105 protein-coding genes, 2 tRNA genes and 1 riboswitch (1 of these 108 cut by a window edge) are annotated in these 114,602 nt (G+C 59.8%); of the genes, 56 read left to right on the top strand and 51 right to left on the bottom strand.

Translation table 11 applies throughout. From position 1 onward, the window contains the following. Positions 1-339 precede the first annotated feature (339 nt). Positions 340-1,902, top strand: coding sequence for a LysM peptidoglycan-binding domain-containing M23 family metallopeptidase (locus DA915_RS08620; RefSeq protein WP_192886443.1), 1,563 nt, complete (start codon positions 340-342; stop codon positions 1,900-1,902). 291 nt (positions 1,903-2,193) lie between these two features. Here DA915_RS08620 and mobB read toward each other — a convergent pair whose 3' ends face one another. The 5 genes from mobB to moaA all read right to left on the bottom strand — a co-directional run bounded on the left by mobB (position 2,194) and on the right by moaA (position 6,721). Next, entirely contained in the window at positions 2,194-2,709 is a 516-nt protein-coding gene (mobB, locus tag DA915_RS08615; protein WP_107675610.1) for a molybdopterin-guanine dinucleotide biosynthesis protein B, read from the bottom strand. Beyond that, positions 2,706-3,344, bottom strand: coding sequence for a molybdenum cofactor guanylyltransferase MobA (gene mobA, locus DA915_RS08610; protein WP_107675609.1), 639 nt, complete (start codon positions 3,342-3,344; stop codon positions 2,706-2,708). Before mobA ends, mobB begins: the two co-directional genes overlap by 4 nt. Continuing rightward, positions 3,341-4,540, bottom strand: coding sequence for a multidrug effflux MFS transporter (locus DA915_RS08605; protein ID WP_080866183.1), 1,200 nt, complete (start codon positions 4,538-4,540; stop codon positions 3,341-3,343). The genes mobA and DA915_RS08605 overlap by 4 nt, the downstream gene beginning before the upstream one ends. A gap of 1 nt (position 4,541) precedes the next feature. Beyond that, a complete protein-coding gene (locus tag DA915_RS08600) occupies positions 4,542-5,510 on the bottom strand; it encodes a DMT family transporter (protein WP_060726306.1) in 969 nt (322 codons plus the stop codon). A 161-nt stretch (positions 5,511-5,671) separates the two neighbouring features. Then, a complete protein-coding gene (gene moaA, locus DA915_RS08595) occupies positions 5,672-6,721 on the bottom strand; it encodes a GTP 3',8-cyclase MoaA (RefSeq protein ID WP_087744108.1) in 1,050 nt (349 codons plus the stop codon). 132 nt (positions 6,722-6,853) lie between these two features. On the opposite strand from moaA, the gene DA915_RS08590 reads away from it, so the two are divergent. The 3 genes from DA915_RS08590 to DA915_RS08580 all read left to right on the top strand — a co-directional run bounded on the left by DA915_RS08590 (position 6,854) and on the right by DA915_RS08580 (position 9,898). After that, positions 6,854-7,222, top strand: a complete 369-nt coding sequence (locus tag DA915_RS08590) for a gamma-butyrobetaine hydroxylase-like domain-containing protein (RefSeq protein WP_003509699.1) — start codon at positions 6,854-6,856, stop codon at positions 7,220-7,222. 201 nt (positions 7,223-7,423) lie between these two features. Next, positions 7,424-9,235, top strand: a complete 1,812-nt coding sequence (locus tag DA915_RS08585) for a monovalent cation:proton antiporter-2 (CPA2) family protein (protein ID WP_035213526.1) — start codon at positions 7,424-7,426, stop codon at positions 9,233-9,235. 54 nt (positions 9,236-9,289) lie between these two features. After that, positions 9,290-9,898 carry a pyridoxamine 5'-phosphate oxidase family protein gene (locus DA915_RS08580; RefSeq protein WP_107675608.1) on the top strand — a complete coding sequence of 203 codons (609 nt, stop codon included), beginning with the start codon at positions 9,290-9,292 and terminating at the stop codon, positions 9,896-9,898. 225 nt (positions 9,899-10,123) lie between these two features. Here the strand turns inward: DA915_RS08580 and DA915_RS08575 are convergent, their stop codons facing one another. From DA915_RS08575 to DA915_RS08540, 8 genes are all read right to left on the bottom strand, one after another. Next, positions 10,124-11,194, bottom strand: coding sequence for a GGDEF domain-containing protein (locus DA915_RS08575; RefSeq protein ID WP_107675607.1), 1,071 nt, complete (start codon positions 11,192-11,194; stop codon positions 10,124-10,126). A gap of 506 nt (positions 11,195-11,700) precedes the next feature. After that, positions 11,701-12,918 carry a gephyrin-like molybdotransferase Glp gene (gene glp / locus DA915_RS08570; protein ID WP_107675606.1) on the bottom strand — a complete coding sequence of 406 codons (1,218 nt, stop codon included), beginning with the start codon at positions 12,916-12,918 and terminating at the stop codon, positions 11,701-11,703. Beyond that, positions 12,919-13,410 (bottom strand): cyclic pyranopterin monophosphate synthase MoaC, encoded by a 492-nt coding sequence (moaC, locus tag DA915_RS08565; protein WP_099085367.1) that lies wholly within the window; start codon positions 13,408-13,410, stop codon positions 12,919-12,921. Between the two features lie 7 nt (positions 13,411-13,417). Continuing rightward, positions 13,418-14,233 carry an indole-3-glycerol phosphate synthase TrpC gene (trpC, locus tag DA915_RS08560; protein WP_107675605.1) on the bottom strand — a complete coding sequence of 272 codons (816 nt, stop codon included), beginning with the start codon at positions 14,231-14,233 and terminating at the stop codon, positions 13,418-13,420. A 10-nt stretch (positions 14,234-14,243) separates the two neighbouring features. After that, positions 14,244-15,257, bottom strand: a complete 1,014-nt coding sequence (trpD, locus tag DA915_RS08555; protein WP_003503036.1) for an anthranilate phosphoribosyltransferase — start codon at positions 15,255-15,257, stop codon at positions 14,244-14,246. Between the two features lie 16 nt (positions 15,258-15,273). Next, positions 15,274-17,166, bottom strand: coding sequence for a peptidylprolyl isomerase (locus DA915_RS08550; protein WP_077998375.1), 1,893 nt, complete (start codon positions 17,164-17,166; stop codon positions 15,274-15,276). A gap of 409 nt (positions 17,167-17,575) precedes the next feature. After that, on the bottom strand, positions 17,576-17,710 hold the full coding sequence (locus tag DA915_RS29390; protein ID WP_003503032.1) for a hypothetical protein: 135 nt from the start codon (positions 17,708-17,710) through the stop codon (positions 17,576-17,578). 42 nt (positions 17,711-17,752) lie between these two features. Then, positions 17,753-17,932, bottom strand: a complete 180-nt coding sequence (locus DA915_RS08540) for a hypothetical protein (protein ID WP_192886442.1) — start codon at positions 17,930-17,932, stop codon at positions 17,753-17,755. Positions 17,933-18,369: 437 nt separating this feature from the next. Here DA915_RS08540 and coaD point away from each other — a divergent pair, with 437 nt between their 5' ends. From coaD to DA915_RS08500, 6 genes are all read left to right on the top strand, one after another. Beyond that, on the top strand, positions 18,370-18,864 hold the full coding sequence (gene coaD, locus DA915_RS08530) for a pantetheine-phosphate adenylyltransferase (RefSeq protein ID WP_060726298.1): 495 nt from the start codon (positions 18,370-18,372) through the stop codon (positions 18,862-18,864). Between the two features lie 29 nt (positions 18,865-18,893). Further along, positions 18,894-19,463: a peptidylprolyl isomerase gene (locus DA915_RS08525; protein ID WP_059760168.1), complete on the top strand. Its 570-nt coding sequence runs from the start codon at positions 18,894-18,896 to the stop codon at positions 19,461-19,463. A gap of 36 nt (positions 19,464-19,499) precedes the next feature. Continuing rightward, the gene (locus tag DA915_RS08520; RefSeq protein ID WP_003503025.1) at positions 19,500-20,009 is read left to right on the top strand and encodes a peptidylprolyl isomerase; all 510 of its coding nucleotides are present in this window, start codon (positions 19,500-19,502) and stop codon (positions 20,007-20,009) included. 319 nt (positions 20,010-20,328) lie between these two features. Continuing rightward, positions 20,329-21,411 (top strand): tRNA preQ1(34) S-adenosylmethionine ribosyltransferase-isomerase QueA, encoded by a 1,083-nt coding sequence (gene queA, locus DA915_RS08510; RefSeq protein WP_107675604.1) that lies wholly within the window; start codon positions 20,329-20,331, stop codon positions 21,409-21,411. Then, a complete protein-coding gene (tgt, locus tag DA915_RS08505; RefSeq protein WP_006314436.1) occupies positions 21,411-22,541 on the top strand; it encodes a tRNA guanosine(34) transglycosylase Tgt in 1,131 nt (376 codons plus the stop codon). The genes queA and tgt overlap by 1 nt, the downstream gene beginning before the upstream one ends. Before the next feature lie 36 nt (positions 22,542-22,577). After that, entirely contained in the window at positions 22,578-23,735 is a 1,158-nt protein-coding gene (locus DA915_RS08500) for an aminodeoxychorismate synthase component I (RefSeq protein WP_107675603.1), read from the top strand. A 185-nt stretch (positions 23,736-23,920) separates the two neighbouring features. Here the strand turns inward: DA915_RS08500 and DA915_RS08495 are convergent, their stop codons facing one another. The 5 genes from DA915_RS08495 to DA915_RS08475 form a co-directional block, all read right to left on the bottom strand. Continuing rightward, a complete protein-coding gene (locus tag DA915_RS08495) occupies positions 23,921-25,198 on the bottom strand; it encodes a type III PLP-dependent enzyme (RefSeq protein ID WP_192886441.1) in 1,278 nt (425 codons plus the stop codon). Further along, complete coding sequence (locus tag DA915_RS08490) at positions 25,182-26,714, bottom strand: AMP-binding protein (RefSeq protein WP_107675602.1); 1,533 nt, start codon at positions 26,712-26,714, stop codon at positions 25,182-25,184. The genes DA915_RS08495 and DA915_RS08490 overlap by 17 nt, the downstream gene beginning before the upstream one ends. After that, positions 26,711-26,974 (bottom strand): acyl carrier protein, encoded by a 264-nt coding sequence (locus DA915_RS08485; RefSeq protein ID WP_003503006.1) that lies wholly within the window; start codon positions 26,972-26,974, stop codon positions 26,711-26,713. The genes DA915_RS08490 and DA915_RS08485 overlap by 4 nt, the downstream gene beginning before the upstream one ends. 105 nt (positions 26,975-27,079) lie before the next feature. Then, entirely contained in the window at positions 27,080-27,820 is a 741-nt protein-coding gene (locus tag DA915_RS08480; protein ID WP_192886440.1) for a hypothetical protein, read from the bottom strand. A gap of 288 nt (positions 27,821-28,108) precedes the next feature. Beyond that, a complete protein-coding gene (locus DA915_RS08475) occupies positions 28,109-29,236 on the bottom strand; it encodes an S-(hydroxymethyl)glutathione dehydrogenase/class III alcohol dehydrogenase (protein ID WP_003503003.1) in 1,128 nt (375 codons plus the stop codon). A gap of 430 nt (positions 29,237-29,666) precedes the next feature. Between DA915_RS08475 and DA915_RS08470 the strand changes: the two genes are divergently transcribed. After that, positions 29,667-30,920 (top strand): TadE/TadG family type IV pilus assembly protein, encoded by a 1,254-nt coding sequence (locus DA915_RS08470; RefSeq protein WP_107675600.1) that lies wholly within the window; start codon positions 29,667-29,669, stop codon positions 30,918-30,920. A gap of 43 nt (positions 30,921-30,963) precedes the next feature. On the opposite strand, the gene DA915_RS29165 is transcribed toward DA915_RS08470, so the two are convergent. Then, on the bottom strand, positions 30,964-31,110 hold the full coding sequence (locus tag DA915_RS29165) for a hypothetical protein (protein WP_223564881.1): 147 nt from the start codon (positions 31,108-31,110) through the stop codon (positions 30,964-30,966). On the opposite strand from DA915_RS29165, the gene DA915_RS29160 reads away from it, so the two are divergent. Both DA915_RS29160 and DA915_RS08460 read left to right on the top strand, forming a co-directional pair. Next, a complete protein-coding gene (locus tag DA915_RS29160; RefSeq protein WP_371412708.1) occupies positions 31,048-31,482 on the top strand; it encodes a pilus assembly protein TadE in 435 nt (144 codons plus the stop codon). The two genes, DA915_RS29165 and DA915_RS29160, sit on opposite strands and share 63 nt — an antisense overlap. Continuing rightward, positions 31,479-32,060 carry a TadE/TadG family type IV pilus assembly protein gene (locus DA915_RS08460; protein ID WP_060726292.1) on the top strand — a complete coding sequence of 194 codons (582 nt, stop codon included), beginning with the start codon at positions 31,479-31,481 and terminating at the stop codon, positions 32,058-32,060. The genes DA915_RS29160 and DA915_RS08460 overlap by 4 nt, the downstream gene beginning before the upstream one ends. A gap of 47 nt (positions 32,061-32,107) precedes the next feature. Here DA915_RS08460 and trmFO read toward each other — a convergent pair whose 3' ends face one another. The 3 genes from trmFO to DA915_RS08445 form a co-directional block, all read right to left on the bottom strand. Then, positions 32,108-33,550, bottom strand: a complete 1,443-nt coding sequence (trmFO, locus tag DA915_RS08455) for a methylenetetrahydrofolate--tRNA-(uracil(54)-C(5))-methyltransferase (FADH(2)-oxidizing) TrmFO (protein WP_162692646.1) — start codon at positions 33,548-33,550, stop codon at positions 32,108-32,110. 589 nt (positions 33,551-34,139) lie between these two features. Next, positions 34,140-34,283, bottom strand: a complete 144-nt coding sequence (locus DA915_RS08450; RefSeq protein WP_003495735.1) for a DUF1127 domain-containing protein — start codon at positions 34,281-34,283, stop codon at positions 34,140-34,142. A 458-nt stretch (positions 34,284-34,741) separates the two neighbouring features. Then, the gene (locus DA915_RS08445) at positions 34,742-34,888 is read right to left on the bottom strand and encodes a DUF1127 domain-containing protein (protein ID WP_003502992.1); all 147 of its coding nucleotides are present in this window, start codon (positions 34,886-34,888) and stop codon (positions 34,742-34,744) included. Between the two features lie 660 nt (positions 34,889-35,548). Between DA915_RS08445 and DA915_RS08435 the strand changes: the two genes are divergently transcribed. From DA915_RS08435 to DA915_RS08415, 5 genes are all read left to right on the top strand, one after another. Continuing rightward, positions 35,549-35,631: transfer RNA gene (locus DA915_RS08435), tRNA-Leu, on the top strand. 242 nt (positions 35,632-35,873) lie between these two features. Beyond that, positions 35,874-37,352: a trigger factor gene (gene tig / locus DA915_RS08430; RefSeq protein WP_107675599.1), complete on the top strand. Its 1,479-nt coding sequence runs from the start codon at positions 35,874-35,876 to the stop codon at positions 37,350-37,352. Positions 37,353-37,711: 359 nt separating this feature from the next. After that, positions 37,712-38,809, top strand: a complete 1,098-nt coding sequence (locus tag DA915_RS08425) for a hypothetical protein (protein ID WP_107675598.1) — start codon at positions 37,712-37,714, stop codon at positions 38,807-38,809. Between the two features lie 120 nt (positions 38,810-38,929). Next, on the top strand, positions 38,930-39,145 hold the full coding sequence (locus tag DA915_RS08420; RefSeq protein WP_107675597.1) for a hypothetical protein: 216 nt from the start codon (positions 38,930-38,932) through the stop codon (positions 39,143-39,145). Between the two features lie 124 nt (positions 39,146-39,269). After that, on the top strand, positions 39,270-39,917 hold the full coding sequence (locus DA915_RS08415; protein WP_003502986.1) for a hypothetical protein: 648 nt from the start codon (positions 39,270-39,272) through the stop codon (positions 39,915-39,917). Between the two features lie 284 nt (positions 39,918-40,201). Here DA915_RS08415 and sthA read toward each other — a convergent pair whose 3' ends face one another. The 3 genes from sthA to DA915_RS08395 form a co-directional block, all read right to left on the bottom strand. After that, positions 40,202-41,605, bottom strand: a complete 1,404-nt coding sequence (sthA, locus tag DA915_RS08410; RefSeq protein WP_080866588.1) for a Si-specific NAD(P)(+) transhydrogenase — start codon at positions 41,603-41,605, stop codon at positions 40,202-40,204. 745 nt (positions 41,606-42,350) lie between these two features. Further along, a complete protein-coding gene (locus DA915_RS08400; RefSeq protein WP_107675596.1) occupies positions 42,351-42,884 on the bottom strand; it encodes a DUF1003 domain-containing protein in 534 nt (177 codons plus the stop codon). Between the two features lie 116 nt (positions 42,885-43,000). Next, positions 43,001-44,941: an LTA synthase family protein gene (locus DA915_RS08395; protein ID WP_192886439.1), complete on the bottom strand. Its 1,941-nt coding sequence runs from the start codon at positions 44,939-44,941 to the stop codon at positions 43,001-43,003. A 222-nt stretch (positions 44,942-45,163) separates the two neighbouring features. Between DA915_RS08395 and DA915_RS08390 the strand changes: the two genes are divergently transcribed. Beyond that, positions 45,164-46,843 (top strand): NAD+ synthase, encoded by a 1,680-nt coding sequence (locus DA915_RS08390; RefSeq protein ID WP_003502981.1) that lies wholly within the window; start codon positions 45,164-45,166, stop codon positions 46,841-46,843. A 191-nt stretch (positions 46,844-47,034) separates the two neighbouring features. Here the strand turns inward: DA915_RS08390 and DA915_RS08385 are convergent, their stop codons facing one another. Further along, positions 47,035-47,412 carry a glyoxalase superfamily protein gene (locus DA915_RS08385; protein ID WP_107675595.1) on the bottom strand — a complete coding sequence of 126 codons (378 nt, stop codon included), beginning with the start codon at positions 47,410-47,412 and terminating at the stop codon, positions 47,035-47,037. A gap of 192 nt (positions 47,413-47,604) precedes the next feature. Here DA915_RS08385 and DA915_RS08380 point away from each other — a divergent pair, with 192 nt between their 5' ends. After that, complete coding sequence (locus tag DA915_RS08380) at positions 47,605-48,432, top strand: TolB family protein (RefSeq protein WP_107675594.1); 828 nt, start codon at positions 47,605-47,607, stop codon at positions 48,430-48,432. A gap of 63 nt (positions 48,433-48,495) precedes the next feature. Continuing rightward, positions 48,496-48,679: riboswitch (cobalamin riboswitch) on the top strand. A 76-nt stretch (positions 48,680-48,755) separates the two neighbouring features. Further along, positions 48,756-49,472, top strand: coding sequence for a 5,6-dimethylbenzimidazole synthase (gene bluB / locus DA915_RS08375; protein WP_107675593.1), 717 nt, complete (start codon positions 48,756-48,758; stop codon positions 49,470-49,472). Between the two features lie 181 nt (positions 49,473-49,653). Here bluB and DA915_RS08370 read toward each other — a convergent pair whose 3' ends face one another. Together DA915_RS08370 and DA915_RS08365 are read right to left on the bottom strand one after the other, a co-directional pair. After that, on the bottom strand, positions 49,654-50,760 hold the full coding sequence (locus DA915_RS08370; RefSeq protein ID WP_192886438.1) for a DUF2865 domain-containing protein: 1,107 nt from the start codon (positions 50,758-50,760) through the stop codon (positions 49,654-49,656). 136 nt (positions 50,761-50,896) lie between these two features. Continuing rightward, a complete protein-coding gene (locus DA915_RS08365) occupies positions 50,897-53,212 on the bottom strand; it encodes an NADP-dependent malic enzyme (RefSeq protein ID WP_107675592.1) in 2,316 nt (771 codons plus the stop codon). Positions 53,213-53,440: 228 nt separating this feature from the next. Between DA915_RS08365 and DA915_RS08360 the strand changes: the two genes are divergently transcribed. Next, positions 53,441-54,280 carry a UDP-2,3-diacylglucosamine diphosphatase gene (locus DA915_RS08360; protein ID WP_020809556.1) on the top strand — a complete coding sequence of 280 codons (840 nt, stop codon included), beginning with the start codon at positions 53,441-53,443 and terminating at the stop codon, positions 54,278-54,280. Between the two features lie 555 nt (positions 54,281-54,835). Here the strand turns inward: DA915_RS08360 and dgcA are convergent. Further along, on the bottom strand, positions 54,836-55,819 hold the full coding sequence (gene dgcA, locus DA915_RS08355) for an N-acetyl-D-Glu racemase DgcA (RefSeq protein ID WP_087744088.1): 984 nt from the start codon (positions 55,817-55,819) through the stop codon (positions 54,836-54,838). A 143-nt stretch (positions 55,820-55,962) separates the two neighbouring features. Here dgcA and DA915_RS08350 point away from each other — a divergent pair, with 143 nt between their 5' ends. From DA915_RS08350 to DA915_RS08330, 5 genes are all read left to right on the top strand, one after another. After that, positions 55,963-57,123: an ABC transporter permease gene (locus DA915_RS08350; protein WP_107675591.1), complete on the top strand. Its 1,161-nt coding sequence runs from the start codon at positions 55,963-55,965 to the stop codon at positions 57,121-57,123. Between the two features lie 11 nt (positions 57,124-57,134). Further along, the gene (locus tag DA915_RS08345; protein WP_003502972.1) at positions 57,135-57,971 is read left to right on the top strand and encodes an ABC transporter ATP-binding protein; all 837 of its coding nucleotides are present in this window, start codon (positions 57,135-57,137) and stop codon (positions 57,969-57,971) included. Positions 57,972-57,979: 8 nt separating this feature from the next. Beyond that, positions 57,980-59,350: an MlaD family protein gene (locus DA915_RS08340; RefSeq protein WP_080866167.1), complete on the top strand. Its 1,371-nt coding sequence runs from the start codon at positions 57,980-57,982 to the stop codon at positions 59,348-59,350. Positions 59,351-59,365: 15 nt separating this feature from the next. Then, a complete protein-coding gene (locus DA915_RS08335) occupies positions 59,366-59,971 on the top strand; it encodes an ABC-type transport auxiliary lipoprotein family protein (protein ID WP_107675590.1) in 606 nt (201 codons plus the stop codon). Positions 59,972-60,072: 101 nt separating this feature from the next. Further along, complete coding sequence (locus DA915_RS08330) at positions 60,073-61,038, top strand: dienelactone hydrolase family protein (RefSeq protein WP_107675666.1); 966 nt, start codon at positions 60,073-60,075, stop codon at positions 61,036-61,038. Between the two features lie 33 nt (positions 61,039-61,071). Here DA915_RS08330 and DA915_RS08325 read toward each other — a convergent pair whose 3' ends face one another. Then, the gene (locus DA915_RS08325; protein WP_003502966.1) at positions 61,072-61,509 is read right to left on the bottom strand and encodes a PACE efflux transporter; all 438 of its coding nucleotides are present in this window, start codon (positions 61,507-61,509) and stop codon (positions 61,072-61,074) included. A 580-nt stretch (positions 61,510-62,089) separates the two neighbouring features. Here DA915_RS08325 and DA915_RS08310 point away from each other — a divergent pair. Continuing rightward, complete coding sequence (locus DA915_RS08310) at positions 62,090-62,338, top strand: hypothetical protein (protein ID WP_003502962.1); 249 nt, start codon at positions 62,090-62,092, stop codon at positions 62,336-62,338. A gap of 140 nt (positions 62,339-62,478) precedes the next feature. Here DA915_RS08310 and DA915_RS28850 read toward each other — a convergent pair whose 3' ends face one another. From DA915_RS28850 to DA915_RS08295, 3 genes are all read right to left on the bottom strand, one after another. Next, positions 62,479-62,667: a hypothetical protein gene (locus DA915_RS28850; RefSeq protein ID WP_020012681.1), complete on the bottom strand. Its 189-nt coding sequence runs from the start codon at positions 62,665-62,667 to the stop codon at positions 62,479-62,481. A 288-nt stretch (positions 62,668-62,955) separates the two neighbouring features. Next, positions 62,956-63,186 (bottom strand): hypothetical protein, encoded by a 231-nt coding sequence (locus tag DA915_RS08300; protein ID WP_003502959.1) that lies wholly within the window; start codon positions 63,184-63,186, stop codon positions 62,956-62,958. Between the two features lie 202 nt (positions 63,187-63,388). Beyond that, a complete protein-coding gene (locus DA915_RS08295) occupies positions 63,389-63,640 on the bottom strand; it encodes a hypothetical protein (RefSeq protein WP_020812120.1) in 252 nt (83 codons plus the stop codon). A 78-nt stretch (positions 63,641-63,718) separates the two neighbouring features. On the opposite strand from DA915_RS08295, the gene DA915_RS29155 reads away from it, so the two are divergent. Next, positions 63,719-64,555 carry a hypothetical protein gene (locus DA915_RS29155; RefSeq protein WP_244600696.1) on the top strand — a complete coding sequence of 279 codons (837 nt, stop codon included), beginning with the start codon at positions 63,719-63,721 and terminating at the stop codon, positions 64,553-64,555. 171 nt (positions 64,556-64,726) lie between these two features. On the opposite strand, the gene DA915_RS08285 is transcribed toward DA915_RS29155, so the two are convergent. Continuing rightward, positions 64,727-64,802, bottom strand: a tRNA-Lys gene (locus DA915_RS08285). A gap of 155 nt (positions 64,803-64,957) precedes the next feature. Then, positions 64,958-65,212: a GlsB/YeaQ/YmgE family stress response membrane protein gene (locus tag DA915_RS08280; protein WP_060725837.1), complete on the bottom strand. Its 255-nt coding sequence runs from the start codon at positions 65,210-65,212 to the stop codon at positions 64,958-64,960. Positions 65,213-65,334: 122 nt separating this feature from the next. On the opposite strand from DA915_RS08280, the gene DA915_RS08275 reads away from it, so the two are divergent. Then, positions 65,335-68,004 (top strand): mechanosensitive ion channel family protein, encoded by a 2,670-nt coding sequence (locus tag DA915_RS08275; protein WP_192886437.1) that lies wholly within the window; start codon positions 65,335-65,337, stop codon positions 68,002-68,004. A 397-nt stretch (positions 68,005-68,401) separates the two neighbouring features. Continuing rightward, complete coding sequence (locus DA915_RS08270) at positions 68,402-69,535, top strand: hypothetical protein (RefSeq protein ID WP_107675589.1); 1,134 nt, start codon at positions 68,402-68,404, stop codon at positions 69,533-69,535. Positions 69,536-69,833: 298 nt separating this feature from the next. Here DA915_RS08270 and DA915_RS08260 read toward each other — a convergent pair whose 3' ends face one another. Further along, on the bottom strand, positions 69,834-70,055 hold the full coding sequence (locus tag DA915_RS08260) for a hypothetical protein (RefSeq protein WP_107675588.1): 222 nt from the start codon (positions 70,053-70,055) through the stop codon (positions 69,834-69,836). A 61-nt stretch (positions 70,056-70,116) separates the two neighbouring features. On the opposite strand from DA915_RS08260, the gene DA915_RS08255 reads away from it, so the two are divergent. Together DA915_RS08255 and DA915_RS08250 are read left to right on the top strand one after the other, a co-directional pair. After that, positions 70,117-72,630, top strand: a complete 2,514-nt coding sequence (locus DA915_RS08255; RefSeq protein WP_003502951.1) for an FAD-dependent oxidoreductase — start codon at positions 70,117-70,119, stop codon at positions 72,628-72,630. A 160-nt stretch (positions 72,631-72,790) separates the two neighbouring features. Then, a complete protein-coding gene (locus DA915_RS08250) occupies positions 72,791-73,624 on the top strand; it encodes a response regulator (RefSeq protein WP_107675664.1) in 834 nt (277 codons plus the stop codon). 22 nt (positions 73,625-73,646) lie between these two features. Here the strand turns inward: DA915_RS08250 and DA915_RS08245 are convergent, their stop codons facing one another. Then, complete coding sequence (locus DA915_RS08245; RefSeq protein WP_107675587.1) at positions 73,647-75,206, bottom strand: phospholipase D family protein; 1,560 nt, start codon at positions 75,204-75,206, stop codon at positions 73,647-73,649. Between the two features lie 156 nt (positions 75,207-75,362). Here DA915_RS08245 and DA915_RS08240 point away from each other — a divergent pair, with 156 nt between their 5' ends. The 3 genes from DA915_RS08240 to DA915_RS08230 are packed head-to-tail and all read left to right on the top strand — an operon-like array spanning position 75,363 to position 76,682. After that, a complete protein-coding gene (locus DA915_RS08240; protein ID WP_003502944.1) occupies positions 75,363-75,677 on the top strand; it encodes a helix-turn-helix transcriptional regulator in 315 nt (104 codons plus the stop codon). Beyond that, a complete protein-coding gene (locus DA915_RS08235) occupies positions 75,674-76,030 on the top strand; it encodes an SRPBCC domain-containing protein (protein ID WP_107675586.1) in 357 nt (118 codons plus the stop codon). Before DA915_RS08240 ends, DA915_RS08235 begins: the two co-directional genes overlap by 4 nt. A gap of 43 nt (positions 76,031-76,073) precedes the next feature. Then, positions 76,074-76,682, top strand: a complete 609-nt coding sequence (locus tag DA915_RS08230) for an ATP-dependent Clp protease proteolytic subunit (protein ID WP_107675585.1) — start codon at positions 76,074-76,076, stop codon at positions 76,680-76,682. Positions 76,683-76,690: 8 nt separating this feature from the next. On the opposite strand, the gene DA915_RS08225 is transcribed toward DA915_RS08230, so the two are convergent. Next, positions 76,691-77,581, bottom strand: a complete 891-nt coding sequence (locus DA915_RS08225; RefSeq protein WP_107675584.1) for an NAD(P)-dependent oxidoreductase — start codon at positions 77,579-77,581, stop codon at positions 76,691-76,693. A 67-nt stretch (positions 77,582-77,648) separates the two neighbouring features. Beyond that, on the bottom strand, positions 77,649-79,763 hold the full coding sequence (gene parE, locus DA915_RS08220; RefSeq protein ID WP_035212455.1) for a DNA topoisomerase IV subunit B: 2,115 nt from the start codon (positions 79,761-79,763) through the stop codon (positions 77,649-77,651). Between the two features lie 224 nt (positions 79,764-79,987). Between parE and DA915_RS08215 the strand changes: the two genes are divergently transcribed. The 4 genes from DA915_RS08215 (at position 79,988) to DA915_RS08200 (ending at position 84,209) form a co-directional block, all read left to right on the top strand. After that, complete coding sequence (locus DA915_RS08215) at positions 79,988-80,869, top strand: alpha/beta fold hydrolase (RefSeq protein ID WP_107675583.1); 882 nt, start codon at positions 79,988-79,990, stop codon at positions 80,867-80,869. 210 nt (positions 80,870-81,079) lie between these two features. Next, positions 81,080-81,850, top strand: coding sequence for a triose-phosphate isomerase (gene tpiA, locus DA915_RS08210; protein WP_087744079.1), 771 nt, complete (start codon positions 81,080-81,082; stop codon positions 81,848-81,850). Positions 81,851-81,965: 115 nt separating this feature from the next. Continuing rightward, positions 81,966-82,421 carry a preprotein translocase subunit SecG gene (gene secG, locus DA915_RS08205; RefSeq protein ID WP_107675663.1) on the top strand — a complete coding sequence of 152 codons (456 nt, stop codon included), beginning with the start codon at positions 81,966-81,968 and terminating at the stop codon, positions 82,419-82,421. A 159-nt stretch (positions 82,422-82,580) separates the two neighbouring features. After that, positions 82,581-84,209 carry a CTP synthase gene (locus tag DA915_RS08200; RefSeq protein ID WP_003502929.1) on the top strand — a complete coding sequence of 543 codons (1,629 nt, stop codon included), beginning with the start codon at positions 82,581-82,583 and terminating at the stop codon, positions 84,207-84,209. A gap of 97 nt (positions 84,210-84,306) precedes the next feature. Here DA915_RS08200 and DA915_RS08195 read toward each other — a convergent pair whose 3' ends face one another. Both DA915_RS08195 and fumC read right to left on the bottom strand, forming a co-directional pair. After that, a complete protein-coding gene (locus tag DA915_RS08195; protein WP_107675582.1) occupies positions 84,307-85,239 on the bottom strand; it encodes an alpha/beta hydrolase in 933 nt (310 codons plus the stop codon). Between the two features lie 194 nt (positions 85,240-85,433). Next, positions 85,434-86,825 carry a class II fumarate hydratase gene (fumC, locus tag DA915_RS08190; RefSeq protein WP_060725776.1) on the bottom strand — a complete coding sequence of 464 codons (1,392 nt, stop codon included), beginning with the start codon at positions 86,823-86,825 and terminating at the stop codon, positions 85,434-85,436. A gap of 500 nt (positions 86,826-87,325) precedes the next feature. Here fumC and DA915_RS08185 point away from each other — a divergent pair, with 500 nt between their 5' ends. Beyond that, on the top strand, positions 87,326-89,194 hold the full coding sequence (locus DA915_RS08185) for a murein L,D-transpeptidase (protein ID WP_192886447.1): 1,869 nt from the start codon (positions 87,326-87,328) through the stop codon (positions 89,192-89,194). Between the two features lie 312 nt (positions 89,195-89,506). Here the strand turns inward: DA915_RS08185 and gph are convergent, their stop codons facing one another. After that, a complete protein-coding gene (gene gph / locus DA915_RS08180) occupies positions 89,507-90,208 on the bottom strand; it encodes a phosphoglycolate phosphatase (protein WP_107675581.1) in 702 nt (233 codons plus the stop codon). Between the two features lie 190 nt (positions 90,209-90,398). On the opposite strand from gph, the gene rpiA reads away from it, so the two are divergent. The 3 genes from rpiA (at position 90,399) to gor (ending at position 93,234) form a co-directional block, all read left to right on the top strand. Beyond that, entirely contained in the window at positions 90,399-91,094 is a 696-nt protein-coding gene (gene rpiA / locus DA915_RS08175) for a ribose-5-phosphate isomerase RpiA (protein ID WP_099085390.1), read from the top strand. Positions 91,095-91,110: 16 nt separating this feature from the next. After that, entirely contained in the window at positions 91,111-91,677 is a 567-nt protein-coding gene (locus DA915_RS08170; protein WP_003502923.1) for a DUF2059 domain-containing protein, read from the top strand. 168 nt (positions 91,678-91,845) lie between these two features. Beyond that, complete coding sequence (gene gor, locus DA915_RS08165) at positions 91,846-93,234, top strand: glutathione-disulfide reductase (RefSeq protein WP_080866155.1); 1,389 nt, start codon at positions 91,846-91,848, stop codon at positions 93,232-93,234. 41 nt (positions 93,235-93,275) lie between these two features. On the opposite strand, the gene DA915_RS08160 is transcribed toward gor, so the two are convergent. Beyond that, the gene (locus tag DA915_RS08160) at positions 93,276-94,136 is read right to left on the bottom strand and encodes a LysR family transcriptional regulator (protein ID WP_107675580.1); all 861 of its coding nucleotides are present in this window, start codon (positions 94,134-94,136) and stop codon (positions 93,276-93,278) included. Positions 94,137-94,280: 144 nt separating this feature from the next. On the opposite strand from DA915_RS08160, the gene DA915_RS08155 reads away from it, so the two are divergent. Both DA915_RS08155 and DA915_RS08150 read left to right on the top strand, forming a co-directional pair. Continuing rightward, positions 94,281-94,466, top strand: coding sequence for a hypothetical protein (locus DA915_RS08155; protein WP_080866581.1), 186 nt, complete (start codon positions 94,281-94,283; stop codon positions 94,464-94,466). Positions 94,467-94,667: 201 nt separating this feature from the next. Next, positions 94,668-96,044: a class II 3-deoxy-7-phosphoheptulonate synthase gene (locus DA915_RS08150; protein WP_003502915.1), complete on the top strand. Its 1,377-nt coding sequence runs from the start codon at positions 94,668-94,670 to the stop codon at positions 96,042-96,044. A gap of 66 nt (positions 96,045-96,110) precedes the next feature. Here DA915_RS08150 and DA915_RS08145 read toward each other — a convergent pair whose 3' ends face one another. The 6 genes from DA915_RS08145 to DA915_RS08115 form a co-directional block, all read right to left on the bottom strand. Then, the gene (locus tag DA915_RS08145) at positions 96,111-97,850 is read right to left on the bottom strand and encodes a TadG family pilus assembly protein (protein WP_065695396.1); all 1,740 of its coding nucleotides are present in this window, start codon (positions 97,848-97,850) and stop codon (positions 96,111-96,113) included. Between the two features lies 1 nt (position 97,851). Continuing rightward, positions 97,852-98,274 (bottom strand): TadE/TadG family type IV pilus assembly protein, encoded by a 423-nt coding sequence (locus DA915_RS08140; RefSeq protein WP_003502911.1) that lies wholly within the window; start codon positions 98,272-98,274, stop codon positions 97,852-97,854. A gap of 137 nt (positions 98,275-98,411) precedes the next feature. Next, the gene (gene radC / locus DA915_RS08135; protein WP_107675579.1) at positions 98,412-99,254 is read right to left on the bottom strand and encodes a DNA repair protein RadC; all 843 of its coding nucleotides are present in this window, start codon (positions 99,252-99,254) and stop codon (positions 98,412-98,414) included. 13 nt (positions 99,255-99,267) lie between these two features. Then, positions 99,268-100,107: a type I methionyl aminopeptidase gene (gene map, locus DA915_RS08130; protein ID WP_065115772.1), complete on the bottom strand. Its 840-nt coding sequence runs from the start codon at positions 100,105-100,107 to the stop codon at positions 99,268-99,270. 31 nt (positions 100,108-100,138) lie between these two features. Continuing rightward, positions 100,139-100,858, bottom strand: coding sequence for a DNA/RNA nuclease SfsA (sfsA, locus tag DA915_RS08125; RefSeq protein ID WP_107675577.1), 720 nt, complete (start codon positions 100,856-100,858; stop codon positions 100,139-100,141). A gap of 224 nt (positions 100,859-101,082) precedes the next feature. Then, complete coding sequence (locus DA915_RS08115) at positions 101,083-102,942, bottom strand: alpha/beta hydrolase (protein ID WP_107675576.1); 1,860 nt, start codon at positions 102,940-102,942, stop codon at positions 101,083-101,085. Between the two features lie 138 nt (positions 102,943-103,080). On the opposite strand from DA915_RS08115, the gene DA915_RS08110 reads away from it, so the two are divergent. Then, positions 103,081-103,506: a hypothetical protein gene (locus tag DA915_RS08110; protein WP_223564854.1), complete on the top strand. Its 426-nt coding sequence runs from the start codon at positions 103,081-103,083 to the stop codon at positions 103,504-103,506. A gap of 409 nt (positions 103,507-103,915) precedes the next feature. On the opposite strand, the gene fnrN is transcribed toward DA915_RS08110, so the two are convergent. Next, positions 103,916-104,641: a transcriptional regulator FnrN gene (fnrN, locus tag DA915_RS08105; RefSeq protein ID WP_003502897.1), complete on the bottom strand. Its 726-nt coding sequence runs from the start codon at positions 104,639-104,641 to the stop codon at positions 103,916-103,918. A gap of 212 nt (positions 104,642-104,853) precedes the next feature. Between fnrN and hemN the strand changes: the two genes are divergently transcribed. From hemN to DA915_RS08065, 8 genes are all read left to right on the top strand, one after another. After that, positions 104,854-106,203 (top strand): oxygen-independent coproporphyrinogen III oxidase, encoded by a 1,350-nt coding sequence (gene hemN, locus DA915_RS08100; RefSeq protein WP_107675575.1) that lies wholly within the window; start codon positions 104,854-104,856, stop codon positions 106,201-106,203. Between the two features lie 114 nt (positions 106,204-106,317). Then, positions 106,318-106,602 carry an acyl carrier protein gene (locus tag DA915_RS08095; protein WP_003495848.1) on the top strand — a complete coding sequence of 95 codons (285 nt, stop codon included), beginning with the start codon at positions 106,318-106,320 and terminating at the stop codon, positions 106,600-106,602. 89 nt (positions 106,603-106,691) lie between these two features. Then, positions 106,692-107,171: a 3-hydroxyacyl-ACP dehydratase FabZ family protein gene (locus DA915_RS08090; protein ID WP_107675574.1), complete on the top strand. Its 480-nt coding sequence runs from the start codon at positions 106,692-106,694 to the stop codon at positions 107,169-107,171. Between the two features lie 208 nt (positions 107,172-107,379). After that, positions 107,380-108,576 (top strand): beta-ketoacyl-ACP synthase, encoded by a 1,197-nt coding sequence (locus DA915_RS08085; RefSeq protein WP_107675573.1) that lies wholly within the window; start codon positions 107,380-107,382, stop codon positions 108,574-108,576. 11 nt (positions 108,577-108,587) lie between these two features. Beyond that, a complete protein-coding gene (locus DA915_RS08080; protein ID WP_003502883.1) occupies positions 108,588-109,871 on the top strand; it encodes a beta-ketoacyl-ACP synthase in 1,284 nt (427 codons plus the stop codon). 145 nt (positions 109,872-110,016) lie between these two features. Further along, on the top strand, positions 110,017-111,045 hold the full coding sequence (locus DA915_RS08075; protein WP_003502882.1) for a zinc-binding dehydrogenase: 1,029 nt from the start codon (positions 110,017-110,019) through the stop codon (positions 111,043-111,045). A 5-nt stretch (positions 111,046-111,050) separates the two neighbouring features. Further along, the gene (locus DA915_RS08070; RefSeq protein ID WP_003502881.1) at positions 111,051-111,980 is read left to right on the top strand and encodes a lipid A biosynthesis lauroyl acyltransferase; all 930 of its coding nucleotides are present in this window, start codon (positions 111,051-111,053) and stop codon (positions 111,978-111,980) included. A gap of 278 nt (positions 111,981-112,258) precedes the next feature. Next, the gene (locus tag DA915_RS08065) at positions 112,259-112,954 is read left to right on the top strand and encodes a hypothetical protein (RefSeq protein WP_003502880.1); all 696 of its coding nucleotides are present in this window, start codon (positions 112,259-112,261) and stop codon (positions 112,952-112,954) included. A gap of 56 nt (positions 112,955-113,010) precedes the next feature. On the opposite strand, the gene DA915_RS08060 is transcribed toward DA915_RS08065, so the two are convergent. Beyond that, complete coding sequence (locus DA915_RS08060; RefSeq protein ID WP_003502879.1) at positions 113,011-113,814, bottom strand: TSUP family transporter; 804 nt, start codon at positions 113,812-113,814, stop codon at positions 113,011-113,013. Positions 113,815-113,994: 180 nt separating this feature from the next. On the opposite strand from DA915_RS08060, the gene DA915_RS08055 reads away from it, so the two are divergent. Beyond that, positions 113,995-114,602, top strand: partial view of a nucleoside hydrolase gene (locus DA915_RS08055; RefSeq protein ID WP_031233911.1) — the 5' portion only. 352 nt of this gene lie beyond the right edge of the window; the window shows 608 of its 960 coding nt (coding positions 1-608); its start codon is at positions 113,995-113,997; the stop codon falls past the right edge of the window.

Below are 114,602 nucleotides of genomic sequence, written 5' to 3'. Positions count from 1 at the left end.
AAAATTTTGGAGACATTCTATTTTTGTCTCCTAATGTTCTGAATTTTCGCAACCATCTGATTTTTAATATCATTATTGTCTCAACATGACGCATCTGGTTTCCGTCATGGTTATCGAAGTGTCAAAAAAGCACTGAGCGGCTTAACGTTTTAACGGCGTGGTAACACTAACGCGCTTTAATCATAAACATCGACGCATGGTTTTCCCCACCTCGGGAAATGGGCCTTGCAAGAAGTGAAATTTGTGCCGGATCGCATCTAGATGCGGCGGGTTGGCGTCAGTGTAGATCGAGTCATGCGTATGAGACATTCGTCTAAAATCGGAAAATCAGTCGCAAAAATGTTCGCAGCGGCATTGCTGGCAAGCGTCGCAACGGGCTGTAGCTCGGATGCAACGCGGTTCAGCGGCCTCTTTTCCAGTGGACCGGATCGGATGACAACGGCGTCAATTCCTGCCCGTCAGGGCGGCGGTGCTTACGGGCAGGTCCCGGTCCCGCAGGGCGACATGAATGGCGGTTACGCCTCTGCCGCGCCGCAGGGTGGTTACGCCAACCAGAACATGGCCGGCAACTCCTATCCGCAGTCCGGTGGCTATGGCGGGGTTCAGCCTTCCACGGCCCGCGCTTCGGCCTCGCCGGTGCAGCGTTCCGAGCTTTCGGCGCCGACCGCCGTGGCAAGCCGCGATCCGTCGACCCGCAACGAAGCCATGGCCCAGCCTTTCCCGTCCGCTCAGCCCAAGGCCGCGCCGTCTCTTGCAGCGCCCGCGCAGCAGGCTGCCGCGCCCGTTGCCGACAACCTGACCACGGCAACTGTTCGTTCCGACAAGAATGGCTGGCACACCGATGGCGCTTCCTCCGTGACCCTGCGTCCCGGCGAAAGCATCGCGACACTCTCCAACCGTTACGGCGTTCCGGAAAAGGAACTGCTGCGCGTCAACGGTCTGAAGACCGCATCCTCGGCGCAGGCCGGCCAGTCGATCCTCATTCCGAAATTCGGCCAGGCCCGCAATGCCGCCAGGGATGCCGCCGGCAATATCGCTCTCAACCGCAATGGCGACCAGCCGACCCCGCTGCGCGGCCCCGAGGGGAACGTAGCCGTGCTACCGTCGCAGACCGCCGTCCGTGACAAGGTTTCCTCCGAAGCCGGCAAGCTGACGCCTCCGGGCGGTAAGCCGTTGCCGCCGACCGGTGGTTACAAGGTTCAGCCGGGCGACAGCCTGGCGAAGATCGCCCGCGAAAACGGCGTATCGGTTGCTGCCTTGAAGGCCGCGAACGGTCTCGGCAATGAAAGCATCCGCGTCGGCCAGACGCTCAACATGCCGGGCGCTTCGACGGATGCCATCAAGACAGCTTCCGTTCCCGCCAAGGAAGCGGCGAAGGCGGTCGAAACCGCATCCGTCAAGCCTGAGCCCTACAAGGCTCCCGCTGCTGCCGCCGCTCCGACTGCGCCTGCCACACCGGCCACGGCAAGTGTCAGCGATATCGAGAAGAAGGCCGATATGGCCTCCATCGCACCGGAATCCACCGGCATCGGCAAATATCGCTGGCCGGTACGCGGTGCGGTCATCAACAATTTCGGCGACAATGTCGAAGGCAGCCGCAACGATGGCATCAACATCTCCGTTCCCGAGGGAACGCCGATCAAGGCCGCCGAAAACGGCGTGGTCATCTATGCGGGCAACGGCCTGAAGCAGCTCGGCAACACGGTTCTCGTCCGTCACGACGATGGCAAGGTCACGGTTTACGGCAATGCCGCCAATCTCGACGTACAGCGTGGCCAGAAGGTCCAGCGCGGCCAGACCATCGCCACCTCAGGCATGACCGGCAGCGCCAAGCGTCCGCAGGTTCACTTCGAAGTCCGCAAGGATGCGACGCCGGTGAACCCCTCCAGTTTCCTTGAATAGGTATTGCGTCTCAAGGAATGATGAAGCCGGGTGAAGAACCCGGCTTTTTCATTTTTGGGGTGGTGCGTGCGGAGAAGGTGCTGGAATGGGTGCCACGGGCTTAGTGGGTGTTGGTTTCCTCGCGGTTTTCTCCTCCGTCATGCCGGACCTGATCCGGCATCCAGTCGACGCGCGTCTGCGCGGTGGAATGAGTCTCCTCAGCCCAAGGACTTGAGCTCGCTGGGATACCGGCTCAAGGCCGGTATGACGGATGTGGGGATGCAGCCCAAGTCACGTCGATCCGCTACATGTCTAGCCCCTGACCAGCCCCACCGTCTTCTCGATGAAGTCTGCGATCGTGGCGGTATCATCGAGATCGAAAACGGGGAGCGCCGTGTCCGCCACCTCATGATCGGCGGCAATCGCGACGATATGTGGATCGAGCGGCGCAAGCGGTTCGGTCTTGGCGGCCTCCAGCCGGCGCGCCTCGATCTTTGGCACCGGCTCATATTTGTAACCTTCGATCAGCACCAGATCGCAGGGGGCGAGGCGAGCGAGGATGTCCTCGAAGGAGGGTTCCGGTTCGCCGCGCAGTTCATGCATGATGGCGAAACGGGTGCCGGAAACGATGGTAACCTCGTGCGCGCCGGCCTGCCGGTGACGCCAGCTATCGGCGCCGACCTTGTCGATGTCGAAATCATGATGGGCATGCTTGATGGTGGAGACGCGGTAGCCGCGCGCCGTCAGTTCGGTAACGATGCGCACCGCAAGGCCGGTTTTTCCCGAGTTCTTCCAGCCGGCAATGCCGAAGACCTTTTGTGCCGTCATGGTTCCATGCTCTCCAGATAGCTTCGCGCCAGCGCCAGTTCATCCGGCGTGTTGATGTTGAAGAACGGATCGAGGCTGCCCTTTGCCGTTTCCAGCGGCGGGAAAGCCACGCCGATGGTGACATGCCGGGCAAGATAGGCGCGGATGCGCCGGTTTGCATCGTTCTTCAGCCACGCCTCGAGATCATCGGCGAGGGCCACCGGCCACAGCGCAAAAACCGGGTGAAGCTGGCCGCTGGAGGCGGCGATGACGATCGCATGGTCCGATACGTGGTCGCAAAGGCGTGCCACAAGGTCGTCAGGAAAAAATGGGCTGTCGGCCGGCGCGGTAAGAAAATGACTGCCGGCGGTCTCGCGATTGCGGAAGTGGCGCATGCCTGCCAGAATGCCCGCGAGAGGGCCGGCATGGCCGTTCAGCGTATCAGGCAGCATCGGCAGGCCTAAACTCTCCGCCCAGCCGTTATTGCCGCTGATGGCGGCATTAATGGTGACATCCGAGACCTGCGGCGTAATACGGCTGATGACATGAGAAATGAGGGGGCGATCGCCCAGCTGCACCATCGCCTTGTTGCTGCCCATGCGCCGCGAAAGCCCGCCGGCGAGCACGAGACCGGGTATTTCAAAAGGGGCCGTCATTCCCGCTTTTCCTGCAGCCTTACGATATAGGTGGTGAGGAGGGCGACAAGGCCGGTCGCCAGCATCACGAGAAGAAGAGGCCAGGTTCCATCCTCTTTGGACAGGACCGAGGAGGCAAGCACTGACAATGCCGCGCCGCCGCCAATGGTCATCGCGCCGCCAAGACCGGAGGCGGAACCGGCCAGATGCGGCTGGACGCTGACCATGCCGGCATTGGCGCTGGGCAGCGTTACGCCGTTGCCGACGCCGATCAGGGCAAGCGGCACGAAAAACGCATAGGCGCTTTCCGCCCCGGCCGAGATCAACACCATGGTCGTGACGATGCCCGCAATGGCGATGACATTGCCCGACAGCATCATGCGGGTGATGCCGATTTCGCTGGCATAACGGCCGGAAATGAAGTTGCCGAGCATATAGCCGCTGGCCATGAAGAAGAATTGCAGGCCGAGCATGGCCGGTGCAAGCCCGTAAAGCACGCTGCCGACAAAGGGCGCGCCGCCGAGGAAGGAAAAGAACATGCCCGATGAGAAGGTCGAGGTCAGCGCATAACCCCAGAACAGCGGCGAGCGCAGAAGTTCCGGCCAGGCGTGAAACTGCTGGGAAAAACTCGCCGATTTGTTGTGGTTGGTTTCTCCGAGGTCGAACCAGGCGAGCACCAGAATGCCGATGCCGAGCAGGCAGAGGAGGGCGAAGCTCGACTGCCAGCCGGAGATGTCGTTGAGCAGGCCGCCAACCGTCGGCCCCACCATCGGCACCACGGACATGCCCATGGTCACGTAGCCGATCATCGAGGCCGCCTGTTCCATTGGCACCATGTCACGCACGATGGCGCGCGCCAACACGAAGCCGGAAACGACGGCCGCCTGCGCGACGCGCCCGATCATGAAAACGGTGATGTTGGGTGCGAGCATGCAGACGAGCGTTGCGACGATCATGATGGCGATGCTGACGAGCATCACCGGCCGGCGTCCGAAGAGATCGGAGAGCGGGCCGATGACGAGCTGCAGGCAGGCGGTGGCGGCAAGATAGCCCGAAACGGCAAATTGCATCACGGCATAATCGGTCTCGAAATAAAGCGCCATGGCCGCAAGCGAGGGCAGGAATACGTTCATGCAAAGCGCTGCGACACCGGCGATGACAACAAGCGTGATGATGTGGGGCGGGGTGGTCCTGTCGAGGAAACGGCCGCTGTTCATCTCATTCTCCCGCTTCTTCCGTTACGGTAGTTTTCGTTACGGAAGCCGGCCGCACCGTGGTTGCGGCGGTGGGTGTCGCAGCCGAGCGCTTGGCCATCTGCGAACGCTTGCGCAGGCTTTCGCGATAGAAGGTATAGAGGCCCGAACCGATGACGATCATGGCGCCAACGATGGTGTAGCTGTCGATTTTCTCGTTGAAGAAGAACACGCCGATCATGAAACCCCAGAGCAGGCTGGTGTAACGGAATGGCGCGACAAAGGAGATTTCGCCTGATCTCATCGCGAGAATGATCGCCTGATAGCCCACCAGCACCAGGATGGCGGAACCGGCGAGATGCGAGAGAATCATGAAATTCATCGGCTGCCAGCCGCCGAAGGGCACGATCAACAGGCCGCCCACGGCCATGTTGACGAAAGCGGTGATGACGGTGATGGCGAGTGAGGGCACATCCGCATACATTTTCCGGGTCAGCAGGTCACGCGCGGCGGTGACCGCAAGCGATGCGACGACGAGCAGCGCCCCCGGCGTGAAGCCTTCAGGGCCCGGGCGAATGATGATCAGCACGCCGATGAAACCGGTGATGATGGCCGCCCAGCGCCGCCAGCCCACGGGTTCGCGCAGGAAAAGGGCAGCCCCCAGCGTCACCACCAGCGGCAGGGATTGCAATATGGCCGAGGCATTGGAAAACTCGATGAGGCCGAGCGCCGTCAGATAAAGCACGGCGGCTGTCACCTCGCAGAGACAGCGCAGGATGATGATAGGCCGCAGCAGGGTTTTGAGCGGCCGGAGCGCGCCGAAATGGCGTGCGGCGATATAGATCAGCACCACGGTCATGATGCCGCGCACGAACATGATCTGGCCGGTGTTGATATAGGGAGTGACGGACTTCGTCAGCGCATCATTGGCCGTGAAGCTTGCCATTGCGAGCGCCATGAAAAGTGCGCCGCGCGTATTGTCCGTCAATGCCATTCCCAAATATCCCAGACCATGCGCGGTTTACTCCGTCCGCCCTTGCGGGCGATCTGGAGCCGCCGTTCCGGCGCAACCACGCATTCCTCCATGCAAAGAGACGTGGCACGGCACAGCCGGTATTTCAACCGCTTATATGGGCGGGTGGACGAGAAAGAGGCTCAGCCGCCGGTCACGCTCATGTGGCGGGAGACGGCGGGCCGGTTATGGGTCCGGTCGATGATGAAATCATGCCCCTTCGGCTTGCGCAGCAGGGCTTCATCGATAGCGCTCGAGAGATAGGCGTCGCTGTCGGAGGCGCGCAGCGCCGTGCGCAGATCGGCGGCGTCATCCTGGCCGAGACACATATAAAGCGTGCCGGTGCAGGTGAGGCGCACGCGATTGCAGCTTTCGCAGAAATTATGCGTCATCGGGGTGATGAAGCCCATCCGGCCGCCGGTTTCCTTCACCGTCACGTAACGGGCGGGGCCGCCGGTCTGGTAATCGCTGTCGATGAGTGTGAAGCTCTTTTCGAGATCGGCGCGCAGCTGCGAAAGCGGCAGGTAGCGGTCAGTGCGATCTTCCTCGATCTCGCCCATCGGCATGGTTTCGATGACAGTCAGGTCCATGCCGCGGCCATGGGCGAAACGCATCAGATCGGGAATCTCGGCGTCGTTGAAGTCCTTCAGCGCCACGGCGTTGAGCTTGACCTTGATGCCCGCGGCCTGGGCCGCATCCAACCCTTCCATCACCCGGTCGATATCGCCCCAGCGGGTGATATGGCGGAATTTATCGCGGTCGAGCGTATCGAGCGAGACATTGATGCGGCGCACGCCGCAATCGGCAAGTTCGGCGGCGAATTTCGCAAGCTGCGAGCCGTTGGTGGTCAGCGTCAGTTCGTCGAGCGCGCCTGTGTGCACATGCCGGCCGAGGTTCCTCACCAGCGACATGATGTTCTTGCGCACCAGCGGCTCGCCGCCGGTCAGCCTCAGCTTGCGCACGCCGCGCGCGATGAAGACGGAACAGAGGCGGTCGAGTTCTTCGAGCGTCAGAAGGTCCTTCTTCGGCAGGAAGGTCATGTGCTCGGACATGCAATAGGTGCAGCGAAAATCGCAGCGGTCGGTCACGGAAACGCGTAGATAGGTGATGGCGCGGCCGAAAGGGTCCACCATCGGTGTGCTGTTTTCCGTCAGGGTTTTCGCTTTTTCAAGCGAGCCGGGGAAACTGTTCACGTCTCCATCCTCATTGCGCCTTGCGCCGGGCACACACGCCTGATGTGTGCTCTATTAGGTGATGTAGTGGCTTGCCTATCTTGAGGCAAGTCCGTAATTCTGACGCATGTGACGAGCTTGCGGAAGTGAAAAATGAGTGATGCCTGGCCGACCGAGCTGCTTGTGTCGAAAGACCGGCGCGAATTGACTGTTTCCTTTGATGATGGAAGCGTTTACCGGCTTGGCGCCGAGATGCTGCGCGTGCTTTCGCCCTCGGCGGAAGTGCAGGGCCACGGGCCGGGACAAAAGGTCACGGTGCCCGGCAAACGCAATGTCGCCATCCGTTCCATGGTCGCGACCGGCAATTATGCGGTTCGCATCGTTTTCGACGATGGCCACGATAGCGGCATCTACACTTGGAAATATCTGAAGGAATTGGGTGAGACAGGGGATGCGCTGTTTGCCGATTATGAACGGCAGCTCGCCGAAAAGGGCTTGAGCAGGGAACCGCGATTCCGGTAGGCGCTTACTTCCCTCATTCCGGTGACAAGCACAGGAATGAGGGGGGAGCACAGGGCATCTGAAGCACCATGTCCCGGCAGCAAATAACCCGTTGAATCTGCGCGCCGTCCGTCAGTAAAATCGTTTTCGCTTTTCCCGTCGATGCGCTAGGAAGTGAGGGAGGGAACACCCTCGTCTTATTGATTTTCAGCGGGGTGGCGTGTGGCTGTAGAAGCGAACGGAAATGATCTGGCCCAGGTGGTCGTATTGTTGGCGGCAGGCGTTGTCGCCGCGCCGATCTTCAAGCGCATCGGCCTCGGCTCGGTGCTCGGTTATCTGGCCGCCGGCCTTGTGATCGGGCCTTATGGTCTCGGTTTCTTTTCCGATTCGCAGGCCATTCTGCATATAGCAGAACTCGGCGTGGTGATGTTCCTGTTCATCATCGGCCTTGAAATGCAGCCCTCGCGGCTGTGGTCGATGCGGCAGGATATTTTCGGGCTGGGTGCTTTGCAGGTGCTGGTCTGTATGGCGGGTCTGACGCTGGTGGGCGTCAGCCTCGGTTTTCCCGTCATCATGTCCTTTGTCGCCGGCACCGGTTTCGTGCTGACCTCGACGGCGATCGTCATGCAGATGCTGCAGGAACGCAACAGCATGTCGAGCCTTAAAGGCCAGCGCATCATAGCGATCCTGCTGTTCGAGGATCTGGCCATCGTGCCGCTGCTGGCGCTTGTCGCCTTCCTCGGTGCGGGCGGCGAACATGTGACGGCGTCGGAGCGCTGGGTCTCGGTCGGCATCGCGCTTGCCGCCGTCGGCGCGCTCATCCTTGCCGGGCGTTATCTTCTCAACCCGTTTTTCCGCCTGCTGGCTGCTTCCGGCGCGCGTGAGGTGATGACGGCCGCGGCGCTGCTGGTGGTGCTCGGTTCGGCGCTTCTGATGCAGGTCAGCGGTCTTTCGATGGCCATGGGCGCTTTCCTTGCCGGCGTGCTTCTGTCGGAATCCTCTTTCCGCCACCAGCTCGAGGCGGATATCGAGCCGTTTCGCGGTATTCTGCTCGGGCTGTTCTTCCTCGGCGTCGGCATGGCCATTGATCTTGCCGTCATTGCCTCCAACTGGCAGCTCGTGCTGGTCAGCGTCGTCGCCTACATGCTGCTCAAGGCCTTCCTGATCTATGGCGTGGCGCGGGCGCTTGGCACTACCAGGCGCGAAAGCCTGGAACGGGCGGTACTGATGGCGCAGGGCGGTGAATTCGCCTTCGTGCTTTATTCGGCCGCCGTCAGCGCTGGTATTCTCGACCGGGAGGCGAACGCCATCCTGACGGCGACCATTATCATCTCCATGGTGCTGACGCCGCTGATGGTCATCCTGCATGACCGGCTGGTGCCGGCGGCGGTTCCCAATACCGACGATCTCGACGTGCCTGAGAATGTCGAAGGCAGCATTCTCCTGATCGGCTTCGGACGTTTCGGCCAGATCGTCAGCCAGCCGCTTCTGGCGCGAGGCTACACGCTGTCGCTCATCGACAAGGATGCCGAATTCGTGCGCGATGCGGCGGAGTTCGGCTTCAAGGTCTATTATGGTGATGGTTCGCGGGCGGAAATCCTGCATGCGGCCGGCGCCAGCACGGCGCGCGCGGTTCTCATCTGCGTCGATGACAAGGAGGCGGCGGTCAGGATCGCGGAGATCGTCAAGCACGAATTCCCGCTGGTGCCCGTCCTTGCCCGTGCTTACGACCGTGGCCATGCCATCGATCTGCTCAAGGCGGGTGTCGACTACCAGATCCGCGAGACGCTGGAATCGGCGCTGAATTTCAGCGAGGAAGTGCTTGGCGCCATGGGCGAGGAGCGGGAAGACGCCGCCCGTCTGGTGGAGGAATTCCGCGACCGCGACGAGGAACGTTTCGCCATGGAAGTCGTCGGCGGCATCTATGCCGGCCGGTCGCTGATCCGCGGCAACGCCCAGCCGGCCGATCTGGTTGCCGCCCGCACGGCGCGCGAGCGGGCCGAGCGGGAAAAGGCGGAAGCGGCAGAGGAATAGGACGCGCCGATCTTTCGATGTCGGCAAAGGGAATTCGTAAGGATAGGAACGGATATGACGATCATTCGCACGGTTGAGGAATTGAAGGCCATCTATGACGGCACGAGCGAGGCATCGATCGCCAAGGTGACAGCCACGCTGACGGCCGAATACCGGCTGATGATCGAGACTTCGCCGTTCCTCGCGCTGGCGACGGTCGGGCCGGAGGGCATGGACTGTTCACCGCGCGGCGACAAGGGCGGCGTGGTCAGGGTGGCTGATGACAGGACGGTGCTTCTGCCGGACTGGCGCGGCAATAACCGCGTGGATTCGCTTTTGAACATCGTGCGCGATCCGCGCGTGGCGCTGATGTTCCTGATCCCCGGCTCGAACACGACGATGCGCATCAACGGCCGCGCCGTGGTCTCCGTCGCTCCCGATCTGCTGGAGAGCTTCGAGATGGATGGCAAACATCCGCGCACGGTTATCGTGGTGACGATCGACGAAGTCTATTTCCAGTGCGCCCGGGCGCTGATGCGCTCCGAGCTGTGGAACCCCGATAATTTCGTCGATCCGTCGGCGCTCCCGACACCCGGTCTTCTGCTCAAGGCGGCGAAGGCGGAGTTCGATCAGGAAACCTATGACCGCGAATGGGCGGCGCGGGCGGCGAAGACCATGTGGTGAGGCGCAATAAAGACGCGACCGTCGGGCCGCTGAGGCAAGCCTCGCAAGGCTTACGCCATTGGCGAAAGCGGAGCGTCTCACTCCGTCACCCCGGACTGGTCCGGGGTCTAGCGCGATCAAGTCCTTGATCGCCAGAGACTCTTTTCACGGCGCAGACGCGCCGTGACTGGATGCCGGATCAAGTCCGGCATGACGGGGGAGATAGTGGCGCGTACGCCAACATCCTCAAGTCCGATAAATCAGCCAGTTCTTCCCGACATAGTTCTTCTGCATGCCGTCCTCATAATAGACGGAGCGGTTTCGGCCGGTTTCCTTGGCATGGTAGAGCGCCGTATCGGCATGGCCGTAAAGCTCGCTCGGATTGGTGGCCTGTGCAGCGGAGGCGAAGCCGATGGAAATCGTCACCGTGCCATAGTCGGCGCCCGATCTCGAATTGCGGAACGGCGTGCTTTCCAGCGACAGGCGGATGCGCTCGCACGTCACCATCACTTCCTCGGGCGTGTTGCCATCCAGAATGATGGCGAATTCCTCGCCGCCGCTTCGGGCGACAAAACCATCCTTGCGGACATTGGCGCGGATGACCGAGGCGACGGTGGCGAGAATCTTGTCGCCGACCGGATGGCCGAATGTGTCGTTGATCCGCTTGAAGTGATCGATATCGAGTAGCACGAGCGTGGTATATTGCAGGCCGATGGAGCTGTCATAAACCGATGCCAGCCGGTCGTCGAAGGCGCGCCGGTTGGAGAGGCGCGTCAGCGAGTCGGTATTGGCGATGCGCTTGTATTCGTCCAGTTCGAGGCGCACCTGATGCATTTCCTCGGCATGGCGATTGACGTCGTTGAACGCCTTTTCGCCGTCGATGATCTTCGAGCCGGTCGCTTCGGCCAGCAATGAGATTGCATTCCTCAGAATATTGCTGCTGGCGGCGTTCTTGTCGTCGATGCGCTGGCGCGTTTCGCCGAGAATCCTGTTGTAGTTTTCGATGGAGGATTGTTCGCGCCTCAGCGTTCCCAGCAGACCCTCCAGTTCACGCCGCAGCTTGTCATGCGCATCGTCGATCGACCGTGCGGGATTACCTTCGCCGTAGCGTGAGGACAGCTCGTCCAGATCTTCCTGCGTCACCCGGTTGCCGAGCGCGGCCAGATCCTTCGTCAGGGCAGGGTTCGAACCGATATAGGCTTCGTAAAACAGGCTGTAGTTACGCGGGATCGGCGAAACACCCATGCTCCGCATGGCATAGGCAATCTGCCCGGCAATGTCGGGCCCCGTGGTTTTGGGCGTGGATGCCGTGTTCATCAAGAAACTCCAGTGAGTCTGCTTATCGACTATGATTATTATTATGAAGCTAGTTTTGGAAAGCTTAATTTACGGGAAACTAATTTTTGTTTCCAGAAACTCGTTTTTCGCCAATTTTTATTTTAGTTAATTGATAAATATAAGTAATTTTCATTTTGAAGAATTCCGGAGCTTTTTATCTCTACTATTCGTCTTGGTGACAGCATCGCATTTATTCTGTCAATCCCAATAACGGGGTTGGTGTGATTTATTTTGGCACAACAATAAGGAAAGATATTGCCGGGATGAAAAGAGATGAGGTTTTTTGAGTTGGGAGAGACACCGCCTATAGGCGGCGTTTTCTGTCATCCGTGTCGGGATACAGTAACGTTACAGTTTTATTTGCGGCTCCCATGCCATGCGGGATGCGGCAGTGCCATTTTGTGACGGCGCCGCAACCATTCGGCAAATTTTGCGAAGGGATCAATTATGCTTCCGGCCGCAGCTTCGGCCGCACCGACTGCGTGTCAGGATTTCAGCCTTATGACCGGGCATTCCGCCCCGGCGGTTGCCGCCGGCGCATGTGGCGGGCGCACGATCAGGCCATCGGAATGGGCCAATATCTTCATCATCGATGAATCCTGCTTCGCGTAGGCTTCCGCCACCAGCATGCCGTTTTCGTCCGTGCTGAAACGGGCGCGCAGATAGTCCTGCCGTTGGTCATTCGCCTTCAGCGGTGTGGCGGTGCGGGCTGTAGCTTCGCGTTGCAGGGGCGCGCGGCGGGCGATGCTGCGGACCAGGGGTTCGAGGAACAGCAGGCCGCAGAGGAGGCTTGCAACCGGGTTTCCAGGCAGGCCCAGAACCTGCATGGCGCCAATGGCGCCGACCATCAGCGGTTTCCCCGGACGCATGGCGATGCGCCAGAAATCGAGCTGCATGCCTTCCGCCTTCAACGCGGCCTGCACGAGGTCGTGGTCGCCAACGGAGGCGCCGCCGAGCGTCACCAGCACATCGACCTTCGCCGCGACGGCCTTGCCGATGGCCGCGCGGATCAACCCCTCGTCATCGGCAATGATGCCGAGGTCGAGAACCTCTGCGCCGGCCTGCCGGGCAAGGGCTGCGACACCGAAGGTGTTGGAGGCGATGATCTGGGCGGGCTGCGGTGCGCTTCCCGGCGGCAGCAACTCATCGCCGGTGGCGAGGATGGCGATGCGCGGCTTGTGATAGACGGTCAGCGCGGCATGGTTCATCGCCGCCGCCAGTGTCAGGTCGGTGAAGCCAAGTTCACGCCCGGCCTTCAGCGCCGTTTCGCCTTCGGTAAAATCCTGCCCGCGCGGGCGGATATGTCGCCCGGCGGTGACGTCGAAGGCGGTGCGGATCTTTCCGCTCTCCAGCACTTCGGCATCTTCCTGAATGAGGACCGTATCCGCACCCTGCGGCACCGGCGCGCCGGTGAAGATGCGCACGGCCTGGCCTTCACCAACAGTGCCGGCAAAAGCGTGACCGGCGGCGGCCTGGCCGATGACGGTGAGAACCGAGCCGATACAGAGCGCATCGGCGCTGCGCAGGGCATAACCATCCATGGCCGAGGCATCAAAGGGCGGCTGGGTGAGACGCGCCGTAAGGTCGGCCGAGAGAACGCGGCCATCACATTCGGCAAGTGGCAGGGTCTCGCTTTCCGTCACCGGAACCGCTGCCTCCAGAAGGCGTGTTATGGCCTCATCCACGGGCAGCAGCGGTTTCATTCAGGTCTCCTGTCGCCGGAAATCGCCGGATTTGCCGCCGCTCTTTTCGAGAAGGCGGATATTGACGATTTCCATCGCCTTGTCGGCGGCTTTCGCCATGTCATAGATCGTCAGGCAGGCAATGGAGACGGCGGTCAGCGCTTCCATCTCCACGCCCGTTTTGCCAGACAGTTTCACCATGGCCTCGACTCTCAGGCCGGGCAGGGCGGTATCTTCGGTAATATCGACCGCAACCTTGGTCAGCATCAGCGGATGGCAGAGCGGAATGAGGTTTGCCGTCTGCTTGGCGGCCATGATGCCCGCCAGCCGGGCAGTACCGATGACATCGCCCTTCTTGGCATTGCCGTCGCGGATGAGCGCCAGCGTTTCCGGCTTCATCTTCACGAAGCCTTCGGCCACGGCGACGCGGACGGTCTCGGCCTTGTCGCCGACATCGACCATATGCGCTTCGCCGCTCGCATCGATATGGGTGAGCTTTCCCGCTTCGCTCATCGGCGCTTTATTCCGCTGCCAGAATGCCGGATTGGCCTGTCAGCAGCGCTTTGGTCGCCGCCGTCACATCATCCTTGCGCATCAGGCTTTCGCCGACGAGGAAGGTGCTGATGCCGCTCTTTTCCAGACGCTGGCAGTCCTCGAAGGTGAAGATGCCGCTTTCGCCCACCAGCAGCCGGTCAGCCGGCACGAGGCCCGCCAGCTTCTCGCTGGTTTCGAGACTGACTTCGAAGGTGCGCAGGTTGCGGTTGTTGATGCCGAGAAGCGGCGAGGCGAGTTTCAGCGCCCGTTCGGTTTCTTCGGCGTCATGCACCTCGACCAGTACATCCATGCCAAGCGCAAAAGCCTCGTCTTCAAGACGTTTCGCCTCGTCGTCGGAAAGCGAGGCCAAGATGAGGAGAATGCAGTCCGCGCCCCAGGCACGGGCTTCATGCACCTGGTAAGTATCGAACATGAAATCCTTGCGCAGCGCCGGCAAAGCGCAGGCATTGCGGGCGGCGGTCAGGAATTCCGGTGCGCCCTGAAAGCTCGGCGTATCCGTCAAAACCGACAGACAGGCGGCGCCACCGGCTTCATAGGCGGCGGCCAGCGCCGGCGGATCGAAATCCGGACGGATCAGGCCCTTGGAGGGGCTCGCCTTCTTGATTTCGGCGATCAGCCCGAACTTGCCTTCGGCCTGCTTTGCCCTCAGCGCCCTGTAAAAACCGCGGGGCGCGCTCTGGTCTGCGGCCATGGCCTTCAGATCGGCCAGCGAAACCTTCGCCTTGGCGGCGGCGATTTCCTCGCGCTTGTAAGTCTCGATCTTTTTGAGAATGTCGCTCATGATCTCGCTCTCATTCTTCGTTGGACACGGCAACCAGACGGTCGAGCGCGGCTGCGGCCTTGCCGCTGTCCAGCGCCTCGCTGACGATCGCCATCGCCTCAGTGAGCGTTTCCGCCTTGCCGGCAATGACCAGCGCTGCGGCCGCGTTGCACAGCGACACGTCACGATAGGCGTTGCGTTTGCCGGACAGGACCTCGCGCAGTGCTGCTGCATTGGCAATGCCGTCGCCGCCCTTCAGGTCTTCCATGGAAGCGGGCTCGACGCCGAAATCCTTCGGCGTCAGGTCGAAAGTGCGGATCTTGCCGCCTTCCAGCGCCGCCACATGGGTAACGCCCGTGGTCGTCACCTCGTCCATGCCGTCGCCATGCACGACCCAGATGCTTTCAGAACCGAGATCGCGCAGCACTTCGGCAAGCGGCACCAGCCAGCGCGGCGAGAAGACGCCGAGCAGTTGGCGTTTTGCGCCTGCCGGATTGGAGAGGGGGCCAAGCAGGTTGAAGATCGTCCGCGTGCCGAGTTCGACGCGGCTGGGGCCGACATGGCGCATGGCCGAATGGTGCAGCTGCGCGAACATGAAGCCGAGACCCGCCTCGCTGATGCAGCGGGCGATGAGCTCAGGACCGATATCGAGCTTCACGCCAAGCGCGGAGAGTGCGTCTGCCGTGCCGGATTTGGAGCTCAGCGCCCGGTTGCCATGCTTGGCAACGGGCAGGCCCGTTCCGGCGACGATGATCGAGGCGAGTGTCGAGATATTATAGGTGCCGATGCCGTCACCGCCGGTTCCGACGATATCGATGGCATTGGCGGGAGCCGAAACCGGCAGCATGCGGGCGCGCATGGAGGAGACGGCGCCGACGATTTCGTCCACCGTTTCGCCGCGCACGCGCAGCGCCATCAGGAAGCCGCCAATCTGCGACGGCGTGGCTTCGCCCGACATCAGAACGTCGAAAGCCGCCCGCGATTCCTCGCGGTTCAGGCTTTCTCCATTTGCGACCTTGGCGATCAGCGGCTTCAGTTCGGCCATCTTGTCGCCCCCCGGGTTAGAAGCCGACCATCGCCTGATCGGCGAGGGCCTGATTGATGGTGACACCATAGTCATTCTGCAGGCGGTTGACCATCTGGTCCAGCATGTCGTCGCCGGCCGCGCGGGCAATGGCGGCAAACTGCTGGTCGTCATTGGCAAGCGCGTCTGCCGGGGCATTGGTGTCGACGGAGGTGACCTTGAAGAGGATGCGGCTGGAACCCTCGGCATCGGCGGCGGTGCCGACCACGCCTTCGGCGCCCGAGAAGACGGCGGCGATGGTCTGCCGTCCGAAAATAGCGTCCTCGCTGGTGCGGCGCAGGCCGGATTTCTGCTCGACGGCAAGGCTCAGCTCACCGGCCACGGCTTCCAGCGTGTCGCCCTTTTCGACGCGCGCCTTCAGTTCCTCGGCCTTGGCGGCAAGCGCGTTGCGCTGCTGTTCCGCCGTCCAGTCGGCCACGACATCGTCGCGGACTTCGGCAAGCGTGCGGTCGCGGGCGGCGATGATCTGGTCGACATCGAACCAGATGTAGCCTTCACGGCCGAGATTGATCGGCAGGGCTTCCGTGCCGGGTTCGGTCTTGAAGACCTCCTGCGCGAGCTGCGGGGAGGGCAGGCCCTGAATCGCATCACCCTTCTCATCGAGGCCGGAAGCGTCGATGGCGGCGATGGTGACGGCCTTCAGGTTCAGCTGCGTTGCCGCATCCGCGAGCGAAGAGCCGCCGGCGCGCAGGTCCTCGTAACGGTCATGAACATTGGTGATTTCTTCCGCAGCGGCGGCGGTGGCGAGGTCCTTGCGGATATCCTCCTTCGCCTCTTCCAGCGTGCGGGTGGTTTCCGGCTTGATGCCGGTGACGCGCAGGAGCACCGGGCCGAAGGAACCTTCGACCACCGGCGATACGCCGCCATCCTTCTGGATGGCGAAAGCGGCATCGGCAATCGACTGGTCGGGGATGGTATCCTTGGTGAATTCGCCGAGCGTGACGTCCGACGCGGCCTTGCCCTGATCCTTCACCACCTGGTCATAAGTGGTGTTGCCGAGGCGGATCTGTTCGGCGGCGGCTTCGGCCATTTCCTTTTCAGGGAAGGTCAGCTGCTCCACCGTGCGGCGGCCGGCAGTGCGGAAGCTGTCCTTGTGGCTGTTGTAATAATCAGCGATCTGGGCGTCGGTGACGGAGGCCTGATCGGCAATGTCCGACGGTTCCAGCTTCACATAGGTGAACTTGCGGAACTCGGGCGCGCGGTATTTCGTCTTGTTGGTCTCGAACCAGGGCGTGAGCACATCGTCGCCCGGCGCCTTGACCGGCGGAATGACGGCGTTCGAAAGAATGACGTAGTCGACCGAGCGCTGTTCATTACGATATTGCTTCAGCGCATCCACCAGCACCTGCGGTGCGGCAAAACCATCGGAGACGGCTTCAACGATCTGGCTTCGGACGGCAACCTTGCTGCGTTCCTTGATATAGTCGTCCTCGCGGAAGCCGGAATTGCGCAGGCGCTCGCTGAAGAGATTACGGTCGAACTGGCCGTTGACTGACTTGAAGGCCGGGTCTTCGGCGATGAGGTTGGCGAGGCGGTTTTCCGAAAGGCCGAGATTCATCTTCGAGGCCAGCTCGTCAAGGGCTGCACCGGCCGCAAGCTGGCTGAAGACCTGACGGTCGATGCCGAAGGCCTTGGCCTGTTCGGTCGTCAGCCGGGTGCCGAACTGGCGGCTGAGATCGGAAATCTGGCGCTGATAGGCGAGACGGAACTCCTCAGGGCTGACCGTCTGGTCGCCCACCGTCATGACGGCGTGGGAATTGGCGGTGACAAGCGATGCGGAGACGCCCCAGACGCCAAACGAAACAACAAGCAGGAGAAGCAGCAGTTTGGCTGCCATGGTTCGAGAAGCATTTCTCAGGGAATCGAGCATCGTTATGCAAACCTCACAGGAACGTCATCGCGGTCGCCGGCTGTCCGGCCCGCAACGTATCGGCGTTCCTTAAATCAATCCAAACGGAAATTGAAGGGAATTTGCCTTGGAAAAACGGGGTTTTGAAAACGGTTGTGTGATTGGAGGCGCCGAAATGGAGGCGACGGTTCGATATCGGCTGCCTCTTCTTCCCTCATTCCTGTGCTTGTCACAGGAATTAAGCCAGCTCAAGTCCTTGGGCTGAAAGGACTCCTCCCACTGCACGAGAGCCGCGTCGGCCGGTTTCCCGTGACAAGCACAGGAATGAGGGAAGGAGAGGCTGGCGGCTTGGCAAAACAAAACCGCCCGGAAGATCCAGGCGGTTGAAAAAGAATCATTTCTAAGGGGCCGTCGGGTCGGTTCGCCGCGCTCAGAAGGCGCGGTCGCGCCGGATCGTCGCCTTGAATTCCTCATCCTCCCGCCGCATCTCGGCGACGACTGATATCATCGATGTCACGAACATTACGCTGATCAGGGCCAGAAGCATCGTCAGAAATGTGAACATTGATATCGTCTCCGGGAGTTATGGGGAAATTCTCCCCGTTCCTCAGTAATAATTCATATACTGGTAACGGGCGGTCAGCTGCGGGTAGTCGGGTCCCTGGGTCTCAGGCTTCTGCTCATAAAGGCTAAACGTCGTTGCTACCATTACGATAACCAGTACTGTCCAGGCGGTGCTGATGACGCTGATTTTCGCCGAAGTAGACTGTTTTTCTCTTACAAACATCTGTCCGTTCCTTTGGTTCTTTCTTAACGCGCCATGTCTCGACATGTTCCGCGTCAACCGTAAAAATCGATTAGCATCGCGCCTGTGAAACTTCCTTGAATGGCTCGTTCATCTGGCGTTCAGGAAACTGGCTAAGGCCGTCATTCGAGAAAAAGATACTCGGCAGCGAATGATGCGATGATCGAAAGGACGATCATGAAGGCCAGCATTTTCAATTCTCCGGATGCTTAACGAGTGAGGGGCGTTTCGGTTTCCCGATGTTGTGCATTTAAACAAAATAGCTGTGAAACCGCACTGAACGGCCCATTCATCCCGGGTTCACGCCGCAGCCGGGCTTGTGAGGGATGGTTATAAAGTCTTGCGCCGCGTGCTTCTCCATGACAAAAGGCGGGCACATGATACCCAGCATCGAAGCGCGCCCACCACCTGAGAGCGATATGACGATTGCCTTTTATCCAGGATCCTTCGATCCGATGACCAACGGACATCTGGATGTGCTTATCCAGGCGCTGAACGTGGCGTCGAAAGTCATCGTTGCCGTCGGCATCCATCCCGGAAAAGCGCCGCTGTTCAGCTTCGAAGAGCGGGCGGCGCTGATAAAGCAGGCGCTTTCCGAACAGCTGCCCGATGAGGCGGCGCGCATGGAAGTCGTTTCCTTCGATAATCTGGTCGTCGACGCCGCGCGCCAGCACGGCGCGCACCTTCTGTTGCGCGGCCTGCGTGACGGCACCGATCTCGATTATGAAATGCAGATGGCCGGCATGAACCGCCAGATGGCGCCTGATATTCAGACCGTGTTCCTGCCCGCCGGCACGTCGTCGCGACCCATTACAGCCACATTGGTCCGGCAGATCGCCGCCATGGGCGGCAATGTCGACGCCTTCGTGCCCAAGGCCGTGCTTGAAGCCCTCAACGCCAAGCTGAAGCGCTGACTTCAGCCTCACATTCTGGAGCCAATCCGATGAAACTCGTTCGATTTGCCTTTGCCGGCGCCATGTTTGCAGGCGCGCTTGCCGCCAGCACCCTCGCTTCGGCCGCCGAACTTCTCACCGTCCAGCTGAAGGATGGTCCCGTTGTCATCGAGCTGATGCCCGATGTTGCGCCGAAGCACGTGGCGCAGATCGAGGCGCTGGCCAAGAAGGGCGCTTATGACAACGTCGCCTTCCACCGCGTCATCGACGGCTTCATGGCGCAGACCGGCGACGTGCAGTATGGCAACATGGAGAAGGGCTTCAGCGCCCAGCGCGCAGGTACGGGTGGTTCCGATCTGCCGGATATTCCGGCCGAATTCTCCAAGGTTCCGTTCACGCGCGGCGTGGTCGGCATGGCCCGTTCGCAGGATCCGAATTCCGCCAATTCGCAGTTCTTCATCATGTTTGCCGATGGTCCGTTCCTGAACGGGCAATATACCGTGGTCGGCAAGGTCGTGTCCGGCATGGAAGCCGTTGACAAGATCAAGCGCGGCGCCGGCGGCAACGGCGAAGTTTCCAACCCCGACCGGATGATCAAGGTCACCGTCGGCAAAAAGTAAGGTAGGGCAATAGAGCCCGAACAGAGGAGAATAACCATGGCCGAGATCAAGGATCCGGAAAACACCATCATCATGGAAACGACGACCGGCAAGGTCGTGATCCAGCTGCTGCCGGAAGTTGCTCCGGGCCACGTTGCCCGCATCAAGGAACTCGTATCGGAAGGCGCTTATGACGGCGTCGTGTTCCACCGCGTCATCGAAGACTTCATGGCCCAGACCGGCGACGTGCAGTTTGGCAAGAAGGGTTCCGACAGCTTCAACCCGGCCCGCGCCGGCATGGGCGGTTCCGACAAGCCGGACCTGAAGGCTGAATTCTCCGCCATCCCGCACGTGCGCGGCACCTGCTCCATGGCCCGTTCGCAGAGCCCGAACTCCGCCAATTCGCAGTTCTTCATCTGCTTCACGGATTCTCCGTGGCTCAATAAGCAGTACACCGTCTGGGGCCAGGTCATCGAAGGCATGGAAGCCATCGACAAGGTCAAGCGCGGCGAGCCGGTGAAGGATCCCGATTCGATCGTTTCCATCAAGCTCGCTTCTGCGGCCTGATTTTCGGAAGTTGCAGTTTGACCCGTCCCGCAGTTTATGCGGGGCGGGTTTTGATGTTTATTGACGGTGCTTGATGTGGAGGACGGTGCGGCAGATTTGACGATTGCTGTTCTTTGCGCGTTTCCTTTTTCCCTCATTCCCGTGCTTGTCACAGGAATCCAGCCAGCCCAAGTCTTTGGGCTGGAAAGCCACCCTCGCCACGCAGACGCGTGTCGACTGGATTCCTGTGACAAGCACAGGAATGAGGGGAGTGGGCGGGATGCGGCGGACCGAAATTCACCGTGCCGTGTAAAGTTTTGATGTCTGGAAGACCCTTGCAATGCGTGTAGACCTGTTCGATTTCGATCTGCCCGAGGAGAATATCGCCCTTCGCCCGGCGAACCCGCGCGACAGCGCGCGCCTGCTGGTGGTCGATCCGAATGAAAACCGCATGGAAGACCACCGCGTCTTTGACCTGCCGACTTTTCTGAAGCCGGGCGATGCGCTTGTCTTCAACGACACCCGCGTCATTCCCGCCCAGCTTGAGGGCGTTCGCCTGCGCGAAGGTGCGCCTGAGACGGCGGTTTCGGCCACGCTGCACATGCGCGCCGACCAATCGCGCTGGAAGGCTTTCGCGCGTCCCGGCAAGCGCATCAAAGAGGGTGACCGCATCCGTTTCGGTTATGAGCGCGACAATGCCTGCGGCCTTGCCCATCTCGAGGCCTCCGTCGAGGAAAAGGGCGAAGAGGGCGAAATCACGCTGCTTTTCGACGTTTCCGGCCCTGTTCTGGATGAGGCGATCGCCTCCGTCGGCCATATTCCCTTGCCGCCCTATATTGCCGCCAAGCGGCCGGAAGATGCGCAGGACCAGACCGATTACCAGACCATCTATGCCCGCGAGAAGGGTGCCGTCGCCGCCCCCACCGCCGGACTGCATTTCACGCCCGATCTGTTCGAAGCTCTTGATAAGGGGGGTATCGAGCGGCATTTCGTGACACTTCACGTTGGGGCAGGCACCTTCCTTCCGGTGAAGTCCGACGATACCGACGATCACAAGATGCATTTCGAGATCGGCCATGTGTCGCAGGAAACCGCCGACAGACTGAATGCCGTGAAGGCGCGCGGCGGGCGCATCGTCTGCGTCGGCACCACCTCGCTGCGGTTGATCGAAAGCGCTGCCTCCGAAGACGGCGTCATTCACCCATGGTCAGGCCCCACAGGCATCTTCATCACGCCCGGATATCGCTTCCGCGCGGTCGATATTCTGATGACCAATTTCCACCTGCCGAAATCGACGCTGTTCATGCTCGTTTCGGCTTTCTGCGGTCTCGAAACGATGCGTGACGCTTATAAGCACGCCATCGAAACCGGATACCGCTTCTATTCCTATGGCGATTCCAGCCTGTTGTTCCGGAAAAACTGATGCACGAGAAATTCACCTTCACCCTGAAAGCCACGAGTGGCGGCGCACGCCTTGGCGAGGTTGCCATGCCGCGCGGCGTCATCCGCACGCCCGCCTTCATGCCTGTTGGCACTGTCGGCACCGTCAAGGCCATGTATCTCGATCAGGTGCGCGAGCTCGGCGCCGATATCATTCTCGGCAATACCTATCACCTGATGCTGCGGCCCGGCCCGGAGCGCGTGGCAAGGCTTGGCGGCCTGCATGAGCTGATCCGCTGGCCGCACCCGATCCTCACCGACAGCGGTGGTTTTCAGGTCATGTCGCTTTCCGGCCTGCGCAAGCTGGATGAGAAGGGCGTGACCTTCAAGAGCCATGTGGATGGTTCGCTGCATCATATGTCGCCGGAACGCTCGATCGAAATCCAGGGCATGCTCGATTCGGATATCCAGATGCAGCTCGATGAATGCATCGCGCTACCGGCCGAGCGCAAGGAAATCGAGCGCGCCATGGAAATGTCGCTGCGCTGGGCGGAGCGCTGCCGCGTTGCCTTTGGCGAACAGCCTGGCAAGGCCATGTTCGGCATCGTGCAGGGCGGCGACCAGCCGGACCTGCGAATTCGTTCCGCCGAAGGCCTGAAGGAGCTTGATCTCAAGGGTTACGCCGTCGGCGGTCTCGCCGTCGGCGAACCGCAGGATGTGATGCTGGGTATGCTCGACATCACGCTGCCGGTGCTGCCCACCGAAAAGCCGCGTTACCTGATGGGCGTCGGTACGCCTGACGATATCCTGAAATCGGTAGCGCGTGGTATCGACATGTTCGACTGCGTGATGCCCACCCGTTCCGGCCGTCACGGGCTTGCCTTCACCCGTCGCGGCAGGGTCAATATCCGCAACGCCCGCCATGCCGAGGATATGCGCCCGCTGGATGAGCAGTCCAACTGCCCGGCCTCGCGCGATTATTCCCGCGCTTATCTGCATCATCTCACGCGCTCCAACGAGGCGCTGGGCGGCATGCTGCTCTCCTGGCACAATCTTGCCTATTATCAGGAGCTGATGCAGGGTATCCGCAAGTCGATCGAGGAAGGCCGTTTCGCCGATTTTTATGCGGAAACCATCGAGATGTGGGCGCGGGGCGATATAGACCCGGTCTGACATTTCCCGACCTTTCTCCTGTTTCGGACGCTTTCATTGGCACACGCGCCTTACGTTCTTTTCCGGGATGATACGACCGGCACGGTGACTGCCTTCACCGAGCCGGAAGAGATCATCGTCGCGGACGAGCCGGAAGCGTTTTTTGCCGCCCTGAAGCGCATGGAGCAGCTGCGCCGCGCCGGGAAATACCTTGCCGGCAACATGTCCTACGAGGCCGGCTTCCTGTTCGAACCGAAGCTTGCGCCTTTCGCGGCGGAACCTCGCAACGTGCCGTTCCTTCGCTTTGGCGTCTTTTCCGCCCCGCAGCCGGATGAGGGATGCTTCGCGCGCCCAGAAAATCTGCCGGATGCGGATGCGTTTTTGTCCGATCCTGTGCCCGCATGGAACCTTGAAGAATATTGCCAGCGCTTCGAGCGGCTGCACGGGCATCTACGCCGCGGTGACTGTTACCAGGGCAATCTGACCATGCCGGTCCATGCCCGCTGGAGCGGTGATCCGCTGACGGCGTTCTGGTCGCTGATCGAACGGCAGCCGGTGAAATATGGCGCGCTGGTCGATCTCGGTGGCCCCGTAATCCTGTCGCGCTCGCCGGAACTGTTTTTCGCGGTTGATGGGGACGGTTTCATCGAAACCCATCCGATGAAGGGAACGACGCCGCGCGGGGCCGATGCGGAAGAAGACAGGGCGATTATCGCGGCAATGCTCGCGGATGAAAAGACGCTCGCCGAAAACCGGATGATCGTCGATCTGCTGCGCAACGATATTTCCTGCATCACCGAGGTCGGCAGCCTCGATGTGCCGCGGCTTTTCGATATCGAGACCTATCCGACCGTGCATCAGATGGTCAGCCATGTCAGGGCGAAGCTTATGCCTGACGTGACGGTGGAAGACATCTTCGCCGCGCTGTTTCCCTGCGGTTCCGTTACCGGCGCGCCGAAAATGTGGGCGATGAAAATCCTGCGCGAGCTGGAAGCGACGCCGCGCGACGCCTATTGCGGCGCAATCGGCTTCATGTCTCCTGGTGGTGAGATGCGCTTTTCGGTGGCGATCCGCACGCTCAGCCTGTTCGAGGATGGCCGCGCCGTCTTCAATGTCGGTGGCGGTATCGTGTTCGATTCCGTTGCGGAGGCGGAATATGACGAGTGTCTGCTGAAATCGAAATTCGCGGTGGGGGACAGGTTGTTGCGGAGGTGATTGGGAAGGGGCAGGTTGCGGTGTCCGTCCTGAACTCTGGCCGTAATCGTTTATCGGCCGCAACACTTACTTTCCTCATTCCTGTGACAAGCACAGGAATGAGGGGAGGTTAGGGGGAACTCGAATTCAGGCGGTAACCTGGGTGTTCGCAGGAAACCTGCTCTGACTTCCGCTATCCCGATCCCTCAGCGCCCAATCACCTCAAACACCCCATCCTCAACCAGCACTTCCTTCGCCGCAGCATGGCTCAGGAAACCCGCAGGGCTGGCGCTGGCACCATAGGCGCCCGATTGCAGGATGGCGAGGAGATCACCGGCCTTGAGCTTCGGCAGCGCCGCATTGCGGGCGAGCGTGTCGAGCGGCGTGCAGAGCGGGCCGACGAGGGTTGCCGTTTCCTCATGCTCCGCCAGCATCATGGCCGGCGCGACGATGGGATAATTGCGCTTGACGATCTGGCCGAGATTGCCCGATGCCGCGAGATGGTGGTGCATGCCGCCATCCATCACCACGAAGGTGGTGCCGCGGGAGGTCTTTACCGAATTCACCTCCGCCACATAGATGCCAGCCGGGCCGGCGAGGAAACGGCCGGGTTCGACGATGATGTGGGCGTCTGCGACTAGCGGATGCGCCTTCAGAAGCGCCTTGAGGTCGGGAATGGCGGCGCTGACTTTCTCAAGATCGAGCGGTGTTTCCCCGGCAAAATAGGGGATGCCGAGACCGCCGCCAAGATCGATGGTCTCGAGCGGCTTGCCGAGCATCTCGGCCATGCGCGCGGCAAGGGAAATGCCGTGTCGCCATTGGGAGACAAGCATGTCGGCATCGAGGATCTGCGTGCCGCCGTAAATATGGACGCCGACGAGATCGATATGGCGGGCGTCCTTGAAGAGTGGCAGGACATTTTCCAGCTCTTCCTCATCGAAACCGAAGGCCGTGGCCTTGCCGCCCATGCGCATCGCGCCCGCTTGTGCATCCGGCACCGGATTGATGCGGATCGAGGCTTTGACCGGCTTGCCGATCGCCTCGATGCGGCCAATTTCCTCGGCGCTTTCGATGTGGATTTCGCCGATGCCGCCCTCGATCACTTCGCGCAATTCGGCTTTGCTTTTGCCGGGGCCGGCGAAGATGATGTTTTCCGGTGCGACACCGGCCTTGATGGCGGCGCGGTATTCACCGACGGAAGCGATTTCCGCACCCGCGCCTTCCTGGCGGAAAAGCGAGATGATGGCGGGCAGGGGATTGGCCTTCACCGAATAATAGATGTCGGCAAAGCCACTGAGCGCCGTTTCGAGATTGCGATAGGCGCGGCGCATGGCGCTGGCGTCATAGAGAAAGCATGGTGTTCCGGTTCCGGCGACAATATCGCGCACGGGAAGTCCACCGATCATCAGATCGTTTTCGCTTATGCCGAATAACGCGGCTGCAAAGGCCGGGCCGTGGCTCTGGGGTTTATCCGTTGGCGCCATTGTCCGTCCGTTCGCGCACCAGCGCGCGGTAATCCACCTTGCCATTGGCCGTTATCGGCAGTCGTTCCACCAGTTCGATGGCGCGCGGGATCATGAAGGGGGCGAGCATTTCGGCGGCTTTTTTAAGCGCGGCCGAAACATCGATATTCTGGTTGGCGGCGGTCGCTACGGCATGAACCTTTTCGCCCGCAAAGGGGTCGGGCAGGCCGATGACGGCGACCTGTTGGAAAAGCCCCGTCGACATCAGGCTCTCCTCGACCTCGGTCGGGCTGATGCGGTAGCCTGAGGATTTGATCATTGCATCGTTGCGGGCAACGAAGCTGAAGAAACCGTCCTCGTCTTCCACCGCCAGATCGCCGGAATAACACACGGTCTCGCCGCCCAGTGCCGCCGGAATGAAGGGGTGAGGGCGCAGCACCTTGGCCGTGTCCTCCGGCCGGTTCCAGTAACCAAGCGAGACGGTCGGGCCGCGATGCACGAGAATGCCGGGTTCACCCGGTTTTGCCCTCTGTCCCTCAGCGGTGACGATGAAGATTTCGCATTCGGGAATGGCCTTGCCGATGGAGGTCGGGCGGCGGTCGATTTCATCAGGCGGCAGGAAGGTGGAGCGGAAGGCCTCGGTGAGGCCATACATCAGGTAGACTTTCGTGTCCGGCAGCTTCTCGCGCAGTGCTTTTACGGTTTCCTGCGGCACGCGTCCGCCGGAATTGGTGATGTAGCGCAGATGCGGCAGCGGTGTCTTTGTGAGCGACGGGGCCGCTTTTGTCAGGATCGCCCAGATGGTCGGGACACCGGCCAGACCCGTGATGGCGTGGTCGCGCAGATCGCGGACGATCTCATCGCCCAGCCGGAAGGTGGAGATGACAGTGGCCGCGCCCTGTTCCACCGCCGTCAGCAGCTGGTTCAGGCCATAATCGAAGCTGAAGGGCAGGAGAGAAAGAATGCGGTCCCTGCCAGTGATGTCCAGATAGGTGCGAACGATGCGCGCGCCGGCCAGAAGATTGCGGTGCGACAGCATCACGCCCTTCGGCGAGCCGGTGGAGCCGGAGGTGTAGAGAATTGCGGCCAGGTCTTCGCCGATCGCCGCCGAAGGCCGGGCGGGTGCGCCGGTGCGGTTCCCAATCTCCTCCGCCAGCAGGACCGTGACGTCGGGAAGGTCTGCCAATGCTGCCTTCAATTCATCCATCATCGTGGCGTCGCTGATAACAATCTTTGCGCCGCAATCCCTGATGATATGGCGGATCTGCTGCGCCTTCAGCAATGCGTTGACAGGCACGAAAACGCCGGACGCCATGCTCACGCCGAAGATCGACCAGCATTCCTCGATGCCGCGCGGCAGATAGATGACGACGCGGTCACCGCGTTGCGCTCCGGCTTCCTGCAATGCCGCTGCACAATGGGCCGCCGCGGCGGCGAATTCGCGATAGTTCAGCGATCGGTCCTTGTGGACGACGGCCGGATCGTCGCTCGCCGCGCGCGCGGTAAGAAGATGGTGCAGCAGGAAATGGGGTGTCATCTCCTCCGTTCCCTGAGGACGAAGGCGATGAGATCGGCCGGCGTGCCGAGATTGTCGGGGGTGAAATGCTCGTCATCGAGAATGATGCCGAAACCCTCGCCGAGGAAGATCATCAGTTCCAGAAAGCCAAGCGAATCGATCACACCGCCTTCGAGAAGCAGCGTGTCGGCGGAAAAGGGGGCATAGGCGGGAAAACGATTGGAGAGGTAGGAATAGATGGTATCAGCAACGTCGATTTCACTCTTTTGCGCTGCAAGCATGCTCGTTCTCCGATTTCCCTCGTGTTCCCCAGAAGACTGCCCGGAACGGCGCTTTGTCTGTAAAGGCCAAGATTCCGTCAAGTCGCGCACGAATCACTAAAATACCTACGGTGGCAATAACACCAACTCTGAGTATGTTTCGTTAATAAATTGTGGGTTCCATACGCCTTTTACTTGTATCGGTGCAGATTTATGTGCGGCAAGGCCACCGGCCTTTCGCTCTCCCTCAAGTGCCGCCATGGTCAGCGCAACCCGGCCGTGGCCAAGAAGGTGGCGGGCAATTGCGGATATGTGCCTTTGCGCAACCTGCCGGTCGTCGCAATGGATGAGGCGCGCGGAGGGCAGTCTTCTGGTTGTGGTTTTCAGGAAGACCAGCGGGTGGTGGCGGTTCTCCGCCTCCATCACGGCCACGATGCAGCCGAGGCGGGCGTGGTCTTCCAGCATGTCGCGCGTTTCGGCGGACAATATTCCCGGTTTTATGTCCGCAAGCGGGCGGAGCCGCGCACTCGCCGGGCGAAGTGCAGCAAAGGGCAGCGGATAAAAAAGCGTGCAATCGGTCACCGTCGCAAAGCCCAGCCTCTCATTCAGCCTGCAGGCTTCGGGAGAGGGGGTGAGATCGGTGAAGATTTCGTCCTCATTGGATGAGGCCATCTGCAGCATGCGCGGTGCGAACCAGCGGCAGGAAGGCTCCACATACCAGCTGGACAGGTTGACGATGATCGTGCCGGTGTCGGGCAGGCGGCTTTTGATCGTCAGCAGCACGCCTGCGGCATCGTCGCCCTTCATCAGCAATTGCCCGATCGGACCCAGTTCGCGCCGCTCGTGATGTTCTCTGATGAGCGACAACCCACGCGACCAGAAGGCCTCGCTTTTTTCCGGGAAGCCTTTCGCCAGAAGAGCGACGGCGGCGACGCGGTTTCCGTTGTCGATCGGTACGATTTTCAGGGTCGCTCTCCGCTGGTCTGGCGCCGTTCTGGGCGGGGAGGGATTTTCAACTCCACCGCGTAGTATCGGCTTACGACGATAGATTTACCGTCCCGTTAATCGCAATGGCTGCAGGCGGTTGGAGGCGATCACATTTGTATGAAAGGCGGGCGCGCGCGGTTACGCGCGTCCCGCCTCTGTCTTATCCAATCAATAAACCACGACGCCGCGGATGCTTTCGCCCTTGTGCATCAGGTCGAAGCCCTTGTTGATGTCTTCGAGCGGCATGGTGTGGGTGATCATCGGGTCGATCTGGATCTTGCCTTCCATGTACCAGTCGACGATCTTCGGCACATCCGTGCGGCCGCGCGCACCGCCAAAAGCGGTGCCCATCCAGTTGCGGCCGGTGACGAGCTGGAACGGACGCGTGGAGATTTCCTGGCCGGCGCCGGCAACGCCGATGATGACCGACTTGCCCCAGCCGCGATGCGAGGCTTCCAGCGCCTGGCGCATGACCTTGGTATTGCCGGTGCAATCGAACGTGTAATCCGCGCCGCCGATCAGGTCGCCATTACGCTTCGTCATGTTGACGAGATAGGGCACGATGTCCTCGCCGACTTCCTTCGGGTTGACGAAATGGGTCATGCCGAACTTCTCGCCCCAGGCCTTGCGGTCGGGGTTGATGTCGACGCCGATGATCATGTCCGCGCCGGCAAGACGCAGGCCCTGCAGCACGTTGAGGCCGATGCCGCCAAGGCCGAAGACGATCGCCGTGGAGCCGATCTCGACCTTGGCGGTGTTGATGACCGCACCGATGCCGGTGGTGACGCCGCAGCCGATGTAGCAGACCTTGTCGAAGGGCGCGTCCGGGTTGATCTTGGCCAGCGCGATCTCCGGCAGGACCGTATAGTTCGAGAAGGTCGAGCAGCCCATGTAGTGATGGATCTTGTCCTTGCCGATCGAGAAGCGCGAGGTGCCGTCAGGCATCACGCCCTGGCCCTGGGTGGCGCGGATTGAGGTGCAGAGATTGGTCTTGCGCGAGGTGCAGGAATAGCACTCGCGGCATTCCGGCGTGTAGAGCGGAATGACATGGTCGCCCTTCTTGACCGAGGTGACGCCCGGTCCGACATCCACCACGATGCCCGCGCCTTCATGGCCGAGAATGGCCGGGAACAGGCCTTCCGGATCGGCGCCCGACAGGGTGAAATCGTCTGTATGGCAGATGCCGGTCGCCTTGACCTCAACCAGCACTTCGCCGGCACGGGGGCCTTCGAGTTGAACGGTCATGACCTCAAGCGGTTTTCCGGCCTGAATGGCAACTGCGGCGCGAACGTCCATATCTTATCTCCTGGCATTGTCTTGTGATTGAACAGGGCTGTTTTGCCCGAGCTTGGCTGGAGGGACAAGGGGCAAAGCCCGGTTTGTCGCCCCGAAGAAAACTGCATTGCCGAAATCGGCCCCGTCATGCACGGCATGATGGCCGTAATTCATACGTTCTAATTTATTAATAAATGAATTAAGCATATGAATTTACAGCATATTTTTCGATTTTTGTTGGCCTTTGGTTTACGGTTTCCGTGCTAATGACCCCGTGGATTTTAAGAGGTCGGCGAGAACTGCTCCCGAAAAAGCGTTCGCCAATCGACAGGCAATTTTCAGCACCCGGCGGCAGGCCGGATATTTTTTAGCGTGGCAGAAAGCCGGGCGCACCGCTTTTCACAGTGCGCCTTTCCCGCCGCGATGAGCGACATGAGACGGTGTTTTCAGGATGTTTGAGTGGACAAGAAAAAAGGCTGTTCGTGAAGGGCTGTTTTCGCTTTTCATAGGCGACCGCACGGCCGCCTTTGCGATCATGACGGCGCTGCTTCTGCCGGTTTTTATCATCCTGATGGGACTGCTTTTTGAGGGCGGTAGAGGCCTGAGTTATTTTCTTCAGTCCAAGCGCGTTATGGCGCTTGCCTGTGAGCGCTCGACCAAACCGACGCGTACCGATGTGGGTGCGGATTCGACACGCCGTGAAAATGTGCTGACAACCTTCGATGCGATGATCCAGTCGACAAAACAAAAGGTGCTGGAACGTGATGTCACCATCAACTGGCTGCGGACTGATATCAAAGCCGAATTCAGCTATCGGCTCCTGTTTGCGGATATGTTCGATGTCGATGAGATGAAATATCGCCTTGCCTATTCCTGCGAGGGTATCCCGCCCTATCCATATGACGGTGAAGTACTCGTCGATAATAATTTTGAAAACAATACTCTCGGCCGGGAGCGTATTCTGAAGAACGGCATAACGACCCAGACGCCCAGCGGGTGCTGGGGTGTGTATCCTTACACGGAGTTGAAATGGCACGGCGGAACGGGACCCGGTATCGAATTGCAGGACTGGAGTAGCCCTTGCTGCCGTAAGATCCATGCATGGGAGGGATATCCGGAAGGTTTCGAAAAAGAGGCTGAAAAGGGAGACGAAACCGCAAATGACAAGGCTTGCAAGTTAAAAGGAAATGAAAAGGCAGTGCAGTCAAGTGACAGGCCGCTGTTTGAGGAGGGTGCCAATAGTAGTCTTGCGCCCCTGCCCACTCGCTATGTTATTGAACTGGATAGTGACTGGGGGACATCAATACAGGGCAAGAAGCGCACTGATGCAAACAGCTCGATCTACAAAGACGTCGAACTTCACCCGGGAAAATACGAGATTTCGGTTTGGTACAATGGCCGAAAGAGCAGTTTTAACAACGTGAAAAGTGCCGAACTGACCAATGGTATCGATATATCTCTGCAACCGCTGCTGCCGCAATCCGGGGCGGTGAAAACCATCTTCCAGATGAAACAAGGCCCGGGGATGAAAAACGCCATCGATCAGGTCATCAGATGGCGGCAATACCGGGAGCAGATCACGGTCGACACTTATTCCATATACAGGCTGACCATTGCGGCTTCGGGGTTAAGTGATAGCTTCGGCGGCATCATTACCGGCTTTGAGTTGCGATATATCGGACGGTACGGCGATGAGCGTTCCTGAAATCGCACCTGCGGCTCATGGCGGCAAGCAATCGCATGACGGTTCACGGCACCGGCTTTTCAGGCGGCTTTACCTGAGGATTCTTGCCGACAGGCAGGCTGCCGCCGCCGTTGAAGTGGGCCTGCTGTTGCCCGTTTTTCTGATTTTGATTTTCGGAATCCTCGAAATCGGGCTGCTGCTGCTCTACCATCTTTATCTCTCAACCGCTTCGAGTGCCGGCGTTGAATATTTGCGCCGAGCTGCGATGCATCGTCAGCAGGTGACGGAGAGGGCATTGCGGCAGGCGATTTCGTCCGGGTTCATCACCGCGACTAATGCGGATAATTTGAAGATTTCACTCACGCCAATACTTGATGACGACATTGCCGCGGCCCCCGTCGCATTTCCGATAGAGAACAGCTTTCAGTCGCCGACCGCCGCGGCAGGACAATATATTCTGGCGGTGGGGTACAGGTGGAACTTCGTCATGCCGACGACGCACCTGCTCGTTCCAAGCTCAGGGACTGTCCGTCAGCTCCAAAATGTGTCGCTGGCGATAACGGCTGTGCGGGTGACCGAATGAGCATCATGCGACCTATATCCCGTCTGTATTCCATGGGGCTTTGCCGCTCCGGCGCCGCTGCCGTCGAGATGGCTCTTCTGGCGCCACTGCTCATCCTTGTTCTGGCCGTTGTTCTTGAAATCGGACGCGGATGGCTGAGCTACGATCGCTTTGTGACGGCCGTGGACAATACGGCCCGTTGGTCGGCACGGTTTCCGGAGTTCGAGACCCGGGTGAGAACGGGCGTCAAAACGTTCGTGCTCATGTCCGGAAACGGTCTTCTTCAGACCGAAAAGCTTAACCTCACTTTGAGAAGCGCAAAGCTGGTGGGCAATGTTCCCGAGCTGCAATTTCAGCCGTATAATTTCTTCGGTTCAGCCGAAGGCGTAAAATGGGACAAGGCGATTAAGGACGGCAATTTCGGGCCAAATGAAGCGATTATCGTGGTTTCAGGGCGTTACAGCTATCGACCGCTATTTGCCTTTCTGGCCGATACCACCATAGACTTCGAATATGTAACGGCGATCAATCCATTCTTTTCGCGGCACTACCCCTATCAGTCCGGCAAATCCGATTTCAATAAATGGAATGTCATGTAAGCCATGACCGCGCCCCGCCATTGCGTGGAGCGCGGGTGGTCTCAAATTCAGGATGTGGCGACGGAAGCCTTTGAAAGGTCGAGCCATTCCGCGCAATCCCTCAACGCCCGCGCTGCAATCAGCTGACGTTTCATGATCGTCTTGTCCTTGCCGCGAAAACGCTTCACGCCTTCAGGCTTGACGATTGAGCCCGGCGCCAGTTCCGGGAAGAGGCCGAAATTGATGTTCATCGGCTGGAAGGAACGTTTGCCCGGCTCATCATCGGAGGAGAGGTGGCCGCCGGTGATGTGGTTGAGAAGCGAGCCGAGCGCGGTGGTGGCCGGCGGCAGGCTCGGGGTCTCGCCCTTCTGTTCGGCGGCGGCGAAGCGGCCGGCGAGAAGGCCGACGGAGGCGCTTTCCACGTAACCTTCGCAGCCGGTAATCTGGCCGGCGAAACGCAGGTCCGGCCGGGATTTCAGCTTCAGCGAGCGGTCGAGCAGGATGGGGGAATCGATATAGGTGTTGCGGTGCAGGCCGCCGAGGCGCGCGAATTCCGCATTTTCGAGGCCCGGTATCATGCGGAACACATCCGCCTGAACGCCATATTTCAGCTTGGTCTGGAAACCGACCATGTTGTAGAGCGTGCCGAGCGCATTGTCCTGCCGCAGCTGGACGACGGCATAGGCCTTGACGGTGGGATTATGGGCGTTGGTCAGGCCCATCGGCTTCATCGGGCCGTGGCGCAGTGTCTCGCGGCCGCGTTCGGCCATGATCTCGATCGGCAGGCAGCCGTCGAAATAGGGTGTGCCTTCCCATTCCTTAAAACCCACCGTGTCGCCGGCGATCAGTGCATCGATGAAAGCGTTGTATTGCTGCTCATCCAAGGGGCAGTTGATGTAGTCTTTGCCGGTGCCGCCAGGGCCGACCTTGTCGTAACGCGACTGGTACCAGCAGATATCCATGTTGATGCTGTCGCGGTGCACGATGGGGGCGATGGCGTCGAAAAAGGCGAGCGCATCCTCACCCGTCTCGGCCTGAATGGCGGCGGCGAGATCCGGCGAGGTGAGCGGGCCGGTGGCGATGATCGAGTTGCCCCATTCCTTCGGCGGCAGGCCGTTCACCTCTTCGCGCACGATCGTCACCAGGGGGTGACTTTCCAGCTCTTTCGTCACGGCTTCAGAAAACCCGTCTCGGTCGACGGCGAGCGCACCGCCGGCCGGCACCTGGTGTCTGTCGGCGCAGGCCATGATCAGCGAGCCGGCGAGCCTCATTTCCGCATGGATGACGCCCACTGCGTTCGCCGTTGCATCGTCGGAGCGGAAGGAGTTGGAACAGACCAGTTCCGCCAGCGTATCGCCCTTATGCGCATCCGTGCCGCGCACGCCGCGCATTTCGTGCAGGATGACGGGGACGCCGCTTTGCGCGATCTGCCATGCGGCCTCCGAACCGGCCAGTCCGCCGCCCACGACATGAATGGGAGAAGTGGTCTTGTCTTGCATTTCGGTGTCCATGGGCGGCCGCGGGGCAAAGGCTCCCGTCCGGCGGCTGTCTTTCGAGTGATTGTTCCGCGCGGGTCCCGAAGGACGCTGCATTGTTTGCGGATGCACTAGCATGCATGGCCGGGGCAGCCAAATGTTTTTGGGGTGAGGATTACGACGGGGGGATGTGGTCTTTATGCTAGCAGGTCGCCCCAATGTGATTGGTGACCTCGTCTTCGTCTGGATGTGTAATTTGCTGTGATGGTTGGCAGCGTTTTTTGTAGGGGGCCATCTTCCTCCGTCATTCCGGCCTTGAGCCGGAATCCAGCCAGCCCAAGTCTTTGGGCTGAAAGGACTCTTCCCACGGCGCAGACGCGCCGTGACTGGATGCCGGATCAAATCCGGCATGACGGGAGAGGAGTGTAGCGGAAGAGCAACCGACAAGGAGGGGGCGACACCGCATGGCGTGATGTGCCGTGCTGATGTTTTTCAACCGCCGACTGGCGAGAGTTTCCAGCATATTCCGCCAGAATCAAAAACGGCGCCAGAGGCGCCGCTTTTTTTAACCTGTCGCTCGATCGTCGCGCCCTGGAGGTCGGGCAGCGGGACGATCGTTTACGCCTTAGCGGAACGAACGGGCTGCTACGTTACGGATGTCGTAACGGGTCAGGCCGATGTCGCTCAGAGCCTGGTTGGACAGGCTGCCAAGTTCGTTGATCGTGCGGCGGTAGGAGATCCAGTTCTTTGCGATGCGGATGGGGTTCATGGTCGTTTCCTCAATCTATCTCTGTTGATTTCGTCTGCCGGCTCAGTGTTTCTCTGTGCTCTCGGCTGTTGAGGTTTATATATAGACATTGAGCCATGTTGTGCAGTGCAGAATTTAGGCTACTGCCATGCATTTGTGCACTATGTCGGCTAAATTTGCGGCTTTGAATATCAGTTGGGCAAAATATGAGCGGAAATGCCTGCGTTTCAGGCGATTTTGACCGATTTGGCAGCCTTTGGCGGCGCAGGAGAGGCTTTCCTGTGTGAAAAGCAGCGGTGGAGAGGCTCTAACGCGATCCAGGTCTGTGCAAATGGTCGGCCCATCGATGCATTTTTCATCTGCCGATGCGGCGAGTGGCTGTGCAGTCGCCCAAAACGAAAAAAGGCCGGAGGCGGAAGCCTCAGGCCTTTTTGGGTAGGTCGTCTCGCATCCGCCGCAATAAGCGGCGGGGCGTGTAATTAGATGCCGACGGCGGTGCGGGCGACGCGGCGGATGTCCTGACGGCCGATGCCGAGGTCATTCAGTTCGCGGTCGGTCATGCGGCCGAGTTCGGTTACGGTCTGACGATACTTGCGCCAGTTGGTCAGCGAGCGTGTGATGTTCATTTTCATCTTCCTCTTCGTGCTGTTCAGTCTCTACGGCCAGTCTTGGGAGGCTTTGGTCCGGGGCTGAACTCGATCTCTGTATGACCATGAATATAATCGGTTTAATCAAAACAAAAACAGACAAAGCAAGATGCCACCTATGCATTAAACGCAAGGCAAGTGGAGAAATCCACCCGATTGCGGCGATCCGTGCATAATTTGTGACCAATTTGTGTGCTTTTGGTGATCGAATGGGGTTGGGCGTTGCGAATCCGGGAGGCATGGCCGGATACGGGGTGGGCGCGGCGCAGAAGCCTTGAATTGCAGATATGAAGCGGGGGGCGGCAATCCGGCAATGTCGGTTGCGGGAGAGGCTATATATAATGTCAATGTAGCCGCATAAATATTGCCGGCTTCCCCGCCTGCTTCCATGCGGATGTGCCGCTTGGGGCGGGCCGGCAAGGCGAGGGGGCGGATGCCCCGCGGTTTCCCGTTTCCAGCCCAGAATCGCCCCAGTCCGGTCCTTGCGCCCCATCCCCTGGCACCGGCGGCAACCAAGCATAGAGGGCGGCTGCCTATCCCCGTCGGTGCGGGCAACAAGAAAAGTCCGGAGGAAACGAAAGGCGGGGGAACGGCGTGCTTGACCCTTTCAGAACATTGTGACATACCGCCGCCCAACGTGCGGGTATGGCGGAATTGGTAGACGCATTGGTTTTAGGTACCAACGCTTCGGCGTGGGAGTTCGAGTCTCTCTACCCGCACCACAAGCAAGGCATGGCTGTGCCACGCTTGCGCCAGAGTGCATCTTTATAAGATGCGGGGAGCTTCGGGGTTCTTTTCTCCCCTTTGGTCTTTGGTCTCCGGTGCAGGCGCAAAGGTGTGCGGCAGGCGCTTGTGTAAAGAAATAAGGGAAGCCACGGCCGGGGAACGAAGTTTCCGGCGCAGTGCTCGAAAGTAAACCAACGGCTGTCTGAGCACCGCCGCCATGATGTGAAGGTTTGAGAAAATGCAGGTTATTGAAACGCTCGCTGAAGGGCTGAAGCGCGAACTCAAGATCGTTATCCCGGCTGCCGACATGAAGGCCCGTCTGGACGAGCGCCTGGTTGACGCCAAGGACAAGGTTCGCATCAACGGTTTCCGTCCCGGCAAGGTGCCGATGGGCCACCTGAAGAAGATGTATGGCAAGTCCATCATGGCCGACCTCGTCAACGAGCTGGTTCGTGAAAAGCCTTCCGAAATCCTCTCCAGCCGCGGCGAGAAGTCTGCTACCCAGCCGGCCATCTCCATGACCGAAGACGAGCAGGAAGCCGAAAAGATCCTGTCGGCTGAATCCGATTTCGAATTCACCGTTGCCTACGAAATCATTCCGGCCATCGAACTGAAGGCCAATGACGGCATCAAGGTTACCCGCGAAGTTGTTGAAGTCTCCGAAGACGAAATCAACGAGCAGATCCTCAAGATCGCCGAAAGCGCCCGCACCTACGAGGCCAAGAAGGGCAAGGCCGCCGATGGCGACCGCGTCACCATGAACTATCTCGGCAAGGTTGACGGCGTTGCCTTCGACGGCGGCGCTGCTGAAGACGCTGAACTGGTTCTCGGTTCTGGCCGCTTCATCCCCGGCTTCGAAGACCAGCTCGTTGGCGTCAAGGCCGGCGACGAAAAGACCATCACCGTGACCTTCCCGGCCGACTACCCGGCTGCGAACCTCGCCGGCAAGGAAGCCAACTTCGACATCACCGTCAAGGAAGTTGCTGCTGCCGCTGCTGTTGAAATCAACGACGAACTGGCCACCAAGCTCGGTCTCGAATCGGCTGAAAAGCTGAAGGAAATCGTCAAGGGCCAGATCGAAAGCCAGTACGGCAACGTCACCCGCCAGAAGGTCAAGCGTCAGATCCTCGACCAGCTGGACGAGATGTACAAGTTCGACACGCCGGCTGGCCTCGTCGACGCCGAGTTCGATAACATCTGGCGCCAGATCAACACCGATCTCGCCCAGTCCGGCAAGACCTTCGCTGACGAAGACACGACCGAAGAAGAAGCCCGCGAAGAATATCGCAAGCTTGCTGAGCGTCGCGTTCGTCTCGGCCTCGTTCTCTCCGAAATCGGCGAAAAGGCCGGCGTTGAAGTGACCGAAGAAGAAATGCAGCGCGCGCTGTTCCAGCAGCTGCAGCAGTTCCCCGGCCAGCAGAAGGAAATCCTCGATTTCTTCCGCAACACCCCCGGCGCTTCCGCTTCGCTGCGCGCTCCGATCTTTGAAGAGAAGGTCATCGACAAGCTGCTCTCCGAAATCTCGGTAACGGACAAGACCGTTTCCAAGGAAGAGCTGCTGGCTGACGACGGCGAAGAAGAAACGGAAACCAAGAAGAAGGCTCCGGCCAAGAAAAAGGCTGCTGCCAAGGCTGACAACGCCGCTGAAGGCGAAGAAGCCGCTCCGAAGAAGAAGGCTCCTGCCAAGAAGAAGGCCGCCGAAGGCGACGCCGAATAATCTTCTTCGGTGTAAGTTGATTGAACAAGGGGCCGTAGCGAAAGCTGCGGCCTTTTTTTATGCCGAAGTCTCCGAATCTAAATAATTTGGGACGTCTGCACCCTCGTATCAAGCAGAATGTGCAGACGAGAACGGGCCGTTCGCTTCGCCCTCAGGGCGGGAGCTTCGAGGAACCTTTTAACGAGGGCTTCCATGAGGTCTTTCGAAATAGGCGGAAGATCGCTGTGATTCATCGAGTTATACTTAAGTGGGGTACTTCGTTTACGATTTTCCGCGGCTGTGACTTAACGCATTTGTTGACTTGTATCCCTTGCGTCTAACGGCTTAGTTGTATCTTCAGGGACTGAGGGGACCAATTCATGCCGCAAACAGAGTTCGTAGAATATCCGCGCCAATCTAAAACTATCTTCATCCACTTCGACGTAATTGATCACCACATTGAGTTGGAGACCTTCCTTGGAACTGCCATTGGAGCAAGGAACGTTGTTGAAGCTCTCAACACTGCGGTGTTTGGAGGTGGCCTCGAATTTCAGATTGTCGTGCTACCGGCACAAGAGGGAACGTTTTTACAATCTCTAAAGATCGTGATCCCTGCGCTCGTTGGTCTTGTCGTTTTCCTAGACAGTGATACCCCAGCTGCGTTCGTTCGTGGACTCACTGGAAAGTCACCGTCAGAATGGGCATATCAAGCGGGCGTATCTACATTAGATCTAATCGAAATCACTACCAAAAAAGCTGAAGGAGCCGGAACTGAGACGAACGGCAGCTTTAGTGAAAGCTCCGGTTTCGCCCTCAATGAAAGGATTTGCGAGGCAGGTGCTAATATGCTCGCTGCGATGGCGCGAGCAAGTCTTGAGAAAGAGACTGACGAAATCATCTTATTAGGCGACGGAAAGGTCGAGATAAATGAGATACTCGAAGCTCGCGCTGATTTTTATCGAGCTTGCGTGTTCGACCGTGAGATTAAGCGCATAGGGTTTACACCATTTTCTGATTTTCCCGTCCCTCGTAGCGCTTTTCCCGGCCGTGCACAGAGACCTGCAAAGCGCGATAGCGAGGGTGATGAGGGTACGTGGCACACGGCGATTGAAGAGGTGTCAGTTAGTTCTCCTAATTGGGACAAAGAGGATCAGCACAGCCGCCAATGGAAGGGCAGGGACGTCTTCAACCGGACGTGTTACTTCGTAATTGACGATGAAGTTTTTTGGGAACTTGTTGATCGTAAGCACCTACAGGTCGGTGTTTTGGATACCTTGAAAGTTCAGTGGATTTACCAAACCCTAGAAGGAAAAACGAAAAACCGACAAGTGCTTCGGGTGATTGCGATCAACGGTGAGATGCTCTCACCCGCGATGTCTTTGGAAGCCGTCATTGAAATCTTGAGGGAGCGCTCTGCGACCCTTGGGCGCGAAGGCGGGCCTACGCTTTTCGATAATCTCGACGATTGGGACAAATAGCACCCGAACCGTTTAAAGCGCTCCGACTAAATCCACTGTTCTTTTTAGTCGCAACGAAATCGTCGCGGTCCGTGTTTCGACGAGAAGGTCGTCCTTTCGGGGAACCTTTAGGTTACTAAATTGAGTGTTTCCGTCACGGCGTGTGTCTTCGTCATCAACCCGCCGCGAGACTGGCCCAAGTCCTGGACATCCGCCCCCGTCAACGCTGCCGCAAACCAAATATTCGCCCGCGTTTTTGATCACAATGCGGTGCAGCATGATTTTTTGCTGCATCTGCTCTTGTTCATCTCCCGTTCATCTGGCACCCTGCGCAGCATGATTTGCCCCGGTCGCTGAACGCGGTCGCTCGGGTATCGTGCGCCGCTCTGATGTGGCCTCATCGCTGCCAAACCATTGGCCTCCGCTTTTACCGTGCCTGCCGGGTTCTTCCGGCGCGCCCTTAATTTGCCAGGGGACAAGTATGTCGCTCCGAACGGGTTCTGCCCTTGCATTGTCGCTCTTCACCGCTGCCACGGCCGCTCATGCGGATGAGGCCGGGCTGATCTGGAAACCGGTCAAGAATTCCGATCGCTCCTATACGGCGCGTATCGGTGCCAAGCTGCCGGTCGATACGCCGATCCGGGCGGGGCTGGAAATGGGCATGAATGCCTCGAGGACAGGGCAGGTGGTGGATACGCCGGTTCGGCTGTGGGGTAATGTCACGCTGCTGGCGGAACAGCTGCCCGGTGTCTCGCTTGCACGCGATGTCGGTGTCATCGTCAATGCATTGACGGGGTCGAGCAGCCTCTCCATGACATCGCAGCAGAAGCGCATCGTCACGCCGGAACTGGATATCGAGGCGAACCGCAATTTCACCGTGCGTTACGACGGCACGGCGCAGCAATGGAACGGTCTTGATGTGTCGCAGTCGTTGCGCCTGTCCCGCTCGGAAACCGGCACGGCCTTCGTGCTGACGGGGGCGAGCCGCAACAGCTTCAACGAGTTCAGCAGCGGCGTGGCGGTGGAGCAGAAGATCGGCGATAATCTGACGGTGCGCGGAACGCTTGACCAGGGTTTTGCGGATCATTTCCGGCCGGGGGTGAGTGCGCGGTATAGCATTAGATGGTGAGCGTGGTTCCGTCTGCGGCGGAATTGCTGAAACCTCTCCGTCATCCTCGGGCTTGACCCGAAGATCCATGGTACGCGCGGGTTGTGGATCCTCGGGACAAGCCCGAGGATGACGGAGGAGCATCGTGGCTGTGGGATGAGTCTTCTCAGCCCAAGGACTTGGGTTGGCTGGACCCCGGATCAAGTCCGGGGTGACGGAGTGGGGATGCTACGACCTTGCCACAAGCGCGCAAGGCAACTTGCCATGCCTCTCGGTAGCTTCGCACCCCTTTGAAAATCCGCCGCTCAATCCTTCTTGATCTCACCCATGCGGTTCCACGCATCCAGCCCGGCGATCTTGTAGGCTTCCGCCAGCGTCGGATAGTTGAAGGTGTTCTCGACGAAATATTCCACCGTGCCTTTGAGGTTCAACACCGCCTGGCCGATATGCACGAGTTCGGTGGCGCCTTCGCCGACGATGTGGACGCCGAGCAGGCGGCGGGTTTTCAGCGAGAAGATCATCTTCAAGAGCCCGCTGTCGAGACCCATGATATGGCCGCGCGAGGTTTCGCGGAAATGGGCGATGCCGCACTCATAGGGAATGGCGCGTTCGATGACTTCTTCTTCCGTCAGGCCGCAGGTGGAGATCTCAGGCACGGCATAGATGCCATAGGGGAAAAATTGCGGCGGTTCGCCGGCCGGTGCACCGACGGCATGGCGGGCGGCGATGCGGCCCTGTTCCATTGAGGTGGAGGCAAGGCTCGGGAAACCGATGATGTCGCCGGCGGCATAGATGTTCGGCACCGAGGTCTGGAAGGTCTCGGGATCGACTTTCAGGCGGCCGCGGCTGTCGGCCTCCAGCCCGCAGGCCGAAAGGTTGAGCGTATCGGTAGCGCCGACGCGGCCGGCGGCAAACAGCACAGTCTCGGCCTTGAGGACGCGGCCATTGCCGAGCGAGACGAGGCATTTGCCGCTTTCGTCACGCTCCACCTTTTCCGCCTTCTGCCCGAAGATCAGCTTCATGTTGCGGTCGCGCAGCTGATAGGCGAAATCCTCGACGATTTCCTTGTCGATGAATTCGAGCATCGTTTCGCGCGGCTCCACCACCGTCACCTGCGTGTCGAGCGCGCTGAAGATGGTGGCATATTCGATGCCGATGACGCCGGCGCCGACAACGATCATCGAGCGCGGCAGTTCCTTGATCTCGAGAATCTCGTCCGAATCGAGCACCGCTTCGCCATCGAAGGGAATATGCGGCGGCCGGTAGGGGCGGGTGCCAATGGTCAGCAGGATGGATGTCGCGGTAACGGTCATGATCTCACCATCGCTTTTCACCACCTTCATGGTGTTGGCGTCGATGAAGCTTGCCGTGCCGCGAATGTGCTGGACGCGGTTGCGGGCGAACTGGTGCTCCAGCACTTCCACTTCGTGATCCAGCGTGATGAGCAGGCGGCGGCGCAGGTCTTCGGCGTCGATCTCCTGCTTGACACGATAGGCGCGCCCGTAAAAACCGCGCTCGCGCCAGCCGGTGAGGTTGAGCGCCGTTTCGCGCAGGGTCTTCGAAGGGATGGTGCCGGTGTGCACCGAAACGCCGCCGACGCGGCTGCCCTTCTCGATGACCAGAACCCTCTTTTCGAGCTTGGCGGCCTGAATGGCGGCCCGTCTTCCCGCCGGACCGCTGCCGACAACAATCAGATCGAACTGGTGCATGAAAAACCCCGGAACAGAATTATTGCAATGACCGGATGTCGCATCCGGCATGGCGTCGCCGCGAAATGGTCGTGATGCCATTTTGACGATGGGGAGTGATTCCCCCTTCAGCCTTGCCCGCAAGAGTGCAATGCAACAAACGCCTGCGTCAATCTGTAGCGTAAGAATCTGACGGATTCGTAACTGGGGGTGAGGTTTCAGGAGGTTGTGTGATTCTTGGTGCGCGGGGCTTACCCCCCTCTGCCCTGCCGGGCATCTCCCCCTCAAAGAGGGAGATCGACTCGCGGGCAGGTTTCGCCCATCTCAATATTTGCGAATGAAGTGGTGTTCACGCTTCCTGCCGATCTCCCCCCTTGAGGGGGAGATGCCCGGCAGGGCAGAGGGGGGTAAGCCCCGCGAACTTCGGTCGACTTTTCCAGAAAACACTCTAAAACCCCAACAGCTTCATCCCGCACGGCGCTACCGGGCTGGGATGGTTTGGGCGTCGGGCGATTGCCCGGCTGCGCTTTGGTTGGGGTTGGTGTGGGTCGGATGCGTTGCGCAGCCGGGTCTTTCACCATGCCGTATTTCGCAAAGGGCCGTGCACCGCCTGTTGCGAAATGGTCCTTTCCACGAACGTTGCCAGCGTTCCCACCACAGGACCGTCCCTTGGTTTCCGCCACGTCTGGCAGCCACCCGGCAGGACTGCGTTCACTCTAACAGCGCGCCGCGGAGCGGGGAAAAGCGGGGACGAATTTTTCCGGTGTCAGTCTTCCTTGCGGGTAATGTGACGGTGGAGCGCGGCAAGGTCCTGGCGGAGCGCCGCCAGTTCGGCCAGCACTTTCACATCGATCTTTTCATGCAGCGAAAGAACCTCGAGCTCGGCCTTCAGGTTCACCTCATAATCCTTGGCGGCCTCAAAACGGTCGCGGGCGGCCTGGCGGTTCTGCGACATCATGATGATCGGCGCCTGAATGGCGGCCAGCATGGAGAGCAGCAGGTTGAGGAAGATGAAGGGATAGGGGTCGAAGGCGCGCGTCGTCAGCACGATGGTGTTGACGATGGCCCAGACCACCAGGAAAAAACAGAAGCTGAGGATGAACCCCCAGGAGCCGCCGACCTTGGCGATATTGTCGGCCAGCCTGTCGCCGAGGCTGGCGCCGGCGGAAAATTCCGCGTTGATGTCGCTCGAAACCAGCTTTTTCTGGTGCGAGAGTTCGAGAATACGCTGCTCCACCTCGCCGATTTCGCGGGAGGAGCGCTTGAAGTGCGAAACGATATAGTCGGAGATATCTGACACGGTGTTTCTCCGGTTCTGATGGGGCGATGCGGATGTTTCCCGAGATAAACCCGCATGGCGGTGGAATTCAAACGATTTCCACCGCCATGCGGTTCAGGCGTCCCCGCCGAAAACCATCAGACCGACGGCGCGCCCTCATGCAGCCAGTTGAAACCGGGGAAGAAGCGCTCGCGGCCATATTGCTGGCCGAACATCATGTCGAACTGCAGCAGGCGGTAATCGCGCACCACGTCGGGAATGGAATTGGGCGCAATCGACCAGTCGGGCAGGGCCTTGCCGTCGGTCGCCACCAGCATATGCCGGTCGATGACGGAGAAGGCCTTCTGCACCTCGCCCAGTGTGCCGGTATAGAAGGGATCGGAGAAGCCGGCCGTCTTCAGCACATGATAGGGCAGAAGCGCCGGGCTGATGGTGCCGATATTCTTGCGCACGCCCTCTCTAGAGGACCAGACGACGAGCGGTGTCTCGTGTTCCTTCTTCATCACCTCCAGCGGCGCACGGCGGCTTGCCACCATGCCCGGCATGTAACCGCTTTCCACGAAGGTCTGGCCGAGCGGCGGCAGATGGTCGCCGAAGAGGACGATGATGGTTTCGCGGTCGCGTTTTTTTGCCCAGCGCGTCAGTTTCAGCAGCGCTTCATCGGCTTCCGCCACCCCTTGCGAATAGGTGGCGAGCGCCTGCGAGGCGGAGGCGGAGAGATCACCTTCGACGCCGATGGTGTTTTCGGCGTAACGGGTGGCCTCGTAAGGGCCGTGTCCCTGCAGGGTGACGGCGAAGAGGAAAAGCGGGTTCTGCGTCCGGTCCGCCGTCGCCATGATCTCGTCCATCAGCGCATCGTCGGAGGCGAAGTTGCCGCGTTTTTCCATGGCCGGCAGCGTCTCTTCCGAGCGGAATTCCTCGAAGCCGAAATTCCTGTAGACCTGCTTGCGGTTCCAGAACCATTCCTGGAACGGGTGCATGGCGATGGCCGAATAGCCTTCACCGCGGAAGAAACTGGCGAGCGAGGGTACCGGGCGGCGAATATATTGCTGATAGGGTATGCTGCCATAGGGCAGGAAGGCGTTGGAAAAGCCGGTCAGCGCCTCGAATTCCACATTCGCCGTCATGCCGCCGAACTCGGGCGAAAAGACGTTGCCCGACTGTTTGGCGCGGATGGTCGGCATCGGATCGGCCGAGAGCTTCACGTTTTCGAGTCGCGCCGGATCCCAGAGCGATTCGCTCATCAGCATGATGACGTCAGGGTAGTCGCCCTTGTTGGCGGCGAAGGCGGCGGGTTCGGACGTCAGGTCGGAGATGCTGTTTTCACCGTAACCCTGTGGCGCCGAGACATTGGCCATCGGAATATTGAAGGCGAAGGCCATCAGGAAACCGTTGTGACGGTAGTTTTCCTGCTGATCCCACATCATGGGTATGATGTTAAGACGGTCACGTGCCCAGGAATAGTGCGAATAGTCCATCAGCGAGGCCAGACCGGCAAGAAGCGGCAGCGCCAGCGCGAGACCAGCCGCGCGTTCACGCCAGCGCAGGACGGGCGAATGGCGGCGCGCCAGCAGCCATAGCGCCACAAGTGCCGCAATGGTGGCGCAGATGCCAAACCCCAACAGTACGGCCGTCAAGGGCTGTGCCTTCAGCATGGTCGGCAGAAGCTCGAGGATCTGCCGGCCGAACAGCAGGTCGGAGGGGTAAAGCGGATCGGAAAGATAGGTCTGTTTCTGCGCGGAGATCAGCCCGGTCATCGCGCAGAGCGGTGCAATGGCGATCAGCGACAGGTAACGCCGGCCAAGGATGGCATCCAGCGCCACGAGAAGGGCGAGCACGGCGGCAATGGTGGTCATGCCGGGGCGTGCGGATGAGGTGAGGAAAGCACCGACATCCGTGAGCGAACCGCGGGCGATCCACTCCAGCACCACAACGAGCACAACGGATGCGACCGTCAGATTGGCAAGCGTATAGGCCGTGCCCGAAAGCTTCGAAAGGCTCCTAATCCCTGCAGGCGAAAAGACAAAACCAGCCTTTTCGGAAGCCGTTGTTTTTGGCGCCGAATGTCTCAAACCCATACTCCGGTATTTCAGGCGGCACGGCTGATCCGGGGAGGTGAATCGGGTGTCGCAAAAGTGTCATGTAACTGTCACATAAGCGCGATGAACGCGACATGAACTTTGCGCAGCCTGGCCGGTGCGGCGATAACCTTAGCGTGAACGCGCGCGCCCGATGCGTAACGGGCGCCGCCATGCAATTGCCGCGTTGCGGAGCGGGCACGGGCGCGGTATTGAAAAGCCATGAGCGACAGACACGATATCCAGAACCATCTCCGGATTGCCGTCGGGCAGTTCAATCCCACCGTTGGCGACGTGGCGGGCAATCTCGCCAAGGCGCGCGAGGCTAGGGCCGATGCGGCAACGCAGGGCGCAGACCTTCTGCTTCTGACCGAACTCTTCATTTCAGGCTATCCGCCTGAGGATCTGGTGCTGAAGCCGGCTTTCCTGAAAGCATGCCTGAAAGCGGTGGAAGAACTGGCGGCGGAGACCGCCGATGGCGGACCGGGCGTCGTTATCGGTTTTCCGCGACAGGGCGAGACGGGACGACACAATTCCGTGGCGCTTCTGGATGGCGGCAAGATCATCGCGCTGCGCGATAAGATAGACCTGCCGAATTACGGTGAATTCGACGAAAAACGTGTTTTCTCCGAGGGTTCGATTTCCGGTCCCTATAATTTCCGTGGGGTCAGGATCGGCATTCCGATCTGCGAGGAAATCTGGAACGATATGGGTGTCTGCGAGACGCTCTCCGAAAGCGGGGCGGAAATCCTGCTGGTGCCGAACGGTTCGCCCTATTATCGCGGCAAGCTGGATGTGCGCCATCAGGTGGCGCTCAGGCAGGTGATCGAAAGCGGCCTGCCGCTCGTTTTCGCCAACCAGCTGGGCGGGCAGGACGAGCTGGTATTCGATGGCGCAAGCTTCGGTTTCAATGCCGACAAGACGCTTGCCTTCCAGATGAGCCAGTTCGAGGCCACACTTGCCGTCACCGACTGGAAACGCACGGCAGATGGCTGGCGCTGCGAAAGCGGGCCTTTCTCGAAGATTCCCGAAGGTGAGGAAGCGGATTACCGCGCCTGCATGCTGGGCTTCCGTGATTACGTCAACAAGAACGGCTTCAAGAGCGTGGTTCTCGGCCTTTCGGGCGGCATCGATTCGGCGATCTGTGCCGCCCTTGCCGTCGATGCGCTGGGCGAGGAGCGGGTGCGCTGCATCATGCTGCCTTACCGTTATACCTCGGAAGAATCGCTGAAGGACGCGGCCGATTGCGCCAGGGCGCTGGGCTGCCGTTACGATATCGTGCCGATCGTGGAACCGGTGGAAGGGTTCCTCTCGGCGCTTTCCGATCTCTTCGAGGGTACGGAAGAGGGCATTACCGAGGAAAACCTGCAGAGCCGCACGCGCGGCACCATCCTGATGGCCGTCTCGAACAAGTTCGGCTCGATGGTGGTGACGACGGGTAACAAGTCTGAGATGTCGGTGGGTTACGCCACGCTTTACGGCGACATGAATGGCGGTTTCAACCCCATCAAGGACCTCTACAAGATGCAGGTCTATGCCATTTCCAGCTGGCGCAACGCCCATGTTCCGCCGGGTGCTCTCGGCCCTTCCGGCGAGGTGATCCCCGCCAATATCATTTCCAAGGCCCCGTCGGCCGAATTGCGTCCCAACCAGACCGACCAGGATTCGCTGCCGCCCTATCCGGTGCTCGACGATATTCTGGAATGCCTTGTCGAGAAGGAAATGTCGGTCGAGGAGATTCTCGCGCGCGGCCATGATGTGGCCACCGTGCACCGGGTGGAGCATCTGCTTTACCTCGCCGAATACAAGCGCCGGCAATCGGCGCCGGGTGTTAAGATCACCAAGAAGAACTTCGGTCGTGACCGGCGTTATCCGATCACCAACCGGTTCCGGGATCGGTGATTGAGGGCGCGCGCCATTGATTTCTGGCGGGTGAGTTACTGACTTTCTCCGTCATCCTCGCCCTTGAGGCGAGGATCCATGCGCGGTTGAGATTGTGGGTCCTCGGGTCAAGCCCAAGGATGACTCGCGTGTGAGGAGCTTTTTGACAACCCATAGACGGCACGGAGAACACCCCGCGCCGCTCGCTCATCTCAAATAGCCTGCCCCACATCGATGCGGTTGCCATCGGGGTCTTCAAAGACGAAGGCGCGCAGGCCGTAATCCTTGTCCTGCAGGCCCTTGATGATGCGCAGCCCGTGGCTCTTGCAGATCGCGTGCAGCGCATCGACATCGCTCACCATCATATGCGCCACGTTGAAGGGCGCTGCCTTGTGCGTGGGCTGCAATGTCAGGTGCAGCTCGGCATTGCCCTGTTTCAGGATCATGAAGCCGACGGGAGCGCCGTTTTCGAAGGCCTTTTCAAAGCCCAGCACGCCAACGTAGAAATCATGGGCTTTTTCGATATTTTTGACAGGAAGCATTGCGGCGATCCGGCCGAAGCGGATGCCGTGATCGGCGATGGTATTCATCGCGGAACCTCGGATTTGGGAGAAACGGCAAGCGGCGCGGACGGTGCCGGGGCGCTGGCGTTTTTTCCGGTTTGAATTTGCAGGACGGTGCCTGCCGCCCTAGGATCATAATCACGGCGATGGCGGATGCAAACGGAATGTCTGTAATGCCGAGCGCTTTGAACGAGAACACGGACACGCCCGGGAGGCAGAATGCGCAGCTCCATCGAAATCTTCAACATCCGCACCCGGCAGATGCGTGTGGTGTGGCAGACGCCTGATCTCTTTGAAGCGCCGAACTGGTCGCCGGATGGGAAATATCTGCTGTTGAACAGCGAAGGCCTGCTTTATCGCCTGTCTCTTTCCGGTGATATTGCGCCGGAAAAGGTCGATACCGGCTTTGCCACGCTGTGCAACAACGATCACGGCATTTCGCCTGACGGGTCACTCTACGCCATTTCCGACAAGGTGGAATTCGGCAAGAGCGCCATCTATCTCATGGCCTCTGTGGGCGGCGCGCCACGGCTGATGACGAAAAACCTTCCCTCCTACTGGCATGGCTGGTCGCCGGACGGGAAGAGCTTCGCCTATTGCGGCATTCGCGATCAGGTCTTCGATATCTACTCCATGGATATAGAAAGCGGCGTCGAGACGCGGTTGACCCATGGCGAAGGTCGCAATGACGGGCCGGATTATTCGCCTGACGGTGCGTGGATCTATTTCAATTCCAGCCGCACCGGGCGGATGCAGATCTGGCGCGTACGGGTGGATGGCTCCGCCGTCGAGCGCATCACCGACAGCCCCTATGGCGACTGGTTTCCGCACCCGTCTCCGAAGGGAGACAAGGTGGTGTTCGTCTCCTATGACGGCGACGTTTTCGACCATCCGCGCGATCTTGATGTGCGGGTGCGGCTGATGGGTATGGATGGTGGTAATGCCGAGACGCTGTTTGAGCTTTTCGGCGGGCAGGGAACGATGAACTCGCCCAACTGGTCACCGGATGGGGATGAGTTCGCCTATGTCAGGTATTTCCCGGTGTAATGGGGGAGGCAGGCCACATTGCCGCACCACCGGCAGAATACTTGCATTCGCAAACTTTTTTGCCCATAGCTTCCTTTGTCAGGTGCCCGCCCTTGCGGCGGGAGAATCGGGAATCCGGTGAAAGACCGGAACGTGCCCAGCGCTGTGAGGCGGACGCTCTTTTTTAGAAGCCACTGAAGCAATTCGGGAAGGCGAAAAGGGCGGATGAAGCCAAGTCAGAAGACCGGCCTGACGGGATAGACCGAACCGCGCGGACGGCGGCAGGTTGTTGTCGAGGTGGGGTGTATGTTTGCGCCCGGCCTTCGCATTGTTGGGGATAAACGATGCCAGCCGATCCGTCCATGAGCAATCCGCCCGGCGCCAGTTCTTTCGATCATGCGCTGTCACCCGCCCGCCCGTTTTCCGGTGAGGAGCGCGAGGCGATTTACCGCGCCATTGAAACCCGTCGTGACGTGCGCGATCAGTTCCTGTCCGATCCGTTGCCGGATGATCTGGTGGAGCGTCTCCTGAAGGCGGCCCATTCGGCACCCTCGGTCGGTTTCATGCAGCCGTGGAATTTTACCCTCATCACCGATGGCGCGATCCGTCAGGCGGCCTTTGTGGCCTTCAGCCGCGCCAATGAGGAGGCGGCGGCGATGTTCGAGGGCGAGCAACAGGCTCTCTACCGGAGCTTGAAACTTGAAGGCATCCGCAAGGCCCCGCTCAGCATCTGCGTCACCTGCGATCCCACACGCGGCGGCAAGGTGGTGCTGGGCCGCACCCATAATCCGCGCACGGATGTCTATTCCACCGTCTGCGCCATCCAGAATCTCTGGCTCGCAGCCCGCGCCGAAGGCATCGGCGTCGGCTGGGTCAGCATTTTCCACGATAGCGACATTCGCACCATTCTCGGTATTCCCGACCACATCGAAATCGTCGCCTGGCTCTGCGTCGGCCGTGTCGATGCGCTCTATACCGAGCCGGAACTGGCGGTGAAAGGCTGGCGGCAGCGCGTGCCGTTGGAGGAGCTTGTGTTCCGCAACCGCTGGGGCGGGGTGTAAGGCAGATAAAAGTTCCGCGAGGGAAGCGGGGCGTTGCTGCTTGTTCTTCTCCCCGGCGGGGAGAAGATGGCCCGAAGGGTCAGATGAGGGGGCAAGCTCTCAGCATATCTCTACCGTAGCCCTCTCATCCCGCTGCCGCGGACTGAAGAAACAAGCGGCGTCCGCTCGCTCCACGACGGCTTCACTGCTGCGGCTGTATACCTTTCAATGCCGGGTTCTTCAGGTCGATCCGGCCTGTCTGGTCCGGCAGAAATTTGGGGCCGATGACGCGCACTTTCGTATCGTTCGGGTCATAGTCGCGTTCGGGAACGGGCTGTTCCGGCGGCTTGGCGGCCTGCTGCTGCTCGGCGGGTTTGGGGGCTGCCTTGTCACCTTGCGGTGAGGGGATTTTCGTGATGCCGGAATAGGGTGTTTCGGATTCCGGCTGGGCGGCTTCTTCCTGCTTCTGCATTTCTTCGTGATAGGCGGCCATGTTGCACACGCAGCCCGGCGCTTTTGCCGGGGCGTTCCTGTAGGCGAAGGCGGTCGGCAGGTCCCTGTAGGGTTTTCCGGTTTCCGCAGACACCATGTCGGCGGTTTCCTGATCCGTCATGGAGTGGAAATAAAGTTCCGTCTCCGTCCCCGGACACATTTTCTGGCATTGCTCGGCCTGGGCGCGGAAATCGAGCGGCGAGGCATTGGAAGCGATGGGGAAGAACGAGCCGTCGCAGGTGCGCACGCACAGTGTACGAAGCCCGCCTTCGGCGGCGGCGTTGGGGTAGGGGGAAAGCCCCGCCTGTCCCGGCTCACCGCCATTCTGCCGGAAGGCGTCGGGGTAACGCGTCACATCGGAAGGCGGCGGCAACTGTGCTTCCGTCTGCGGCGCGGTGCTGCAGCCATTGGCATCGAGGGCGGCGAGGATACGCTGGCGCCTGATATCGCCATCGTTGTCACGCGCGGCCGCCATGGCATCGTCGCGATCACGGATGATGGCGTCGCGTTCGCTTTCCGCTTCCGCCAGCGCATCGCCGATCTCGGCGCAGACACCGGCATTGGGATTGCCGTAGACGATGACGCTGCCAGACGAGCAGCCATAGCCGCGCAGGTCGTTCCTGATCTTGCGAATGACGATGTTCTGGCGGGCGAGCGCATTGGCATAACGCCGCACCTCGGCCGTATTGCCGATGACGCGTGGCGGCTCGCGCAACTGCGCATAAAGCGTATCGCAGACCTGATCCGCAAAAGCGGTGGCCGGAGCAATGAAAACAAGGGGAAGCAGGAGGCCGATGATGCGGCTGCGCCGGGTCAATTGTGCGATCCGTTCGATGTCCCCGACCGGTGGCAGGGGCGTTATACTTCACGAAATCCGTGTTTCAGGAAGATAACATAAGCTGTTGCCGCAATGCGGCAACAGCATGTTCAAAATTGCGTTAATGCGGCCTCTATCACACCGAAGGATGCGAGGCCTGCACCACGGCAAACGCCGCCATGTTGACGACGCCGCGCGAGGTGACGCTGGGCGACAGGATATGGGCGGGCAGGGCGCTGCCGAGCAGGATCGGGCCGACATGCAGGCCTTCCGTCAGCGTGCGGGTGACGCCGAGCGTGATGTTGGCGGCATCAAGGTTCGGGAAGACCAGAAGGTTCGCCTCGCCCGTCAGCACGCTGTTCGGCATCGCGCGCTTGCGCAGCGCTTCCGAAAGTGCGGAGCCGCCCTGCATTTCGCCGTCCACTTCCAGTTCCGGTGCTGCCGCCTGCACGATCTTCAGGGCACGGCGCATCTTGCGGGCGCTTTCGGAATCGCGCGAGCCGAAATTGGAATGGCTGGCGAGTGCGATCTTCGGCGTGATGCCGAAGCGGCGGATTTCCTTGGCCGCGAGAATGGCCATCTCAGCCACTTCCTCTGACGTCGGGTCGTTGTTGACGAAGGTGTCGGTGAGGAACAGCGCACCCTGCTGGGTGATGAGCAGGCTGAGACCCGCAAAGGAACGCACGCCTTCCTGCTTGCCGATGATCTGGTTCACGTCGCGCAGGTGCCGGTCATAACGGCCTTCGAGACCGCAGATCAGCGCATCCGCCTCGCCACGCTTCACCGAAAGCGCGCCGATGACGGTCGTGTTGGTACGCACAATGGTACGCGCCGCTTCCGGGTTGATGCCGGCGCGGCCGACAAGGGCGAAATAATCATCGACATAATCGCGGTAACGCGGATCGTCTTCCGGGTTGACCACGGCGAAATCCGTATGCGGCCGGATGCGCAGGCCGAAGCGCTTCAGGCGCGTCTCGATGATCTGCGGACGGCCGATGAGGATCGGGATGCCGGTACCTTCTTCCAAGAGCACCTGGGCGGCGCGCAGCACGCGCTCGTCTTCGCCTTCGGCAAAGATGATGCGCTTCTTTTCGGCGGCTTTCGCGGCATTGAAGACCGGCTTCATGATGAAGCCGGAGCGCCAGACGAAACGGTTCAGCTGGTCGAAATAGGCTTCGAAATCGGTGATCGGCCGGGCGGCGACGCCGCTTGCGGCCGCTGCACGGGCGACAGCCGGCGCGATGCGCAGGATGAGGCGCGGATCGAAAGGCGAGGGAATGAGGTAGTTCGGGCCGAAGACCGGTGTTTCACCGCTATAGGCTTTTGCCGCGACTTCCGAGACTTCCTCACGCGCAAGCTCGGCGATGGCCTGCACGGCGGCCATCTTCATTTCCTCGTTGATCGTGGTTGCGCCGCAATCCAGCGCGCCGCGGAAGATATAGGGGAAGCAGAGAACGTTGTTCACCTGGTTCGGGAAGTCCGAACGGCCGGTGCAGATCATCGCATCCGGGCGGGCCGCACGCGCCGCTTCCGGCATGATTTCCGGATTGGGGTTGGCAAGCGCCAGGATCAGCGGGTTTTCCGCCATGCGCTCCAGCAGTTCCGGCTTCAGAACACCGGCGGCCGAAAGGCCGAGGAAGACGTCGGCGCCGTCGATGGTTTCGGCCAGCACACGCTTCTCGGTCTTCTGGGCGTAAACTTCCTTCCACTCGTCCATCAGCTCGTTGCGGCCATCGTAAACGAGGCCTTCGATGTCGTGGACCCAGATGTTTTCCTTCTTCGCGCCCATGGCGACCAGCAGGTTGAGGCAGGCAAGCGCCGCAGCACCCGCGCCTGACGCGACGATCTTGACGCTTGAGAGTGACTTTCCGGCCAGTTCCAGAGCGTTGGTGACAGCGGCGGCGACGATGATCGCGGTGCCATGCTGGTCATCATGGAAAACCGGGATATTCATCTTTTCGCGCAGCTGGCGTTCCACCTCGAAACATTCCGGCGCCTTGATGTCTTCAAGGTTGATGCCGCCGAAGGTGGGCTCCAGTGCTGCGATGGTGGAAACCATGTCGTTGATGCCGGGCGCATCGATTTCGATGTCGAAGACGTCGATACCTGCGAATTTCTTGAAGAGAACGGCCTTGCCTTCCATCACGGGCTTGGAGGCGAGCGGGCCGATATTGCCAAGCCCGAGAACTGCCGTGCCGTTGGAAATGACCGCGACGAGGTTGGCGCGGGCGGTATATTCCGCTGCCATTTCCGGATTTTCATGGATGGCGAGGCAGGGGGCGGCGACGCCGGGCGAATAGGCGAGCGCCAGATCGCGCTGGTTGCCGAGCGGCTTGGTGGCCTGGATTTCCAGCTTGCCGGGGCGCGGGTAGCGGTGGAAAAAGAGCGCCTGTTCCTCGATGTCGGCCTTTGCCGTGTTGGCGGGCGTGTTGTTCTTATCGTGAGAGGTCATTCTTCCACCGTCATGTCTGGTTCAATTCCGGCCCCCTGAATACAACAAACTTTCCCATGGTACAGCCGTTATTTACCGCCCCCTTATGCAAATGCGGCCATGGCTTATTCGCGTTTTCGTGATGGTCTTCGTCATATTCCCTATAAAAACCGGCGTTTGTCATGTTGCTGCAACACGAGTCTGGTTCTGAGAGGTAAGAAAGCCGCAGGGACGCAACCGAACAGGGGGATGAAATCCGTGGCCGGTCAAATCGAAACCAGACAGTTCAGAACGCTTTTCATTTCGGATGTTCATCTCGGCTCCAAGGCGGCCAAGACGGATTATCTGCTCGACTTCCTGAAATATCACGAGGCCGAGACGATCATTCTGGTCGGCGACATCGTCGACGGCTGGCGCCTGCGCCGCAGCTGGTACTGGCCGCAGGGCTGCAACGACGTGGTGCAGAAGCTTCTGCGCAAGGCCCGCAAGGGAACCCGCATCGTCTATATTCCCGGCAATCACGATGAATTCCTGCGGGAATTTCCGGGCATGCATTTCGGCGGCATCGAAGTGGCCGAGCGCATGATCCACGAGGCGGCCGACGGCAAGAAATATCTCATCATCCATGGCGACGAGTTCGACGTGGTGGTTCGCAACGCCCGCCTGCTCGCTTATCTCGGCGACTGGGCCTATGACGCTGCGATCGCGCTCAACATCGTCATCGCCGCCGTACGCCGCCGCATCGGCCTGCCTTACTGGTCGTTCTCGGCCTGGGCCAAGCTGCAGGTCAAGCACGCCGTCAACTTCATCGGCGAATTCCAGCGCGTGGTGGCTGACGAGGCGCGCCGCAACAATGTCGACGGCGTCATCTGTGGACACATTCACCATGCTGTCATGGAAGACATGGACGGCATTCGTTACATCAACACCGGCGACTGGGTGGAAAGCTGCACGGCAATCGCCGAAAATGCCGATGGCAGCTTCGAGCTGATCACCTGGATGCAGACGAGCGACGTTACCGTCGAACAGGCATCGGATGAGATGGAGCCGGTGGATATTCCGGGGCTGATCGGGAAACACGCGGCCTGATTGGGACATGCCAACCTTTGCCGCGACGGCGCGTTTCGTTGGGGATGCGCTGGCTGGGTGATGCGGGCTAAGGCGATGGCGTGATCTCGCCGATGTTGCCTACATACTCCGAATAGCTTGTTTTCTTCATCCTCGGGCTTGACCCGAGGATCCACAACCCGGAGCGATGGATCCTCGGGTCGAGCCCGAGGATGACGACGGAGGTTTAGATTCGCCGGTTGCTTTCGTGAAAGCGAGCGCGGATGGAATTACGGCGCGCATCGCGTCGTTCTTAGCCCGCGCGAGGGCGGCGCCCCAAATTCCTGGTAGGCCGGATAAATCAGTGACCCTGTCGAGACATGCCCCAGCTCTTTCATGTGAGGAGAGCGCGTGCCGCTTGTTTCTTCTCCCCTAGGGGAAGAAGGTCGCGGCAACGGGATGAGGGGGCGAGGGTAGAGATATCAGGAGAGCTTGCCACCCATCTGATCCTTCGGGCCGTCTTCTCCCCGGCGGGGAGAACAAACAAGCGGTGAGGTCGTGCCTTTATCTTGTTTCTCTGCCTTCAATATCTAGGGCTTACCCCCACAATTCCGGCCGCGCCGGATAAACCAGTGAACCCTCATAAACCAGCCCCGGCTCGCGATCCTCGGCCAGCAGCAGCGGCCCGTCGAGATCGGAAAAGGCTGCTCCCTGGGCGGCGAGTATGGCGGGGGCCATGCCGAGCGAGGTGCCGAGCATGCAGCCGACCATGATGGTGAAACCGAGCCGTTCCGCTTCCGCCTTCATGACAAGCGCTTCCGTCAACCCGCCGGTCTTGTCGAGCTTGATGTTGATCGCGTCGTAGCGGTCGCGCAGGTCGGCGAGGTCCTTGGTGGAATGCACGCTTTCATCGGCGCAGATCAGCACCGGATGGTCGATACGGGAGAGAATGGCGTCCTTGCCGGCGGGCAGCGGCTGCTCGATCAGCGATATCTTCAGTTCCGCCGCAAGTCTCAGATAATATTCGATATTATAATCGTTCCAGCCCTCATTGGCGTCGATGATGATGCGCGCCTCCGGTGCTGCGGCGCGCACGGCGCGCAGGCGTGCCTCGTCATCGGCGGTTCCGGTCTTGATCTTCAGCAGCGGGCGGCCCGCGTTTTCCGCCGTTTTCGCGGCCATGGTCTCGGGGTCGGCGAGTGAAATCGTATAGGCGGTGACGAGCGGTTTTGCCGCCTGTCCGAGAATGCTTTCGGCGGCGCTTTTACCGCTCATCTTGGCTTCGAGATCCCACAGCGCGCAATCGACCGCATTGCGGGCGGCGCCGGGTTGCATCGCCTGCTGCAATTCCTGTCGGGTCAGGCCGTCGGCAATCCGCTCCGCCATCGTCTCGATATCGGCGATGACGCCCTCGATGCTTTCGCCATAACGCGGATAGGGCACACATTCACCTCTGCCGGCGAAGGAACCATCGAGGATGGTGCACGTTACGACATCCGCATGCGTGCGGGTGCCGCGTGAAATGGTGAAGCTGCCGGCAACGGGAAAACGTTCTGTTGTGGCTTGCAGGTAACGGGGCATGTTTTTTCACTTCCGATTGGGCGGCAAAAGACACATGACGCCAAATTTATCACGAATTGTCGGCGGTCACTGTGGCTTGCCGAAGGCCAAACCGTTATGAAACCTTTAAGAATCTCGTGACGGCTGCACTCGCTCGGAGCATTATGCAAGAACAGGACACACGGCAACAGGCGAACCCGGCCGCCATCACCGAAGACGATAGCGTCTCCGGCGGCGACTTGCGTTTTGTCATGAGCGGCTCCTGGCGCAACAGCAATCTCTCCGGTGTTTTCCCCAGTCTCGAAAAGATCGAAAAAAGCAGATCCGCCGGCGCGGTGGAAATCGATCTTTCTGCCGTCGAGGCCATCGATACCACGGGCGCGTGGATCATCCAGCGTCTGCGCAAGGACCTTGAGGCCAACGGCGCCACCGTCACCGTGACGGGTAATGACCATATTGAAGAGGTCATCGGCCAGTTGCCCGAAAAGGTGGAGATGGAGGGCGAAGCCGGTCCGAAGGAGGGGCTTGCCGAGCGTATTTTTGCGCCCATCGGCAAGGCCGTGATCCAGAACGGCGCGGATTTCCTGGCGGGAATGTATATTCTCGGCTCCGCCGTGCGCGGCGCGCAGATGAAGCTCGGGCGCGGGCGTGGCGTCTCACCGGCGGCGATCGTCAACCAGATCGACCATATGGGCGTGCGCGCCGTGCCGATCATCATGTTGATGTCGTTCCTGATCGGCGCGATCATCGCCCAGCAGGGCGCATTCCAGCTCAGATATTTCGGTGCGGAAGTCTTCGTTGTCGATCTCGTCGGCATTCTGCAATTGCGTGAAATCGGTGTGCTTCTGACCGCGATCATGATCGCCGGCCGTTCCGGCAGCGCCATCACCGCGGAAATCGGCTCGATGAAGATGCGCGAGGAAATCGACGCGCTGAAGGTGATCGGTCTCAATCCCGTCGGCGTGCTGGTGTTTCCGCGGCTGGTGGCGCTCACCATCGCACTGCCGCTTTTGACCATTCTCGCCAATTTTGCAGCGCTTTTCGGCGCGGCCATCGTGGCGCTGCTTTATTCCGGCATCACGTTCGAGGTGTTCCTGTCGCGCCTGCATGGCGCTGTCGAGGAATCGACCATTGCAGCGGGCATGATCAAGGCGCCGTTCATGGCGCTCATCATCGGCATTGTCGCGGCGGTTGAGGGCATGAAGGTGGGCGGTTCGGCGGAATCGCTTGGCCAGCACGTCACCTCCTCGGTGGTGAAGTCGATCTTCGTCGTCATTCTGGTGGATGGTCTTTTCGCCATCTTCTACGCAGCCATCGATTTTTAAGGGAGGGCGCGTTGGAGAAACTGGACCAGAAACCGCACGAGACCAGAACCGGAAAAGACGGTCGCGAGGTGGTGCTTTCCGTCGAGGGCGTGACCGTCGGTTTCAACGGCCGGAACGTGCTCGAAAATCTCGACCTCGATGTCTATCGCGGTGAAATCCTAGGCTTTATCGGCCCCTCCGGCGCTGGCAAATCCGTGTTGATGCGCGCGATCTTGCGGCTCCTGCCGCGGCAGGCGGGTGCGATCCGCATTCTCGGCACCGATTACGACAAGGCGAGCGAAGACGACCGCATGATGCTCGACCAGCGGCTCGGCGTGCTGTTCCAGCAGGGCGCGCTGTTTTCCGGCCTGACGGTGAAGGAAAACATCCAGCTGCCGATGCGCGAATATCTTGACCTGCCGAAAAAGCTGATGGACGAGCTCGCCTATCTCAAGATCGAGATGGTGGGGCTGAAGCCCGATGCGGGCGACAAATATCCGTCCGAACTGTCAGGCGGCATGATCAAGCGCGCAGCCCTTGCCCGGGCGCTGTCGCTCGATCCCGACCTCGTTTTCCTCGACGAGCCGACATCCGGCCTCGATCCCATCGGGGCGGCGGAATTTGATATGCTGATTGCGCGCTTGCGCGATTCGCTCGGCCTGACCGTCTATATGGTGACACACGACCTCGACAGCCTGTTCTCCGTCTGCGACCGCATTGCGGTGCTCGGCCAGAAGAAGGTGCTGGTGGAAGGGACATTGCAGGACATGTTCGCCTGCGACGACCCTTGGGTGCAGTCCTATTTCCGCGGCAAACGGGCGCGCTCTGTCGTTCTTCCGGACGGCAAACATGAAAATCCGGTGGAGTAACAAGAAGCATGGAAACCAAGGCGAACTACACCATAGTCGGAATTTTCACGCTGATCGTGATCGCCGCCGCATTCGGCTTCGTTTACTGGATGGCGGAATTCGGCCGTGGCGGCCCGACGGCGCAGCTCGTCGTGCGTATTCCCGGCTCGGCGAACGGTCTTTCCGTCGGTTCTCCCGTGCGCTTCAACGGTATTCCTGTCGGTACGGTGCGCGGCCTTGCCATCGACCGCGACGATCCGGCCTATTCCATCGCCTTTACCGAAGTGCAGGCCGATGCCCCGGTTTTCCCGTCCACGCGCGCCGTGCTTGAAATCCAGGGCCTGACGGGCGCTGCCTATATCGAGCTTTCCGGCGGCAACAAGGATGGCGAGCGTATTCTGCAGAAAGCCGTCGAAAGCGGCGTTCCCGCCGAGCTGACGGCCGATCTTTCCAGCGTCACCAACCTGCTTGCCACCGCAGACAAGATCCTGAAGCGTGCGGACGGCGCAATCGGCGAGCTGCAGGGCTTCGTGCAGGATGCGCGTGGCCCGCTGACGCAGACGGTGCGCAACGCCGAGAAATTCTCCGATGCGCTGGCGGCCAATTCCGACGGCATCAAGAATTTCATTGCAAGCCTCAGCTCGCTTTCCACCACCGTGCAGTCGGTCTCGGTGCGTCTCGACGGCACACTGACCGCGATCGAAGATCTGGTGAAGGCGGTGGATGCCGGCAAGATCGATTCCATCCTGTCGAATGTCGACAAGGTGACGAAGGATGTTGCCTCGGCTTCGAGCGATATCCAGGGCATCATGGAGACGGTGCAGAGCACGGCGCGCAATTTCGAGGCGGCGAGCACCGAAGTTCAGACGGTCGTGAAGCGCGCGGATGAGCTTCTGGCCTCCGTTGATCCCGCCAAGGTGGGCACCGTTGTCAACGACGTCTCGGCTGCCACGGCCGATGCGCGCGACGCGGTGGCGAACTTCAAGCGGATCGCCGATGATGTGGGCGCCCGCCGCGCCGATATCGATCAGGCGGTTTCCGATTTCACGGAAATGGGCCGCAAGCTGAACCTCGCCTCCAGCCGCGTTGACGGCATTCTTGCCAAGGTGGATGGCATGCTCGGCACGGATGACGCCAATTCGCTGTTTGCCAAGGCGCGCGAGACGCTCACCTCCTTCAAGGCGGTGGCGGACAATCTCAACGCCCGCATCGGGCCGATTGCCGACAACCTGACCCGTTTCTCCAGCTCGGGCCTCAAGGATTTCCAGGCGCTCGTCGGAAGCACACGGCAGACGGTCGACAATCTCAACAACGCCATCACCAATATCGACCGCGATCCGCAGCGGTTGATCTTCGGCGGCGAAACCGTGAAACAATATGACGGCAGAACAAGGCGCTAAGAGGGGTATGGGCCAATGAGACTATCGATGAACGGCCAAAAACGCCGCGCCCTCGTTCTGGCTCCGCTGCTTGCCGCGATGATGGCGGGCTGTGCGGGTGCGCCGAAGAACGATACTTTCGATCTCTCCGTCTCTTCGGCGACGGTGACGCAGGGGCCTTCGCTCAGGAGCCGACAGCTGCTGATCGCCGATCCGACGGCGCTGAAGGCGCTGGACAGTGAGAACATCGTGGTGCGCCTTTCCGGCTCGGAGGTGCAATATCTCGGCAATTCGCAATGGAGCGACCGCCTGCCGCGCATGGTGCAATCCAAGCTCGTGGAAGCCTTCGAGGATACCGGCAAGCTCGGCGGCGTCGGCCGGCCGGGGCAGGGGCTGGCAATCGACTATCAGGTCGTGACCGATATTCGCGCTTTCGAAATCGATACGGCAAAGAACCTCGCCAATATCGAAATCTCGGTGAAGCTGCTGAATGACCGCAACGGCACGGTGAAGGCGCAGGAAGTGTTCCGCGCCAGCGCCCGTGTCAGCGGCTCCGGCAACGCCAGTTTCGTGAAGGCGCTGGATCAGGCCTTCGCCGCCGCCACGCGGGAGATCGTGGCCTGGACACTGAAATCGCTCTAGGCGTTTCAGCGGTCATTGCCGTCAGAAGAAATCGCTTTATGTTTGCGTCAGACCGGTTGCCGATCGGTCCATATGCAATATTGCCGATCCGTGAGTTCGTGATGCGATTTCTGCTGCTGCTTTGCCTTGTGCTTTTCACCCTGTCTGGAGCCGGTGCCGCCATGGCGGCCGGTCTCCGGCTGATCGAGGTTCCAGCCGCGAATGGCAAAGCTGCCATGAAGGCTGCGGTGTGGTCGCCCTGCGCGGCCGCGCCGGTGGAGGTCAGGATTGGCCCCTTCCTTTTACCCGCTGTCAGGGATTGCCCTGTGCCCGAAGGGAAATATCCGCTCGTCGTCATCTCTCATGGTTTTGGCGGCACCTATTTCAGCCATCGGGACACGGCGGCGGCGCTGGCGGATGCCGGCTTCATTGTCGCAGCGATCAATCACCCCGGAGACAATGCGCTTGAAATGCAGAAGACGGGTGAACTTTCCGCGCTGACGGGCCGGCCGGCGGATATTTCCCGATTGCTGGATCATCTGCTCGCTGGCTTTAGCGAAGCCGGTTCCATCGATGCCGGGCGGATCGGCGTTTTCGGATTTTCGCGTGGCGGTTATACCGCGCTGGTGCTTGCCGGCGGCACTCCCGACTTTGCCAATGCCGCGCTGCCCTGTCCGGACCCGCAGGCGCCGATTTGCGCGCAGATGCGGCAGAAGACGACATTACCGCAGCACGGCGGTCAGGATGCACGTGTGAAGGTTGTGGTTGCTGCCGACCCGTTGAATGCCTTTCCCGGCGCGGGCGACCTGAAGAATATCACGATCCCGGTCCAGCTCTGGAGTTCGGAACGCGGTGGCGACGGTGTCGCGCCGCAGGATGTTTTGCGGCTGCGCGGCGATCTGCCGGCGAAACCGGACTATCGGATGGTGAAAGGGGCGGGGCACTTTTCGTTTATCGCCCCTTGCCCCGCCGAAATGGAAAAGGCCGTGCCCCAGATTTGCAGCGATGCGGCTGGCTTCGACCGGGTGGAGTTCCATCGCGGCTTCAACGCCGATGTCGTCAGCTTCTTCAAGGCATCGCTGCGCTGAGGCGCTGCCCTAGCGTGCAGTGGAAGCCGTCGATCAGACGGCGTCCTGCTGCGACTTCCATTCCGGAAGGGGGAAAACCCGGTCGTAGCTCCAGTTGAAGACAAAAGCATAGACCACGTAAAACAGCGCAAACGAGATATCCATCACCAGTGCGTGGGCAAGGCTGATATTCAGATACCAGGCAATGAAGGGCATCAGCACGATCAGGAGGCCCAGTTCGAACAGCACGGCATGGGCGACCCGAAGAGCGGGCGTCTTCAGCGTCGTGCCTTTCAGCCGCTGCATGGCGTGGTCGAAGCCGAGATTATAGACATAGTTCCAGACCGTCGCCAGCGTGGCGCTGACGAGGCCGACAATGCCGATATCTTCCATAGGCATGCCAAAGAGCAGTGCGCCCAAGGGAATGACGAGCAGAAGGCCGATGATTTCGAAACTGAGGGCGTGGCGGATACGATCTTGCAGGGAACGCATTTCATTCTCCGGTATGTGACCGGGCCGTCCCGCATGCTGTCGCCGATATGGCCGAGGTCGTCCTCGCGCTGGGTCATATAGAACCTTTGGGCGGAATTTTCAAGCGCTGCGCATTTGGGGGGGCTGGGAGTGTTCCGCCTGTTTCCTCTCTCGGGCGGGGAGAAGAAAACGCGCGGCAACGCGTTCGTTTCTCTCGCGCGCACCAACGAAACCGTGATCGGAACAAGACCGGCGCATTTTCGTTATCGCTTATGGAAGGAGGCGTGCCATGCAGCAGAATTCCTCTGAAGGAAGAACGATCAAGGCCGCCAACACGGCGAAGGTTTCGACTTACACGCCAAGCCTCATTTCCCTTAAGGGAAGCTATGTGGCGATGATATTTCGCAGACCGCTTTGCCGAAATCCGCTGGATGTGCGGAAGAAATAAGGGCAGGGGAATCTGCCTGTTACTTGGCCCCGCACATTGATGACGACGACTGCCGAAATGATCGAGAGCTTTAGATGTCTCTAAAGTGTGATTTTCAATCCGGCCCGTCTCCACTTAGACTGGAGATCGCCACAAGAGCGAAGGGAGAATGACATGAAATCAGTTCTCATTATCGCCGCTGTCTTTGGTTTTTCCGCCAGTGCAGCGCTTGCGGAATGCGCAGGTCATCAACAGATCAACGCTTCCGTTCCTGCCGTAGACCGTGAATTCAAAACTGCAAGCATCGTTCCGCCGACGGACCCGGTCGAGAAGCCTGTCGTCATCCTGAAAAAGACCGACCGCCTTCCGGCTGCGGTTGCGACGACCGGTGAGCCCGAAGCCGCAATGCAGCGCATGCAATAGACAGAATAATAACCTCTTCATTCAGAAATCCCGTGCGTGAGGTGATCCGCACGGGATTTTGCTTTTTGAAAACGAGGGGAGGCAGGAATGCTAACGGTAAAGGCCTGCTTCGCGAGCCTTCTCCGGCATTTCCAGGGCGACTAGCTGTCGAGTTTCAGCGACAGCTGTTTCGGCCCTTCGTTCTTTTTCAGCACGTAAAGCGGCCGGGTGATGATGACTTCCGTTCGCCGTTGCAGTTCGCGGCGTCGTTCGAGCGCGCGCTCGCGCATGTCGCGGGAGCGGGCGACGACGGAAAGGGCATTTTCTATGGTTGCGTCTGCTGTGTTCATCGCTGACCTCCATAATGTTCACTTTATGTTCTCATTATTGGTGGCTTGTGTCAACACTATGGCAGGGTTGCGGGCAGGTAATCGATACGTCCCGCCACGCTGGGCACGGCGGCGCGAAAGGCTGCGTGGGAGGCGTCGCCGTATGGGATTGGCTTTGCTCCACGCGGAGACCTTCACGACACGAATCTGTTCCGGCAGTGTCGACAGGGACACTCCGGGCCAGCTACGTCGATTTTCACGATGATGTTTCGAAGGCGCGGGGCTGATCCGCCCGGCTTCAGGAGGGGATCAGGAGAGGGGACGTTGATCCGGCGCGGGAAGGCCGCCGGCGGTCAAGAGATCGGTGAGATGCTCGCTGGCGAGCGCGACGATGGCAAGGGCGGCCTGCTGGCGGTTCCAGCCGGCATGTTCCGCTTTTTCGATCAGCCCTTGAATGGAAGGCTCCAGCGCGAACTGGCACTCTGCCTGATAGTCCATGGTGTCGATCGAAAGCGACGGGGAATTGATTGCGGCCCGCATCCTTTGGTCTCCCTGTTTTCCGGCATGCCATCATACGCAAGACGCAAATCGGAACATGCACATTCAGAGGCCGGTGATATCGGGTATGGTCATGAGGCCCGCATATCACTGGCAGCGAATCCCCCAGCAGGCGGACGTTAACGGTAAGTCTTGATCGCTGTCAACGAGCGTGGGGTGGCAGGGGATGTCGCCATGCTCGTTTTCAGAGCCTTCCGCTCCGGAAAGGCTTTCGCCGCCAGATCAGCAGCGCCATCACGTAAAGCGCAAAAAGCACGAACCATGTGACGGGCAGCACCATGAAAAGCGCCGCATAAGCGCAGTTTCCCTCAAAACAGGAGCCGAGAAATCCGGAATCGGCAAGCGCTGCCGACAATAAAAACGCACATATCCCGCTCCCGACTGCGCCGAGAATGAAAAGCAATATGTTGATGAACAATCTCATGACCCCGATCATAGGGATGATTGAGACAGCTTTGGGGAAACGGCGTCACGGCGAGACCTATATTCACCGTTTCGGCAGCCTTGAGAAGGAATGAAGATCTTTTCCAGCCGCAACGAATTGACGAAAACATTAAGTCGAATTTTAAATATGACTCGCGTTTTACGGGAATTCTGGTTTTATTACTTCGGGGTTATAAATGGGGATTTTCAGATGATCAGGGTCGTTTTTATTACGCTCGCATTTTTTCTCTTCGCCATACCGCCGTCTGTTGCTCAGGATACAGCTCCTGACTGGAAAAAATTTGGTTCCGAATATTTGACCTATAATGGTCAGGCCCTGACGTTCGACGCGGCAGACCTGCAGCGCCACCAGAACCGCTTGCGTTGCGTTAAAATGAATAATTACGGATGCGTTATGGGGAGAAGCTGGCAAGGGACAGCCGGCAACGACAGGGCCGGTCATGCCATCTTCGAGCATCCGAAATGGTCAGTACGCGCAGTTGTCCGGGATTATTGCTCGAAGAACCGCAGGGGATTGCGATCTGCAATGCAGATTGCCGAGACCTATTCGCCCTGGTGCGACACGCTCGGCACCGTCGGAGTTCGAAACGGCTGGGGCAGATCATGTACTGGCGGTCCGCAGCCGCCTGCGGGCTTCAAAGGTCCTCTCTGCGCAAAACCCGCAAACGGCACTCCGGCGGCCGGCCAGTGCGGAAGCTGCAATTGCCCCGATGGCGTTGCGCGGGGCATGGCGGCCAGCGTGAACGTCGGGATCAATGACAATCTTGCGCTTTTTGGTGCTGACGGCTCACCGAATGTCGGCAATCTGGTTGCCGTTCTCGGAAGCAAATTCCGGCGGGAGACCGGTTTTGCGGTCAATGAAGGGTTGATCAAGGAAGGTATCGAGCTGGCGGGGCAATGCCGCTGACAGGCTTTTTGCTCCGCGTGAACAATGCGCTTTGGAAATGCTGACAGAGGCGGCGCAAGCCGCCTTTTTAACGGACGGCGTCAAGGCTCGCAGCTTGCCCCCGGGGCATCATCGGCCCGTATGGCCGACGCTGGCTGCGTCCGTTAATTTTATGATAAATCAAGGAGTTAATGGTGGGTGATGTAGGGCTCGAACCTACGACCCGCTGATTAAGAGTCAGCTGCTCTACCAACTGAGCTAATCACCCGACCGGCACCGTGTGGCGGTGTGAGGGGGCGTATAAAGGGGAAGTTTGGGCTTGTCCAGCGCGGAAATGAAATTTCTTCGATTTTTGTGACGAAAAAATTTCAGTCGCGCTGGAAAAGCCTGGAAATCCGGGGTTTTACGGATTTTTCCTTTTATTCATCCGCGTCTGAAAGCCCGGCCGATAAGGATGAGGATGCAGGCGCCGATGAAGCCGGCGATGAGATAACCGAGCCAACCTTGCAGAACGATTCCAAATAGCGAAAGGATGGCGTTGGCGACGATCGCGCCGACGATTCCAAGAAGGATGTTCATGAAAACACCCATATTGCTTTTCATGAATTGTTCGGCGAGCCACCCGGCGACACCACCGATGATGATGGCTGCGATCCAGCCAATGCCAGCAGATTCCATGATTTCCTCCCATGTTGCTGCATCATCAAAGGTGATGATTCCCGTGGTGAAAAGCAAGGCAAACTCCTGAAAACCTCGCTTTATGCGGGTGGTTTTCCGCGCGGCAGGCGCTAAATAGCCTGATGCGGCGCAAAGAGACGAAAGGCATGGATGTGCGGTTGATGTTGGGCGGATTGATGGACGGCAAACGGGTGTTCGACGGCTTGACGCGGGATCGGCGGCAAAGGACCGCAATAGCGGCGATAATGGCCATCGTGCTGTTCCTGGTCGGCGGTCTTTTGTCGGCAATGCCCGCCTCGGCGCAGGAGGGAACGACATCGCCCGCCCCAGTGGCGATCCAGGCTTCGACCGTCGAACAGGCGAGGGCGGAGCTGGAGAAATGGAAGGCCGATGTCGCGGCAATCGCCCGGCAGGTGGAAGCGGGCGGCAGCGACGACGTGCAGCTTGTGGACCTCAAGGGACGGGCCGATACCATTGCCGCAGATGCGGCCGCCGCCAACACCAAGCTGCGCACCCGTCTCGACCAGATCAAGACCCGGCTGGATGCGCTGGGTGCGGCGCCTGCGGACGACCAGCCGCCGGAAGCCAGCATGGTGACGGAAGAGCGAAACCGGCTGACGGCGGAACGGGCCGAGGTGAATGCGATTGCCGGCGAGGTGGAGAGCACGGCCACCAATGCCGCGCAGATCTCCAACAATATCACCGCCGTTCGCCGGGCGCTTTTCGCCGCCACGCTGTTCAAGCGCACGGAAGTTTCGGCGCAGACGCTGGGCGATGCGTCCTCCGCCTTTCTGACCGAGCTGACCAACCTGAACAACGCTTTCAGCGGCTGGGCGAGTTTCGTCTGGAATTACAAGCGCCTGCCGATGTTCGGGGCCGTGACGCTGTCGATCATGGCGGCGCTCCTGTTTCTGGTGGGTGGTTACCGCTTTTTCGGCAGCCGCATGGACCGGCGGGCGTTTACGGGCGAGCCTTCCTATCTGAGACGGCTTTCGGTGGCCTTCTGGTCCACCATGGTGCAGTCGCTGTCGCTTTTCCTGTTTCTCGTCACCTCGGCGTTTTTCCTCGATAATTTCAACGTGCTGCGGTCTGATATCGCGCCGATCCTGTTCGGGGCCATGGCGGTCACGGGCTTCGTTTATTTCGTGTCGCGGCTGAGCTATGCGATCTTTGCGCCGACGCAGTCGGAATGGCGTCTGCTGCAGGTTTCCAATCGCGGCGCACACACGCTGTCCTCGGCCGTGCTGCTGATGGCGCTCGTCAACGGGCTCGATTATCTGTTCGGCACGATCAGCGAGACGCTGTATTCGCCGCTGATCGTCACCGTTGCCAAGAGTTTCGTCGCCTCGATCATTATCGGCCTTATCCTGCTCACCGTGTCGTTCCTGCGGCCGGTCATCGGCGAAGGGCAGGATTACGAGACCGGTAACCAGCGACTGCCGCGCTGGCTCGTCATTCTGCTGCGGGTTGGCGGTCTCGTTCTCATCGGCGCCTGCCTGACGGGTTATGTCGGTCTTGCGCGCTTCCTCGCCACGCAGATCGTCGCCACCGGCGCGGTGCTGGCGACGATGTATATCGGCATTCTCTCCGGCAAGGCGATTTCACGGCAGGGGGCCTTTTCGGAATCCCTTGCTGGCCGTTATCTCGGACGACGGTTCGGCCTCGGCCCGGTAGCGCTCGATCAGGCCGGTCTTGCCGCCGGGCTCGGCATCTATGCGGTAGCGCTTGCGTTCGGCGTGCCGCTGATCCTGTTTTCCTGGGGTTTCCAGCCGGGCGATATTGAAAGCTGGGCCTATCGCCTGCTGACCGGCATCACCGTCGGAAATGCCTCGATTTCGCTGATCGGCCTCTTTGGCGGTGTTCTCGTCTTCGCCATCGGTTATATCATCACCCGCTGGTTCCAGAAGTGGCTGGACAACAACGTCATGGCGCGCGGGCAGGTGGATGCCGGGGTGCGCAACTCGGTCAAGACAGGTATCGGTTATCTCGGTATCGCAGTTGCGGCCATCTTCGGTGTCTCTTCGGCCGGTCTCAACCTTTCGAGCCTGGCGCTGGTGGCTTCTGCCCTTTCGGTCGGTATCGGTTTCGGCCTGCAGAACATCGTCTCGAACTTCGTCTCCGGCCTCATCCTGTTGGTCGAGCGCCCCTTCAAGGTGGGGGACTGGGTGGTGACAGGCACGACGGAGGGCACCGTCAAGCGGCTTTCCGTGCGCGCCACCGAGATCGAGACGTTCCGCGGCCAGTCGATCATCGTGCCGAATTCCGAATTCATCAATTCCTCTGTTGGCAACTGGACGCATCGCAACCGCATCATGCGCGCCGAAATCCCGGTTTCCGTGTCTTACGATTCCGATCCGCAGAAGGTCATGGATATTCTGCTGGAACTCGTGCGCGCCCAGCCGCCGGTGCTGCGCAATCCCGAGCCGCATGTGGAATTCCTGCGCTTCGGCGATTTCTCGCTGGATTTCGAACTGCGTTTCCATCTCGCCGATCTGTCGAACGGGCTTGGCGTGAAAAACGCGCTGCGCATCGCCATCCTCCAGCGCTTCCGGGAGGAGGGGATCGACATCCCGTTCCCGCAGCGCAACCTCAATATTCACGTCGAAGGCGACGCCAATCCGCAGATGCTGGCGGCGCTGCTTTCGGAAGAGGGCGACAAGGCGGTGGTGGCCCATACGGGTGCGGCATCGCCCGTTGCCGGCAATGCGCCGGAAAAGGATGCCGGCAAGGCGGGCGACAAGACTGTTGCGGAACAGCCACCGGCGGCAAAAGCGGCCGGAAAGGACAAGTGAGCGGCTGCGGCTGGTATCAGTCCGGACGGGTGCGGGGCAGGCCTCGCATCCGACTGTCTTGCGGTGAATGATGGGCGCGCCGGGGCGGCTTTTACTTGATGGAGGCCGGATATGCCCGACTGCCGTCATGAAAATATAATCAGAATACCCGTAATGACTGTATTGTTGTGTAAACTGTAAGTTGATATATTGTGGTTATTATTTAGTTTATTTCTTTTCTGTCGGGGTTCAAATGCCGGATCCAATCGATGAGAATGCCCAGCCTGCCCAGCCTGCCCAGCCTGCCCAGCCTGCCCAGCCTGCCCAGCCTGCCCAGCCTGCCCAGCCTGCCCAGCCTCCGGGCCCGGTTTCGGCGAAAACATCTCTTCGGGAAAGACTGAAGGGTTTTTGGGCGTGGATGCAGCCCCACGCCGCCCGGCTGTCCCTTCTGACGGCGGGGGTCGTTATCGGCTCGGCGGGTCTGTTTTTCCTGATGGGCGAGACGGATGTCACCGACGATTACCTGCCCAAACGCTGGAACGAATCCATCCGCCGGTTGGGCATCGAGCCGGTCTATCCTCCGCAGGAGGATATTTATGTCGGAGACATTATCGCCGAAATTGTCGATTCAGGGCATAAATTCAAGTCTTTACCTCCCGATCTTGAAAGTGAGTCCTTCATCGGCCGTTACGTCAAGATAACCCAGATACCAAATTTGCGGGGTTATCTCGGCGTGAAGTCGGAGGCGCCCTATTTCGGCGACAGCACCTGGCTGGAGGACAAGAAGACGCTCTCGGTTGCTCAACCCCGTGCGGAGATTGCAACGGATGGAACCACCTCGGGCCTGCAGGTGAAGGACGCGCTTTTTCCCGTCATCAAGATTGAGCGCAAGGAAGGCATGGCGGGGCTTCTGCGCAATATCGCCTTCGGTGGCGCACGGGCGGATGTCGAGGAAATCGAACTTCAGAATGTTCAGACCTACGCGATCAACCCTTTCCATGCGCAAAATGCGCTGATGGCGTTTTGCAATGACAAAGACACCAAGGTCTATTGTGCCGACGAATATCTTCGCGAGAAATTGTCCTATATTCTCAGCCGCGACATTTTGAGAACCGGGGATACGGAGGATTGTGGTCCGCGTTATATTTACGATATCCGCCTGCTGGTTGTGCGCCAGGCGTTTCTGACGCGCGGCGTCAAGGTTACCAACGGACGGGGCCGCTCGGCTTTTCTGGATGCGGGGGGTAACAGGGGAGACCCCGAAAAGGGTATGTCCGATGCCGCTGAGGCTGCGACCATCGCGCCGCAGGGCAAGCAGCCCGGGGCCAAAAAAATGGCCGATAGTGACAACAGCATTCACAGCACAAACAGCTCTGGCCTGTTTTCCGATCGCCAGTTTGCGCGGCCGCTCGTCATAGGCTTTAACAGCGTTTCCATAGGCATGCGCAACAGCACGCCTGCCTGGCTGGATGCCGCAGCAAAGGCGGCCGCCGGCAAGGAAGTTAAAGACAGCGCCAGGATTTGTGCGTCTTCGCAGGAGGTTGCGAATTGAGACGGGTCATTTTTCTCTTCGGTATGTTTTTTCCGGTTTTAGCAAGTGCGCAGGATGTCGTTCGCCCGTCTGTGACTGCAGGGGGCCTTGAGCAATTCACCACTGATTGTATCTATCGCATTCCGCCTTGTGGCGGCGGTGGCTATCCACCGCCACCGCCTCCGCCCGGTGGGGGCGGTGGGATACACAATCTGCCAGGTGGTCCTGTCTTCAAGGACTCGATCATCGTTCCGGGCAATGATGTCCTCAAGGGTTTGAAACTGGACGGCCCGGATGTGCGGGGGCTGCAAATGCAGCTTCAGAACCGATAGTCGGCAAGTCCGGCCCGTGGCCTGCCTTTTGGTCGCGGGTCGTCATCCCGGTCTGTTTCGGCCGGATATTTCTCGATATCTTTGCTGCCGTCTCTGCAAGAGGCGGCGGCAATAAGAAAGCCCACCCCGGTGGAGGCAATTTCTTCCCTGTCGCAGCACCCTATGGCCATGTCGCAATCAGGCGGCTGAACGGTCGACAAGCGCTTCATATTCCTCCCATCCAATGTCGGCGGAATAAGGCAAGGCCGGCGCTTTTCAGGGGTTCTGTAAATGAAGACACATGCACGGGCGGTGGTGATCGGTGGCGGCGTCGTCGGCGTTTCGACGCTTTATCATCTTGCCAAGAAGGGCTGGAGCGACAGCGTTCTCATCGAGCGCAAGGAGCTCACCTCGGGTTCCACCTGGCATGCCGCCGGGCTTCTGCCGCTGTTCAACATGAGCTATTCGGTCGGCCAGATCCACAAATATTCCGTCAAGTTCTATGAGGAGCTTCAGGAAGAGACCGGCATGAATGTCGGCTTCTCCAAGGTCTCCAATATCCGTCTCGCCCGCACCAAGGATCGCTGGGACGAATATATGTATTATGCCGGCATCGCCGAGACCATCGGTGTGCGGGTCAACATGCTGACACCGGAGCAGGTGAAGGAAATCTGGCCGCTCTGCGAGACAGACGGCCTGCTGGGCGCCATCCAGCATCCGGATGACGGTTATATCCAGCCTGCCGATCTGACGCAGGCGCTGGCCAAGGGTGCGCGTGATCGTGGCGCGACCATCTATCGCAACACCACCGTCACCGCCATCGAGCAGCTGGAAGATGGTCACTGGAAGGTGACAACCGACAAGGGCGAGATCATCGCCGAACATATTATCTCCTGCACGGGCTCCTTTGCCCGCAAGACCGGCGAGATGGTCGGCATCAACATTCCGGTCATTCCGGTCGAACATCAGTATATCGTTACCGAGCCGCACCCGGCCATTCAGGAACGTCGCCGCCAGGGCCTGCCGGAAATGGGCGTCCTGCGCGAATCCGACTCGGCCTGGTATATGCGCGAAGAAGCGGGCGGCCTGATCCTCGGTCCTTACGAAGTCGGCGCACCGGTCTGTTATGTCGACGGCCCCTCCGATGACAGCGAATATGAGCTGTTCCAGGAGGAACTCGACCGCCTGATGCCGCATATCGAAACCGCCATGGTGCGTGTTCCGGCCTTCGGCGAAGTGGGCATCAAGAAGGTCTATAACGGTGCTATCGCCTATACGCCCGACGGCAACCCGATTGTCGGTCCCGCACCGGGCCTGAAGAATTTCTGGCTGAACGAAGGACATTCCTTCGGCATCACCGCCGCCGGCGGCGCTGGCTGGCAGCTGGCCGAATGGATCGTCGACGGCGAGCCGACGCTCGACCTGATGGGTGTCGATCCGCGCCGCTTCGGGCCTTACGCAACGGAAGGTTACCTCATCGCCAAGAACGAGGAAGCCTACGCCAACGTCTTCACCATGCATTATCCGGATGAGGAGCGTTCCGCCGCCCGTCCGCTGAAGACCACGCCGGTTTATGACCGCCTGAAGAAGCTCGGCGGCGTGTTCGGCTCGGTTTATGGCTGGGAACGTGCCAACTGGTATGCGCCGGAAGGTTATTCGCTGCGCGAGGAAGATCTCGGCGTCGGTGCCGATGTCATCACCAGCCACAATCATGCGCCGGCTCTGGATGATGGCCGTATCGTTGAAAAATGGTCCTTCCGTCGCTCGAATTATTTCGAACATGTCGGCAACGAGGTGAAGAACGTTCACCAGAATGTTGGCGTGCTTGATATGTCCGCCTTCGCGAAGATGGAGGTTTCCGGCCCCGGTGCACGGGCATGGCTCGACAGCATTCTCGCCAACATCGTGCCGAAGAAGCGCGGCCGTATCGCGCTCACCCATCTTCTGACGCCGACTGGCGGCGTGAAGGCGGAATTCACCGTCTATGAGTGGGCGCCGGGCCGCTTCTACATGGTTTCGGCCGGTGGTCTCGAGACGCATGACCATGACGTGCTGCGCCGCCTTGCGCCCACTGACGGATCCGTGGTGCTGCAGCCGATCACGCAGAAATACGGCGTGCTGGTTTTGGCCGGTCCGAAGTCGCGCGATCTCCTGAAGAAGCTCACTCGCACCAGCCTTGATAACAAGGATTTCCCCTGGCTCACCGGCAAGCAGATTTCCGTCGGCGTGGCGACGGCGCATGCGCTGCGCGTCAACTTCGTGGGCGAACTGGGCTGGGAACTGCACCATCCGATCGAGATGCAGAACTACATCTTCGACCGGCTGATGGAAGCGGGCGCCGAATTCGGCATCAAGCCTTTCGGTATTCGCGCCATGGTGTCCATGTCGCTCGAAAAATCCTACCGCAATATGGGCCGCGAACTGTCGGTCGAATATAACGCCTATGAATCCGGTCTCGACCGCTTCGTGCGCCCGGAAAAATCCTTCATCGGTCGCGATGCGCTGGTGGCTTACAAGGAAGCCGGCGCGAAATGGGTGTTCTCGACGCTGACCGTGTCTGGCAATACGGATGTCGATGCGCGCGGTTCGGAAGCAATCGTCGATGAAAACGGCGTGCTTGCCGGCCGCGTGACAAGCGGCGGTTTCGGCTGGCGCATGGGCAAGTCAATTGCGCTCGCCATGCTCAAGCCGGATTATGCGGCCGTCGGCACCAAGCTCAAGATCCGCATTCTCGGCACGTCCTATGATGCCGAAGTGGTTGAAGAGAGCCCGTTCGACACCGAAAATGCGCTTCTGCGCGTATAAGACCACATCCCCTCCCAAAGTCGGAATACGGCCCCTCGCGGGCCGTATTTCCTTTTAAGTAAGCATGTGCTCAACTGGCTTTCACGCAAAAGTGTTATTAATCATTCTGAAAAATGAGCCTGCTATCTTTCCCTGACATACGATGGGGGATCGGGGCAGAATGAATTTCCTGGGCATTACGGGCATGCAATATTCTGGCGTGCCTTTTACCAACAGCCGCATCTTGCTGGCGGAAGATACAAATGTGTTCACCCAGATGGTGAGCATGCGCCTGAATGAATTACTGGGCGTTACCGTGGAAGTGTGCCGCAATTTCGAGGAGTTGCAGGCCTGTTACGAACATTCTCCCGAACCGGTGACGCTGGCGATTTCCAACATCAACCTGCCGGGGGCGGAAAAGGGCGAGGCGCTGGAATATCTGATCGATCTTTCGATCCCGACCATCGTTTTCACCAGCACCTTTCACGAGGGGACGCGCGAAACGCTGATCGCCAAGGATGTGGTCGATTATATCCTGAAGGACAATATTTTCGCCGTGGATATGCTGACGGAATCCGTCTGCCGCTTTCTCACCAACCACCGCCACCATGTGCTTATCGTTGATGACAGCCCGACGGCGCGGGCGCTGCTTTCGAGCCGTCTCAAGCGCTATAATTTCCGCGTCAGCCTGGCAGATAGCGGCGCCAAGGCGCTCGAAATCCTGAAGGCCAATTCCGATATTGGCCTCGTGGTGACCGACTATAACATGCCCGACATTGACGGCTTCGAACTGACGCGGCGCATCCGCACCGTGCGCGGGTCGCATGAGCTGCGCATCATCGGCGTGTCTTCCTCCACCAACCGGCTGCTTTCCGCACGGTTCCTGAAGGCGGGCGGCAATGATTTCATGCTGCGGCCCTTCATCGACGAGGAGTTCTATTGCCGCGTCAATCAGAACCTCGATACGCTGGTTCAGATACGGCTGGCGAAAGCGGGGGTAAGGCCGGCGGCCTGAAGAGGAGCGGCGTGACGGCCTGTCAAAGCTGCGATTCAAACGGCAGGAAGCGCATGATACCGGCGACGATGCGGCGGCTGATGGCGGCGTCGGGTTCGCGCCGGTAGGTTTTCGTCCGCCCCTGTTCTTCCGTCATCCAGACAATGTGCCTGCCTTTGTCGATTTCCAGCTCGAAGCTCATGGTGCGGCGGATTTCGTCGGCGAATATCTCATCCATGCGGGCAACCAGCGGGGCTGAGTTGAACACGACGCCCATTTCCGTATTGAGCGAGGCGGAGCGTGGATCGAAGTTGAGCGAGCCGATATAGCCGCTCTTGCCATCACGGGTGAAGGCCTTGGTGTGTAGGCTCGCCTGTCCCGAGCCGCGCAGGGTGAAGTTCGACTGATCCGCCTGCGCGCGCAGCTCATGCAGATGCACCCCGCCGGAGAGAAGCGGTTTTCGATAGCGGGCATAACCGGCGTGAACGGCGGCAACATCGGTCGCCGCCAGCGAATTGGTGAGGATGGCGACTGACACGCCATTTTCGGCGAGTTGCAGGAATATTCCCACCCCCTGTTTGCCGGGAATGAAATAGGGGGAGGTGATGTGCAGGCTGTCACCCGCCGCCTGCATCAGCGGCAGCAGGCTCTCCATCAGGAAGTTATGACCCTTGCGGCGTTTGCCCGCCGCTTTCTCCGGTGGGTCGGCGAGGATATCCGCCGCCTCGACCCAGTGCAGACGGTCCGACATCAGGAAATGGTCGCGGCCATGCTGGCTTTCGACGCGTTCCAGATAGGGTTTGGCCGCCTCGCTTTTCGGCAGGGCATCCAGTTCGCGGCGCAATTTGGCGAGTTTGTTTGGCCGTCTTGCCAGAAGCGACCGAACGGGAACGGAAACGGCGCTGTTCCAGTAATCGTCGAATATTTCGGTGGCGTCGGCGACGATCCTGCCGAAACCGAGAATATCGAAATCATGGAAATTCGCGCGCTCGGCGGCATCGAAATAGGCGTCGCCAATATTGCGTCCGCCGACGATCACGGCCCGCCCATCGGCAATCCACGCCTTGTTATGCATGCGCCGGTTGACGCTTCGGAAACGCAGCACCAGTTCGATGCCTCGATGCAGCATGTTTTCCCGTGCCCGGGTGGGATTGAACAGCCTGAGTTCGATATTGGGGTGGCTGTCGATGGCGTGGAAGATACGGTCTGAGATGGAAACGCCGAGATCGTCGAGGAGCAGACGCACGCGCACACCGCGATCGGCGGCGGCGATGACTTCGCGCATCATCAGCCGTCCGGTCAGGTCGGCATTCCACATGTAATACATGAGATCGAGGCTGCGCCCCGCCGCCCGGGCCGCCGCCACGCGCACCGCAAAGGCATCTAGATTGGAATGTAAGAGGCAGAGCGCATTCTTCTCGTTCCAGCCGTTTCGGATCGATTGCCAGTGCCGGTCCAGCGCCGTTTCATCTTCGGCAACGGGCAGGGCGGTGGAAGGGCGCTTGGGAATGGCCTTTTCCCGCTGCTTGCCGATGACGACGAACAGGCTTGGTCCTATGACCAGGAGAAGAATGATGATGATGAAGACCGTAAATGCAGTCACTTGTTTTGATCGCTCCCGGCCCGAAGAGTATCAGGCGCAGTGAAAACGCGCGAGGGGAGAAAGCGTTCACGGAATTGGACGCTGTGGATGAAAAACGCTGCCTTCCGCCCGCCGAAGGGACTTGTGAATAAGATAAGTGTGTGCTTATGTGTCGTCATGACTGAGAATGATATTTTCCGTGCGCTGGCCGATCCGACACGTCGCGCCATTTTCGAAAAACTGGCGGACGGCGCCATGAACGCTTCCGCCTTGCGCGAAGGCATCGAGATTAGCCAGCCGGCCATGTCGCAGCATCTTTCTGTCCTGCGCGGGGCGGGGCTGGTGGTTGAAAGACGGCAGGGCCGTTTCGTCAATTATGAGGTCGATCCGGGAGGATTGACCCGCATTGCGGCATGGCTCGCCAAATATCGCGCCTACTGGCCGCAGCGCATCGAGGCTCTGAAGCTCCTGCTGAAGGATATGGATCAATGAACAGGCAAACACCGGAAGCGCCGAGAAATGGTCTGGAGCTTGAATATGATCTGGACGAGCCGCCGCAGAAAGTGTGGCGTGCGATCAGCATTCCCGCCTTTCGCGAGCACTGGTTGCCGAGGCAAGCCCTGGCGGAACCAGAGGCGATAAAATCCACGCCGGGGCAGGAGGTCTGCTACCGGCTGCGGGAGGATCATCCGCCATTTCTGGAAAGCACCGTCACGTTCCAGATCGCAGCGAATGACCGTGGCGGCACCAACCTGCGTATCATTCATGACCTGCCCGTAAATACCGGCCGCATGACGAAGGCCGCCGCAAACCACAACGGTTCGCCGATCAAGCTCGCAGCCTGATCCGGCACGTTTCCCGATATTCTTAAACGACAGGAGTTCGCCGATGCGCGAAACGATGCAACTCGTCCCTATGGTAGTCGAACAATCGTCAAGGGGAGAAAGGTCTTTCGACATCTACTCCCGCCTGTTGCGCGAGAGGATCATCTTCCTCAACGGAGAGGTGAACGATACGGTTTCCGCGCTGGTTTGCGCGCAATTGCTGTTTCTTGAAGCGGAAAACCCGAAGAAGCCGATCCATCTCTACATCAATTCGCCGGGTGGCATGGTGACCAGCGGTTTCGCCATGTATGACACCATGCGCTACATTCGCGCGCCGGTTCACACCTTGTGCATGGGGACGGCCCGTTCCATGGGCTCGTTCCTGCTGATGGCGGGCGAACCCGGCACGCGGGCGGCGCTGCCCAATGCCAGCATCCTCATTCACCAGCCATCAGGCGGTTTTCAGGGGCAGGCGTCGGACATGCTTATTCACGCCGAGGAAATCAGGCAGACAAAACACCGCATGACGCGGCTTTACGCCGAACATTGCGGGCGCAGCTACGAGGATTTCGAGAGGGCGATGGATCGCGACCGCTTCATGACGGTGCAGGAGGCTCTGGAATGGGGCCTGATCGACCGCATTCTGGAAGTCCGCGAGGATGCGGCGGCATAGGGTCGGACTTACTCGGATTTCCGGCTGATATTGGCACCTGCTGGCAGGACTTCCAGGCTGCGCCGGGCAAGCTCAGCCACTACTTCCTCGAAACCGAAGCGGGATGTCCAGCCCAGCCCCTCTGCGGCGCGTGCGGGTGAATAGATCCGGTCAATGGTCGCCGGCAACGTCCATCCCATCTCCGCGAAAGTGGCGGCGAGGGCCGGGGTCCGCTGCCGCAGGATGAAGGCTGCATCCCGAGCGAGAATGTCGCTGTCATCAGCGGAAAACGGGGTCGCAGCCGATATGATGTAGCGTTGGAAATCGTCTCCAGCATTGCTCAGCGCCTGCACATGGGCATCGGCGACATCGCGGATATCGACGCCGCGATGCAGCCGGTAGGCCGCCATCACATCGGCGGGCTCCGGGAAACTTCTGGACATGCGCAGCACGCGCACGGCGAGATGCGGGCCGGCCATCTCCGCCAGCACATGCTCGGCTTCGAGCTTGGTGCGGTGATAGATGCTTTTCGGCCGGGGCGGCGTCTCTTCATCGATAAATGTGCAGGACCCTGCAGATACCGCGTGTCCGTAAAGCGCCGTGGTGCTGGTGAAAACCAGCCGTGGCACACCCGCCGCCATGGCCGCTTCCGCCAGCATGCGGGTCCCGTCGACGTTGATGCGCTGAAATTCTGCGTCTGGAACGATGCCGACATGCGGTGCATGGAGCGCTGCCGCATGGATCACCGCATCCGCTCGCTCTAGAGCGGAACGCAGCAGTTTTATGTCCGCGAAATCGCCGACAATGTGAGTGGTGGAAAAGGGGGAGCGGTCAATGCCGGTAACATCGTGCCTGCCGGCCAGGGCGCTGAAAATCGCGCGGCCGACCCGACCGGAACTGCCCGTCAGCACTATCCGCATGAGGTTCCCTCCACATCAACACAAAAGGCAGCGCCATGCGCTGCCTTTCAAGGGTGCATCCGGATGATCAGATATCCAGATTATCGGCAAAGGCCGCTCGTTCCTGAATGAAACGGAAGCGGGCATCGGCCTTGGTGCCCATCAGATTGTCGACGGCCTCGCGGGTGCCTTCGAAATCCACATCGTCGATCTCGACGCGCAGCAAGGTGCGCTTTTCGGGATCCATGGTGGTTTCCTTCAGCTGCTGGGCCATCATTTCGCCAAGGCCTTTGAAGCGGCCGATTTCGACTTTCTTGCCCTTGAAGACGGTTTCCATCAGCTCGGCGCGGTGGGCGTCGTCGCGGGCATAGGCGCTCTTGGCGCCCTGACGGATGACGTAGAGCGGCGGCACCGCCAGATAGAGGTGATTGCCGCGAATGAGTTCCGGCATTTCCTGATAGAAGAAGGTGATGAGCAGCGAGGCGATATGGGCGCCGTCAACATCGGCATCGGTCATGATGATGATGCGTTCATACCGCAGGTCTTCTTCGCGGTATTTGGTGCGGGTGCCGCAGCCGAGCGCCTGGATGAGATCGGCGATCTGCTGGTTGGCGGAGAGCTTTTCGCGGCTGGCGCTGCCGACGTTGAGGATCTTGCCGCGCAGCGGCAGAATGGCCTGATTGGCGCGGTTGCGGGCCTGCTTGGCGGAGCCGCCCGCCGAGTCACCCTCGACGATGAAGAGTTCCGCATTTTCCGCCGTGTTCTGGGCGCAGTCCGCCAGCTTGCCGGGCAGGCGCAGCTTGCGCACCGCGGTCTTGCGGTTGACTTCCTTTTCCTTGCGGCGGCGCAGGCGCTCTTCGGCGCGCTCGATCACCCAGTCGAGCAGCTTCGCCGCTTCGCCCGGATTGCCGGCGAGATAGTGGTCGAAGGGATCGCGCAGCGCGTTTTCAACGATGCGCTGGGCCTCGACAGTGGCGAGCTTGTCCTTGGTCTGGCCGACGAATTCAGGCTCGCGGATGAAGACCGAGAGCATGCCGGCGGCAGAGATCATCACGTCGTCGGTGGTGATGTCCTTGGCGCGCTTGTTCTGCGTCAGATCAGCGTAATTTTTGAGGCCCTTGGTGAGCGCGATGCGGAAACCCGCCTCATGCGTGCCGCCTTCGGGCGTCGGGATGGTGTTGCAATAGGAATGGATCTGCGTATCGCCGCCATACCAGGTGACGGCCCATTCCAGCGCGCCGTGGCCGCCGGTCTTTTCGGTGCGGCCCGAGAAAATCTCGCGGGTGACGGTGAATTCCTTGCCGAGCGTGGCGGCAAGATAATCCTTGAGGCCGCCGGGGAAATGGAACACGGCCTTCTCAGGGATTTCGCCGCCGGCCGGCACCATGCCGGGATCGCAACTCCAGCGGATTTCGACGCCGCCGAAGAGATAGGCCTTGGAGCGGGCCATGCGGAAGATGCGGGCCGGTTCGAACTTGGCGTGATCGCCAAAGATTTGCGGGTCCGGGTGGAAACGCACGCGGGTGCCGCGACGGTTGTGCACGTCGCCCAGTTCCTCCAGCCCGCCGATCGGCGCGCCGCGCGAAAAGCGCTGGCGGTAAAGCTTGCGGTTACGGGCGACTTCCACTTCCAGAAGATCGGACAGCGCATTGACCACGGACACGCCGACGCCGTGCAGGCCGCCCGATGTCTCATAAGCCTTACCGTCGAACTTGCCGCCGGCATGCAGCTTGGTCATGATGACTTCGAGTGTCGACTTGCCCGGAACCTGCGGATGGTTTTCCACGGGAATACCACGGCCGTTATCGGTGACTGTCAGGAAACCTTCGGTATCGAGATGGACTTCGATGAAGTTGGCGTGGCCGGCGACGGCCTCGTCCATGGAGTTGTCGATGACTTCGGCAAAGAGGTGGTGCAGCGCCTTTTCATCGGTGCCGCCAATATACATGCCGGGGCGCATGCGCACCGGTTCCAGCCCTTCGAGCACGCGGATCGACGAAGCACCGTAGTCGTCACCGGAAGGAGACACGGGGGCAGGCGGCGTGACGGCAGCAACGGCTGCGGGTTTCGGCTGCACATTCAGGTTGGCGGGCACGTTGGCGGCCGCGGTCGCCGGCGTCTTCGCGGCGTCCTCGTTCGTTTCCGTATCGCTGTTTCGTGCTGCCGGAAGACCGGAGAAGAGATCGTTGCTGTCGTCCATCATGTCCAAAGTTCAAAAGCGTGTGTCAGAATTTCGCCATGCGAATCATTATGCCAGTAGCGTCAATCATAACGCCAAACGCGGTTCCCGTCCGATTGAAGTGGGTCCGTCGGGCAAACGCGGCGCATCCTATGCCACGATTGTGTCAGGGTTTCGCAACAGGAGGATTGCGCTGCCGGCCTTGCAATGGCAAGTCTCGCAGCCACGAATGAACGGTTAGCCAAGGCATGTCCACAGCTCATTTCACGTTTTGTACTCTTTTCATCCTGACTGTTGCGACCATGCCGGTTGCGGCTTCGGCCTTCGACGGGCCGCTGCGCCCCTTCAAGGATGAGCTGTTTTCCGCCCAGACGGTGCTTTCCACCGGGGATGGCGGCGCTTCCGAGGTCATCGACTATCAGGAGATGCGCGACATCAACGGCCGCGACGAGGTGCCGGAGCGACGGGTGAAGCGACAATATGTGGATATGGCGCCGAAGAGCGCGCAGGCGCTCGAAACCATATCCGTTGAGGGCAGGGCGCTTGAGGTCGGCCGCGTCGGGCCGGCAAGCGGGCAGGCTTTCACCGTCATCTTCATCCACGGGCGCGGCGGTGACCGGCGGCTCGGCATGAATGACTACACCTTCGGCGGCAACTTCAACCGGCTGAAGAACCTGGCCGTCGCCAATGGCGGCACCTATTATGCGCCGAGCGTGCGTTCCTTCGATGAGAACGGCGTTGCCGATGTCGCGGCGCTGATTGCCGATGCGGCCAAAAAATCGGGCGGGAAGCCGGTCGTACTGACCTGTGCGTCCATGGGCAGTTTCATCTGCTATGGAATCAGCCGCGACAAGGCTGCTGTCGCCAACCTAAAGGGCATGGCGATCCTCGGTGGTGCGGGCGATCCCGATTTTCCGAAAAGTGCCTTTGCCAAGGCCAGGAAGCCGGTGTGGTTCACCCATGGCAGCGCCGACAAGGTCTATTCGGTCGATCAGCAGGCGACGATCTTCCGTACCCTGCTGAAGGCCGGTGAGCCGGCGCGGTTCACGCGGTATGAGACCGGCAGCCACGGCACGCCGGTGCGCATGACCGACTGGCGGGCGGTTTTGAACTGGATTTTGAGCCGCTGAGGCCTTGATTTGGGTCAGCGGCGGCGAAATTTGCGAAATCGGCCGTCGTTTTGAACCTAAGGGCCGCTTTTTTGTACCATTTGCGGCCTTCTGCGGTTAAAGGAATATCCGGGATTTCCGGCAGTATTTCTGTCGTGATTAAGGGCCGCTTGCGGCTGAGGGATGGGGCGCCGCCAAAGGTGGGGCCAGAGACAAAGGGAATGGATACGCATGACGCCGAATGTTCGACCGCTTGTTGCCGGAAACTGGAAGATGAACGGCACCCGTGCCTCGCTCGATCAGATCAAGGCCATGGCAGAAGGCGTCAAGGGCGCGCTGTCCGAAAAGGTGGATGCGCTGATCTGCCCGCCCTCGACACTGCTCTATGTCGCAACGGCGCTGTGCGATGACAGCCCGCTGATGATCGGCGCGCAGGACTGCCACCAGAACGCATCCGGCGCTCATACCGGCGATATTTCAGCCGAGATGATCGCCGACTGCTTCGGCACCCATGTCATCGTCGGCCATTCCGAGCGCCGCACCGACCATGCCGAGACGGATCATCTGGTCCGCGCCAAGACCTCTGCCGCCCATCAGGCCGACCTCATCGCCATCGTCTGCATCGGCGAGACGGCGGATGAGCGCAAGGCGGGCCAGACGCTCGATATTCTCAAGCGCCAGCTTGCCGGCTCGCTGCCGGATGAGGCGACGGCCGAAAATACCGTCATCGCCTATGAGCCTGTCTGGGCAATCGGCACGGGCCTGACGCCGACGGTCGAAGACGTGCGCGAGGCCCATGCCTTCATGCGCGACGAACTCGTCAAGCGCTTCGGCGATGCCGGCAAGACCATGCGCATCCTCTATGGCGGCTCGGTAAAGCCGGCCAATGCGCTGGAACTGATGGGCGTCGAGAACGTCGATGGTGCGCTGATTGGCGGTGCGAGCTTGAAAGCTTCCGACTTCCTTTCCATCTATGCGGCATACGAGCAACTGACGGCTTGATCCAAGCTTTCCTGCACGAGTGGCGGGAAAGGGGCTTGGAATAAGCCGTCGCCTCATGTAAAGAGCCGCAAAACCTTCTTTATGGTGCTCCGCGCGGGGCATGGAATGGATTGTCATGCAGACCGTTTTGATTGTTATTCACCTCATGATCGTGCTGGCGCTTGTCGGCGTGGTCCTGATTCAGCGTTCCGAAGGCGGCGGCCTCGGTATCGGCGGCGGTTCGGGCTTCATGTCCGCGCGCGGAACGGCCAATGCGTTGACCCGCACAACCGGCATCCTCGCCGCGCTGTTCTTCCTGACGTCGCTCGGCCTTGGTCTTATGACCCGCTACGAATCGCGCCCGACCGACATCCTGAACCGTATTCCGGCCACGCAGGGTCAGGGCAACGGCATTCTCGACACGCTCGGCCCGTCCACGACGCCGGCCCCGGCTCCGGCTGAAAATGGCGTTCCGACAAATAATGGTGCGGCCGCTCCGGCGCAGACGACACCGGCCCCTGCCGCTTCCGGCACGGCCGCCCCGGCACCGGCGCAGCCCGCCGATCCGAACGCAGTTCCGACCGGTCAATAAGCCCGGTTTTGATTTAACGCTCCGGCAGGCCAAAAGCCTGCCGGTTTTCTTTTGTTCGCATTCCGGCTCGCCCCATCGCGGATTCGTCAACAGCGAATTTTCGAAACCATTAATTTTGGGCTGGCGGAATCAGAGGTAAAAAGGTATCCGGTGAATCCCATGGCGCGATATGTATTCATCACAGGCGGCGTGGTCTCCTCTCTAGGCAAGGGCATCGCCGCGGCAGCACTCGGAGCTTTGTTGCAATCCCGTGGTTATCGGGTGCGGCTTCGCAAACTCGACCCCTATCTGAACGTTGATCCCGGCACCATGAGCCCGACACAGCACGGCGAAGTGTTCGTGACGGATGACGGTGCCGAGACGGACCTCGACCTTGGCCACTATGAGCGCTTCACGGGGCGTTCGGCCACCAAGACCGACAACATCACGACCGGTCGCATCTACAAGAACATCATCGACAAGGAACGGCGCGGCGACTATCTCGGCGCAACCGTTCAGGTCATTCCGCATGTCACCAACGAGATCAAGGATTTCGTGATCGAAGGCAATGACGACTACGACTTCGTCATCTGCGAAATCGGTGGCACGGTGGGTGATATCGAGGCGATGCCGTTCATGGAGGCGATCCGCCAGCTCGGCAACGACCTGCCGCGCGGCACGGCGATCTATCTTCACCTGACGCTGATGCCTTACATTCCGGCAGCCGGCGAGTTGAAGACAAAGCCGACCCAGCATTCCGTGAAGGAACTGCAGGCGCTCGGCATTCACCCCGACATCCTGCTTGTGCGCGCCGACCGGGAAATCCCGGAAGCGGAACGCCGCAAGCTTTCGCTGTTCTGCAACGTGCGTCCTTCCGCCGTCATCCAGGCGCTGGATGTGGCGAATATCTATGACGTTCCGATTGCCTACCACAAGGAAGGCCTCGATTCGGAAGTGCTGGCCGCCTTCGGCATCGAGCCGGCGCCCAAGCCGCGTCTGGAGCCTTGGGAAGAGGTCTGCAACCGCATCCGCACGCCGGAAGGCGAAGTAACGATTGCGATCGTTGGCAAATACACCGGCCTCAAGGATGCCTACAAGTCGCTGATTGAGGCGCTGCATCACGGTGGTTTTGCCAACCGGGTCAAGGTCAAGCTGGAATGGATCGAGTCCGAGGTCTTCGAAAAGGAAGATCCCACACCCTATCTCGAAAAGGTCAACGGCATTCTCGTGCCTGGTGGTTTCGGTGAGCGTGGTTCCGAAGGCAAGATCATGGCGGCGCAGTTCGCGCGTGAGCGCAACGTGCCCTATTTCGGCATCTGCTTCGGCATGCAGATGGCGGTCGTGGAAGCGGCCCGTCACCTTGCCGGCATCGAAAATGCCTCCTCCACCGAATTCGGCCCGACTTCCGAGCCGGTCGTCGGCCTGATGACGGAATGGGTCAAGGGCAACGAGCTGGAGAAGCGCTCCTCCAAGGGCGATCTCGGCGGTACGATGCGTCTTGGCGCCTACAAGGCGGCGCTGAAGAAAGATACCAAGATCGCCGAAATCTACGGCACCACGGATATTTCCGAGCGCCACCGCCACCGCTACGAGGTGAACGTGGACTACAAGGACCGGCTGGAAAATTGCGGCCTCGTCTTCTCCGGCATGTCTCCTGATGGTGTCCTGCCGGAAACGGTGGAATATCCTGACCATCCGTGGTTCATCGGTGTGCAGTACCACCCGGAACTGAAGAGCCGTCCGCTTGACCCGCATCCGCTTTTCGCCAGCTTCGTCGAAGCGGCGGTAGAGCAGAGCCGGCTGGTTTGACAGTTTGAATGAGATGAAGAGGGCCGCTTTTGCGGCCCTTTTTTGTTTGGTGATAATGGGCTTGGGACGCGCGGTGCGCTGCGATGCGCCCCATGCATCAGATCAGAAAGCTGCGTTTCTTAAGCCACGCTTCGTACCATGTCGGCCATGCTTCGGTGAGAGTTCGGGGCTTGCCCATGCCAAAGCCGTGACCGCCGGACGCGATTGGATGAAACTCGACATCCGCGCCGGCCTTTTCGCAGGCCTGCTGCATGATACGGCTGTTGGTCGGATCGGAAATGCGATCGTCATCGGCCTGCGTCAGGAAAATCGGCGGGCAATCCTTGCCCACATGGCTTTCCACCGACCATTGCCGCGTTGCCGCATCCGTCGGATGTCTGCCGACAAGCGATTTGCGGGTCGAGGTATCGTCATAGGGAGCCGATAGCGTGATGACCGGGTAGATCAGCGCTGCGATATCCGGCCGGGCTGATTGCCTGTCGATATCATCGAGGGCATCGTAAGATGAGAAGGCGGAGCGGGCCGCAGTCAGGCCCATCAGGTGGCCGCCCGCAGAAAAGCCAAGCGCGCCGATCTTGTGCGTATCGATCTGCCATTGCGAAGCGCGGGCGCGGATGAGCCTGATGGCACGCTGTGCATCCTGAAGCGGGGCAAGCGGACCGGCGACCCAGCCTTCGATCGGCAGGCGATAGGTGAGGACGAAGGCGTGGATACCCCTTGCGGCAAGCCAGCGTGCTGCAGGATAGGATTCCTTGCCTTCTTCGATGCGTTTATATCCACCGCCACCCGCGATAATGATGGCGGAACCGTTTGGTTTCTCGGGAGCGAATATTTCAAGGCTCGGCAGGCTGATATTGCTGACCGCGCCTTTCCTGCTGATCTCCAGAGCGCCACCCGGACCGCCGCCGCCGGGAGGTGGGCCGGGCCAGAGAGGTATTTGCAGCCGCCTGTCCCGGGCCAAGACATCTGGGATTTTCAAGGCCGCCGCGAAAAGCGCGCCGCCCAGCAGGAGATTGCGGCGGCATATCATGGCGTCATCCTCATCGCGCTTGGGGTTTCGGCATTTGCGCCGGAGACCGGTTCACAAGGACGATCTTCAAAACGGCAGGTGAGGTCAATACCGGACCATCGCAGCCTGTCCAGCTTGGAGCCTGTCCTTATCCATCCGCAATAAAAAACGGGCCCGAAGGCCCGTTCCAATTCCAGCGATAAATCCCGACCGGCTTATTTCGGGCCGATCATGTTTTCCGGGCGTACAAACTGGTCGAATTCCTCGTTGGTGAGGTATCCGCCACCGACCGTTTCTTCGCGCAGGGTCGTGCCGTTCTTGTGCGCGGTCTTGGCGATCTTGGCGCAGATATCGTAGCCGAGCTTGCTGTTGAGCGCAGTCACCAGCATCAGCGAGTTTTCGACGCCCTTCCGGATGTTATCTTCGCGTGCCTCGATACCGACGACGCAATTGTCGGTGAAGGAGACGGCCGCATCGCCCAGAAGCTGGACCGACTGCAGGAAGTTGTAGGCCATCATCGGGTTATAGACGTTGAGCTCGAAGTGGCCCTGCGAACCGGCAAACGAGAGCGCTGCATTGTTGCCGAAGATGTGGGCGCAAACCTGCGTCAGCGCTTCCGACTGGGTGGGGTTCACCTTGCCCGGCATGATCGACGAGCCGGGCTCGTTTTCCGGCAACGACAATTCGCCAAGACCGGCGCGCGGGCCGGAACCGAGGAAGCGGATGTCGTTGGCGATCTTGAACAGTGCTGCAGCGGCCGCATTGATCGCGCCATGGGAGAAGACCATGGAATCGTGCGACGCGAGCGCTTCGAACTTGTTTGGCGCAGTGACGAAGGGCAGGCCGGTGATCTTGGAGATTTCTTCCGCGACCTTCTCGGCGAAGCCGATTGGCGCGTTGAGGCCCGTGCCTACAGCCGTGCCGCCCTGGGCGAGCTTGGATAGTGCGGGCAGGGTGAGTTCGATATTGGCAATGGCGGAGGCGACCTGCGCGGCATAGCCGGAAAATTCCTGGCCGAGCGTCAGCGGCGTCGCATCCTGCGTGTGGGTGCGGCCGATCTTGATGATGTGCTCGAACTGCTTGACCTTGGCTTCCAGCGCCTTGTGCAGGTGCTTGAGGGCCGGCAGCAGGTGGTGAACGATCTCTTCCACGCAGGCGATGTGCATCGCCGTCGGGTAGGTGTCGTTCGAGGACTGGCTCATATTGACGTGGTCGTTGGGGTGAACCGGCTTCTTGGTGCCCATTTCGCCGCCGAGCATTTCGATTGCGCGGTTCGAAATCACCTCGTTGGCGTTCATGTTCGACTGCGTGCCGGAACCGGTCTGCCAGACGACGAGCGGGAAATGTTCGGTCAGCTTGCCGTCGATGACTTCCTGTGCGGCCGCGATGATGGCGTCGCCGACCTTGGGGTCGAGGCCTGCAAGCGCCATGTTGGCGCGGGCCGCTGCCTGCTTGACGATGCCGAGCGCGCGAACGACAGAGGCGGGCTGCTTTTCCCAGCCGATCTTGAAGTTGCCGAGCGAGCGCTGCGCCTGCGCGCCCCAATAGCGATCGGCCTGAACTTCAATGGGTCCAAATGTATCGGTTTCCGTGCGTGTGGCTGTCATCAGTCTTGCCTTTTTACTCGTGTTCCTCCGCCAAAACGGCGCCTTCGCCCGCCTTGCGCGGCCGATATATAGAATCATCGCGCCGGCAATGAAAGCGCTGCAATGGGGCGGAGGCAGATATTTCCCGCCGTGCAAAAGCGATTTTACCGTGTGGCGTGGTGCGCGGAGAAAAAGGCGTCGGCGTGTCATTTTTACTACGACGCGAAATGGCCGGAAAACCGGGCTTTACCGGGTGCGCTGACGCTCCGTTGGGGCAGGGTAAAGTGAATGAAATAAATAGAAATTTAACCATTCTCGCCAATTCTGGAAATTACGTTTTTATGGCTTTGGCTGTATCATAAGGTTCATTTCGGCACGGTTGTGGGCTTTGGGCGTTTTCTTTTCAACGGGCCGGCGATCGGCTAGACAGGCATGAAACTGATGCCCGCCCTTTGCTGGCGGTGCTGGGTGCTACGAGGATCAAATTGCAAGTCACATCTGGAAAATCATCGGCAGCGCTGGTGCTGGCTCTCGGTCTTTCCGTTTCCACCGCTCTTCCCGGCAGCGCCGGGGCGGTAACGCTGATGGACCTCCTGCGCGGCGGCCCCGGCAAGATCGCGCGTGATCGCGGTGAATTGCCGCCGGCCGGCATCGTCACCTCGCCCTCGACCGCTGGACCGGGCGCAGGACAGAGTGCGGACGCTTCCGATCCCGAGCCTTTGCCGCGCGTTTCCGGCCCGCGCTATTACGACTACAAGGCGGATGCGGCCCGTGCGGTAAACACGGCGAATTTCGGCGAAGGTCTCGCCAATCTGAAATTCAGCGCTACGCCAGAGATCGCCAAGGCGCTGGAAGCCTATTATGGCGCCGGCGGCAAGACGCTGTGGGTTTCGGAAGGTGAGCTTACCGCGCGCGCCAATGCCGTCATCACCTTTTTCGAGACGGTGGGCGAAAGTGGCCTCGATCCGGCCGATTACAGCATTTCCGCACCGGCAAAGGACGTGACCGCCAGCATCAGCAGCAATGCTGCAGGCACGACTGCAACGGGTACGCCGGTCGAAACGGCCTCGGCACCCGTATCCGACGCCTATCAGCGGGCGCAGATGCAGTTCGAGCTGGCGCTCTCCGCCAAGGTTCTTGCCTATGTGCAGGATACGACCCGTGGCCGTGTCGATCCGAACCGGCTTTCCGGCTACCATGATTTCAAGCGCAAGACGGTGAACCTCGCACCCGTGCTGAAGCTTGCGGGCCTCAGCCCCGATGTCGCCGCCTATCTGCGCAGCCGCGAACCGTCTAGCGCCGAATATCTTGCGTTGAAGACCGAACTTGCCCGCCTGCGCGGCGAAGGTGACGCAGCGCATGTCGTGCGCGTTCCCGCCGATCTGGTGCTGAAGCCCGGCAACAGCAGCGCGGATATGGCCAATGTCGTCAAGGCCATCGAACATCGCGCTTCGCCCGCCTTCAAGGCCGAGCATGCGGCGATCATTTCCGCGTATCAGCAGACGCCGGATTATACGCCTGATCTCGTCGATCTGGTGAAGGCGTTTCAGAGCGAAAACGGCCTGAAGCCGGATGGCGTGATTGGCCGCGCGACTGTGCGCGCCATGGTCGGCGAAAGCAATGACGCCAAGATCGCCAAGGTGCAGGTGGCCATGGAGCAGGTCCGCTGGCTGCCGGCCGATCTCGGCCAGCGTTACGTCTTCATCAACCAGCCCGCTTTCATGGCCTATTACCACAATGACGGCCTCGAGCAGTTCGGCATGAAGGTGGTGGTCGGCTCCAAGGCCAACCAGACCTATTTCTTCCAGGATGAGATCCAGACCGTCGAGTTCAACCCCTATTGGGGCGTGCCGCAGTCGATCATCGTCAATGAGATGCTGCCGAAGCTGCGCCGTGATCCGTCCTATCTTGACCGGCTGGGTTACGAAGTGCAGGTGGGCGGCCGTGCCGTTTCTTCCACCAGCGTCAACTGGTACGGCTCGACCAACGCGATTTCCGTTCGTCAGCCGCCGAGCAGCGACAATGCGCTGGGCGACCTGAAGATCCTGTTCCCCAATGCGCATGCCATCTACATGCATGACACGCCGGCCAAGAGCTTCTTCAACCGCGACATGCGGGCGCTGAGCCATGGCTGTATCCGCCTGGTCGATCCGCGCCGCATGGCCGCGGCCGTTCTCGGCACCAGCGTCGACAAGGTTGGCGAGCAGATCGCATCCGGCAAGAACCGGGCCGTGCAGGTGCCGGAGAAGGTTCCCGTCTATGTGGCCTATTTCACCGCATGGCCGGACAAGGACGGCAAGGTGCAATTCTTCGACGATGTCTATGATCGCGACAGCTATGTGCAGAAGGCCTTCGCCGTGACGACGAAGGCGCGGGCCGCGTCGATCTGATCAGCATACCATCAAGAGAAAAAGCGCCGGAGACGGCGCTTTTTTGTTTGAAGGAAAGGCCTTCCCGATTTGTTTGGCGGTAGGGTCCGCCTGCTACATTTGGCGTTAACGGCAACACCGTACTCTGTCACCCCGGACTTGATCCGGGGTCCAGCGCGATCAAGTCCTTGATCGCGAGAGACTTTTCTCACGGTGCAGACGCGCCGTGGCTGGATGCCGGATCAAGTCTGGCATGACGGAAGAAGGGGCGCGCAACCCTCAATGTGGTTGAGTGTGCCGCTCCCTCGCTTTTTCCGCCTAGCCCACAGCCTCTCAGGCCGCAGCCGCACCCTTAGCAACCAGTTCTTCGAACAGCGCCGGCGTCAATTCATTGAAATCGTCGATCACGACATCCGGCTCGAGTTTCACCATCGGCACATCCGTATAACCGAAGGTGACGCCGATCGATGGCACGCCAGCGTTCTTTGCGGCGAGGATGTCGTTGATGCTGTCGCCGACCATCACCGTGAGTTGCGGGTCACCGCCGGCCTTTTCGATGGTGCCGAGGATGTGGCGCGCATCGGGTTTGCGGTACTCAAAGGTATCGCCGCAGGTGATGGCGGCGAAATAGGGCGTGAGGCCGAGTTTTTCGAGTAGCGGCACAGCGAGGATTTCGGTCTTGTTGGTGCAGACGGCAAGCGTGATGCCGGCGGCCTTTAGCGCGTCCAGAGCCGCGACGATGCCCGGATAGGGAAGGCTTTCGCCGGGCATTTCGGCCCGGTAATGGGTGATGAAGCGCTCATAGAGCGGATCGATCTCGGCTTCCGGCAGTTCCGTCTCGCGCAGTGCGAAGGCGCGCTTGATCATCACCCGAGCGCCCTGGCCGACGAGATGCGTCAGGTCGTCATAGGTAACGGGGGCAAGCCCGGCTGCAGCGATGGTGTGGTTAAGGCTCGAGACGAGATCGGCGGCGGTATCGACCAGCGTGCCGTCGAGATCGAAAATGGCGAGCGGGGAGAGCGTGCGGGTTGTCACGGGAACTGGCCTCTTGGAGAATGCGGATGCTGGGATATGGGTGCTTTCATTTGCGCCAAGCCTAGGCAAACGGGCCTGTCTTTGCAACCGCGTCACAACGTTCTGTTCGTTGCCTTGAAAAAGGCTTTCGTTTGGCTTTCGACCCGTGTAAACAGCACGGCGACGACAAAGCTACCGGAGTTTCAGGCACATGGATGCCCGCCAGATGAAGATCAAGGCCGCCGAGGCCGCATTGTCCCACGTGCAGGACGGGATGCGGCTTGGTATCGGCACGGGTTCGACGGCCGAGGAATTTGTCCGGCTTCTGGCCGAAAAGGTCGCAGCCGGTCTCAAGGTCGAGGGCGTGCCGACATCCGAGCGCACCGCGCGCCTGTGCGTCGAGCTTGGCGTGCCGCTGAAATCCCTCGATGAATTGCCGGAACTCGATCTGACGATCGATGGCGCCGACGAGGTCGATCATGCGCTGCGTCTCGTCAAGGGCGGCGGCGGCGCGCTTCTGCGCGAAAAGATCGTGGCTGCGGCATCTGCCCGGGTGATCGTCATCGCCGACCAGAGCAAGGTCGTCGAGACGCTTGGCGCTTTTCCGCTTCCCATCGAAATCAACCCGTTCGGCCAGGTGGCAACGCGCATCGCCATCGAAAAACTGGCGGCACGATCCGGTCTTTCGGGCGATTTGACGATGCGCTCATCCGGCGATGGCGCCTTCATGACCGACGGTGGACACCTCATCCTTGACGCATCTTTTGGCCGTATTCCTGATGCAGAAGCGCTAGCACGCGAGCTGAACACGATTCCCGGTGTCGTCGAGCACGGACTTTTCATAAATTTGGCATCGCTTGCCATCATCGCGGGTCCTGAAGGCGCCCGCGTGATGCAGGCAGTATAACAGGAGCGAGATTTTCATGGTCAAACTAGCGGGACTGGGCAAAGCTGCCGCTGCTTCGATCCTCATTTCCGGCATCGTGTTCGGTACTGCCGCACGCGCTCAGGAAATTTCGGAAGCGCATATCGCTGCCGCACGGCAGGCTATCACCTCTCTTGGCGTTACCGACCGTTTCGACGACATTCTGCCTGGGCTGGCGGAGCGTCTGAAGGCCGAACTCATTCAGGCCTCGCCGAATGTGCAGGACGCGATCACCGAGACCGTTGACGCGAAGGCGCTCGAGCTTGCGCCGCGCCGCGCCGATCTGGAACGCGAAGCCGCGCTAACCTACGCGCGCGCCTTCACCGTTGAAGAGCTGAACGCCATTTCCACCTTCTACAGCAGCGAAGCCGGCAAGAAGCTCCTGAAGGACGGCCCGATCGCCACGCGCGAACTGATGAAGGCCGCCGACATCTGGGCCGCTGGCGTCAACCGCGATCTGAACACCTCCAGCATGGCTGAGTTGCAGAAGGTAGCTGGCGCCGATCTGAAGCCGCTTCCAGCAGATCAGACCAATACCGGCGGCGCTCCGGCTCACAAGCCCTGAGTGCGTGACATAGAGCATTGGGCCCAAAAAGCTCAGGTTCAGAAATATTCAAAGCCCGGTCGCAAGACCGGGCTTTTCATTTGTGCGTCGCAGCACCTATATGTGCCGTGAATGCGCCGCCACCCGTCTCGAGGCTGAGGACGGCGGTTTTGATCAGGGGTTTTGACTATGACAGCTTATGACTACGATCTCTTCGTCATCGGTGGCGGTTCTGGCGGCGTGCGCAGCGGCCGTGTAGCGGCCTCGCTCGGCAAGCGCGTGGCAATCGCCGAGGAATACCGCTATGGCGGCACCTGCGTCATCCGCGGCTGCGTGCCGAAGAAGCTGTTCGTCTACGCCTCGCAATTCCCGGAACATTTCGAGGACTCGGAAGGATTTGGCTGGAGCGTCGGCGAACGCAGCTTCGACTGGAAGAAGCTGATCGCGGCGAAGGACAAGGAAATCACCCGTCTCGAAGGGCTCTACCGCAAGGGTCTTGAAAACGCCAAGGCGGACATTTTCGACAGCCGGGCGGAACTGGTTGACGCCCACACCGTGAAGCTCACGAAAACCGGCCAGACGTTCACGGCCGAGCGTATCGTGATCGCCGTCGGCGGCACGCCGAACGAGCACAAGGCGCTGCCTGGCCACGAGCTGACGATCTCGTCCAACGAGGCTTTCGATCTGGAAGAACTGCCGAAATCGATCCTGATCGCCGGCGGCGGTTACATCGCCGTGGAATTTGCCAATATCTTCCACGGGCTCGGTGTCGAAACGACGCTGATCTATCGCGGCAAGGAAATCCTCTCGCGGTTCGATCACGACATGCGCAAGGGCCTGCATGAGGCGATGGAGGCCAAGGGCATCCGCATCATTCTGGAAGACATCATTGAGGACGTCAGCAAGGATGGCGCCGGTGGCTTCGTGGCGCGCACGAAGCAGGGCGGCTCGCTGCATGTCGGTCTGGTGATGCTGGCGCTTGGCCGCGATCCGAACACCAAGGGCCTTGGCCTCGAAAATGCCGGGGTGAAACTCGATGCGCGGGGCGCGATCATCGTCGATGATTACTCGCGCACGAACGTGCCGAACATCTTCGCGCTGGGTGACGTCACCGACCGGGTACAGCTGACGCCGGTGGCGATCCACGAGGCCATGTGCTTCATCGAAACCGAATACAAGAACAACCCGACCAAGCCGGACCACGAACTGATCGCCACGGCGGTGTTCTCGCAGCCGGAAATCGGCACGGTCGGGCTTTCCGAAGAGGAAGCCGGCAGGAAATATCCGGAACTGGAGGTCTATCGCGCCCAGTTCCGACCGATGAAGGCGACGCTATCCGGCCGTCAGGAAAAGACGATCATGAAGCTGATCGTCAATGCTGCCGACCGCAAGGTTGTCGGCGTCCATATTCTCGGCCATGAGGCGGGCGAGATGGCGCAGCTTCTCGGCATCACGCTGAAAGCCGGCTGCACCAAGGATGATTTCGATCGCACCATGGCGGTTCATCCGACAGCGTCCGAGGAACTGGTGACGATGTATTCGCCGAGCTACCGCGTGGTGAACGGCGAAAAGGTCTAGTTACCTCCCACTCCGGCTCATCGGTGATTTTCGGCTGATTATCACTGGCGACCGTTGAACAGTGTCTCGTTGCTCTTCAAAAGGGCAACGAGGCGGTCTATGGCGAGCCGCATTTCCGCGGCATGCCGGTCGTCATCGTTGACGACGATCCATAGCGGATGGGATAATTCTTCGATTGCCCCGCCATCGCGGACGAGGCCGGGCAGGGCATCGCCAACGAAACACGGCAGGACGCCTTTTCCCGCGCCGCTCTGGATAAGACCAGGCAAAAGCGAGGGCGCGTTTGTCCACGTGTGGATAAGCAGTTCCCGATGACGAAATACCCATTTTTCCGCGTCGGACGCCGCCACCTCGGTTCCAATTGAAATCCATTGCGTCAGCGCTGCGCCTGAACTGTCCTGCTGGCGATAGGCGCAATAGGCGACGTCGACCGATTTGCGCACGGCAAAATTTCCGGTGGCTGGCTTGTCGTGCCTTATCGAAATCAGGCCGCGCCGATAGGTCAGTTCGTCTTCGTTCTCGCATTGCTTGCAGCACAGCCGAAAAGGGTCGGATGGGCCCCGGATGGCTGCTGTATTGGCCGCTATGAAGCCCGCAATCCAGATGTCGCTCGATATCGAAACAATCGGCAGCGAGAAGGCCTCACCGTGCCATTGCGCGATCTCTGCCGCGCTCTGTCGCATGGTCAGAACCTTTTCGAGGAGGACCTCACCATCCGGGGCGAGCCGGTATCCGTTCTGGCTTCGAATAAAGAGCGTTCTTCCGATCTTGCGCTCCAAAAGGAGCATTTTCCGGCCAATCGTTGGCGCGCTGAGCCCGGCTCTGCCTGCAGCACCAGCCAAACCTCCCTCTGTCGCAACAATGTCGAAAAGCTTCAGATCGTCCCAGTCTACTTCCTTCACGGCATCTTCTCCAAATCACCGCAGCACCCTATGCGCATCAGGGGCCGCTTTCTCCGTTTTTATATGAAACGGGTCTTTCAAACGTGCACCTATGCTCTCTCCCGCCGGGTCCGCTTAACTCGTCTCCACACCAAGGAGATAGAGATGTTACCGGAAACCATGTTCCTGATGGAAAAGATGAGCCGCACTGAAGTACTGCGCAGGCAAGGCGGGAGTGATGATGAGTGGGAGACCTGGCCATCCTCTGCCATGGACCGACTGGCAGTCTTTCTCTTCCATCTGCCTCTTTCCCTGCGCCACTATATCCGCGCAAAATGGGGAATTTCTTGATTGCACGGGAGCAGGCGGACACCATCTTGTGATATTTTAATCGTTTGAAACGATTTTTCTGCGTCAGACGACATCAAAAGGGTCGGAAAGGGAGGGGCGGGTGCACGAGTGTCTATGCAAACTCGGCGCTTGGAGCTATAAGCCGCTCAATTTTTCGAGGCGGTCGCGCCGCTGTTGCGCGGGCGAGAAAAGGGTAAGAACATGGCACAGAATTGGACCCCCGGCAGCTGGCGGCAAAAGCCAATCCAGCAGGTTCCCGAATATCCTAACGCGGCAGCGCTTGCGGCAACGGAAGCCACGCTTGCGACCTATCCGCCGCTCGTTTTTGCCGGTGAAGCCCGTCGTCTGAAAAAGCAGCTTGCCAATGTGGCTGAAGGCAACGCCTTCCTGCTGCAGGGCGGCGATTGCGCTGAAAGCTTCCTTGAGCATGGCGCGGACAATATCCGCGACTTCTTCCGCGCTTTCCTGCAGATGGCCGTCGTGCTGACCTATGGCGCGCAGCTGCCTGTCGTGAAGGTAGGACGCATTGCTGGCCAGTTCGCCAAGCCGCGCTCTTCCAACGTGGAAGTGCAGGATGGCGTTTCCCTGCCGTCCTACCGTGGCGACATCATCAACGGCATCGAATTCAACGAGGCTTCGCGTATTCCGAACCCGGAGCGTCAGCTCGACGCCTACCGCCAGTCGGCCGCGACGCTGAACCTGCTGCGCGCTTTCGCGATGGGTGGTTATGCCAACCTCGAAAACGTTCACCAGTGGATGCTCGGCTTCATCAAGGACAGCCCGCAGGCGGACCGTTACCGCAAGCTGGCCGACCGCATCTCCGAAACCATGGATTTCATGAAGGCGATCGGCATCTCGGCAGACAGCAATCCGAGCCTGCGTGAAACCGACTTCTTCACCAGCCACGAGGCGCTGCTGCTCGGTTACGAAGAGGCGTTGACCCGCGTCGATTCCACCTCCGGCGACTGGTACGCCACGTCCGGCCACATGATCTGGATCGGCGACCGAACGCGTCAGCTCGACCATGCGCATGTGGAATATTTCCGCGGCATCAAGAACCCGATCGGTTTGAAATGCGGACCGTCGCTGACGCCCGATAACCTGATCGAGCTGATCGATGCGCTGAACCCGGCGAACGAGGCTGGCCGCCTGACGCTGATTTGCCGTTTCGGCCATGACAAGGTGGCGGACAGCCTGCCGAAGCTCATCCGTGCGGTGGAAAAAGAAGGCCGCAAGGTCGTCTGGTCCTGCGATCCGATGCATGGCAACACGATCACGCTCAACCACTACAAGACGCGTCCGTTCGAGCGGATCCTGTCGGAAGTCGAAAGCTTCTTCCAGATCCACCGCGCCGAAGGCACGCATCCGGGTGGCATCCATATCGAGATGACCGGCAAGGATGTGACGGAATGCACAGGTGGTGCGCGCGCCGTGACGGCGGATTCGTTGTCCGACCGTTACCACACCCATTGCGACCCGCGCCTCAACGCCGATCAGGCGCTGGAGCTGGCGTTCCTGCTGTCCGAGCGCATGAAGAGCGGCCGCGATGAGAAGCGTCTGGCGATTGCCAACGCCTGACCTAACGAAATAAACAAAAAAGCCGCCGGGAGACCTTCCGGCGGCTTTTTCGTGCGCGGTGCTGAACTATTGCACCAGCGCGGGTTGCTGGCAGCGGACATCCGTGACCCGCACATCGGCTTCGCCGATCTTGACGCCGAGAACCAGCAGCACGTTGTAAAGCAGCTGATCGACGGGTGCTGTGACCACCGCAAGCGTGTTGGCAAGCGCCGCCTGAATGCCTGCGAGGCCTCCCAGATCAAGGTTGAGGAAGAGAAGCCTGATATCCAGATTGAGGTTCTTCAGCAGTGAACTGACGAGAGTGGTAACGGTGTCCTTGGTGGAGACACTCTTGATCTTGGCCTGGGTGATATCGGACTGCGTGAAGGTCAGCTTGGTCTTGGTCATATTGGTGGCGTTAATGAGGGCGCTGCCATTGATGGCGAGCAGCGCCGAATCCACGATCGCCGCCTTGGTGACGCGCGGATCCTTGCCGAAATTGGCAAAGGCCGTGGTATCGACATTGCCAAGAGCGATTTCCGCAACGCCGGGAACGACCTCGACATCGACGGTTCCCTGTCCGCCGCCCGTGCAGCGAATATCGGCAAGCCGCGCTTCGGCATGGGCGACTTCCACATAGAGCGGAAGATTGACCTTGAGGCCTGCTATGGCCTGAAGCCCGTCAACCACGACATTGACCGCAAGCCGGGTCTGTGCGGTGCGCACCACGGTGCCCTGACCTCCGACGGCAAGCGACGGCGTTTCGACCGGCGGTTCACCGATGGCAAGCGTTGCCTTGACCGAGGCGAGACCGAGAAGATTGGCGTTGAGATTGAGGCCCAGCTGATTGCCGCCATTGCCGGCTACCGCTGCGGCATTGATGAGATCGAAGACACCGGCGGTGACCTTGAGGTTTTCACCCGTACCGATCAGCTTGTCCGAGAACGGGCCGAGATTGAGGATTTCTTCGAGCTTGATCTTGATGTTGCTCTTGTTGACGGTTTTTTGCAGCGTATTCAGAATGTTGACGACCGCCGGCTGCAATCCCGTGGTTTTCGTCAGCACGTCGAGGAATTTGCCGTAGCTGATTTCGGTCTTCAGAACATCCTTGTAGGTGCCGGCGGTGAGGTTGAGATCGATGGCCAGCGCCTCGACGATCTTCAATGCGTTGACATCGGCGGCGAGAAGCGCCTGATAATCCATCAGCTTCAACGACACCGTGGTGCCGAGCAGGCCGCCGAGCAGGCTGTTGAGAATTCCCTCATCGAGGCTGGCGAGCCGCGATCCGACCGAAAATGCCGCGATCTTCTGGGATGAGGCCGTTCCGACGGCTGAAACCTTGGGCGGCTTGGTGAAGGCGGAGGCGAAGAATATCTGCCCCTGTTCGACGATGTTCACTTTTATCGCATTGGTGGGCAGGGCGTTATCGACGAAACGCTGGCCGACAGGGACCGTCGCATCCGGCTCGTAGTGACCCTTGATGACTTCGGCATAACCCTTGCTGCTGGCGAATTCATTCAGGGGATCGAAGGGTTGGAGCCCCTTGGCGGTTAAAATGCCCTGGGCCGTCCTGACGCCCAGATCCATGCCGTTGAGGGCAAAATATTGCTGAACCGCTTTTTCGGCATCGGCGGCATTGGCTGCCGCCGATATGGCTGCGAGGTCGGCGGTCTGCTGCAATTGCCGTTTCTGCAATGTCAGGTAACCGTAATCGACACCGAGCGCCAATATGCCGATGAAGAGCGGTGCGGTGAGCCCCGCCGAGATGGCGATGTTGCCCGTTCTATCCCTAAGGAAGCGGGGGAGCAGGGAATGGATATCTCGCATGTCATGCTCCTCCGATCCGGATGGTGGAAAAACGCCGGATGACCGGCTCGGGCAGGGTGTAGCTGTAGAGGCTCCAGATCGGCAGGTTGCGGGCGTCATATTCGACCTTGACCGTGAACTGGTTGGCATTGGCGGGATCGGTGGCGACGTTGACGGTGAAACGCGTCTTGTCCATGAAGGCGTAGCTGAGGTCGCTTTTGGTGACGAAATCCCGGGCAAGCTGCTGGCGTTCGGTCGTGTTCAGTCCGGCAACGGCCGTTCTTGCCGCATCGGCGGCGATCTGCTGCACCGAATAGGCGGCCATCAGATAAATGCCGTAGGCGATCATGGTCAGCAGGACGAGAAAGAATATCGGTGCGACGATGGCGAACTCGACAGCAGACGAGCCGGATCTATCGCGAAAGAAACGCACTCCATTAAACATAAAGCACCCCCGTTCCTTCAGGCATCAAGGTTCGATGCCTTGATTTATTATTTTCGGAAATGCTAATTTATAGGTGTTAATTTTGTATTGATGCCGCCTCTATGGGTTGCAGCTCGCGTTAAACTTTCGCGTTTGCTTCAGATCAGCCGAAGGCCCTTGAAGCTGGCGTGGCCATCCTTGCCGATGATGATATGGTCGTGAACGGCGATGCCGAGCGGCTTTGCCGTATCGATGATGGTTTTGGTCATCTCGATATCCGCTCGCGAAGGGGTGGGGTCTCCACTCGGGTGATTATGTATTAAAATCAAGGCAGTAGAGGATAATTCAAGCGCGCGCCGCACGATTTCGCGCGGGTAGACCGGCGTGTGGTCCACGGTTCCCTGACCCTGCACCTCGTCGGCGATCAGGACGTTGCGCTTGTCGAGGAAGAGGATGCGGAACTGTTCCCGCGTCTCGTGGGCCATGGCGGCATGGCAATAATCGATGACCGACGACCAGGAGCCGAGAACCTGCTTGTTGCGGATTTCGCTTTTCAGCATGCGCTGGGAAATGGAGGCGACGAGCTTCAGATCAAGCGCCACGGCTTCGCCCACGCCCTTCACTTCCTGCAGCAAGGCCAGAGGCGCGCCGAGAACGCCGCCAAGGGTTCCGAACCGGGCAAGGAGAGCCTTGGCGATGGGTTTGGTATCGCGCCGCGGGATCAGCCGGAACAGCAGAAGCTCCAGCAACTCGTAATCGGCAAGCGCTGCATCGCCGCCATCGCGGTAACGCGCTCGCAGCCTGTCGCGGTGGCCGTGATAATGGGCGGTGTCCGTTTCCTGTTCCGCGATGGTTGCGGCGCGCTCGGGTTTCCTTGGCGTACTTCGCGGTTCGGCAAAAAAGCCGCGCTCGTCCGGTCCGTCGAAGAGATCACCTTCGCCCGCTTCAAAGCCTGACGTCGTGGAAAGATCGGCGGAAGGCGAGGCGGGGCGTTTTGCCATAGGCGGTCTGGCCTTATGCGGGGGGAAGCGGCGGCAGGCCCGGACGATCAAAACCACCCGGTGACAGCGTGAAGATTTCGCAGCCGGTGGCCGTGACGCCAACGGCATGTTCGTATTGGGCGGAGAGGGAACGGTCACGCGTTACCGCCGTCCAGCCATCGGAAAGCACCTTCACATGCGGCTTGCCGAGATTGATCATCGGCTCGATGGTGAAGATCATGCCCTCGCGGATTTCCGGGCCTTCGTCAGGGCGGCCGTAGTGCAGGATGTTGGGTGTGTCGTGGAACAGGCGTCCGACGCCATGGCCGCAGAAATCACGCACCACGGAGCAGCGTTCCGCTTCCGCATAGGCCTGGATCGCAGCGCCGATCGCGCCGGTGCGCACGCCGGGCTTTACGGCGGCAATACCGCGCAGTAGGCATTCATAGGTCACTTCCATCAGCCGCTCGGCAGCGCGCTTGATCTGGCCGACCGGATACATGCGGCTCGAATCGCCATGCCAGCCGTCAAGCACATAGGTCACGTCGATATTGACGATATCGCCTTCGCGTAGCGGCTTTTCATCCGGAATGCCGTGGCAGACCACGTGGTTGATCGAGGTGCAGACGGATTTCGTATAACCACGATAATTCAGCGTCGCCGGCAGCGCGCCATGATCGGCGCCGAATTCGAAGACGAAGCGGTCGATGGCGTCAGTCGTCACACCCGGCTTGACGATGGCTGCCAGTTCATCGAGGCAACGCGCCGTCAGCTGGCAGGCCTTGCGCATGCCATCAAAATCCTCAGGCGTATAAAGGCGGATGACGCCGGTATTCTTGAGGGGGGCGGAGGCTGCGTCGATATAGGTGACCATCATAGTGCTTTCTGTCTCTTTACGTCCCTGTTCATAAAACAGCCGGACGCCATTCGTCCATCTTAACCGTTCCGCTGACTGAAATTTGTGCCGGGGAGACCGTGCATTTCACCGCATAGGCCTCCACGCCGCGCGCCATCGCCCGCTGAAACGCCAGCGCATAGACGGGATCGAGATCGTCGCAGATACGCATCCGGTCGCAATCATCGCGCTGGATGAGATAGAGCATCACCGAACGGTAACCAGCTTCCGCTGCGTCACCCAGTTCTTCGAGATGTTTCGCGCCGCGTTTGGTGGCGGTGTCAGGGAATTCGGCCAGACCTTTTTCGCGCATGAAATGCACGTTCTTCACTTCCACATAGGCATCCGGCCGGCCGGGTTCCGACAGCAGGAAATCGATGCGGGAATTGCGGCCGTATTTCTGTTCGCGCCGGATCGTCGAATAGACGCCGAGTTCCGGAATGCGGCCGTTCAGGATCGCCTCTTCCGCCAGCCGGTTCGGCATGCCGGTATTGATGCCGACCACGGTGCCATCGGCCTCGACCATTTCCAGCATGTGACGGTATTTGCGGGTAGGGCTGTCATGTTCCGATAGCCAGACGCGGGAACCCGGTGTCGTCAGCCCTCGCATGGAGCCGGTATTGGGGCAGGAGCCGGTGATCGCGGTGCCGTCTTCCAGAACGGCATCGAAGAGGAAGCGCTTGTAGCGGGAGATCAACGTTGCGGGAATAAGCGGGGGCGTGAAGAACATGGGGCCTTGAAGGTAAGCTTGTGTGTTTGCAGGGTCTTTTTATCCCTCATCCCTGTGCTTGTCACAGGGATCCAGCCAGCCCAAGTCCTTGGGCTGAAGTGAGTCTTTCGCCGCGTAGACGCGCGCCGACTGGATTCCTGTGACAAGCACAGGAATGAGGGTGAGGGGAACGCCGGTGGAAGACGCCTTTCTGCCGTGTACTGGTCATCTTTTTCACCGATATCCTACAAAAGAACATAGGTTCCCGGCGCATCGCCGAGCACCGGGCGCTTGCCATCCCCCGGTTTTCGCGCCTTCACCTTTTCGGCACTCTGGTTTTCGATCCAGCTCTGCCAGTGCACCCACCACGAGCCCTTATGGGCCGTGGCGGCGGCCTGCCAGGCGTCGAAGTCTCCGGCCGGTGATGGACCTGTCCAATATTGGTATTTCTCAAGCTGCGGCGGGTTGACGACGCCGGCAATGTGGCCGGAAGCGCCGAGCACGAATTCCACCGACCCGCCAAACAGCGCCGCGCCCGTGAAGACCGATTTCGCCGGCGCGATATGGTCGTCGCGGGTGGCGAGATCATAGACGGGAATCTTGATGTCGCCGAGATTGATCCGTTTGCCGGCAACGCGTATCAGTCCACGCGCGAGATTGTTCTCGAGATAACAATTGCGCAGATAAAACGAGTGGCTGGCGGCGGTCACCCGGGTCGAATCGGAGTTCCAGTAGAGCAGGTCGAAGGGCAGGGGCTCGTTGCCGCGCAGGTAATTATCGACCACATAGGGCCAGATGAGATCGGAGGCGCGCAGCATGTTGAAGACGGTCGCCATGATCGAGCCGTCGAGATAACCGACCGCCTGCATGTGCTTGTCCAGCGCCGCCAGCTGGCCTTCGTCAATGAAGACCTTGAGGTCGCCGGCATGGATGAAATCGGTCTGGGCGGCCAGCAGCGTGGCGCTACGGATGCGTTCATCGCCTTCCTGCGCATGCAGCGCCAGCGCCGAGGATAAAAGCGTACCGCCGACGCAATAACCTATGGCGTTGATTTGCCTTTCACCGGTCCGCTCCTCGATGGTATCCAGTGCAAAATTGATGCCTTCGCGGATGTAATCGTCCCAGCCCTTCTCGGCCAGACGGGCATCCGGATTGATCCAGGAGACCATGAACACGCTGTGGCCCTGCTCAAGGCACCAGCCGACGAAGGATTTCTGTGGGTTGAGATCGAGAATGTAGAATTTGTTGATCCATGGCGGCACGATCAGCAGCGGCCGCTTGAAAGCCTTCTGCGTCGTCGGCGCATAATGGATGATTTCGCAGAGCGGGCTTTTCGCCACCACCTTGCCCGGCGTGACGGCGATATTCTGGCCGATGACGAATTTGCTGTAATCGGTCTGGCGCAGTTTCAGGTGGCCATTGCCGGCTGCGACATCTTCCGCCAGCTGCGCCATGCCCTTGACGAGATTGGCGCCGCTGGAAGCCACCGTCTCGCGGAAGACCTGTGGATTGGTGAAGACGAAATTGGCTGGCGAAAGCGCCTCCGTTACCTGCCGCATATAGAACAGCGCCTTGGTGCGGGTATGTTCGTCAAGGCCTTCGGCTTCCGTCACCATCCGGTCGGCAAAACCGACGGTGGTCTGGTAGGCTTTCAGGAGAAAATCGAAGAAGGGATTGGCCTGCCAGTCGGCATCGGCAAAACGCCTGCTCCTGCGTTCGGCAGGACCGCTTTCGGCGGGTTTTTCCGAAGCCGAATCGGCGTCATTGGAAAACTGCGCCACCGATTTAGCCCACAGATCGTAATAGCTGGAAAGCAGATGGGTCTGCGCTTCGAGCGAGCGCTTCGGTTCGGCCATCCAGTATTCGGCGACATCGGAGAGCGTCTTGACCAGATCGGTCACGGGATCAGCGCTTGCCTGGGGGATTTCGCCGCGTTCGCGCGGCGCCAGCCATTCGGAGGCGGCCTTGCCGAGATTCTCGAGCGCGCGGGCGATATTGATCGCGAAGGTTTCCGGGTCGCGGATCAGGTAGGCTTCGGCGGAAGTAGCGTCGAAACCGGGCGTTTTTCCACCCTTTTTCTCTGCCCCGCCGTCAACACCTGCCATGCGCCATCCTCCACCAAATTTGTGTTTGCACATTCTGCATGAAAACGAATACAAGTTCCACCAGCAAGGGGAGGCCGCAAAGGGCCGAACCGCAGTCGAATTCGATATCGGCGATATCCTTACAGGCGGAACATGACGATGGGCAAGCACATGGGCACATGGGGAACATATGCGGAAAACGCCGCGAGAATCGCTGTTCTTTCGCTCTCCGGCACCTTGCTCGTCACCGCGCTTGCAGCCTGCAAGGCCCCGGAGCCGATCGTTGCGCCCGCCCATATGCGCCGTCCGACGACTGAAATCGTCGGTCCGCGCCCCGTCAGCGACAATGCGGTGAGCCAGAAGCGCGACACCGACACCTATCCGACCTTCTCGCAGCCGCTGACGGCCGCGGGCACCCAGATGGGTGACGATGAGGCCTCCACCATGGAATCGAGCCTGTCGCGCCTCGGTGCGGCACGGCGCAACGGCCAGATTTCGGAAGCCGAATACAAGCGCCGGGTGGCCGAGCTGCGGGCGCTTGCCGAAAACCAGAAGCCGGTTGCGACGCCTGCAGCCTCGCAGTGAGATCATGCCGCGTATTTTGCGCGGTTTCAGAGACTGGCCAGACCATCTTTGTTGACAAGACATGCCCCCCAAACGGTCGATTCCCTATGGAGCGAGCGGGTGTGCTTTGTTTCTTCTCTCTGGCGGAGAGAAGAAACATGCGGCGATGCCGAGCTTGTAACCCCTTCTTTACCCTGCCTTTGAACCATCCGCTTACCCAAGATGTTAAGCGGATGGATGAGGTTTGCCGCTATGATGCAGCCATAACAAACAGGCCGCTGAAAAAGCGGGGCACGGGGTGAAATATCATGAAATGCATCGCCGCTTTGCTGGTTCTTGCCGGTTTTGCGCTCGCACCCGCACAGGCGCGGGCGCCGCACATCAATTTCGGGACACCTGCACTTCAGGGGCAGTGAGAGGGCAAATTCCGTCAGTCGTTGCCGGCGGCTTCGCTCAGCACGTCGAGATCAGGCACCGTGATGTGACGGTTGTTCTCGATGCGGATAATGCCTTCCTTGCGCAGCTTGGTCATTTGCCGGCTAACCGTTTCGATGGTAAGGCCAAGGAAATCGGCGATGTCGGCGCGTGAAAGCGGCAGGTCGAAACAGGATTTGTCGTCGTTTTCCGGGTCGATATGGGTGGCGATCATATAAAGGAAGCTGGCAACCTTTTCCTGTGCCGATTTGCGACCCAGCGTCAGCATCCAGTCACGCGCCTCGTCCAGTTCCTTCAGGGACTGGTTGTGAAGCTTGCGTTCCATGTCAGGCACTTCGGACACCATGCGGTCGACAACGCGGCGCGGAAAGAGACAAATCTCCACATCGGTTGCGGCTTCTGCCGTCATCTTGCTTTCCGCCAGGAACGGACGGCCGAGGAAATCCGGTGCGAATTGCAGGCCGACGATCTGCTGACGGCCATCCGACATCATTTTCGACAGCTTCACCACGCCCTTCAGGATATTGCCATAGGAGGTGACGAGTTCGCCCTGGCCGAGAAGCTCGTTGCCGGCTTCCAGTTTTTTGCGGCTGGAATGGCGGTTGAGATCGCAGAGCTGCTGTGGTGTCAGCGTGCTGCAAAGACCGCCGTGACGCGCCTCGCAGGAGCGGCAAACAACGGGCTCTTCCGAATTGTGGATGGTCTTCTGCAGCGTGTCCATAAGCCTTTTCCAGTGCTGGCTTTTCGGGACGATTGCGACCGTGGGTATCAAATACGGTCTCTTTGAAGGCTTGCGCCATGTAGCCGTCGTCCCCGCGTCTACTTTAGCAAGAACTTATGGCGCAATTTGATTGAAGTCAAAGTTGCAAACTGTCGCAGCCGTTACTGAAAGAGAGGAAATCGACATTTTCTTGATAAAAGGCAAATCGGGTGATGAATACCGAACTTCTTCACAAATATTCGGGTGCAGTGCCGCGTTACACGAGCTATCCGACCGCGCCGCATTTCCACGAGGGAATCGATAATGGCACCTATCACGGCTGGCTCGGCGCGCTTGGCCACAGGAATCGCATATCGCTTTATCTGCATATTCCCTATTGCGACCGGCTGTGCTGGTTCTGCGCCTGTCACACCAAGCACACGCTGAAATACGAGCCGATTGCAGTTTATCTTGAAGCACTTAAGCAGGAGATTGCGGCGGTTGGCGCGCTTGTTTCGCCTGATGCGGTGGTGAGTGCTGTCCATTTCGGCGGCGGTTCGCCCACCATGCTGAAGCCGGAGGATATGCAGAGCCTGATGGACTGTCTGCGGCGTCACTTCACCTTCGGGCTCGCACCTGAAATCAGCGTCGAGATGGACCCCAATGATCTGGACGACAGCCGCTATGATGCGCTTGCCGCCATCGGCATGTCGCGGGCGAGCCTGGGCGTTCAGGACTTCGATGACAAAGTGCAAAAAACCATCAACCGCATCCAGTCCTTCGAACAGACGAAATCCGTCGTGGATGCCGTTCGGGCGAGGGGCGTGCATTCGGTCAACTGCGACATCCTCTATGGGCTGCCGTTCCAGACCTGTGAGACATTGGAAAGGACCGTCAACCAGATCGTGTCGCTCGATCCCGATCGCATCGCGCTTTTCGGTTATGCCCATGTTCCCTGGATGAAAAAACACCAGTCGCTGATCCCCGAACACGCGCTTCCGGATATTGCCGAGCGCTACCGCCAGATGACGATGGCGGGCGAGATGCTGAAACAGGCAGGCTACAAGGCGATCGGCATCGACCATTTCGCCAAGCCGACCGATACATTATGCCAGACCGCAGAAGCGGGCGCGCTGCGACGGAATTTCCAGGGCTACACGACCGACACCGCCGATGCGCTAATCGGGCTCGGTGCATCGTCGATCGGCAGGCTGCCGCAGGGTTATGTGCAGAACATGGTGGCGACGGGGGAATATCAGCGTATGGCGGGCGAGGGCGGTCTTGCCGTCGTCAAGGGCATTGAACTGTCGGAGGAGGATCATCTGCGCTCGCACGTCATCGAGCGGCTGATGTGCGATTTTTCGATCGATCTTTCGGAATTGCAGCACCGTTTCGGCAAGGTGAGCCATTCCGTGAGGGATCAGGCACAGCTGTTCGCCGCAGGCGACCGGGATGGCGTGGTGCGGCTGGATGCCGATATTTTTGCCGTGACGGAGGCTGGAAAGCCGTTCGTGCGTAACATCGCGGCAATCTTCGACACCTATCTCGGTAACGGACGCGGCCGTCATTCGGTTGCTGTTTAGGCAACAGTTTTGGGGCAAATTACAAAGTTACGTCACGAAACCATTGGCTTTTTTGTGCGACTTGCCTATGTGGTGCGTCAGACAGGATAATTCATACGAACGACAATAAGGATTATGGGCGTGACAGCTACATTCGACAAGGTTGCCGACATTATCGCCGAAACCAGCGAAATCGACCGCGAAACCATTACGCCGGAGAGCCACACGATCGACGATCTGGGCATCGACAGCCTCGACTTTCTTGATATCGTTTTTGCGATCGACAAGGAATTCGGCATCAAGATTCCGCTCGAGCAGTGGACGCAGGAAGTCAACGAAGGCAAGGTTTCCACCGAAGAATATTTCGTGCTGAAGAACCTCTGTGCCAAGATCGATGAATTGCGCGCAGCCAAGGGCTGAAGCAACGATGCCCGCTTCAGGCGGGCATTTTTCTTTCTGGACCCAGCCTGTAAAGGCGGGTCGCAACCGACCAGAGACGGGCCGGACAGATGCTGCTTGAATATTTTCAGATGATCGACAAGGTCGAGGCCGTGGACATGGCGACGTGCACGTTGAAGGCGCAATCGATCGTTCCCGACCAGAGCCCGGTATTCGAAGGTCACTTCCCCGGCATGCCGCTGGTTCCGGGCGTGCTGCTGATCGAAACCATGGCGCAGGCTTCCGGCATGCTGGTTCTGGCCTTCAGCGATTTTGCGTCCATGCCGTTCCTGATGTCGGTCGACGGCGCCAAGATGCGCACCTTCGTGGAGCCGGGCGCGGTTCTCGACATCGAGGCCGTGCTAGAGCATGACGGTTCCGGTTTTGCCGTCACCAAGGCGAAGATCACCTCTGCCGGCAAGAAGGTCTGCGACGCGCAGCTTAAATTGCGCACCATGCCGTTCAGCGAAATTCCGCTCGGGCCTATCGTCAAGAAGCGGGCGGAAGAAGTCGGCCTGATGGCGGCGATTGCCGCGGATGCGCAGAAATAAGCGTTTCCACCCGTTTCGAAGGAGAGCGTTTTTCCCGTCGGCCCGGTTTTGACGCACGAAATTCGTGGGCTCGCGACGGCGGATCGGGCCTTCACCATTGCCAATCCGCATCGCGCGCTTTATTCCGCAACGCATGAAGTGGTTGTTCGCAACCGCTGTGGATAGCCGTGACCGTTTCTGCGGGGCCGGCTGCAAAGGATGACAGACGATGAAATCTGACAATGATGTGGTGATAACAGGGGTCGGCATCGTGACCTGTCACGGCGTTGGCAGCCAGGCGCATGTGGCGCTTCTTTCTGGAACCGCCGCGCCGGCGACGATTGTCGAGACCGAAAAATTCAAACCCTATCCGGTCCATCCCATGCCTGAGATCGACTGGTCCGCGCAGATTGCGAAGCGCGGCGACCAGCGCCAGATGGAAAACTGGCAGCGGCTTGGCGTTTTTGCCGCCGGTCTGGCGCTCGATGATGCCGGGCTGAAGGAAAATGCCGAAGCCTGCGCCACAATGGACATGATCGTTGCCGCCGGTGGTGGTGAGCGCGACATCAATGTCGATACGCTGATCGTCGACGAGGCGCTGAAGCGCAATGACCGCGAAAAGCTGCTCAACGAGAAGCTGACGACGGAACTGCGCCCGACGCTGTTTCTCGCCCAGCTTTCCAACCTGATGGCCGGCAACATCTCCATCGTGCACAAGGTCACCGGGTCTTCCCGCACTTTCATGGGCGAGGAAGCGGCGGGCATTTCCGCCGTCGAAACCGCATTCCACCGCATTCGCTCCGGCGAATCGAGCCACGCGCTGGTGGGCGGTGCTTTCTCTGCGGAACGTCCCGACATGATCCTGCTGTTTGAAGCCATCGGTGCACATGCGCAGGGCGGCTGGCAGCCGCTCTGGTCGCGTGGTGACCAGGACGGCGGCGGCATGGTTTCCGGTTCTCTCGGTGCGTTCCTTGTGCTGGAATCGCGCAAGCACGCCAGCGAGCGTGGCGCGCGCATTTATGCCCGCATCGACGCCATCGAGGGTGATCGCGGCAGCCGTGACGAAGGCAAGATGGAAAAGCGCATGGAGCGTCTGCTTGCCCCTGCCAAGGACGGCGCAGCCACTGTCATCTTCTCCGGCGCAAGCGGTTATGACGGTGTGACGGCCCGCGAGAAGGACATTCTCGAAAAGGCTCTGCCAAATGCTGTCATCCGCGGTTTCGGCGGTATCACCGGCCACGGGCTGGAAGCGCAGTTCCCGCTTGGGTTGGCGCTCGCGGCGCTGACCCTTGAAAGCGGCGCGAAGGTGCCGGCTTTCGACGCGGCTGAGGAAAAACCCATGGGCGAGGCGGCCAGCGAAGCCGTCGTCACCACCGTCGGCCATGTGCGCGGCGAAGGTGTCGCCGTTCTGTCCCGTGACGTGTGAGGAGAAAGACCATGACTTCCAACTTCAAGGATCATCTCGGTCGTCCCATCGTTGCCGTGACCGGCATGGGCATCATCACGTCGCTCGGGCAGGGGCTTGCCGATAACTGGGCGGCGCTGACATCAGGCAAGTCGGGCATCCACAAGATCACCCGTTTCCCGACCGAGGGGCTTTCGACGCGGATCAGCGGCACGGTGGATTTCATCGATATCCCGGTTCCGAATTCGGTCGAGCGTTCCTATGCTTTTGCGCGTGAGACCACCATCGAGGCTCTGGCGCAGGCCGGTATATCAGGTGATTTCGACGGTCCGCTCTTTCTTGCAGCACCGCCAATCGAGCCGGAATGGAGCGCCCGTTTCGAGCTTGCCGACCGGTCTCCGCCGGCTGCCCAGCCGGGTGACGCCTATGAGCGGTTCCTGACGGCTTTCCGCCAGCGTCCCGATCCGGCATTCCAGGAAGCGGCGCTGTTCGGCGCGATTTCCGAGCGTCTTTCCGACCGTTTTGGCACGCGCGGCCTGCCGGTCACGCTTTCGACCGCCTGTGCATCCGGCGCGACCGCGATCCAGCTTGGTGTCGAAGCAATCCGCCAGGGCCGCACCGAGCGGGCGCTGACGGTTGCGACAGACGGTTCTGTCAGCGCCGAAGCGCTGATCCGCTTCTCTTTGCTGTCGGCGCTTTCGACCCAGAACGATCCGCCGGAAAAGGCCTCCAAGCCATTCAGCAAGGACCGCGACGGTTTCGTGATCGCCGAAGGTGCGGCGACGCTGGTGCTGGAATCGCTCGAAGCCGCCGTTGCACGCGGCGCGAAGGTTCTCGGCATCATCAAGGGCGCCGGCGAAAAGGCCGACAGCTTCCACCGCACACGCTCTTCGCCCGATGGCGGCCCGGCGATCGCGACGATCCGCGCGGCACTTGCCGATGCGGGCGTGGCCGAAAGCGATATCGGTTATATCAACGCCCACGGCACCTCGACGCCGGAAAACGACAAGATGGAATATGGCTCCATGCTCGCCGTCTTCGGCGAGGGCCTGAAGAACATCCCGCTGTCGTCCAACAAGTCGATGATTGGCCATACCTTGACCGCCGCAGGCGCTGTGGAAGCGGTGTTCTCGCTGCAGACCATGCTGACCGGCACCCTGCCGCCGACAATCAACTACAACAATCCCGATCCGACCATCACGCTCGACGTGGTGCCGAATGTGAAGCGGGATGCTCAGGTGAGCGCGGTTCTCTCCAACTCCTTCGGGTTTGGCGGGCAGAATGCAAGCCTTGTCATGACGCGGGAACCGGCCTGACCGGTTTCACCACTAACAGGAGCGTTTTCGCTTGAATTGCGAAAACGCTCTCGCTTCTTTGATTACGCATTCCGGCCGCAAAACCGTTACAGAGGTTTGCTGGAATAGCCCTTTAGATAAACGCCCTCGGGCGAAGGACTGATATATGCGCGCTCTTCAACTCGTGGACGACCGGAAGCTCGAAAAAGTGGACCTGCCCGAACCGGATGCTCCGGCACCGGGCGAGGTGACGCTGCGCGTCAAGGCGGTTGCGCTCAACCACATCGATGTGTGGGGCTGGCGCGGCATGGCTTTCGCCAAGCGCAAGATGCCGCTCACCATCGGTGCGGAAGCCTCCGGCGTGGTCGAAGCCATCGGTCCGGGCGTGTCGAACGTGCTGCCCGGCCAGCTCGTCGCAATCTATGGCGCGCGCACCTGCGGGCTGTGTAAACCCTGCCGCGAAGGCCGTGACAATCTGTGCGAACATGTGCAGGGCGTTCACGGTTTCCATCTCGATGGTTTTGCCCAGGAAAAAATCAATATTCCCGCCCGTCAGCTCGTGCCGGCGCCGCATGGCGTCGATGCCGTTGCGGCTGCCCTTGCGCCTGTCACCTTCGGCACGGTCGAGCACATGCTGTTCGACAACGCCAAGCTCGAATCCGGTGAGACGATCCTCGTGCATGCCGGCGGTTCCGGCATCGGCACGGCGGCGATCCAGCTTGCCAAGAAGATGGGCTGCACCGTCATCACCACCGTCGGCTCCGACGACAAGATCGAACGGGCGAAGGCTCTGGGCGCCGACCACGTCATCAACTACCGGACGGACCGTTTCGAAGGCGTCGTGCGCAAGCTGACGAAAAAGAAGGGCGTCGACGTTGTATTCGAACATGTTGGCAAGGACACCTGGGCGGGCTCGATGTTCTCGCTGAAGCGCGGCGGCCGTCTCGTCACCTGCGGTTCTACGTCTGGTGTCTCCACCGATATCAACCTGATGATGCTGTTCCAGCAGCAGCTGAAGCTGCTCGGCTCCTTCGGCTGCCGTATGGAAAACATGGCCAACGCCATGCAGAAGATGGCGCGTGGCATCGTGCATCCTGTTATCGACACCGAAGTCACCTTCGACGATATCGACCGGGCGCTGGAACGTATGGAGACGCGTCAGGTGTTCGGTAAAATCGTTCTGCGGATGGATTGACCGTCTTGAAGCTTTTCCTGACACGGATCGTCCTGAAACTGGACCACTTCCGGCAGTGGCTGATCGCGACATTCGCCTTCGGCCTTCTCAACCTGCTGAAGCTCTTCCCCGCCGATGCGGGCATTCGCGCCGCCGACCGGCTGGCGCGCTGGGTGGGGCCGAAGACTGGTCGCCACAAGCTGATGCTTTATAATCTGGCACGCGCCTTTCCGGAGAAGTCAGAGGAAGAGCGGCTTGCGATCGCCATGGACAGCTGGGCCAATATGGGCCGGCTTGCGGCGGAATATGTGTTTCTCGACCGGCTGTTCGATTTCGATCCGGAAAAGAACGAGCCGGGCCGCATCGAGGTCGAGGGCACCTCGACCTTCCTCGAACTGCGCGACAATCCACGACCCTTCATCGTCTTTACCGCCCATAGCGGCAATTTCGAGCTGCTGCCGGTTGCCGGCTCGGCTTTTGGTCTCGATGTGACGGTGCTGTTCCGGCCGCCCAACAATCCCTTCGTGGCTGACAAGGTTTTCAATTTCCGCAAGGAGCGCATGGGTAATCTCGTGCCCTCGCATGCCGGCTCTTCCTTCGCGCTGGCGCGACAGCTGGAAAAGGGTGGCGGCGTGGGCGTGCTCGTCGACCAGAAATTCGGCAAGGGGCTGACGACGAAATTTTTCGGCCTTGAGGTTCGTACCAATCCGCTTCTCGCCAAGCTGGTGCGGCAGTTCAACTGCGATGTTTATCCTGCCCGCTGCGTGCGTCTTCCGGATAATCGCTACAGGCTGGAAATAGAGCCCAGGGTTGAAATTCCGCGCGATGAGAAGGGCAATGTCGATATTCAGGCGACGGCGCAGCTTCTGAACGACAAGGTGGAAAGCTGGGTGCGCGAATACCCCGGACAATGGCTGTGGTATCACGACCGCTGGGACGTGAAGCATCAGATTTGACGGGATCGTGTGCGGCCGGATTTTCGGCGATTCTCACGAAATTCGACGAGAAAATCGTGCGTTTCGGTACTTTTCCATATTTGCGGAACCTCATTTTTCGTTCATGGATTATCGAAATTGAAAAATTAGCGGCTGCTGTGATATTTTGAACAACAATCCTCGCGGCGTTCCTGCGTTTCGTTACGTCATTTTTAAGCGCAAAGACGCTACAATCAGGGGATAAAGGCTTAATCCGTTCGCATAGGTAGCGGGGTTATGCCCGTTCAGGGAGAGTTGGGTTGAAAGATTTGATTGAGTTGTTCTGGCTGCGTTATACGGAACTGCAATCTGCCGTTGGTAAAAACGAAGCCGACAAGATTGCCGTGCTGGAACGTGAACTGGAACAGCTCCTCGAGCGGGTTGTCGGACGCAAGACAGAAAACTCCGAAGATATCCGCGAGCAGTTCCGTTTTGCCATCGATCTCCTCAACCACGAGGCGGAAGACCTTGGCTGCGTGCAGCGCAACTCCGAGCTTCTTCGCACCCTTGTCGATCGCTACGTCGGCATGCCGTCAAAGGCGAAGGTCGTCGGTGACGAGGACGAAGACACTCTGGAGTGGCATCACCGCCATCTGATCCTCGATGAGGATATGCTCAACGATCTCGACGAGCCGGTGGTGATCGTTTCCCCCGGCTACCGCGTTTCCTTCGCCAATGCTCTCGATGCATTTCAGCGCAATGCCCCGGAAGGGCTTGTCGGCTGCCATATCGCCGAACTTGTCGGCGTTCACCGTTTCCAGAACAATCTCAGGGAAAAGCTCGACAATTGCTTCAAGGGCGATACGTCGAAATATACCTATGCGGAAGATCAGAACGGCCGCACGGTCGTCAAGTCGCTGGAAATGTCGCCGTGCTACTCGTCCGCCTACAAGCTAGTGGGTGCGATGGTGGTGATCCGCGAAATCGCCGATCGCCGTCGCCGCGCCGCCGGCTGAGGCAGCGGGGCGCCTTCCCATTGTCGGAATGACGAAAAAAGGCGCTCCACCATCCCTTATTTCGGGAAGATGGTTTCCCAGACAGTGGCGATCGACCAGGCGGATGATGCGTCGACAAGAAGCTTCGTCGCCATGGCAAGACATGACAGGACGAGCAGAGGGCGGATGATCTTTGCGCCGTTTTTCATCGCGAAACGGGATCCGATCTGCGCGCCGATGAACTGGCCGACCCCCATGGCCAGGCCGAGCTTCCACAAAACCGCGCCACCCATTGCAAAGACGAGAAAGCCGCCGAAATTCGAACCGAGGTTGAGAAGCTTCGTGTGGGCGGTCGCCTTCAGCATTCCGAAACCGGCAAGACCCACAAAGGCCAGCATGTAGAAGGACCCCGCGCCAGGGCCGAAAACACCGTCGTAAAAACCGATCAGCGGCGCGACCGCAAGCCCGAACACGAAGGGCGTGATGCGGCGGTGGCTGTCGACATCGCTGAGCTGCGGCTTGAAGGCAAAATAAAGCGCGATCGCAATCAACAGGAACGGCATGATGGCGCGCATGAGATCGGCCGGCACGAAGGCGGCTGTCAGCGCGCCGAGCATTCCGCCGGCCATGGCCATCAGCGCCATCGGCAATTGTTCTTTGAGATTCACATGGCCGCGTCTGGCATAGGCAAGGGTCGCAGAGGCGGAACCGAACTGCGCCTGCAGCTTGTTCGTGCCGAGCGTATCGAGTGGGGCGATGCCCATGATCATCATTGCGGGAATGACGATGAGGCCACCACCACCGGCGATGGAATCGATAAATCCGGCAAAGATGGCGACGCAGAAGAGAACGATAAAAACGTTGAGGGCGATGTCTTGCACTGGGAATGTCCGGGCAGGCGAAGGAGAGGGCTTCTTCTTTCACCGAAAGGGCCACGGCGCAATCTCTTTCTGTGCGTTCAGCAGCGGGCAGGGGATTGCGGTGTTGCCGCTTATCGTTATGTTTCCGTGGCGCGTCGCCGGAAGGACGGATGGCGCTTGAGACATATGGATGAGGGCATTATGCATAAAGTGATATTCGATACGGATCCCGGTGTGGATGACGCCATGGCGCTTCTGTTCCTGCACCGCCATCCCGATATCGATCTGATCGGCGTCACCACCGTTTTCGGCAATGCGCCCATTGATATCACCACCCGCAATGCGCTCTTCCTGAAGCGGGAATGGCAGATGACAGCACCGGTCGCCAGGGGCGCCGGCGTGACCTTCGATCCCGCCCGCAAGGAAGGCCACTGGCCGACCTTCATCCATGGCGAAAACGGTCTCGGCGATATCGATATCCCTGAGACCATCGATCTGCCGCTCGACCCGCGCCCCGCACATCGTTTCATCATCGAGACGGTAAAGGCCAATCCCGGTGAGGTGACGCTGATTGCCGTCGGCCGCATGACCAATCTGGCGCTGGCGCTCAGCGAAGAACCTGACTTCGCGGCGCTGGTGAAGGAAGTGATCGTCATGGGCGGCGCCTTCGACATGAACGGCAATGTGTCGCCGGCGGCCGAGGCTAATATTCACGGCGATCCTGAAGCGGCCGATCTCGTCTTCACCGCGCCCTGGCGCGTGATCGTTGTCGGTCTCGATGTGACGATGAAAACGGTGATGACCAGCGC

The sequence above is a fragment of the Agrobacterium sp. LAD9 genome (assembly GCF_003031125.1).
GTDB lineage: Bacteria > Pseudomonadota > Alphaproteobacteria > Rhizobiales > Rhizobiaceae > Agrobacterium > Agrobacterium radiobacter.
This window is presented reverse-complemented; position numbering and strand designations above follow the sequence as displayed.

What these genes read in the sequence shown, in the direction of transcription:
- DA915_RS08620 (WP_192886443.1), top strand. Translation starts at nt 340, where the DNA reads ATGTTCGCAGCGGCATTGCTGGCAAGCGTCGCAACGGGCTGTAGCTCG.
- mobB (WP_107675610.1), bottom strand. Translation starts at nt 2,709, where the DNA reads ATGACGGCACAAAAGGTCTTCGGCATTGCCGGCTGGAAGAACTCGGGA.
- mobA (WP_107675609.1), bottom strand. Translation starts at nt 3,344, where the DNA reads ATGACGGCCCCTTTTGAAATACCCGGTCTCGTGCTCGCCGGCGGGCTT.
- DA915_RS08605 (WP_080866183.1), bottom strand. Translation starts at nt 4,540, where the DNA reads ATGAACAGCGGCCGTTTCCTCGACAGGACCACCCCGCCCCACATCATC.
- DA915_RS08600 (WP_060726306.1), bottom strand. Translation starts at nt 5,510, where the DNA reads ATGGCATTGACGGACAATACGCGCGGCGCACTTTTCATGGCGCTCGCA.
- DA915_RS08590 (WP_003509699.1), top strand. Translation starts at nt 6,854, where the DNA reads ATGAGTGATGCCTGGCCGACCGAGCTGCTTGTGTCGAAAGACCGGCGC.
- DA915_RS08580 (WP_107675608.1), top strand. Translation starts at nt 9,290, where the DNA reads ATGACGATCATTCGCACGGTTGAGGAATTGAAGGCCATCTATGACGGC.
- DA915_RS08575 (WP_107675607.1), bottom strand. Translation starts at nt 11,194, where the DNA reads ATGAACACGGCATCCACGCCCAAAACCACGGGGCCCGACATTGCCGGG.
- glp (WP_107675606.1), bottom strand. Translation starts at nt 12,918, where the DNA reads ATGAAACCGCTGCTGCCCGTGGATGAGGCCATAACACGCCTTCTGGAG.
- moaC (WP_099085367.1), bottom strand. Translation starts at nt 13,410, where the DNA reads ATGAGCGAAGCGGGAAAGCTCACCCATATCGATGCGAGCGGCGAAGCG.
- trpC (WP_107675605.1), bottom strand. Translation starts at nt 14,233, where the DNA reads ATGAGCGACATTCTCAAAAAGATCGAGACTTACAAGCGCGAGGAAATC.
- trpD (WP_003503036.1), bottom strand. Translation starts at nt 15,257, where the DNA reads ATGGCCGAACTGAAGCCGCTGATCGCCAAGGTCGCAAATGGAGAAAGC.
- DA915_RS08550 (WP_077998375.1), bottom strand. Translation starts at nt 17,166, where the DNA reads ATGCTCGATTCCCTGAGAAATGCTTCTCGAACCATGGCAGCCAAACTG.
- DA915_RS29390 (WP_003503032.1), bottom strand. Translation starts at nt 17,710, where the DNA reads ATGTTCACATTTCTGACGATGCTTCTGGCCCTGATCAGCGTAATGTTC.
- DA915_RS08540 (WP_192886442.1), bottom strand. Translation starts at nt 17,932, where the DNA reads ATGTTTGTAAGAGAAAAACAGTCTACTTCGGCGAAAATCAGCGTCATC.
- coaD (WP_060726298.1), top strand. Translation starts at nt 18,370, where the DNA reads ATGACGATTGCCTTTTATCCAGGATCCTTCGATCCGATGACCAACGGA.
- DA915_RS08525 (WP_059760168.1), top strand. Translation starts at nt 18,894, where the DNA reads ATGAAACTCGTTCGATTTGCCTTTGCCGGCGCCATGTTTGCAGGCGCG.
- DA915_RS08520 (WP_003503025.1), top strand. Translation starts at nt 19,500, where the DNA reads ATGGCCGAGATCAAGGATCCGGAAAACACCATCATCATGGAAACGACG.
- queA (WP_107675604.1), top strand. Translation starts at nt 20,329, where the DNA reads ATGCGTGTAGACCTGTTCGATTTCGATCTGCCCGAGGAGAATATCGCC.
- tgt (WP_006314436.1), top strand. Translation starts at nt 21,411, where the DNA reads ATGCACGAGAAATTCACCTTCACCCTGAAAGCCACGAGTGGCGGCGCA.
- DA915_RS08495 (WP_192886441.1), bottom strand. Translation starts at nt 25,198, where the DNA reads ATGGCGCCAACGGATAAACCCCAGAGCCACGGCCCGGCCTTTGCAGCC.
- DA915_RS08490 (WP_107675602.1), bottom strand. Translation starts at nt 26,714, where the DNA reads ATGACACCCCATTTCCTGCTGCACCATCTTCTTACCGCGCGCGCGGCG.
- DA915_RS08485 (WP_003503006.1), bottom strand. Translation starts at nt 26,974, where the DNA reads ATGCTTGCAGCGCAAAAGAGTGAAATCGACGTTGCTGATACCATCTAT.
- DA915_RS08475 (WP_003503003.1), bottom strand. Translation starts at nt 29,236, where the DNA reads ATGGACGTTCGCGCCGCAGTTGCCATTCAGGCCGGAAAACCGCTTGAG.
- DA915_RS08470 (WP_107675600.1), top strand. Translation starts at nt 29,667, where the DNA reads ATGTTTGAGTGGACAAGAAAAAAGGCTGTTCGTGAAGGGCTGTTTTCG.
- DA915_RS29165 (WP_223564881.1), bottom strand. Translation starts at nt 31,110, where the DNA reads ATGGTAGAGCAGCAGCAGCCCGATTTCGAGGATTCCGAAAATCAAAAT.
- DA915_RS08460 (WP_060726292.1), top strand. Translation starts at nt 31,479, where the DNA reads ATGAGCATCATGCGACCTATATCCCGTCTGTATTCCATGGGGCTTTGC.
- trmFO (WP_162692646.1), bottom strand. Translation starts at nt 33,550, where the DNA reads ATGGACACCGAAATGCAAGACAAGACCACTTCTCCCATTCATGTCGTG.
- DA915_RS08450 (WP_003495735.1), bottom strand. Translation starts at nt 34,283, where the DNA reads ATGAACCCCATCCGCATCGCAAAGAACTGGATCTCCTACCGCCGCACG.
- DA915_RS08445 (WP_003502992.1), bottom strand. Translation starts at nt 34,888, where the DNA reads ATGAACATCACACGCTCGCTGACCAACTGGCGCAAGTATCGTCAGACC.
- tig (WP_107675599.1), top strand. Translation starts at nt 35,874, where the DNA reads ATGCAGGTTATTGAAACGCTCGCTGAAGGGCTGAAGCGCGAACTCAAG.
- DA915_RS08425 (WP_107675598.1), top strand. Translation starts at nt 37,712, where the DNA reads ATGCCGCAAACAGAGTTCGTAGAATATCCGCGCCAATCTAAAACTATC.
- DA915_RS08415 (WP_003502986.1), top strand. Translation starts at nt 39,270, where the DNA reads ATGTCGCTCCGAACGGGTTCTGCCCTTGCATTGTCGCTCTTCACCGCT.
- sthA (WP_080866588.1), bottom strand. Translation starts at nt 41,605, where the DNA reads ATGCACCAGTTCGATCTGATTGTTGTCGGCAGCGGTCCGGCGGGAAGA.
- DA915_RS08395 (WP_192886439.1), bottom strand. Translation starts at nt 44,941, where the DNA reads ATGGGTTTGAGACATTCGGCGCCAAAAACAACGGCTTCCGAAAAGGCT.
- DA915_RS08390 (WP_003502981.1), top strand. Translation starts at nt 45,164, where the DNA reads ATGAGCGACAGACACGATATCCAGAACCATCTCCGGATTGCCGTCGGG.
- DA915_RS08385 (WP_107675595.1), bottom strand. Translation starts at nt 47,412, where the DNA reads ATGAATACCATCGCCGATCACGGCATCCGCTTCGGCCGGATCGCCGCA.
- DA915_RS08380 (WP_107675594.1), top strand. Translation starts at nt 47,605, where the DNA reads ATGCGCAGCTCCATCGAAATCTTCAACATCCGCACCCGGCAGATGCGT.
- bluB (WP_107675593.1), top strand. Translation starts at nt 48,756, where the DNA reads ATGCCAGCCGATCCGTCCATGAGCAATCCGCCCGGCGCCAGTTCTTTC.
- DA915_RS08365 (WP_107675592.1), bottom strand. Translation starts at nt 53,212, where the DNA reads ATGACCTCTCACGATAAGAACAACACGCCCGCCAACACGGCAAAGGCC.
- DA915_RS08360 (WP_020809556.1), top strand. Translation starts at nt 53,441, where the DNA reads ATGAAATCCGTGGCCGGTCAAATCGAAACCAGACAGTTCAGAACGCTT.
- dgcA (WP_087744088.1), bottom strand. Translation starts at nt 55,819, where the DNA reads ATGCCCCGTTACCTGCAAGCCACAACAGAACGTTTTCCCGTTGCCGGC.
- DA915_RS08350 (WP_107675591.1), top strand. Translation starts at nt 55,963, where the DNA reads ATGCAAGAACAGGACACACGGCAACAGGCGAACCCGGCCGCCATCACC.
- DA915_RS08340 (WP_080866167.1), top strand. Translation starts at nt 57,980, where the DNA reads ATGGAAACCAAGGCGAACTACACCATAGTCGGAATTTTCACGCTGATC.
- DA915_RS08335 (WP_107675590.1), top strand. Translation starts at nt 59,366, where the DNA reads ATGAGACTATCGATGAACGGCCAAAAACGCCGCGCCCTCGTTCTGGCT.
- DA915_RS08330 (WP_107675666.1), top strand. Translation starts at nt 60,073, where the DNA reads ATGCGATTTCTGCTGCTGCTTTGCCTTGTGCTTTTCACCCTGTCTGGA.
- DA915_RS08325 (WP_003502966.1), bottom strand. Translation starts at nt 61,509, where the DNA reads ATGCGTTCCCTGCAAGATCGTATCCGCCACGCCCTCAGTTTCGAAATC.
- DA915_RS08310 (WP_003502962.1), top strand. Translation starts at nt 62,090, where the DNA reads ATGAAATCAGTTCTCATTATCGCCGCTGTCTTTGGTTTTTCCGCCAGT.
- DA915_RS28850 (WP_020012681.1), bottom strand. Translation starts at nt 62,667, where the DNA reads ATGAACACAGCAGACGCAACCATAGAAAATGCCCTTTCCGTCGTCGCC.
- DA915_RS08300 (WP_003502959.1), bottom strand. Translation starts at nt 63,186, where the DNA reads ATGCGGGCCGCAATCAATTCCCCGTCGCTTTCGATCGACACCATGGAC.
- DA915_RS08295 (WP_020812120.1), bottom strand. Translation starts at nt 63,640, where the DNA reads ATGATCGGGGTCATGAGATTGTTCATCAACATATTGCTTTTCATTCTC.
- DA915_RS29155 (WP_244600696.1), top strand. Translation starts at nt 63,719, where the DNA reads ATGAAGATCTTTTCCAGCCGCAACGAATTGACGAAAACATTAAGTCGA.
- DA915_RS08280 (WP_060725837.1), bottom strand. Translation starts at nt 65,212, where the DNA reads ATGGAATCTGCTGGCATTGGCTGGATCGCAGCCATCATCATCGGTGGT.
- DA915_RS08275 (WP_192886437.1), top strand. Translation starts at nt 65,335, where the DNA reads ATGCGGCGCAAAGAGACGAAAGGCATGGATGTGCGGTTGATGTTGGGC.
- DA915_RS08270 (WP_107675589.1), top strand. Translation starts at nt 68,402, where the DNA reads ATGCAGCCCCACGCCGCCCGGCTGTCCCTTCTGACGGCGGGGGTCGTT.
- DA915_RS08260 (WP_107675588.1), bottom strand. Translation starts at nt 70,055, where the DNA reads ATGAAGCGCTTGTCGACCGTTCAGCCGCCTGATTGCGACATGGCCATA.
- DA915_RS08255 (WP_003502951.1), top strand. Translation starts at nt 70,117, where the DNA reads ATGAAGACACATGCACGGGCGGTGGTGATCGGTGGCGGCGTCGTCGGC.
- DA915_RS08250 (WP_107675664.1), top strand. Translation starts at nt 72,791, where the DNA reads ATGAATTTCCTGGGCATTACGGGCATGCAATATTCTGGCGTGCCTTTT.
- DA915_RS08240 (WP_003502944.1), top strand. Translation starts at nt 75,363, where the DNA reads ATGACTGAGAATGATATTTTCCGTGCGCTGGCCGATCCGACACGTCGC.
- DA915_RS08235 (WP_107675586.1), top strand. Translation starts at nt 75,674, where the DNA reads ATGAACAGGCAAACACCGGAAGCGCCGAGAAATGGTCTGGAGCTTGAA.
- DA915_RS08230 (WP_107675585.1), top strand. Translation starts at nt 76,074, where the DNA reads ATGCGCGAAACGATGCAACTCGTCCCTATGGTAGTCGAACAATCGTCA.
- DA915_RS08225 (WP_107675584.1), bottom strand. Translation starts at nt 77,581, where the DNA reads ATGCGGATAGTGCTGACGGGCAGTTCCGGTCGGGTCGGCCGCGCGATT.
- parE (WP_035212455.1), bottom strand. Translation starts at nt 79,763, where the DNA reads ATGATGGACGACAGCAACGATCTCTTCTCCGGTCTTCCGGCAGCACGA.
- DA915_RS08215 (WP_107675583.1), top strand. Translation starts at nt 79,988, where the DNA reads ATGTCCACAGCTCATTTCACGTTTTGTACTCTTTTCATCCTGACTGTT.
- tpiA (WP_087744079.1), top strand. Translation starts at nt 81,080, where the DNA reads ATGACGCCGAATGTTCGACCGCTTGTTGCCGGAAACTGGAAGATGAAC.
- secG (WP_107675663.1), top strand. Translation starts at nt 81,966, where the DNA reads ATGCAGACCGTTTTGATTGTTATTCACCTCATGATCGTGCTGGCGCTT.
- DA915_RS08200 (WP_003502929.1), top strand. Translation starts at nt 82,581, where the DNA reads ATGGCGCGATATGTATTCATCACAGGCGGCGTGGTCTCCTCTCTAGGC.
- DA915_RS08195 (WP_107675582.1), bottom strand. Translation starts at nt 85,239, where the DNA reads ATGATATGCCGCCGCAATCTCCTGCTGGGCGGCGCGCTTTTCGCGGCG.
- fumC (WP_060725776.1), bottom strand. Translation starts at nt 86,825, where the DNA reads ATGACAGCCACACGCACGGAAACCGATACATTTGGACCCATTGAAGTT.
- rpiA (WP_099085390.1), top strand. Translation starts at nt 90,399, where the DNA reads ATGGATGCCCGCCAGATGAAGATCAAGGCCGCCGAGGCCGCATTGTCC.
- DA915_RS08170 (WP_003502923.1), top strand. Translation starts at nt 91,111, where the DNA reads ATGGTCAAACTAGCGGGACTGGGCAAAGCTGCCGCTGCTTCGATCCTC.
- gor (WP_080866155.1), top strand. Translation starts at nt 91,846, where the DNA reads ATGACAGCTTATGACTACGATCTCTTCGTCATCGGTGGCGGTTCTGGC.
- DA915_RS08155 (WP_080866581.1), top strand. Translation starts at nt 94,281, where the DNA reads ATGTTACCGGAAACCATGTTCCTGATGGAAAAGATGAGCCGCACTGAA.
- DA915_RS08150 (WP_003502915.1), top strand. Translation starts at nt 94,668, where the DNA reads ATGGCACAGAATTGGACCCCCGGCAGCTGGCGGCAAAAGCCAATCCAG.
- DA915_RS08145 (WP_065695396.1), bottom strand. Translation starts at nt 97,850, where the DNA reads ATGCGAGATATCCATTCCCTGCTCCCCCGCTTCCTTAGGGATAGAACG.
- DA915_RS08140 (WP_003502911.1), bottom strand. Translation starts at nt 98,274, where the DNA reads ATGTTTAATGGAGTGCGTTTCTTTCGCGATAGATCCGGCTCGTCTGCT.
- radC (WP_107675579.1), bottom strand. Translation starts at nt 99,254, where the DNA reads ATGGCAAAACGCCCCGCCTCGCCTTCCGCCGATCTTTCCACGACGTCA.
- map (WP_065115772.1), bottom strand. Translation starts at nt 100,107, where the DNA reads ATGGTCACCTATATCGACGCAGCCTCCGCCCCCCTCAAGAATACCGGC.
- sfsA (WP_107675577.1), bottom strand. Translation starts at nt 100,858, where the DNA reads ATGTTCTTCACGCCCCCGCTTATTCCCGCAACGTTGATCTCCCGCTAC.
- DA915_RS08115 (WP_107675576.1), bottom strand. Translation starts at nt 102,942, where the DNA reads ATGGCAGGTGTTGACGGCGGGGCAGAGAAAAAGGGTGGAAAAACGCCC.
- DA915_RS08110 (WP_223564854.1), top strand. Translation starts at nt 103,081, where the DNA reads ATGGGCAAGCACATGGGCACATGGGGAACATATGCGGAAAACGCCGCG.
- fnrN (WP_003502897.1), bottom strand. Translation starts at nt 104,641, where the DNA reads ATGGACACGCTGCAGAAGACCATCCACAATTCGGAAGAGCCCGTTGTT.
- hemN (WP_107675575.1), top strand. Translation starts at nt 104,854, where the DNA reads ATGAATACCGAACTTCTTCACAAATATTCGGGTGCAGTGCCGCGTTAC.
- DA915_RS08095 (WP_003495848.1), top strand. Translation starts at nt 106,318, where the DNA reads ATGGGCGTGACAGCTACATTCGACAAGGTTGCCGACATTATCGCCGAA.
- DA915_RS08090 (WP_107675574.1), top strand. Translation starts at nt 106,692, where the DNA reads ATGCTGCTTGAATATTTTCAGATGATCGACAAGGTCGAGGCCGTGGAC.
- DA915_RS08085 (WP_107675573.1), top strand. Translation starts at nt 107,380, where the DNA reads ATGAAATCTGACAATGATGTGGTGATAACAGGGGTCGGCATCGTGACC.
- DA915_RS08080 (WP_003502883.1), top strand. Translation starts at nt 108,588, where the DNA reads ATGACTTCCAACTTCAAGGATCATCTCGGTCGTCCCATCGTTGCCGTG.
- DA915_RS08075 (WP_003502882.1), top strand. Translation starts at nt 110,017, where the DNA reads ATGCGCGCTCTTCAACTCGTGGACGACCGGAAGCTCGAAAAAGTGGAC.